This is a genomic window from Pseudomonas sp. AC112 (genome assembly GCF_979253545.1).
In genome coordinates this window covers 1-112224 of sequence record NZ_CEEDCM010000001.1, presented here as the reverse complement: position 1 = coordinate 112224, position 112224 = coordinate 1, and the positions used below count along the sequence as shown (strand labels likewise).

The following is a 112224-nucleotide window of genomic DNA, read 5'->3' as shown; positions in this document are numbered from 1 at the left end:
GCTCGTTAAGGCGGTCGGTGATCCACTGGTCGATCTCGGTGGAGTCCCAGCCCACTGCCCGTACTCCGAGGCGCAGGGCCTTCGGGAACTTGCCTTCCTTCATCAGGTTGTAGATGTGGGCGCGTTTGAATCCGGATTTGGCCTCGACTTCATCGAGCCGCAGAATGCGGCGCTCGCCAGGCAACAAGACTGCCGTTTGCGACATGGTGGTCACTCCTTAACGCTCAATGGCGTTTGTTGGTGTGACCTCTATTCAATAGACATGGCGGTCGATGTACATTGCAAATGCAGTTTCCGGGACTGCAGATACAAGCTGGTAATACTCATTCACTTGCGCTACGCAGTCGGCGTCTCGCGCTGGCGAACTTGCCGTGCAAAGTGCGCTCGGTGATGCCCATTGCACCACCATGATTGGCGACCAATGCACTGACAATCGCCTCCTGGGTTCGGAAGCTGGAGTACGGAATACCGGCGGGGGAGTTACCAAGCATGAGCTCCAGCATTCCACCTATGACGTTGAGATAGGTGGCCTCTGCGCGATCGGTAATCGGACATTGACTGCAGGCAGGGATGACGGATGCCTGTTTCAGTAGCCCGTCATTACGTTCGCGGAGATCGTGGAGATCACGGTGGCATTGTTCGAGTTCAGTCTTCAGTGCCTCGCGTTCAATCAACATGGCCTGTCCAGCGGACAAGGTGATGATGGGATGCGCAATTCGTTCGCTTCGACTGAAGAGAAACCCAGGGCGATGCTCTGGGTAGTGCTTGCGCATCCACCGTTTGAGGTCAACGTGACGGATGGTGAGTTCATGAGAGTCGATAAGTGATCTGTCATTAGTCGTGATGCCACTATTGCCATATGAAAGGTCGCCGTTGAGAACCGCGTCGTAGAGACGGTCGTTGTACAGCCTCAGCTCGTCCCAGCGCGGGCAGTCCAGCGTTAAAGGAAGCTCCCGGAGCGACGACATCGCCGACAGGATGGCTTGCTTATGTCTTAGAAGGCCTGCCCAGCGAATGGCGGCTTCGATGGGTCGATAGAAGACCTTCGACCTAGGCGGATCCATATGCATGCATTTGCTCCTTGTGAGAGTGCTACATCACTGACTCCTCTGTTGCCGACTTGGCTGTCGGCCCGTTGATGCGGCCTGTCTCGTATGGCTGCGAGATAGCCACCCTGACCTCTGGTGGAGTAGCTATCGCTGAAGGATTAGTCATGCGATGCTGCGGTGGGAGCTGCGTCGTCATAACGTGCGAAATGCATATCCGTGACGCCTTCGCGTATGTCAGCGTTGTGGCATGTCGCGTTTTCGGCAAGACCCGTTGTGCATCGTGTCATTTGCTTTAGGTCTGGGCTCGTAAAATGGTTGTTGCCGCGACGGGCTTTTGCCGGTATGCCGTAGCCGGTAAGACTCGGGAGGAATGCTGAAAGACGGAAATAGCAATAGCCGAGGTTGCTGAGACCTCGCATTCAAGGAACGTAGATTTTTAGAAGCCGATTGCCGGCAAACAAGGAGGGGGCAATGACAATAATTCAAGAAATCCATGCATGGTCCAAGGGGCTTGCGGCTTGGCAACAAGACGCGATCGCACGGCTCTATGCGAATCGCGCCCTTGAAGCGGCGGACCTGGAAGAGCTTTTTGCCTTGGTGAAGGCCGAGGCCGGCATTCCTGACCCAGAGGAAAGACAGCCGAGATCAATTCAGGATGCTGAAGTTGCGCCGCCTGCCGACCCCGCGAGGCTTGTCCAACTGCTCGGGATCAAAGATCTAGCCAATGTCAACGCTCTGGCCGCTGGAGGACGCCTTCCCATCGCGCAAGATGGGCTAACAGTGATCTATGGTGAAAATGGCGCAGGGAAGTCGGGATACTCAAGGGTATTCAAACATGCGTGCCGGGCGCGAGATCGGCGTGAGATTATTCTTCCTGACGCAAATCTGGACCCGAAAACGGCGGGCAAGGCGCAAGCGGTGTTCGAGGCCTTGGTAGACGGTGTCCAAGGAGATCTTCCCTGGCGATACGGTGACCCGAGTCCCGAGCCGTTGTCCGACATAGCCATCTTCGACACTCATTGCGCGCGTGCCTACATTGATAACCATGGGGACTTTGCCTACGCGCCCTATGGGCTGGATATCTTGGAAGGTCTTGTTGGTGCATGCAATAAGCTGAAAATACGTGCCACACAGGAAAAGGCGGCTCATGCGCCTAGCGATGCCGCCTATGTGGCGCTGACGAAAGAGAAAACGACGGTTGCAGCGGCACTTCTCGGAATCCCGGTCAAGACTAAGCCGGAGCACGTCGAGGCTCTGGCCAATCTATCTGAGGCAGAACAGTCCCGATTAGTTTTGCTGACCAAAACCTTGGCCGAGGCAGATCCAAAGCAGAAGGCCCAAGCATTACGCCAGAAGGCTACTCGTTTTACTGGCCTCAAGGATCGGATCAATGCCGCGGTCGCTGTTGTCAGCGAAGACAAAGTGAATCTGCTTCAGGCGTTGATCCAGAAGTCAAAGGATGCCAAGACAGCTGCGGATTTGGCCGCCACGGAGTTCCGTCAGACTCCCGGGCAGCTTGCTGGAACAGGAGGAGAGGAGTGGAAGCTGCTTTTTGAGGCGGCACGCTCCTTCGCGAAGATTTCGCACGCTGAGCATGAATTCCCTGGACTCCCTGAGGGTGAAGCTTGTCCGCTTTGTCAGAACGTGCTTGGCGTAGAGGGGGTTCAGCGTCTTACGCGTTTCGATGTATTCATTAAGCAAGCTGCGGAAAAGGCAGCCAAGGAGGCGCGAGAAGCCGCTGCAACGGCATACAGAGCTTTACAGCAAACGGGCGTCGATTTGATGTTCCGGGACGCTCTGGTTGAAGAGCTGACCGAGGTCGATCCGGCCCTGGCCGCTAATTGCACAGCTATGCAGGAGAGTCTCACAGCTCGGCAGACGTCTGCCCTGAAAGCCGCGGCGGCGGAGCTTCGTTGGGAGGACGTGCACCAACTTGCAGGCGACCCGCAGCAGCGGCTTGTAGACGTCGTCACGGGTTTGCTGGAGCAAGCGAAGGCACTTGACGCCACCGCTGACGAAAACGTCCGCGCTGGAATGGTGGTCGAGAAGCTCGAACTCGATGCCCGCGTGCGCTTGGGAGAGGTGAAAGAAGCGGTTCTGGAGGCAATGGCTAAGCACGATCTATGCGGGAAGCTGCAGGCATGCATAGATGGATTGGATGCGCGGGGCATTTCTAGAAAGTCGACAGAGCTGTCCAGAACGACTGCAAGCCAGGATCTTGCGGATGCACTCAATGAAGAGTTAAAGCGCCTCAAAGTCCATCATCTTCAGGTGGTGATGAAGCCTGAATCTCCGGGAGGAAAAACCCAGTTCAAACTGGTTCTGCAGTTGCCTGGTGGGGGCACGCCAGCTGCGATCCTGAGCGAAGGCGAACAACGTGCGATCGCTTTGGCGTCGTTCTTGGCTGAGGTGAAACTCGGCAAAGGTCGTGGAGGGATCGTGTTTGATGATCCCGTATCGTCTTTGGATCACCGTCGTCGTTGGGAGGTGGCAGAGCGATTGGCTGTCGAATCCCTCCAGCGCCAGGTGATTGTCTTCACTCACGACATCTACTTCCTGTGCATCCTGGAGCAGAAGGCCGAAGAGCTCGGTGCTGTGCTGACTAAGAACTACATCCGAAGGACGGCACAAGGCTTTGGCGTTCACTCTCAGGATCTTCCCTTCGATGTACTAGGGACGAAGGACCGTTTGGGCAGGCTCAGGCAAATGGCGGTGGAAGTGCGCAGAGCCCAAAAGGAAGGAAACGACGACGAACACCGGCGTTTGACTGCTGCGTGCTATGGGCGGTTGAGGCTGGCTTGGGAGCGTTGTATTGAGGAGGTCCTGTTCAATGGCGCCGTGCAGCGTTTCGGTGAGGGGGTCTCCACTCAGAAGCTGAAGTCTGTGGTGGTCACGGACGATGACTATCGGGAAGTGGACGCAGGCATGAGCAAGAGCTCCAAGTTCGAGCATGATGCTGCAATGGCTGTTGGGCGGTTACCCGTGCCGGATCCTGATGAACTGGAACAAGACATAGCTGCGCTCTCGACCTGGAGGGATACCGTGAACAAGCGCTTGGGTGAAACGGCCAAGGCGAGAGCGTGATCGAGGGCGTTGGATGATCGACCGCGCTCTGGCTACTGCGTTGGAGCGCGCATCCTGCACCTCACAGATGGTGGAGCAGCAGCGGTCCATGGACGTTTGTAGAAGTATTTGGACTAACTTCGTTGACGGGGTACAAAAACAAGGCTAGAATTGCGGCTTCACTGATTCATGCAGTGGAAAGAAAGCGTTGGATATCAAAGACTTAGCGCTCTAATGCTAGTCTCGTTTCCCGCTCCAAATTTAAGCAGTATTGCCTTCGGGCGGTACTGAGTGAAACCAGGGCATAATCTTCGGATTTAATCTCTGGACACTGAAATACACACCATGTGTTTCAGTTGTGTGTCCCCTTCGTCTAGTGGCCTAGGACACCGCCCTTTCACGGCGGTAACAGGGGTTCGAGTCCCCTAGGGGACGCCATTTGCGGGAATAGCTCAGTTGGTAGAGCACGACCTTGCCAAGGTCGGGGTCGCGAGTTCGAGTCTCGTTTCCCGCTCCATATTCAATGAAAACGCCGATCAGCGATGATCGGCGTTTTTGTGTGTGCGTGATTTGTGCGCAAACGCCGCAGGCCTGCTGCGGCGCCGTTTAATCTGCCGTGAGGGCTTCCTGCCCGGGCATGAAAAAACGTGCAAACAGCTCGGATTGAGACTTGATGTTCAGTTTGTTGTAAAGGTTGCGACGGTGGACTTTGATGGTCTCTGTCGACAGGTTCAGCTTGCCGGCGATTTCTTTGTTGGAAAAACCGCTCAACAGCAGCCTGAGCACCTCTTTTTCCCGCGCAGTGATTTGTGCGCCCAATTGCACGATGGCCTCTGACCAGGGCGGCGGCTCGGCCTGGCTTTTTTCTGCATCGCTCTCAAAGCACATGCGTTGATGCATCAATGCCATCACCCAGGGCTTGATGATGTCCAGCGTGGTGATCTGCTGCGGGCTGTATCGCACGTTGCTGCCCAATGAAATGCACAACGTTCTGTCGGCATCGAGTTGGACGTTGTATTGCACCTCATCCACGCTGACGTACTGGGCGAAATATTGGTGGTAGTACTCGGTGGTAAGGAAGTGCTCCGGCGCAATGTCGGACAGGTGAAAAAAGCCACTCTGCGGCTGCTCTCGGTTGGCGATGTAAAACGGGTCCAGCAGGTACAGCCCCTTTACATAGCGCTCGGTCAGCGCGTCCACTTCATCCGCATCGGCAACTTCGGTCATGCTGATGACCCGCACCTGCTGGTCGCTGAAGATCAGCACCACCCAGTTGTCGATCTGCACGTATTCCTTTAACACGCGAACCAGCGAGCTCCAGAAGGCCGGGCGGTTGAGCTGCATGATCAGCGTCCCGGCCGATCGATGCCAGGCCAGGTTGTGAAGGTCGAGCGACATTTACTACCCCTTTAGGGTTAGTGATGCGTTGAACGGGGCTAAGTACTTATAGGTATTTACTAATCGGACCTGCCGAGTATATTCACCCCCCAATGGATGAAGGCCATGATGGCCTGTCGTTTTTGACAAGGATAGCTATATGAGTCAACCCCATTTGCGCGGCATTTTTATGTCTGTGTTGGTCTGCCTATGTGTCAGTGCGCCGGTTTCGGCGGCCGAATCACGGGTCAACCTGTACAACTGGTTCGGGCTGATCGCGCCGGAAACGCCGAAGGAATTCGAGCAGAAAACCGGTACCCGGATGCACCTGGATGCCTTCGACAGCGCCGAGATCATGCAGAGCAAGGTCATGGCCGGACGCACCGGGTATGACGTCGTCGTCGCCACCTCGAATGTCTTGCCCAGCCTGATCCAGGCCGGCGTGCTTGCACCGTTGGACCGCTCCCAACTGAGTAATTTCTCGCACATCGATCCAGCGATGCTGGCGCTGCTTGAAGCCAATGACCCCGGTAACCGCTACGCCGTGCCTTACTTGTGGGGCACCACGGGCATTGGTTATGACGTGGACAAGGTCAAGGCTGCCCTGGGCGACGATGCCCCGGTGGACAGCTGGGACCTGATCTTCAAGGAAGAGAACATCAGCAAGCTCAAGTCGTGTGGCGTGGCGATGCTCGACTCCCCGAGTGAAATCATTTCGATCGCCTTGCATTACCTCGGGCTGCCGAGCAACAGCCAGAACCCTGAGGACTACCAGAAAGCCCAGGCGTTGTTGCTGAAGATCCGCCCTTACGTGCTTTATTTCGATTCATCCAGAACGGATGCTGACTTTGCCGACGGCAATATTTGTGTGGTGGTGGGCTGGGCGAGCGGGGCGCTGACGGCACAGGCCATCAATGAAAAAAACAAAACCGGCCGCAAGATCGCCTACAGCCTGCCGCGTGAAGGTGGGCTGGTGTGGTCGGAAAACTTCGTGCTGCTCAAGGATGCGCCCCATGCCCGGCAAGGCCTGGCGTTTATCAACTACATGCTGGACCCGCACGTCATAGCCAAGAGCTCCAACCACACGCTCTACCCCAACGCCAACAAGGATGCCACCGAGTTGGTGGAGCAGAAGTTGCGCGACAACCCCTGGATCTATCCGTCCAAAGAGACCATTGCCACCTTGGTTCCCCTTGAGCCGCTGCCCTTGAAGTTGGAGCGGATCCGCACGCGTGTGTGGACCAAGGTGAAGAGTGGGACGTGATCGAGTGAGTGAATAGGCATGTCCGGCGGTTGGCTATGCAGCTGTCGCAGACGTTCCAGTCAAGGAGATCAATCATGGGCCAAGGCTATTATCAGCGTGACGTGAAGTCGAACGATGACAGTGCGTACAAGGAAATCGAAGAACAGATCGGCCACTGTACGCCCGAACAAGCCTGGGCCATGTATTACGTCTCGACGGGCATGGTGCGTGAGTACATCACGCGGGCGGTGATGGAGCATATTGGCCGGGGCAACCGGGCGTTGCTGCTGGAATTCCCGGAGCTTGCCCGGGCCGAAGAGAAATCCCGCTTCCTGCTGCCGCTTTGACCGAATGCCGATCAGTGATGATCGGCATTTTTTTACGCGTGTGCATGCGCGTTCGCCGCGTTGGCCAGGCGCAATGTAGCCTCGCGGATCTCGTCCTGGTTGAGTGAGGCGAAGCCCAGGCGCAGCGCATTTTCTGGCTGGTCCAGCGGCGAAAATTGCCGGCCACTGCGCACGACCAGCCCATGGACCACGGCGGTTGCCACCATCTGGTCGACGTTTATCTGATCGTCGAACCGCACCCACAGCGCCAGCCCGCCTTCGGGCTCCCGCACGCTGATCCGCTCCCCAAACGCCGCCTGCAGGCATGTCTGCAAGGTTTCGCGGCGTGCACGGTATTCCTTCGATACCCGGCGCAGGTGCTTCTTGAGTTCGCCGTTGTTGATCAGGTCCGCGAGCATCTTCTGCGCCACTGCATCGGCGTCCCCCAGCATCAATGCAGCGCTGCTGTGCAGGGCTTCAACCACAGGCACAGGGGCGACCACATAACTGCAGCGAAACGTTGAGCCGAGCGCCTTGGATAACGACCCGACATAGATCACATGGCGTTGCGAGCGGTCGCTGGCCAAGGGCAGGTAGGGCCGCCCGTTAAAGTGATATTCGTGGTCGTAGTCTTCTTCGATGATGCAGAAGTCGTGCTGCGCCGCCAATGCCAGCAGCTGTTGCCGCCGTGCTGCGTGCAGGCTTACGGTGGTAGGGAATTGGTGATGCGGCGTGAGATAGATCATCCGCACGTTATGCTCGCGACACAGCCGGTCGATCTGGTCCGTGCGACAGCCTTCGTCGTCCACGTCCACCGTGACCAGTTGCGCGCCCAGCTTGCGAAAAATCTCCCATGCCGGCGGGTAGCTCAGGCGCTCCACCAGCACCACATCGCCCGGCTTGAGCAGCAGGCTGGCGGTCAGGTACAGCGACATCTGGGTACCTTGGGTCAGGCAGATATTCTCGGCGCTGACCGTCAGCCCACGGTTGTTGCGCAGCATCTCGGCCAGGGCGCAGCGCAGCTCATAGCCGGTGCCTTCACTGCCGTAGCGCACGGTGTTGGAGGCAAAGCTGTTGCGCAGGGCATTGCGGTAATAGCGATGCAGGACGGCTTGGGGCAGCAAGCGGTGGTCGCTGGTGCCGTTATCGAAAAACAGCGCCCCCTGCCGATGCTGCAGGGCCGTCACCTGGGCGTTCTGGGTGAAATACGGGGCGTTCGCCTGCGCCAGGATGGGCGGTGCGAAGGACTGCTGCGCGCGACTCGGCAAGGGCTTGGGCGTCAACTGCGCATTGACGAAGGTCCCGCGTCGCGGCTCGCTGACCAGCCAGCCTTTGGTCAGGGCTTCTTCGTAGGCCAGGATCACGGTCTTGCGGTTGACGTCGAGCAGCTGCGCCATTTCCCGCGTGCCGGGCAGCAAGGTGCCGGGCGGCAAACGGCCTTCCACGATTGCGGTCACCAGGCCTTCGGCAATCTTGCGGTAGGACGCCTGGCTGCCACTGTCGTCCAGCTTGAGCAGCGGGCGCCATTTTCGCATCTGGACCATCTGAAGTATCCAAAACTGGAGGTTTTAATGGGCCTAGTCTAGCGCAACAATCAAGCCTCACTCACCCCGAGGTTGTTATGAATACACGTCATGTCATCGAACTGTCCCCCTCGGGGAAAACCTTTGAGGCCGGTGACGAGCTGTTGCTCGATGCGATGCTCGCCAATGGCCTATCCGTGCCGTTTTCCTGCCGGCGCGGTGCCTGTGGATCGTGCAAGGTGGTGGTCGCAGAAGGGGAGTACCGGGCCAAGCCGCTGGCGCCAGGCGCCCCCGCGCCGTGCTATCCGTTGGCGGCGAATGAAATGCTGTTGTGCCAGAGCCATGCCTGCGGCGACATGCGCCTGGAAATCCCCGGCTGGTCGCTGGACACGCCAGCGCTGATGGTCGAGGCGCAGGTCGTGAGCAAGCGCGCGCTGGCCCCCGACATTGTTGAGCTGGTGGTGATGCCGGATAGGCCATTGGCGGTGCGGGCGGGCCAGTACCTCAAGTTCCGCCTGGTTGACGGTGACTCACGGTGTTTCTCGGTCGCCAACCTGCCAACCGAAGACGATGGGCGCCTGGTCTTCCAGATTCGCCGGGTCAGCGGCGGGCTGTTTTCCGAGGCCATCCTGGACGACCTGGAGGCCGGCGATCTGGTGCAACTGGAAGGGCCGTTTGGTGCCTGCACCTGGCAGGACACGGACGACAGCCCTGTCGTCCTGTTCGCCACCGGCACCGGTTATGCGGGCATCAAGCCGATACTGATGACTGCATTGGCACGCAACATCGAGGTCACGCTGTACTGGGGCGGGGCGCAACCGACGGACTTTTATGACCGTGCCTTCCTGGCTGATGCGAGCGCCGAGCATCCGGGTTTTTGCTGGCATCCGGTGCTGGCGTCGCAGGGCAGGGTGCAGGAGGTTGCGTTGAGTCACGGGCATGCCTGGGAGAACGCCCAGGTGTACGCGTGTGGTAACGGCGCAATGATCCGCCAGGCCCGTGAGCAGTGCCTCGACGCAGGTTTGCCGGCTCACCGGTTTGTCGCCGAGGCCTTTGTGCCGAGTGGGCGCTCCGGCGCGCAAACGCCGTCACCCGCGTTCGACCCGATCTGGGAGAAAGTCGGCCCGCGCTACTCGTTTGACGGCATGCTGGCGGCCCGTGACCAATCCATCCGCGCCCTGGCGGCGATCGCCAGTCGCCTGAAGGTTGGCATGACCACCGGCGAAGCCCTCGACATGGCCGCCGAACAACTGCAGGCCATGGGCGCGTCCCATACGTGGCACCCGACCTATATCCGCTTTGGCGACGACACGGTCCGCCCACCCCGCGAAGGCATTGACCGCCAGCGCAAGTTACGCGCCACCGATATCGCCGTGGTTGACCTAGGCCCGGTGTGGGACGGCTATGAAGGCGACTACGGCGATACTTTTGTGTTCGGTGAATCGCCGCTGCACCTAGCGTGCAGGACCGCACTGCACGAAGTGTTCGACGAGACTCGCGAAGCCTGGTTGCGCGGCCTCACCGGTCGCGAACTGTATGACTTTGCCGAACAGAGCGCGGTGTCAAAAGGCTGGAGGCTGGCGCGTAATCTCGCAGGCCATCGCCTCGCGGATTTCCCCCACGCGTTGTTCGAGAACAAGGAGCTGGCTGATCTGGAGATCCCGCCGAGCGAAATGGCCTGGGTGCTGGAAATCCAGCTGTGCCATCCCACGGAACCGGTCGGTGGTTTTTTCGAGGATATGTTGATGTTGCAAGCCTGAAGAGCCCGCCATTGCGGCGGGCTCCTTTGCGTCAGCGCTTGGGGGTCAGAGCTTCGGCAACTGGCCGATACGGCCCATCATCTCGGTGACGATCTGCAGGTCCAGCAGGAACTGGTCGACGGTCTTGAACTCGTTGTCGGTGTGCCCGGTGTACTTCACTTCCGGACGCGCCAGGCCAAATTGCACGCCGTTGGGCAGTTCATGCACGGAGGTCGCGCCGGCCGACGTGCCGAACTTGTGTTCCATGCCCAGGTTTTCGGTGGACACTGCGAGCAGGGCCTTGACCCATTCGCCTTCAGGGTTACGGTACATCGGCTCCGCGACCGAGTAAGTGAAGTCCACCTTGACCTTGGATTGCTTGTCCCAGGCGCCCAGTTTGTCGGCAATCTCGGCCTTGAGTTTCTCCGGCGACTTGCCCTTTGGCACCCGCAGGTTCACCGCGAGCTTGAAGGCTTTGTCATCCAGGCCGACAAAGGTCAGCGAAGTGGTCAGCGGCCCCATGAACTCATCCGAGAAGCCCACACCCAACTTGCCGCCCAGGTAATCCAGGCCCCAGTTATCGGACGCATAACGCGCGGCGTCAGTGATGTGGTTGTGCTTGAGGGCGATTTTGCCGTCGACGCTGTGGATCAGCTCCAGCATGCGCGCGACCGGGTTGACCCCAGACTCCGGCTCGGACGAGTGAGCGGACACGCCGGTGACCGTCAGCTTGACGTTTTTGCCGTCGACCTTGGCGGCCACTTCAAAATCGCCCCCGTTGCGCTTGGCGTATTCAGTGCCGGCTTTTTGCAGGCTGGCGGCCAATTCGGCTGGCTTGTCGGTGACAAACGTCGCCACCGACGCCGACGGAATCTGGTTGGTGGCCATGCCGCCGGTCATCGAGATGATTTCCGCGCCTTTGCCTTCACCCTTGCGACGCGGGAACGTCGCCATCACCGTGCCGTAGCCTTTTTCGGCAATCACCACCGGGTAGCCACCGTCCAGTGCCAGGTTGTATTGCGGTGTCGGATTCTTTTCGAAGTAGTAGGGGATCGCGTCGCCGGACGTTTCTTCGGTGGTGTCCACCAGCAACTTGAAGTTGCGCGCCAGCGGCAGCTTCTCTTCCTTGATCACTTTCATGGCGTACATGGCCACCACGATACCGTTCTTGTCATCCTCGGTGCCACGGCCATACATGCGGTCGCCGATCAGCGTGACCTTGAACGGGTCGAGCTTGGTGCCGTCTTTCAGCACCCAATTCTCCGGCGTTACCGGCACCACATCGGCATGGGCGTGGATGCCGACGACTTCATCGCCGCTGCCTTCCAGGGAAATTTCGTACACGCGGTTATCAATGTTGCGAAAGTTCAGGTTAAAGGCCTTGGCCAGGTCCTGGATCTTGCCGGCGATCTTGATGAATTCCGGGTTCTTGTACTGCGGCACACCGTCGACGTTAAAGGTCGGGATTTCCACCAGCTCGCGCAGGGTTTCGGTGGCGGCCTTGCCGTATTTCACACGGGTGTAGAGGCCGAGCAGGCGATTGATTTCGTTCTGCTGGTCGGCGCTCAGGGGTTTGTTGTCGAGGAAGGCATTGATCGCCGGGCCCACGTCGCTGGTTTTGCCCAAGTCGCCCTTGGCCAATGTGCCGAGGAAACCGCGAAAATCGGTGACGGACGTTTCGTTGAAATGCTTGAGAATCGCCGTGCTCTGGTCGGGGGTGATGTTGGCGAAGGCGGGGCTGCTGATGGCCGACAGGCTCGCCGCGAACAGGGTGGCAGCAGCCAGTTGCTTGAGTGGAAAGTGCATGGAAAGACGCATTCCTTTGCAGGTAGTGAGTAGGACGTTTCTGATCGAACTGTCAGAAACATTTCCACACACTACCACTACTCAGGTGCCTCTGGTCAATGCTGGCCAGGGTGGGGCTCGGGGTACTCCTCGGTCACGTTCAAGGCTCTAGCGTAGGGTCCGTCCCACAATTGCTCATGCAATTCCCCTACACGCTTGGCCATCGCTTCGCTGTGCATCACCACTTCCAGGTCGCGCGAATTATCCAGGTACCCACCCAGCCAATTGCAAGCCGGCTCCTGCAGGGCTTGTGGTGATTACAGCGGCGCGGTTTCGTTGAGGCTGTAGCGCACGGACAGCGCACCCTTTTTTTCGGAAAGGGCCAGGATGGTCACCTGGCCCAGTTCACCCAAGGTTTGCACGTGGGTACCGCCGCAGGCATACGCGGGCAATTCGCCAAAGCCAACTTCGCGGGTGCCGTCTTCCAGGTTCATATGGCGCGGGTAGTCTGCCGCGATCCATTGGTCAACCCGTTGCTGGATCGTCTCGGCTTCCATGACTTGCGCGGTTTCGCCACGGATGAAGGTGATCTTGCCTTCACCCGGCCAGTGATGGGCCTTGATCGGCATCCACCCCAGGGTCTCGCCCACGTTGCCGATCAAGTGCCCCGCGGAATGCAGCCGAGTGTGCAGCGCACGACGCTGTTCATCCACCCGCGCAGTGATCGGGCCAGGTGCCAGCGGGCGGTCGACGTAGTGCACCACGCGATCGCCTTCCTGGGTCACGCGCAGCACGCTGCTCTCACCGAGCCAACCGGTATCGAAGGGTTGCCCACCGCCCTGTGGGTGAAAAATCGTCGATTGCAGGATCACCGCAAACTGGTCTTCATGGGGTGTACAACTCAGCACCTCAAGCTCGGCAGTCAGGTGGTCGTGAGTGAAAAACAGGCGTTCGGTCATGATCTACATCCGCATCAGGGTTCTGCCGGCAGTATAAATAGTGCGTAGATGGGTGATAATCCGCTCAGTTATCAATGGACCTGTGCACCATGAGCATCAATCTACCGTTGCCACTGCTGGGCGAAATGGCGATTTTTGTCAAAGTAGTGGAAACCGGCAGCTTCTCCGAAGCCGCCCGGCAAATGGGCGCCTCGCCTTCATCGGTGAGCCGCAGCATCTCGCGCCTGGAGAAGGCCCTGGCCACACGGTTGCTGCAACGCACCACACGCAAGTTGCGCCTGAGCGAGGGTGGGGAAGAGGTGTTCAAGCGGTGCCAGGAGATGGTCAGCGCGGCGCGTTCGGTGATGGAGATCAGCGGCCAGTTCACCCATGAAGCCGAAGGGCTGGTGCGGGTCAGCGTACCCAAGGCAGTGGGGCGCTTTGTGGTGCACCCGCATATGCCGGAGTTCCTGCGGCGTTACCCCAAGGTGGATGTGCAACTGATCCTTGAGGACCGGCCGGTGGACATGATTGATGACAACGTCGACCTCAGCATCCGCATCACCGACAGCCCGCCACCGGGATTGGTCGGCCGGCAGTTGCTGCCGATCGAGCATCTGTTGTGCGCGACCCCGCAGTACCTTTCCGAGCATGGAGCACCGGGCCACCCCCAGGACTTGCTGGCACACAGTTGCATCTACCTGGGAGAGACGCCGGGGGATTCACGCTGGAAGTTTCGCCAGGCCGGCAAGGCGGTGACGGTCGCAGTGCGCGGGCGTTACGCGGCGAACCACACAGGTGTGCGGCTGGATGCGGTGTTGCAACATGTGGGCATTGGCAGCTTGCCGTACTTTACGGCGCGGCATGCATTGGAGGAGGGGCGGTTGGTGCAGGTGTTGCCAGGGTGGGACTTTATTGCGTCGTACCATGGCGAGGCATGGTTGCTGCATTCGCCTACGCGGTATCTGCCACCGAAGTTACGGGTGTTTATCGATTATCTGGTGGCGTGCATGGCCAAGGAGCCGACATTGCGCAAACGGTAGGAATGCGGTCGGAACTGTAGGAGCCGGCTTGCCGGCGATTGGCCCTTGAACCCAGTGCAGGACTCAAGGCCGCCATCGCCGGCAAGCCGGCTCCTACGAGGGAGTCAGTGCTTGCTCTGGTCGTCCGGCATGGCCAGCAGCTGCTTTTCCTGGTTCCAGTCGAACGGTTCGTCGTTCTGTTCGGCTTCAAAGCGACGTTCTTCCAGGGCCTGGTACAGGTCCAGTTCTTCATCGGGCATGAAGTGCAGGCAGTCACCGCCAAAGAACCACAGCAGGTCACGCGGGACCAGGTGGGCAATTTGCGGGTAGCGCAGGATGACCTGGCTCATCAGGTCCTGGCCCAGGTACTGGCTTTCGATCGGGTCGATCGGCAGCAGGGCGCGCAATTCGTCGAAACGCTCCAGGAACAATGTGTGGCTTTCCTCGGGCACCTGTTCGGCTTCGCCGACGGCAACCAGGATGCTGCGCAAGTGGTCGAGCAAGACGAGATGATCGGCAACGACGTTGGACACGAGATAAGTCCTCTAAAGCAAAAACGGGCGCGAGAGTATATAGCTCTCGCGCCCGTATTTATATGACCGCTCGACTCAGCGGACCTTGCCCTCAGCCTGGGTCAGGTCTTCCTTGCTGAAATCATCCACGTCGATCACCTTGCGCCGCGCTGCTTCAGCGTCACGCAGGGTTTGCGCTTCGGCGGGTTGCAGCACGCCGGCGTGCAGCGCCGCATCGATGGCGTGTTCCCCGGCAGTCGGCTTGACCTGGCCACTTTTGAGCGCGGTGTGCAGTTTCTTCTGCAGCGGATGGCTGGCGCCGAGCAGGTCGTAGGCATGTTGCAGGGCGCCCACCGGGTCCTCCGCCGATTGTGGGCGGTAGCAGCCGGCCAGCAACTCTTCCAGGGTCGGATCGCCTTTGGCACGGCCGATCACCGCGGCCACTTCGGCATCCAGTGCATCGGACGGCCCGGTATGGCGACGCCCGAACGGGAACACGATGACCCGCAGCAGGCAACCCAGCACCTTGTTCGGGAAGTTGCTCAGCAGTTCATCCAGCGCACGCTCGGATTCACCAAGGCTTTCTTCCATCGCCCAGGCGAACAGCGGTTCCAGGTGGTCCGGCGAATCCAGGTCGTGGTACCGCTTGAGTGCAGCCGACGCCAGGTACATATGGCTCAGCACATCACCCAAGCGTGCCGACAGGCGTTCGCGCCGCTTCAGCTCGCCACCCAGCAGCATCATGCTCAGGTCGGCCAGCAGCGCGAAGGCGGCAGCCTGACGGTTGAGTGCGCGGAAGTAACCCTGGCTCAAACGATTGCCCGGGGCCTTCTCGAAATGGCCCACGCCGAGGTTCAGCACCAGGGTGCTGGCGGCGTTGCTCACGGCGAAGCCGATGTGTTGCATCAGCAGGCCGTCGAACTCCTTCAGCGCCTGGTCGTGGTCTTCGCGACCGGCCAAAGCCATTTCCTTGAGCACGAATGGATGGCAACGGATCGCGCCCTGGCCAAAGATCATCAGGTTGCGCGAGAGGATATTCGCGCCCTCCACGGTGATGAAGATCGGCGCGCCTTGCCAACTGCGACCCAGGTAGTTGTTCGGGCCCATGATGATGCCCTTGCCGCCGTGCACGTCCATGGCGTGGCTGATGCACTCGCGACCGCGCTCGGTCAGGTGGTACTTGAGGATCGCCGAGAGGACCGACGGTTTTTCCCCCAGGTCCACGGCATTGGCCGTGAGCATGCGCGCGCTGTCCATCAGCCAGGCGTTGCCGCCAATGCGCGCCAGGGCTTCCTGGATACCTTCAAAGGCGGAAAGCGGCACGTTGAATTGCTCGCGCACCTGGGCGTATTGGCCGGTCACCAGGCTGGTGAACTTGGCCGCGCCGGTACCCACCGCAGGCAGGGAGATCGAACGGCCCACGGACAGGCAGTTCATCAGCATCATCCAGCCCTTGCCGAGCATTTCCTGGCCGCCGATCAGGAACTCCAGGGGGATGAACACATCCTTGCCGGAGTTGGGACCGTTCATGAACGCGGCGCCCAAGGGCAGGTGACGACGGCCAATTTCCACGCCGGGCGTGTCGGTCGGGATCAGCGCCAGGCTGATGCCCAGGTCTTCCTCTTCGCCCAGCAGGTGGTCCGGGTCATGGGCCTTGAAGGCCAGGCCCAGCAGGGTCGCGACCGGGCCGAGGGTGATGTAGCGTTTTTCCCAGTTAAGGCGCAGGCCCAGGGTTTCCTTGCCTTCCCATTCACCTTTGCAGATCACGCCGGTGTCGGGCATGGCGCCGGCATCGGAGCCGGCCAGCGGGCCGGTCAGGGCAAAGCAGGGGATGTCATCGCCACGGGCCAGGCGGGGCAGGTAGTGGTTGCGTTGTTCGTCGGTGCCGTAGTGCAGCAACAGCTCGGCCGGGCCGAGCGAGTTGGGCACCATCACGGTCGAGGCCAGGTCGCCGCTGCGGGTGGCGAGTTTCATCGCGACCTGGGAGTGGGCATAGGCAGAGAAGCCCTTGCCACCATATTCCTTGGGAATGATCAGGGCGAAGAAGCCATGGGTCTTGATGTGTTCCCAGGCCGCCGGTGGCAGGTCCATGGCCTGGCCGATTTCCCAGTCGCTGACCATGGCGCAGAGTTCTTCGGTAGGGCCGTCGATGAAGGCTTGTTCTTCTTCGGTTAGTTGGACCTTGGGGTAGGCCAGCAATTTGTCCCAATCGGGGCGACCGCTGAACAGCTCGCCGTCCCACCACACGGTGCCGGCGTCGATGGCGTCGCGCTCGGTCTCGGACATCGGCGGGAGGACTTTCTGGAACCAGCTGAACAGCGGTTTGGTGAAGTATTGGCGGCGCAGGTCGGGCAGCAGCAGGGGAGCGGCCACGACGGCGATCAACACCCAGAAGATCAGCAGCAGCCAACCCGGCGCGTGGCTCCAGGCACCCATCGCCAGCAGGTAGACGGCGACCACACCCAGTGCGGGCAGCGGGGCGACGCGGCGGTGTGCGAGGTAGGCAATGCCGATTACCAGCACCAGTATCCACAACAACAGCATATTCAATCCTCCGTGAAACCAGGGGCGAAACCACCAGGGAGCTTAGTCGGCATCCGAGCAAGCGGGGTGATCAGGGTGTTACAAGTTGTACTGGGAGCACCTGGCAACAGGCGCCGACATTTGGCCGATTCGTCGTTATCGCCGTGGCAGACCTGTCGTTAAACTCCAGGCTTACCCCGGAGATGACGCTCATGGATATGTACCTGAGTCCCAGCCGCTTCATCGATAGTGACCACCCTGCGGTGGTGGAGTTCGCCGAAAAACATCGCGGAACCCGCGCGGCTTCTAGTGACCAGGCAGTCAGCCTTTACTACGCCGTGCGTGAGGCGATTCGCTACAACCCCTACACCTTCAGCCGTGACCCAGGCACCTTGAACGCCAGCTTCGCCCTGGCCAGCGGCGAAAGCTATTGCGTGCCCAAGGCCACCTTGCTGGCGGCCTGCGCCCGCCACTGCGGCATCCCGGCGCGCATCGGCCTGGCGGACGTGCGCAATCACTTGTCGACGCCGCGCCTGCTCGCCTTGCTCAAGAGTGATGTGTTCGCCATGCACGGTTATACCGAGCTTTACCTGCAGGGTCGCTGGGTCAAGGCCACACCCGCGTTCAACCAGCAACTGTGCGATGTGTTCGACGTTCCGCCGCTGGACTTCGACGGCGTCAACGACAGTGTCTTCCACGCGTTCAACCGCCAGGGCCAGCGTTCGATGGAATACGTGGTCGACCACGGGCAATTTCCTGACGTGCCCGAGGCGTTTTTCTTCGCGCATATTCAGCAGTGTTACCCCCACCTGTTCAGCGAGGACATGCCGACCTTGCTGGGCGATATGCAGAGCGATTTAAGCCGCGCGTGAACCGGCGTATGCTGCTGCCTTCATCAAGCCATGTTCATCAACAATAAGGCGCGGTCATGCTGAAAATCTGGGGTCGTAAAAATTCATCAAACGTCAGGAAGGCACTGTGGTGCGCCGAAGAACTCGGCCTGGACTATGAAGCAATTGATGCGGGCGGGGCTTTTGGTGTGGTCGACACGCCGCAATATCGGGCATTGAACCCCAACGGCCGGGTGCCGATGATCGAAGACGGCGATTTTGTGCTATGGGAGTCCAATACCATCGTGCGCTACCTCTGCGCCAAGCAGGCCTCCAACTGGTACCCGAGTGACCTGAAGGCCCGCGCCAACGCCGAAAAATGGATGGACTGGACCACCTCCACCTTTGCCGAACCGTTCAAGATCGTGTTCTGGGGCGTATTGCGCACCCCGGCGGAAAAACAGAACTGGGACACCATCCACGCCGGGCGCCAGGCCTGCATCGATGTGCTCAAAACCGTTGATGAAGCGCTGGCTACACAGCCGTATCTGTCGGGCAACGAGATCGCCATGGGCGATATTCCCCTGGGCAGCTTTATCTACGCCTGGTTTGAAATGCCCATCGAACGGCCTGCGATGCCCAATCTAGAGGCCTGGTATGCGCGCCTGCAACAGCGCCCGGCCTACCGCAAGGCGGTCATGACTGCGTTGACTTAATACCCACTATTAATACGGGTGACTGTACTTGTGCGGCGCGGGCAAGCACCATGCTTGTCATGCGCCGCCGTTGAACTACCTGGGCTGCGCCCTCATCTACTCTTTCTATTCCCTTCTTTGGTGCGTATTCCGATATGAGTTCCGCTCTGTCCATCCGGCAGCTAACCAAAACCTACGGCAACGGTTTCCAGGCCCTGAGTGGTATCGATCTGGACGTCGCCGAAGGTGACTTCTTCGCCTTGCTCGGCCCTAACGGCGCCGGTAAATCCACCACCATCGGTATCCTCTCCACCCTGGTCAACAAGACCAGCGGCTCGGTGAATATCTTCGGCCACGACCTGGACAAATCCCCGGCGGCGCTCAAGCGCTCCATCGGCGTGGTGCCCCAGGAATTCAACTTCAACCAGTTTGAAAAGACTTTCGACATCGTCGTGACCCAGGCCGGCTACTACGGGATTCCGGCGAAAGTCGCCAAGGAACGCGCCGAGCAGTACCTGACCCAACTGGGCCTGTGGGACAAGCGCGATGTGCCTTCGCGTTCGTTGTCCGGCGGCATGAAGCGCCGCCTGATGATCGCCCGCGCACTGGTGCACGAACCGCGCCTGCTGATCCTCGATGAACCCACCGCTGGCGTGGATATCGAGCTGCGTCGTTCGATGTGGACCTTCCTCACCGAGCTGAACGAGAAGGGCATCACCATCATCCTCACCACCCATTACCTGGAGGAGGCTGAACAGCTGTGCCGCAACATCGGCATCATCGACCACGGCACCATCGTCGAGAACACCAGCATGCGTCACCTGCTGGGCCAGTTGCATGTGGAAACCTTTTTGCTCGACCTGAAAAACAACCTGTCGGCACCGCCGCAATTGCTGGGCTACCCGAGCCGGCTTGTCGACAGCCACACCCTGGAAGTGCAGGTGGACAAGGCCATGGGCATCACCGCGCTGTTCACCCAGTTGGCGGCCCAGAACATCGAAGTGCTGAGTTTACGTAACAAAACCAATCGCCTTGAGGAGTTGTTCGTGTCCCTGGTGGAGAAAAATCTGGCGAAGGTGGCGGTATGAGTTCCGAACTGCAACCCAACCTCGTCGCGCTGCAAACCATCGTCTATCGCGAAGTGAAGCGTTTTACCCGGATCTGGCCGCAGACCCTGCTGCCGCCGGCGATCACCATGGTCTTGTACTTTGTGATCTTCGGTAACCTGATTGGCCGGCAGATCGGCGACATGGGTGGCTTCACCTATATGGAGTACATCGTGCCGGGCTTGATCATGATGTCGGTGATCACCAACTCCTACGGCAACGTGGTCTCCAGTTTCTTCGGCAGCAAATTCCAGCGCTCCATCGAAGAATTGATGGTGTCGCCGGTGTCGCCGCACACCATCCTGATTGGCTACACCCTGGGCGGTGTGCTGCGCGGTCTGATGGTGGGCGTGATCGTGACGCTGCTGTCGTTGTTCTTCACCCACCTGCAGGTGCATCACCTCGGGGTCACCATTCTGGTGGTGGTGCTGACGGCTACGATTTTCTCGCTGCTGGGGTTCATCAACGCGGTGTTTGCGCGCAACTTCGATGATATTTCGATTATCCCGACCTTTGTGCTGACGCCGCTAACCTACCTGGGCGGGGTGTTCTACTCCATCACGCTGCTGCCGCCGTTCTGGCAGACTGTGTCGCTGGCCAACCCGGTGCTGCACATGGTCAACGCCTTTCGCTACGGCATCCTGGGGGTGTCGGATATCAAGATCAGCGTGGCGATCACCTTTATGATCGTCGCCACGGTGGTGTTGTATATCGGCTGTGCGCGGTTGCTGGTGAGCGGGCGTGGGATGCGTACCTGAGCAGCGATCCGCAATAGAAAAACGGCCTCGGATGAGGCCGTTTTTTTTTGCGTCCCTGTGGGAGCTGGGTTGCCTGCGAAGGCGGCCTGACAGACGACTTGGATGTTGGATCTGAGCGGGTACATATCCGTTACTTGGGTAACGGCTGCTATGGGTTCCGCCCTTACGGCGGGTCACTTTGGAAAAGAGCCCCAAAGTAACCAAAGGGCTCTTGCCCCAACACTCGGCACCTCGCCTAGGCTCGGTGTGCCCGTAATCCGACAGGTATTTGGGGGGCCGCCGCCACGCGCCCTCCATGGCGCGGGGCGGCTAAACCGGCATCCCTGCCGGTTTACCCCCCAAATCCCTGTCGAATTCCGGCCAGCGTGTTTGACGGGGCGCCTAGGATCAAGATCAAAAGCAAGAGCACGGCGGCCTGATAGCCGGCCTGAGTGGTTGGATCAAAGGCAGGTGGGTGTAGGAGCTGGCTTGCCGGCGATGCAGGCGGCTCGGTACAGCAGGTACACCCAGGTGATGCCATCGCCGGCAAGCCGGCTCCTACAGGGGAGGTTCAGGCGTTGAGTGCCAGTTCGATCAGGGCGTGCAGTTCTTGCGCTGTCAGCGGGGCGTTCGAGAATAGAATGCGAAACACCGTTGGCGCTGCGATCAGGTTGATCAGGTGGTCCACGCTCGGCGGCGTGCTGTGCGGGTAGCGATCGACAATCGCCTGCAACTGCCCACTCAGGATGCTCACGCAGTATCCCGGCGTGATGGTGCACTGCAGGTCGCGCATCATGTTGCGGCCCGGCTCCGAACTCATTTCATCCAGGTATTGCTCGGCCCAGGCCTGTAGGTCGCCGCGCAGGCTGCCGGTGTTGGCCGGTTCGCTGTCGGGGCGCATGCGCGCCAGGGCCACGTCCGCGAGCAGTACGGAGAGGTCGCCCCAGCGCCGGTAGATCGTCGAGGGTGTGACGCCTGCGCGTGCGGCAATCATCGGCACGGTGACGCTGGAGCGCTCGTGGGCTTCCAGCAGTTCACGCACCGCCGAATGGACGGATTCTTGTACCCGGGCACTGCGGCCCCCCGGGCGAAGGCCTTCTTTTATCGCCATGTTTGTGACCTTAACACAAAGAATTTGCTTTAAGCGCTGGCGGGTAGCACACTCTGCAAAAGCAAAATATTAGCTTTAGCGGAGCGTGTGCATGTCCAGTCCTGTTTCCCCTCGTTCCAGCCTGGTGTTCCTCGCGATCACCTTGCTGACCTTCCTGGCCGCTTCGAGTGCGCCGACGCCGTTGTACCACCTGTATCAGGAAGGCCTGCATTTTTCGGCAGGCATGCTGACGCTGATCTTCGGTGTCTACGCCCTCAGCCTGCTGGCGGCGCTGTTGACCGTCGGCTCATTGTCGGACCACCTGGGGCGCAAGCCGGTGATTTTTGCTGCGCTGCTCCTGGATATGCTGGCGATGCTGCTGTTTATCAATGAGGGCAGCGTGGCCTGGCTGATTGCCGCCCGCACGCTGCAAGGGTTTGCCACTGGCATGGCCACCGCTGTATTGGGCGCGGCATTGCTCGATACCGACCGCCAACAGGGCCCGCTGGTCAACAGCGTGGCGCCGCTCTTGGGCATGGCGTGCGGGGCGATGGGCAGCAGTCTGCTGGTGGAATTCGCGCCCCTGCCGACTCAGTTGATCTACTGGACGTTGCTGGCCTTGATGCTGTTGCAGGCCCTCTACGTATGGCGCCTGCCGGAAACGGTGAGCCGCATCCCCGGCGCACTGTCGTCGCTGCGCCCAACATTGCATGTACCGCCCCAGGCGCGCCGGGCGTTGTGGCTGTCATTGCCGGTAGATGTGGCGGTGTGGGCGATGGGTGGCTTCTACTTGTCACTGGCCCCGTCGCTGGTGCGGGCCGCCACCGGGTCTACCTCCAACCTGATCGGTGGCGGCCTGGTGGCCGTGCTGACCCTGAGCGGCGCGTTGATGATCTTTACCTTGCGTAATCGTCCGGCCGACAAGGTGCTGCGTCTCGGCGCCGGCTTGCTGGCCATCGGTGTGACGCTGATCCTCACGGCGGTGCACAGCGCCAGCCTGCCCCTGTTCTTCATTGCCACGCTGATCGCCGGCAGTGGCTTTGGCGCGGGCTTTCTTGGCGCCTTGCGCAGTGTGGTGCCGTTGGCCTTGCCCCATGAGCGCGCGGGGCTGATGTCGGCGTTCTATGTGCTGAGCTACCTGGCGTTCTGCTTGCCTTCGTTGCTGGCGGGCAACCTGATTCGCAGCTTTGGCCTGATCGCTACCACCGACGGTTACGGCGCGGTCCTCATCCTGCTGGCCGTCGGTGCGCTCATTGCGTTGCTGTTGCAGGATTCGGCGCGCGTGCGGGCGACGACAGGCGGCTGATGGGTAATAATCAGTGCCCCGTATTCGCCTGATCGAGATTCGCGCATGAAGATCATCCGCAGCAAGGACTTCACCGGCAGCCGTGCCTGGGAGGCGCTGGATATCGCCAACATGAACGGCATCACCACGCGCCTGCACTGGACCGACCAGCCGTATCGCTGGCATATCAATGACGGTGAAGAAGTGTTCGTGGTGCTCGATGGCCGGGTGCAGATGCACTACCGCGACAATGGTTTCGAACAGATGGCGGAGCTGGGCGTCGGGGACATTTTTTATGCAAGCGTCGGCACCGAGCACGTGGCGCACCCGCAAGGGCCGGCGCGGATTCTGGTGATCGAGTGCGAAGGCAGCGTCTAACGCTTTATAGGTAAAGTAGATAACAGATAGAGATATTACCCGTTATATAGATATTCGATTCGGTTCTACCATGGTCTCACCCTCATGCGAGGAAGAGGATTGCCATCATGACCTGCTCGAATAGCATCAGCTACAAACCCTTCAGTCACCTGACCCGTCCACGGGAAGTGATCCGCCAGTTCACGCCGAACTGGTTTGCCGCCACCATGGGCACTGGTGTGCTGGCGCTGGCCCTGGCGCAGTTGCCAGTCAACCTGCCTGGCCTGCACGCCATCGCCGAGGCGTTGTGGGTGTTCACCCTCGGACTGTTTGTGTTGTTCAGCGTGTTGTACGCGGCCCGCTGGGTGATGTTTTTCCACGAGGCGCGACGCATTTTTGGTCACTCCACCGTCTCGATGTTCTTCGGCACCATTCCCATGGGGCTCGCGACGATTCTCAACGGCTTGCTGTTATTTGGCCTGCCGCGCTGGGGCGCCGGTGTGATACCGCTGGCTGAAGCCCTGTGGTGGCTGGACGTGGCCATGGCCCTGGCCTGCGGCGTGCTGATCCCCTTCATGATGTTCACCCGCCAGGAACACAGCATCGACCAGATGACCGCCGTCTGGCTGCTGCCTGTGGTTGCCGCTGAAGTCGCCGCGGCCAGTGGTGGGCTGCTTGCTCCGCACCTGGCAGACGCGCATTCGCAACTGGTGATGCTGGTGACCAGCTACGTGCTGTGGGCGTTTTCGTTGCCGGTGGCGTTCAGCATCCTGACCATCCTGATGCTGCGCATGGCCCTGCACAAACTGCCCCACGCCAACATGGCCGCGTCGAGCTGGCTGGCCCTGGGGCCCATCGGCACCGGCGCGCTGGGCATGTTGCTGCTGGGGGGCGATGCGCCGGCGATCTTTACGGCCAGTGGCTTGCCGGGTGTCGGTGAGATGGCCAACGGCCTCGGCCTGGTAGCGGGCATTACTTTGTGGGGCTTCGGCCTGTGGTGGATGCTGATTGCGGTGCTGATCACCCTGCGTTACCTGCGCGCCGGTATCCCGTTCAACCTCGGTTGGTGGGGCTTCACCTTTCCGCTGGGCGTGTATGCCCTGGCGACGCTGAAGCTGGCGAGCCTGCTGCACCTGGGGTTCTTCAGCGTTTTTGGCAGCGTGCTGGTGGTGGCATTGGCGCTGATGTGGCTGATCGTCGCCAAGCGCACCGTGCAGGGCGCCTATAAAGGAGAGCTTTTTGTTTCGCCGTGCATTGCAGGACTAGCGAATAAGTAAGCAGGATTAGGTAAAGTCGTGGCCTGAACGCTTTTACAAAAAACAGGCCACGCAGGAACACGGACGATGAGCCACCCCTCGCAATTCACCTTGCTGCGCACACGGCGTTTCCTGCCGTTTTTCATCACCCAGTTGCTGGGCGCTTTCAACGACAACATCTTCAAGCAATCGCTGATCCTGGCCATTCTCTACAAACTCACTATCGACGGTGACCGCTCTATCTGGGTCAACCTCTGCGCATTGCTGTTTATCCTGCCGTTCTTCCTGTTCTCGGCCCTGGCCGGGCAGTTTGGCGAGAAATTCAACAAGGACGCGTTGATCCGCGCGATCAAGATCGGTGAGATCGTGATCATGGCCGTGGGCGCGACGGGCTTCCTCACCAACCACCTGGAGTTGATGCTGCTGGCGCTGTTTGCCATGGGCACTCACTCGGCGCTGTTCGGCCCGGTGAAGTACTCGATCATGCCTCAGGCGTTGCATGACGATGAGCTGGTCGGCGGCAACGGCCTGGTGGAAATGGGCACGTTCCTGGCGATCCTGGCCGGCACCATCGGCGCCGGGATCATGATGTCGTCCACCCATTACGCCCCCGTGGTGTCCGTGGCGATCGTCGGCGTAGCGGTGCTGGGTTACCTGGCCAGCCGCAGCATTCCGCGCGCGGCCGCGTCGACCCCGGAACTGCGCTTGAACTGGAATATCTTCAGCGAATCCTGGGCCACCCTGCGCTTGGGCCTGGGGCAGACGCCGGCCGTTTCGCGCTCCATCGTCGGCAACTCGTGGTTCTGGTTTGTCGGTGCGATCTACCTGACGCAGATCCCGGCCTACGCCAAGGAGTGGTTGTACGGCGACGAGACCGTGGTGACGCTGATCCTCACGGTGTTCTCGGTGGGTATCGCACTGGGTTCGATGCTCTGCGAAAAGCTCTCCGGGCGTAAGGTCGAAATCGGCCTGGTGCCGTTCGGTTCATTCGGCCTGACGGTGTTCGGCCTGCTGCTGTGGTGGCACTCCGGCGGCTTCCCGCAGAACGTCCAGGCCAACGATTGGCTTGCCGTGCTCAGCTACGGCCAGGCGTGGTGGGTGCTGTTCGATATCCTCGGCCTGGGTGTGTTCGGCGGCTTCTACATCGTGCCGCTGTACGCATTGATCCAGTCGCGTACCGCCGAGAACGAACGCGCGCGCGTGATCGCCGCGAACAACATCCTCAACGCGCTGTTCATGGTGGTCTCGGCCATCGTGTCGATCCTGTTGCTGAGCGTGGCCAAGCTGTCGATCCCGGAACTGTTCCTGGTGGTGTCGCTGCTCAACATCGCGGTCAACACCTACATCTTCAAGATCGTCCCCGAGTTCACCATGCGTTTCATGATCTGGCTGCTCAGCCATTCCATGTACCGCGTGGAGCATCGCAACCTGCAGGCGATCCCGGATGAAGGCGCGGCGTTGTTGGTGTGCAACCATGTGTCGTTTGTGGATGCACTGTTGATTGGCGGCGCAGTGCGTCGGCCGATTCGCTTTGTCATGTACTACAAGATCTACCGCTTGCCGGTGCTCAACTTCATCTTCCGCACCGCCGGGGCGATTCCGATTGCGGGGCGCAACGAAGATATCCAGATCTACGAAAAGGCCTTCACGCGCATTGCGCAGTATTTGAAGGAAGGGGAGTTGGTGTGCATCTTCCCGGAGGGCAAGCTGACTGCCGATGGCGAGATGAATGAGTTTCGCGGGGGCGTGACGCGCATCCTGGAAGAAACGGCGGTGCCGGTGATTCCGATGGCGTTGCAGGGGTTGTGGGGGAGTTTCTTCAGCCGCGATCCGAACAAGGGCTTCTTTCATCGCATCTGGTCGCGGGTGGTGTTGGTGGCGGGTGAGCCGGTGGCGGTCGAGTCGGCGACCCCGGCGCAGTTGCAGGACAAGGTCACTCAGCTGCGCGGCACGGTCTTGTAGGAGCCCGGCTTGCCGGCGATGGCGCCCGGTTCAGACGCTATCGCCCGCAAGCGGGCTCCTACAGGTCGATGGCGTCCGTTTGAACGCCATCGACCGCACGGTTCAGGTGCTGATTTTCAGGCCAATAAGCCCACAAATGATCAACGCCACGCTAGCCAACCGGAACAATGCCATGGATTCCCCAAACAGGATGATCCCGGCAATCACGGTGCCCACGGCGCCCACGCCGGTCCAGATGGCATAGGCGGTGCCCAGCGGCAGTTCCTTCATGGCCAGCCCTAGCAGGCCGAGGCTGACGGCCATGGCGGCAATCGTCAGGGCGGTGGGAAGTGGCTTGCTGAAACCGTCGGTGTACTTCAGGCCGACGGCCCAGCCGACTTCAAACAGACCTGCGAAAAACAGAATGATCCAGGACATGATGACCTCCTAACACTAGGTGGGGTCGTCCCCGGATTAGTCGCTTGAGCGCGTCGCGGGGTCGTCCCCGCGAAGCGCATTAGAGTGCCGAAAAGTACTCGGCTGATCAAGTTTGCGGGGTGTTCTCCAGCTCGCGACGGTCTTCCTTTTCGCTCATGCGGCGGAAGTAAGTCGACAGCAACGCACCGGAGATATTGTGCCAGACACTGAATAAGGCACTCGGCACCGCCGCCAGCGGCGAAAAGTGCGCACTGGCCAGCGCGGCGCCCAGCCCGGAGTTCTGCATGCCCACTTCCAGCGCCAGCGACTTGCGCTGCGCCAACGGCAACTTGAACACGCGGCCGGTGAAGTAACCCAGCAGGTAGCCAAAGCTGTTGTGCAGCATCACCACGGCCATGATCAACAGGCCCGACTCGGCGATCTTCGCCTGGCTGGCGGCAACCACCGCCGCGACGATGATCACGATGCTCACCACCGACACCAGTGGCAGCACATCGACCGCATGCCGAACCCGATCGCCGAGCACGCGTTGCGCCAACACGCCGAGCACGATCGGCAGCAGCACCACTTGCAGGATCGACCAGAACAGCTCCATGAACGACACCGGCAGCCAGGCCGAGGCCAGCAGCCAGATCAATGCCGGCGTGAGCAGCGGGGCGAGGAGGGTGGTGACGGCGGCGATGGCCACCGACAACGCCAGGTCGCCACGGGCCAGCCAGGTCATTACGTTGGACGAGGTGCCGCTTGGGCAGCAACCGACCAGGATCACGCCGACGGCGATTTCCGGGGGGAGATGGAAGGCCTGGCACAGCAACCACGCCACGCCCGGCATGATCACGAAATGCGCAACCACGCCCAATGCCACACGCCAGGGGTGGCGGGCGACCTCGGCGAAGTCATCGAGTTTGAGGGTCAGCCCCATGCCGAACATCACCAGGCCCAGCAGCGGGACAATGGCGCTTTTAAGGCCAATGAACCAGCCGGGTTCGAGGAAGGCAACGACGGCGAAAATCAACACCCAGTAGGCGAAGGTATTGCCGACGAAGCGGCTCAAGGCGGCGAGTGCGCGCATGGGGATGGCCCTAGTTGTTAGATTTTGAAGTGTAAACGCGGTCAAATGTAGGAGCGGGCTTGCTCGCGAATGCGGTCTGCCAGTCACTGAGTTTGTTGACTGATCCACCGCATTCGCGAGCAAGCCCGCTCCCACATTTTTTGATCTTCACACGGTTTAGATACCCTGCGGAGTCTCTTCACCGCCCAATGCTTCAACCAGCGCCGGCAAGAAGTCGCCGAACGTCAGCATCATCAGGGTAAAGCTCGCATCCAGTTGGCCCAGGGCTTCTTCTCCGCCGTCCTGTTCCGCCTGGTCTTGCAGCAGGTCTTCGAACTTCAGGCGCTTGACGGTCATTTTGTCGTCGAGCATGAAGGACAGCTTGTCCTGCCAGGCCAGGGCCAGTTGGGTCACGACTTTGCCGGTGGTCAGGTGCAGTTGGATCTCTTCGCCGGTCAGGTCCTGGCGCTTGCAGCGCACGATGCCGCCGTCTTCGTGGGTGTCGCGCAGTTCGCACTCGTCGAGGACGAAGAAGTCATCGGCCGGCTTCTGGGTGGTGACCCAGTCGGTCATGATTGCGGTTGGCGCGGTTTTCACCGTGAGCGGGCGAACCGGCAGGGTGCCGATCACTTCACGCAGGGTCGACAGCAAGTCTTCGGCGCGTTTCGGGCTGGCGGAGTTGACCAGGATCAGGCCTTGTTTCGGCGCGATGGCCGCGAAGGTCGACGAGCGACGGATAAAGGCGCGGGGCAGGAAAGCCTGGATGATTTCATCCTTGATCTGGTCGCGTTCCTTTTTATAGACCTTGCGCATTTGCTCGGCCTCGATCTCTTCGACTTTCTCTTTCAGTGCGTCACGCACCACGCTGCCCGGCAGGATACGTTCTTCCTTGCGCGCGGCGATCAGCAGGAAGTCACCGCTGACGTGAACCAGGGGAGCGTCTTCACCTTTACCAAAAGGCGCGACGAAACCGTAAGTGGTCAACTCCTGGCTTGCACAAGGGCGCGCCAGTTTGGTGGCCATGGCCGCTTCCAACGCCTCGGCATCAACAGGCAGATCTTGGGTCAGGCGATAGATAAGCAGGTTCTTGAACCACATGGGGTGAGTCTCTCCTTTATACAAAGGGGGGCATTATTGTCTTGATAACGCCCCAGGCCAACCCTGCCTAAGCCATTGGAAGCTATCAAAAAAAAGATTTCAGAAAGTGCTTGCCAGACTTAAGGTCGCTCCGTAGAATGCGCGCCACACCGAAACGAAGGGTGATTAGCTCAGCTGGGAGAGCGTCTGCCTTACAAGCAGAATGTCGGCGGTTCGATCCCGTCATCACCCACCATTCGTTTCATGTGTTACGCGCAGCGGTAGTTCAGTCGGTTAGAATACCGGCCTGTCACGCCGGGGGTCGCGGGTTCGAGTCCCGTCCGCTGCGCCATATTCGGTTACCTGGAACGCTGAACGCCAGGTCACCACAGGAAGCCCGCTCATTGAGCGGGCTTTTTGCTGTCTGAGCTTTGCAAAAGCCGATAAAAACGCCGCCGATCATCGAAAATGATCGGCGGCGTTTTTTATTGGGGGTCTAGAAATCCCAGCGGGTGGTCACCATGAAGTTGCGCGGCTCGCCGTAAGCGGCGGAGTTGTAGAAGCCGATGTTGGTGTAGTAGTGCTTGTCGAACAGGTTGTTGACGTTCAGCGTGGCCGACAGGTTTTTGCTGACCTGATACTTGGTCATCAGGTCCACCAGCCAATAGGCGTCCTGGGAGAACTCTTCGTATTGGCCGTGCGGGTTGTTGTAGATGTCCTGCCAGCCCACGCTTTGCCAGCGCACGCCACCGCCGACGGTCAGCTTGTCCAGGTTGCCCTTGAGCTTGTAGGTGGTGAACAGCTTGACCTGATCTTCAGGTTCGAAGGTGGAGATCTTCTCGTCCTTGTCGTCGCGCACCACCTTGTGGGTGTAGCCGGCCTGGAGTTGCCAGCCAGGTGCAATCTCGCCGGACATCTCCAGCTCATAACCTTTGGTGACGGCCTTGCTGCTCTTGTAGGCGTAGTTGTTCGGGATGGGCGTCTGGTTGTTGTACTCGTCATCCGACAGTGCGCGGTTGGATTCGTGGATTTCAAAGTAAGCCGCGCTGGCGTTCAAGCGACCGTCGAAGAAGTCGGCTTTCATGCCCAGTTCCCAGTTCTGGCCTTCGTCCGGCTCAAGCAGCTTGTTGTCTCGATCGCGGTTGTAATTCTCCTGCGGCATGAAGATATCGGTGTAGCTGGCGTATACCGAATAGGTGTCGTTGAGGTCGTACACCGCACCGATGTAAGGGACGAAACGCCCGGACTCACGGTAGTTGGGGTTATAGCCCGTGACCTGATAGTTGACCACGCGTCCGCCCAGCAGCAGCTTGAGGTCGTCGGCGAGGTTCAGGCGCGTGGTCACATAAGCGCCCGTCTGGCGCACGGTGTCGTCGGTCAGTGATTGCGCGCGGCCCCAGTCCGGTATCGTGGCGTGGCCGTGCCAGTTGTTGAAGTCGACAATATTGGGGGAGAGGTTCCAGTAGCCTTTGCCTTTCCATTCCGAGGCGCTGATAGAACCGCCCAGCACCAGTTCATGTTCGCGACCGCCCAGGCTGAAGGGGCCGCTCACGTACAGGTCGGCGGAATCGCTGACGGTTTCCCCGGTGTACTTGCCCGAGGTGAGTTGTGCGGTGCCGTCGGGCTGCGGCTGGTCACCCTGGATCGAGCCCATCAGGGCGTGATAACCGTTGATCTTGTGATCCAGTTGCAGCTTGGTCACCCAGCCATTGCCCAGGTCGTGTTCGAGCATTGCAAATACGGTGCGGGTGTATTGCTCCCAACTGCTCCAGTCGGCAGCGTTGTTGAACGAGCGCTTGACGCTATTGCTGTCGCCTTTGGAGTTGATCAGCGGGAAACTGCCCGACCACGAAGAGCCCTTTGGCAGCGTGTCTTGATAGTCACCGCCTACCGTCAGCAGGGTATCGGGTGACAGGTCGAACTCCATGATGCCGTAGTACGTCGGGCTCTGGCGCGAGTAGTGATCCATGAACGAATGCTTGTCCTGGTAGGCCGCTACGGCCCTGCCACGCACGTTGCCACTTTCGGTCATGGGGCCGCTCACATCCAGCTCGCTGCGGTAGTTGTCCCAGGAACCGGCACCGAGGGTCGCATGCCCCTTGAAGTCGGCGGTGGGTTTCTTGCGCACCAGGTTGATCGTCGCGCCCAGCGAGCCCGCGCCAGTGAGCAGGCCGGTGGCGCCCTTGAGCACTTCGACACGGTCATAGATCGCCATGTCGCTCAGGGTGTTGCCCGCCGAGTAAGCGACGTTGCGCGCCGTGGACGGAATGCCGTCGTACTGGAAGTTATTGATGGAAAAGCCCCGGGCGTAGTAGTTGGTACGCTCGGTGTCGAAGGCTGAAACGGTGATGCCGGGTGTGTGGCGCATCACGTCATCGACGTTGTTCAGGCCGAAATCATCCATGTGCTGGCGGGTGACCACCGACACCGACTGTGGGGTTTCCTTGGGCGTCAGCACCATCCGTGTGGCGGTGGCGATCGTGCCGGGCGTGTAGGAACCGGTGTCTTCGGTGACGTTGCCGAGTTGGTTGCCGCTGACCTGGGTCGGGCTCAGCTCCAGGCTGCCGTCGCCGGCGGTGGGGGCGGGTTGCAGTGCATAGACCTGATCACCTTTTACCGCGCGGTAGCCGCTGCCTTGCAACAACCTGTCGAAACCGTCCTGGATCGCGTAATTGCCTTTCAGGCCTGGGCCATTGAGGCCTTCCAGTTCGTGGGACTGGAACACGATCGCCACACCGGCCTGCTGGGCGAAGCGGTTGAGCGAACTGCCCAGCGGCCCGGCGGGGATGTCATAGGTCTGGGCTGCAACGCTGACGGCATCGGCTTGGGCCATGCTGATGTTCAGCGTTGTGACGGTGAGCATGGCCAGGGACAGCGGCGCGCTTTTCAGTAGCCGAAAGCGTCCGCGCGGGTAGGAAGGGGTGTGCATGGTGAAGGCAGTCCTTTATGTGTCGAATTACCTTCCTTGACGGGCAGCCTCGAAAAAACCGGAAGCAAATGCGAATAATTATTTATTGGGCGGTGTCTCGGGGCTTACCACGATCAACCAAGGGGTGAAGGCCCGCACCTGGATCGGCAACGTTTGCGCGAGTAATTGCAGGGCATGGTCACTGTTATCCAGAGGGATCACGGCAGACACTCGCAGGCCTTGCAGCGCACGGCGATCAAATTGCACGCGGCCGGCGCGATGCCGGGCGATTTCGTCCAGGACCTCGGGCAACGGCTTGTTCTCCACGACCAGTTGATGGCGACGCCAGGCTTCGTTGATGCTGGTCGGGTCGACAGTGCCGGCCAGGCGAACCTCGCTGGAACGCATCAAGGCTTGTGAGCCTGCGTCGACTTCCAGCGTCTGCTCGCCGTTGGCACTGTGTGCGGCCACGCGGGATTCGAGCATGCTCAGCACGGTGACATCACCGTCCCGCTTGACCACAAACCGTGTGCCCAGCGCACGCAGGGTGCCTTGAGGCGTCTGCACGACAAACGGCCGCGTGGTGTCGTGGGCCACCTGCACCAGGATTTCGCCTTGCAGCAATTCGATGCGGCGTTGTTTGCTGTCGAAATGCAGGTTTGCCGCGCTGATACCGTTGAGGGTCAGCATTGAGCCATCCGCCAGTTGCAGGGTTTGCCATTGGCTTGGCCCGTTGCGCACATCGGCCATCCATTGCTGCGGATAAGGGCTGACCAGCAACGCCGCTGCCGGAATCGCCAGGCTGCAGGCCACTACCAGCGCGCGCACGGCGTTCTTGCGTCGACGGTTTTTGGGCTGGTCAAAGGCGGCGTTCAGCGCCGCCCGTGCCGGGGCTTTTTTGCCTCGCAGGGCCTGCATGCGGGCGATAACGGCTTCCATGCGGGCGGCCGCTGCGGCGTGTTGCGGGCTTTGCTGTTTCCAGCACTCGAACGCCAGTCGCTGGGCCTCGTTCAGTTCGCCGTCGTGCAGGCGCAGCAGCCATTCGGCCGCTTGTTGTTCGATCTGTGGGTGGGCGTCCGGCATGCTCAATCAAGTGTCCATACTGTGGCCGCAATGCATGAGCGCCTGGATCAGGTATTTGCGCACGGTGCGTTCCGACAACTTGAGCTGTCGGGCGATTTGCTGTTGGGTCATTTCTTCGAGGTAGTACAGCACGAATGCCTGGCGCGAGTATTCGTGCATGCCTTCCAGGATAAACGCGATCTGTTCGAGGGCTTCGAGAGTGGTGTGGATCTGCTCCGGGGATTGAAACCCTTCCAGCGCGTCCACGGTGAGGGCCAGTTCCTGCAGATAGGCCTGTTCAATCTGCCTGCGCCGCGCCTGGTCGATGAGCAGTCGCCTGGCGGTGGTGCTCAAATACGCCCGGGGCTCGCGAATGCCAGCAACCGATTCGCGCGCGTTCAGAATGCGTGCAAAGGTATCCTGCGCCAGGTCGGCTGCGTTGTGCCGGCAGCCCAGCTTGCGGCGCAGCCAGGTGAGCAGCCAGCCATGATGCTCGCTGTAGAGCTGGGTAATTTCCCGTTGGAATGGCGGTTCACCCACAGACATAGGCGTGGCTCAGGCGTTATTGAGAATGGTTTTTAATTGTGCGGCCAAGCCACGGGTAAACGCAATAGACTCGCGTTTGAGGGCGCAGAAGCCCGTTTTTGCTGGGGTTTGCCCTGGACGAGAAAATATTTCAAATAAAGTGCATTTAAATCAAGACATTGCGGATTTTTGGTGTATGATGCCGCCCACACCGAAACGAAGGGTGATTAGCTCAGCTGGGAGAGCGTCTGCCTTACAAGCAGAATGTCGGCGGTTCGATCCCGTCATCACCCACCATTCGTTTCATGTGTTACGCGCAGCGGTAGTTCAGTCGGTTAGAATACCGGCCTGTCACGCCGGGGGTCGCGGGTTCGAGTCCCGTCCGCTGCGCCATATTCGGTTACCTGGAACGCTGAACGCCAGGTCACCACAAGAAGCCCGCTCATTGAGCGGGCTTTTTTTCGTCCGCGATTTATCCTCCCGGCGCCTTGCCGTTGTGCACTGCCTAGTTGCCCTGAACTGTGCTGGTGCGCCATGACGTGAGGGAATACCCCCATGCACATTGGTTGATTGCGCCCTCGGCCGCTTAAACGTTTATTAATAGCCACGCGAAGACTTCCAGGCGAGTGACTGGCAGCAGGATGCTGCCGTACCCGCTCATTCACATAAAAATAGTCTGCAAGGGGAATGGCTCTACATGAAATATCCACTGCGTCCGTTGGTGTTCTGGCCAACTTTCCTGATCCTGCTGGCGGCGGTGATCGCCAGCTACGTCGACCTGAATGCCTTCCTGGCGGTCAGCAAACAGCTCAACAACCTGATCCTGAAAAACTTCTCTTGGCTGTTCAGCGCCGGCTCGTTTGCGATGGTCGTGCTGACCGCCATCGTCTACTTCTCCGCGCTGGGCAAGGTGCGCATCGGCGGTGAAGACGCCCAGCCCCTGCTGAGCAAATGGCGTTGGTTCATGGTGGCGCTGTGCACCACGCTGGCAGTGGGCGTGCTGTTCTGGACCACCGCCGAACCGCTCTATCACCTGTACGGCCCACCCACCAGCCAGCCAATCGAAGCGGGCAGCTCGGCGGCCAAGAGCTTTGCCATGTCGACGATGTTCCTGCATTGGACCATCACGCCCTACGCCATCTACCTGGTGCCCTCGCTGGTGTTTGCGCTGGTGTTCTATAACCGTCGCAGCAACTTCTCCATCGGCGCCATGCTTGAGCCGCTGCTGGGGGCGGCGCGGGTCAAGCGTTACGCCGGGCTGATCGACACCCTGGCGATGTTCGCCCTGGTGGCCGGCATGGCCTCGTCCCTGGGCACGGGTGCGTTGACCCTGGCCGGTGGCCTGGCCCAGTACATCGGCGGTGAAACCACGCCGTTTCGCCTGGCTATCATCATTGCGATCATCGTCATCACCTTTGTCGCCTCGGCCGCCAGCGGCCTGCAAAAAGGCATTGTGATGCTGTCCTCGTTCAACACCTGGATCATGCTGGCCCTGGGGCTGTTCGTGCTGCTGTGCGGGCCGACCTTGTACATGTTCAGCCTCGGCGTCGAGTCCCTTGGCGTTTACCTCGACACCTTCTTCAGCCGCAGCCTGTTCACCGGCGCCGCCAGTGGCGATACCTGGCCGTACAGTTGGACGGTGTTCTACTGGTCGGTGTGGTTTGCCTGGGCGCCGGTGAGTGCGCTGTTCCTCGGCAAGATCGGCCGTGGCTATACCGTGCGTGAGTTCATCCACATCAATATGCTCTACCCGGCGTTGTTCACGGCGGTGTGGATCTGCATCTTCTCCGGCACCAGCCTGTACTTCGATGCGCTGGGCGACGGCAGCCTCAACCGGGTGTTGAACGAGCAGGGCGTGGAGCACGTGCTGTACCAGATGTTCCAGCAATTGCCGGCCAGTGGCCTGATGATCGCGTTCCTGCTGTTTGTCGCGTTCATCTCTTTCGTCACCGCGGCCGACTCCAGCACCGACGTGATCGCCAACCTGTGCAGCAAAGGCGTGACCGCCGATTCCGACCTGGACGGCAACCCGCTGCTGAAGATTGTCTGGGGCCTGATCATCGGCTCGGTCTCGTGGGTGATGGTCGCGTTCGTCGGCATCGACGGGGTGAAGATGCTCTCCAACCTCGGCGGCTTGCCGGGCATGATCCTGGTGTTGCTGGCCAGCACCTCGTTGATCTTCTGGCTGAAGAACCCGGCGCTGCTCGATGTGAAAAACGTCCGGCCGGCCACCGAGCCCGAGCTGCGCGGCGCCAGCCCCGTGGCGGAATTTGCCCGCTAGACCCAACCACCTGTGTGCCTCCCCACGCGCTTCCCTGCGGGCGTGGGGGAGCCGTTTGTTCGCAATAAACGCGTTTGGAGTTACCGATGGAAATCGTTACCGAGTTTGCCTACAAGGTCGGTGAAATCGAGCACTGCCTGATCCCCATGAAGGACGGCACCCAACTGGCTGCCCGTATCTGGCTGCCCGAAGTCGCCGGCTCGCAGACCTTCCCGGCGATCCTGGAATACCTGCCGTACCGCAAGCGCGATGGCACCGCCGTGCGTGATGCGCTGACCCACCCGTGGATGGCGGGGCAGGGCTATGTGTGTGTGCGTGTGGATATGCGTGGCAATGGCGAATCCCAGGGGTTGATGGCCGATGAATACCTGCTGCAGGAACAGGAAGACGCCCTCGAAGTGATCGACTGGCTGTGCCAGCAACCCTGGTGCGATGGCAATGTCGGCATGATGGGCATCTCCTGGGGCGGCTTCAACGGCCTGCAAGTCGCGGCACGCCAGCCCGAGGCGCTGAAGGCGATCATCACCCTGTGCTCCACCGATGACCGCTTTGCCGACGACATCCATTACAAGGGCGGCAACCTGCTGATGGAGAACTTCGGCTGGGCCGCCACCATGCTCAACTTCAGCGCTGCCGTGCCCGATCCTGTGCTGGTCGGCGACGGCTGGAAAGATCTCTGGCACCAACGCCTGGACGCCATGCCGTTGCTCGCCGAGACCTGGCTGCAGCACCAGACCCGTGATGACTATTGGCGCCATGGCTCGGTGTGCGAGGACTATTCGAAGATCAAGGCAGCGGTCTATGCCGTGGGCGGGTGGGGCGATGCCTACCGCAATACCGTCTCGCGCCTGATGGAAAACCTGCCAGGGCCGAAGAAGGCCATGATCGGTCCGTGGATTCACAAATACCCGCATTTCGCCGTGCCCAATCCTGCCATCGGCTTTCTGCAAGAAGCCAAACGCTGGTGGGATCACTGGCTCAAGGGCGTCGATAACGGGGTGATGGATGACGCAGCCTGCACTTTTTACCTACAGGATGTTCTGCCGCCGAAGGGCAGTTACGCCGAACGGCCGGGTATCTGGGTGCAGACTGCGGGCTGGCCGGATCCGCAGGTGCAATGGCGCGATTTCAGCCTCGGCGAACACGGCTTGATTGCTGGCGTACAACCTTTGGCCGCACCGCGCAGCATTTGCTCGCCGCTGACCACCGGCCTGCACCAGGGTGAGTACTGCGCGATCTGGTTTGGCCCTGATGGCCCGACGGACCAGCGCCGGGATGATGCCCACTCGCTGTGCTTTGACTCCCAACCCTTGACCGAACCTTTGGCGCTGCTGGGCGATGCGCGCCTCAAGCTGCGCGTGGCCAGTGATACATCCTGTGGTCAATTGGTCGCCCGGTTGAACGCAGTATCCCCGGAGGGCCACGTCACGCAGATCAGCTACGGCGTGCTCAATCTCACGCTGCGCGAGGACCTTTCCCACGTAACACCTGTAGTCCCGAATGAACCGATGGACGTGCAGTTAAACCTCGACCACATCGGCATGCGCCTGCCCGCCGGCTACCGTTTACGCCTGGCGTTGAGCACCGCGAGTTTTCCGCTGCTGTGGCCGAGTCGCGAGCTGACCACCCTGACTTTGCTGCCGACACTGCAAAGCCTGCAACTGCCGGTATTCAACGGCGAGGCGGTGGACTGCCCGTTCGAAGCGCCACAGTCGGCGACCCCGGTCGCCATGGAAGTCCTGCGCGCCGCCGCGCCGAAACGCACGTTGATCGAAGATATCGGCAGTGGTGAAGTCTGCGTCAAAATCGAGGATGACCTGGGCGCGGTGCGTTTTATCGACCACGGCCTGTCGGTGGACCAGCGTTGCACCGAGCAATACCGCACCTTGCCCTGGGACCCGCTGTCGACGCGTGCCGATATTCAGTGGCACTACCGCGTGGGCCGTGACCAGTGGGCCGTGGAAGTGGAAAGCCTGCTGAGCGTGCACGCCGATGCCGAGTGGTTCTACATCGAAGCGGAGCAGACCGCCTGGGAAAACGGCCAGTTGGAACACCGTCGGCAATGGAGTAAACGCGTGGCCAGGGTCGCGCTGTGAGCGGGCAACTGGCAGGATGCCTGCCAACGTGATCTCTGCGGGCCTGGGCAAACCTAGGCCCGTGACTGCCAATGGACCTGCTCATGTCGCGCCGAAACGTCGATCTTCCGCCCCTCAACTGCCTGCAGACCTTCGAGGCGGCTGCCCGCCATTTGAGCTTTACCCAGGCGGCCCATGAGCTGAACCTGACCCAGAGTGCGGTCAGCCGCCAGGTCAAGCGCCTCGAAGAAGACCTGGCCCGCCCGCTGTTTTACCGGCTGGCCCAGGGCCTGAGCCTGACACCCGCCGGGGTCCGATATTTCCGCACTATCCAGCGCCTGTTGCGTGAGCTCGACCGTGAGTCTGCCGAGTTGCGCCGGCGTGGCGCCGACCGCCAGCTGACCCTGGCCAGCACACCTACCATCAGTTCGGTCTGGCTCGCCGGCCTGTTGCCGCAGTTCCAGCGCGAGCACCCGGACCTGGACATCCGCATCCTGTGCAGCGAAAGCCCCAGCCACCTGGACGTCAGCGAGTATGACCTGGGCCTGTTCTATCACCTGGATGAACTGGCCGCGCCCCTTGGCCTGGAGTTGTCGCCGGTGTTCGACAGCGAGCAGGTCATCACCGTGTGCAGCCCCGGCTACATTGAACGCCACGGCCCGATTCGCGATCTGCACCACTTGTTGCACGCTCACACCTTGTTGATCGTCGAGGACCACTACCACGACTGGCTGACCTGGACCGACTGGTTCGCCGATGCCGGCGCCGACTACTACACCCCGCGCCATGCATTGCGTACCAACAGCTATCAACTGTTGATGCAATCGGCGGTGATGGGGCACGGCGTTGCCCTGGGCTGGAAGCGTTTGCTGGAGGCCGACCTTGACGCCGGGCGCCTGCAAATGGCCTTGCCCCATACCATGCACAGCCGTGGCCGCCTGCATTTGATGCAACCTCACCATCGCAACCCGCCCTTGGCGGTGCGCAGTTTCCGCCAGTGGTTGCTCGCCCATGCCAGTCTCACCAACCGCCATGAGCCGGACGCTACACGCCCACCAGCCGGTAACCCACCTGCAACTCGGTGATGAAATGCTGTGGCTGGGCAGGGTCGGCCTCAAGTTTTTGCCGTAGATGCGCCATGTGTACGCGCAGGTAGTGCGCGCGGTCGACGTAATCCAGGCCCCAGACTTCCAGGAGTAACTGCCGGTGTGTCAGCACCCGGCTCTGGCCGCGAATCATGGCGCAGAGCAAGCGGTATTCGATGGGCGTCAAGTGCACCGAATGGCCTTGGCGCGCCACTTCATGGGTCGCCAGGTCGACTTCAATGTCGCCGAACGCGACCTTGCTGGTGGCCGCCACGGTGCCGGTCTGCCCATGCCGGCGCAGCTGGGCACGGATGCGCGCGAGCAACTCGGGCACGCCGAAGGGTTTGGTCAGGTAGTCATCGGCACCGGCATCCAGGGCGGCGACTTTCTCCTCTTCGCGATCACGCGCCGACAGCACCAGAATCGGCACCGACAGCCAGCCGCGCAGTTCGCTGATCAATTGCTTGCCGTCGCCATCCGGCAGGCCGAGGTCGACGATCACCACGTCAGGCTGGCGACTGGCGGCATGAATCAAGGCGCGTTTGACGCTGTCGGCCTCGAACACCTGAAAGCCTTCATCCTGCAGGGCGATACCGACAAAGCGGCGGATATTGGCCTCATCCTCGACAATCAAAATACGTGCTGTGCTCATAGGGGTTCCAGGGAGGGCGGGATGCCCGCCGGTAGCGTGATGATGAAATGCATGCCGCTTTGGCGACCGGGGCGGGCTTCGATCTGGCCGCCGTGTGCCTCGACGATGCGTTTGGCGAGTGCCAGGCCCAGGCCGATGCCCGCGATGGACGACTCCTGCTGGCCGCGCGCGAAGGGTTCGAACAGATTGCTCGGCGCGCGGCCAGGGCCGGTATCGCTGACTTCCAGCACGATGCTGTCCCTCGTCTTGCTGGCGCTGACGGTAATGGCAGTACCGGGCGGGGTGTACTTGGCGGCGTTATCCAGCAGGTTGACCAGCACCCGTTCGATCATCAGCGCGTCCACCTCCACCAGGGGCAATTGCGCGGTCAGCGTGGTGCGCACGACGTGTCGCGCCAGTGGCTCACGCAACTGGCGCAGCGCACTGCCAACGATCTCTTCCAGGGAGTGCCATTGCCGGTTCAAGCGCACACCGCGCTCTTGCATGCGCGCCATGTCCAGCAGGTTTTCGATCAGGCGCTGCATCGAGGTGGCTTGTTCGTGGATGCCCTGCAGCAGCTCGGCCAGTGGACCGGGCGGCGCGTGGGGCAGGGCGGTGTCGGCGGCGCCGATCAGGGTGGTCAACGGGGTGCGCAGGTCGTGGGAAATGGCGGCGAGCAGGGTGTTGCGCATTTTTTCACCCTCCATCTGCACCAGGGTGCTCTGGGCCACTTCGACAAAGTGCACACGCTCCAGAGCGATCGCCAATTGGCTCATGCAAGCCTCCAGCAGGCGGCGCTCCTGCGGGTCATTAAGGCGCTCGCTCTGGGCAAGTTCCAGCACCAGCACGCCGCGCACACGCATCGGCGCCTTGAGCGGCAAGTAGCAACCCTGGGCTGCCGACAGCGTGTCGGTTCCCTGGCCGGCGGCCTGCCCATGGTCGTAGGCCCATTGGGCGATGCTGTCGTCTATCGGCAGGCCGCCCGCGCCTGCACTGTGCACGCCGTCGGCGGCGTCCGGCAGGGCCAGGCCGACCCGTGCTTCGAACACGCCACTGAAGGTCCGCAGGGCCACTTCGCTGATTTGCTCCACGGTCAGCGCGGCAGACAAGTCGCGGGCGAGTCGCGCCAACGAGGTCGCGCGTCGTTCTCGCGCCGCGGCCGTGCGGGCTTCGTGGCGCAGGCGGGCGGTGAGTTGCCCGGTGATCAGGGCGATGCCGAGCATCAGCGCAAAGGTGAAGAAATACTGGGTGTCGTTGACGGTGAACGAGTAACGCGGCTGCACGAAAAAGAAGTCGAAACACAGCACCGCGAGCATCGCCGCCCACACACCCGGGCCGCGCCCATAACGCAGGGCCACCAGCACGACGGTCAGCAGGAACAGCATGACCACGTTGGCCAGGTCGAACACCTGAAGCAGCAATGCGGCGATGGCGCTGGCCGCGAAACAGGCCAGGCTGGCCCAGAGGTAGGCCAGCCGTGTGCCGGGTTGCGCGGTGGTTTTTTCGGTGGCGGGTGGCTGGCTGGGCAACAGCCCATGGGCAATCACGATCTGGTCGATATGCGGGTGATGGCGGCTGATCCGATCACTGACCGATTGATGCCACAACCGCCACGCCTGGCGTGGGTGATGGCCCAGCACCAAGCGGTTGGCATTGTGTTCACGGGCACAGGCGGCCAGGGCTTCGGCCACGTCCATGCCCGGCAATGTTGCGGTATCGGCACCGAACTCACTGGCCAGGGCCAGGGTTTTCATGGCGGTCAGGTAACGCTTGGCACCGCGCCCATGCTCGGTGGCCACGTGCACCACGATCCAGTCGGCTTCAAGTTTTTGTGCCAGGCGCGCAGCCTCGCGCACCAGTCGCTCATCACCGCTATCGCCGGCTACGCCCACCAGCAAGCGCTCACGGGCCGGCCATAGCGTGTTGATCGAGCGTTCGCGGCGGTAAGTGCGCATCTGCCTGTCGACCCGGTCGGCCGTGCGCCGCAAGGCCAGTTCGCGCAAGGCCAGCAGGTTGCCTTTGCGAAAGAAATGCCGCGACGCGCGCGCCGCCGCCGGGCCCAGGTACACCTTGCCCTCCTTGAGGCGCTGCAGCAGATCATCGGGCGGCAGGTCGATCACCACCACTTCGTGGGCGTTGTCGAACACATGGTCCGGCACGGTTTCGCGTACGCGAATACCGATGATTCCACTGACCAGGTCGTTCAGGCTTTCCAGGTGCTGAACGTTGAGCGTGGTCCACACGTCGATGCCGGCGCTGAGCAATTCTTCGACGTCTTGCCAGCGTTTGGGGTGGCGTGAGCCAGGGGCGTTGCTGTGGGCCAGTTCGTCCACCAGCACCACGCCAGGGCGTTTGTTCAGGGCGGCGTCGAGGTCGAATTCCTCGAGTGCGAACTCGCGGTGCAAGAGGGCGGCGCGGGGGAGTTGCTCCAGGCCGTGGAGCAGGTCGGCGGTCTCCGTGCGGCCGTGGGTTTCTATCACGCCCGCGAGTACGTCGCGGCCTTGGGCGACTTCCCGGTGGGCCGCCGTGAGCATGGCGCAGGTCTTGCCCACGCCGGCGTTGGAGCCAAAGTAGATACGCAGTTTGCCGCGCAAGGCGGCCTGTTCTTCCTGCTGGACCCAGGCGAGCAAGGCGTCGGGGTCGGGGCGTTCATCGGGTGGGGCGTTGAGTCGTTTGATAGTTGCCATTAGCCAACCTGTATGTTTGAAATCACAAGATCCCTTGTAGGCGCCGGCAAGCCGGCGCCTACAAGGGATGTGTTACACCAGGCCCAATCCCGTCAGCAGCATGTCGATCAGCTTGATCCCGGCAAACGGCACCAGCACGCCACCCACGCCGTAGACCAGCAAGTTGCGGTTGAGCAACGCCGCCGCGCCAATCGCCCGGTAGGTCACGCCGCGCAAGGCCAGCGGGATCAGGGCGATGATGATCAGCGCGTTGAAAATCACCGCACTGAGAATCGCCGAGTTGGGGCTGGTCAGGTGCATCACATTCAAGGCGCCCAGCTGCGGATAGGTCGCGACAAAGGCCGCCGGGATGATCGCAAAGTACTTCGCCACGTCATTGGCCACGCTGAAGGTGGTGAGGGCGCCACGGGTCATCAGCATCTGCTTGCCCACCTCGACCACTTCGATCAGCTTGGTCGGGTTGCTGTCGAGGTCGACCATGTTCCCGGCCTCTTTCGCCGCCTGGGTGCCGCTGTTCATCGCCACCGCCACGTCAGCCTGGGCCAGCGCCGGCGCATCGTTAGTGCCGTCGCCGGTCATGGCCACGAGCTTGCCCTGAGCCTGGTAGTCGCGGATCAATTGCAGCTTGTCTTCTGGACGAGCCTCGGCGAGGAAGTCATCCACACCGGCCTCCACGGCGATGGCGGCGGCGGTCAGGCGGTTGTCGCCGGTGATCATCACGGTCTTGATGCCCATGCGGCGCAGTTCGGCGAAGCGCTCCTTGATGCCGCCCTTGACCACGTCCTTGAGCTCAACCACACCCAGCGCCTTGGCGCCGTCCGAGACCACCAGCGGGGTGCTGCCGCGCCGTGAGACTTCATCAACTTTCGCCTGCAGCGCTGCCGGAAAACTCCCGCCCAAGGCTTCGACATGGCTGCGAATCGCATCCGCCGCGCCCTTGCGAATCGCCCGGCCCTGGGGCAGGTCGACGCCGCTCATGCGGGTTTGCGCGGTGAAGTGCACAAAGCTGGCGCCGAGGGCGTTGATGTCCCGCGCGCGTATGTCGAACTTCTGTTTGGCCAGCACCACGATGCTGCGGCCTTCCGGAGTTTCGTCGGCCAGGGAGGCCAGTTGCGCCGCGTTGGCCAGGTCGGCTTCCTTCACCCCGGGTGCCGGCAAAAAGTGGCTGGCCTGGCGGTTGCCCAAGGTGATGGTGCCGGTCTTGTCCAGCAACAGCACGTCCACATCGCCGGCCGCCTCGACCGCGCGGCCTGAGGTGGCGATCACGTTCGCCGACATCATCCGGCTCATGCCCGCCACGCCGATGGCCGAGAGCAGGCCGCCGATGGTGGTGGGGATCAGGCACACCAGCAATGCCACCAACACCGTGGCGCTGATCACGCTGCCGGTGCCGCTCATGGCCACGGCGAAGATCGAGTAGGGGCTCAGGGTGGCGATCACCAGCAGGAACAGCAGGGTCAGGCCCACCAGCAGAATCGTCAGCGCGACTTCGTTGGGGGTCTTCTGCCGCTTGGCTGATTCCACCATCGAGATCATGCGGTCGAGGAAGGACTCGCCGGGGTTGACGCTGATCCGCACCACCAGCCAGTCCGACAGCACGCGGGTGCCACCGGTGACCGAGGAAAAGTCGCCACCGGCTTCGCGGATGACTGGGGCCGATTCGCCGGTGATCGCGCTTTCATCCACCGACGCGACCCCCTCAATCACCACGCCATCCAGCGGCACCAGGTCGCCGGCCTCGATCAACACCACGTTGTCCTTGCGCAGTTGGCTGGCTTCCAACGGCAGCCATGCACTGCCGTGACGGGGTTGCTGCAGCAGTTTGGCCAGGGTCTGGCGTTTCATGCCCCGCAGGCTGGCCGCCTGGGCACGGCTGCGGCCTTCGGCCAGGGCCTCGGCGAAGTTGGCGAACACCACCGTGAACCACAGCCACAAGGTGATACTAAGGATAAAGCCGCTGGGCGCTTCGCCCTGGCCGCCCAGGGACTGCAGCCACAGCAGCGTGGTGAGGATGCTGCCCAGGTACACCACGAACATCACCGGGTTTTTCCATTGGGCCTGGGGCAGCAGCTTCTTCAGTGCATCGACGCTGGCAGTGAGCAGGATGCGTCGGTCAAACAGGGGCAAACGGGCATTCTTCATCATGTCTTACTCACTGACCGCGATGGCGGGCTGACGAGCATCCAGCGCCAGGTTGAGTTGCAGCACGTTGACCCGCGGCTCGCCGAGCAGCCCCAGGGTGCGGGCGCTGGTGTGCGCGCTGAGCAGTTGCAGCAGTTCGGGCTCCGGGATGTGCCGCAGGCGGGCGACCCGTGCCAGTTGCAGGCGCGCGTTGGCCACCGAGATATGCGGGTCGAGGCCCGAGGCGGAAGCGGTCACCGCATCCACGGGCACCGGGGCGTCGGCGGCGAGGGCGTTGTCCTGGCGATAGGCCTGGACCCGCGCGGCCACCTGGTCCACCAGTTTCTGGCTGGTCGGGCCGAGGTTACTGGCGCCGCTGGAACCTGCGTTGTACGGCTGCGCGATGCTTTTGCCCGGGTCTTGCGGGTCGGCCCCCAGGGTCATGCTCGGGCGGCCGTGGAAGTACTGGGGCTGGGTGAAGTGCTGGCCGATCAGGGTTGAGCCGATCACCAACCCATCGCGCTCGATCAGCGAGCCGCGAGCCTGGAACGGGAACATCAGTTGTGCGGCCACGGTGGTGAACGCCGGGTACGCCAGCCCCGTCAGCAGCATGAAAAACACGGCCGACACCAGCACTGGGCGCAGGAGGCCTTTGAATAGCGGTTGAGTGGTCATCCTCATGTCCTCAGTTGTACGTCTGGCCGGAGAGCAATTGCAGTTGCTCCACCAGCGGGCCGAGCGCGAGCGCCGGCAGGAAGGTCAGGCCACCGACCACCAACACCACAAACACCACCAGCAGCATGAACAGCGGGGTCGCGGTCGGGATGGTGCCGGCACCGGCAGGCACGGTCTTTTTCATTGCCAGGGAACCGGCCACGGCCAGCATCGGCAGCATCGTGAAGAAGCGCCCGACCAGCATCGCCAGGCCAATGGTGGTGTTGAAAAACGGCGTGTTGGCATTGAGCCCGGCAAACGCCGAACCGTTGTTGGCGGTGCCGGAGGTGTAGGCGTACAGCACTTCGCTGAAACCGTGGGGGCCGAGGTTGTTGAGGCTGGCCATCGTGTCCGGCCACAGGGCGGCGAGGGCAGTGAAACCGAGAATGCTGATGGGGTGCGCGAGTACCGAGAGCATCACCAGTTTCATCTCCCGCGCCTCGATTTTCTTGCCGAGGAATTCCGGGCTGCGGCCGATCATCATGCCGACCAGGAACACCGTCAGCAGGGCGTACTGGATCAGGTTGATAAAGCCCACGCCGTCACCGCCGAACACGCAGTTGAGCATCATCTGCGCCAGGGGCACGAAGCCGCCCATGGGGGTGAGCGAGTCGTGCATGGCGTTGACCGAACCGGTCGTTGCCGCTGTGGTAGTCGCGATAAACAGGCTGCTGTCGGCGATACCAAAGCGCAACTCCTTGCCCTCCATGTTGCCGCCGCTTTGTTCCAGCGTCAGGGCCTGGTTGGCACCGGCCTGGGTCAGCAGCGGGTTGCCGCTTTGCTCGGCGCCATAAACCAGGGCGAGGAAGCCGATGAACATCACCAGGAAGGTGCCGAAAAACACCCAGCCCTGACGACGTTGCACCAGCATGCTGCCGAAGGTGTAGGTCAGCGCAGAGGGAATCAACAGCATGCTGAGGATGTGCAGGATGTTGGTCAGTGGCGTCGGGTTTTCGAACGGGTGCGCGGCATTCATGCTGAAGAAACCGCCGCCGTTGGTGCCGATATGCTTGATCGATTCAAAGCTGGCGACTGCGCCGACGATCATCTGTTGCTGCGCGCCCTCCAGCGTGGTGGCCAGGGCTTGGGACGCAAAGGTCTGCGGCATGCCCTGCCACACGTAGACCAGCGCCATGCCTACGCACAGCGGTAGCATTACCCGGTAGAGCGTGCGCGTGAAGTCGACCCAGAAGTTGCCGATATCGGCCGAGCTTGAGCGGCTTAAGCCGCGAATGAAACCTGCGGCAGCGACGACACCGGAGGTGGCGCCGACAAACATCAGGAACGTGATGACCGCCATCTGGCTGAAGTTCGACAGGCTGGTTTCACCCGAGTACGCCTGCCAGTTGGTGTTGGTGATAAAAGACGCGGCGGTGTTGAACGCCAGGTCCGGGGTTTGGGCGGCCAGCCCCAATGGGTTGATCGGCATCACCGCCTGCAGGCGCAGGACCAGATAACCGAGCAGCATCATCGCTGCGTTTGCCAGCAACAACGCCGAGCCGTAGCGAGCCCAGCCCATGGTTTCGCGTGGGTCAATGCCCAGCAGGCGATAGGTAAAACGTTCCGGCAAGGCATGGCGGGTGCCGGTGAACACCCGGGCCAGCCACTTGCCCATCAGCACGGCGAGCCCGGTCATCAACCCCAGGACCAACGCAAATTCCAGCACAGTGCTTAACATGTCGTGGCTCCGTTCAAATCTTGCCCATGGCGACAATGGCCATGGCAGTCGCTGTAAAAAACACCAGGCAGAGGCCGATAAACATCAGGTCGTACATGGCCCGCTCCCTAGAATTTTTCAGCACGGATGAGGGCGTAGCCCAAGTAGACGAACAGCCCCACGGCGCACAAGCCGCTGGCGATATAGATGAAGGTCAGTGTGAACACGGTGGAACTCCCCTTGTTGAATAAGCCGGGGAGGTTAGGCGCTTGGGTATCAAGCTCGGGCACTGATTACGGGGGGCGGTATTAAGACGGTATATAGATGAGGTTTCGGCTGGCGAACGAAAAAAAGGGATATTCCGCTGCGCGGGTATCCCTTGGAAAACTGGGGTTCTGCAGATGGTTAAAGCGCCGCTTATTTGGCTTTCTTTTTCTTCTCGCTACGGGTGGCGAGGTGTTCGAAGCAGAATGCAGCCGTGCCGAAGAGTGCAATCATTGACAGGACGACCATGCCTAAAGTTGAACTTTCCACGATGACTTCCTACGGGTGTTGGGGGTAGGAAGTGACGGTAGAGTGTGGCGGGTTAGTTGCTCAAGAGTGACGACGTAAACGTTATGGGGACGGCGGGATTTATACGGGTTCTTTACGCGGTTGAGGGGATATCCGGTATTTGGGTGATGGATTAAAAGCAGATACGTGTAGGAGCTGGCTTGCCGGCGATGCAGACACCTCGGTGAATCAGGAACACCCAAGTGATGCCATCGCAGGCAAGCCAGCTCCCACATTTGAACGGAGAACGGCGTGCAATATCGGCCGGTTCTAAGGCCGGCGTGCTGTTGATCTTGGGATATGCCTCCCAAAAAACCTACAAGTTCCGACTATGCCGATAGTCGCTGACCGCCTCATACACCGCCTTGCGCAACCGGTTAATCCCCCCGATCGGCCGATGCGCCCCCACCCCAAACCAAGGATTGAACGACTGGTTATCACACGCCAGATTCTGCTCAGGCGTATCAAAATCCTGCGCCGGGACCTGCACCCTGGCCACCGTCTCATACGGCGCATCACTCTCCTTCCATTCAATGCTGGTGTCTTCAATCGGCATGAACTTCTGCGGATTCTGCCGCTGCACCTGCAACACAAAACACGCCGGCACACGGTCGGTAGACAGCTGCTGGTTCAACGCACTGCGCAGAAAGTTCGGCAGGTCCTGATTCTGCTTGGGCAACACATACTCCGGGCAGCTTTGCGGATCAGGCGCGACACGGAACTTGGCGTTGGCCGCGCCAAACTTGTAGGGCGAGACCGAAAAGTACGTGGTCTGCGTCGGGCTGGCCGGTGCCGGCGCCAAGGTGGCCAGTGCGATGAACAAGTGGCGCACTTGCCAACTGCGCGGGTCGACCTTGGGGAAGAACGCCAGCACTTTCTTGCCATCCGCCTGGGCGCCGATGTTCTGCGCGTATTCCGCCACATCACTGACAAAGAAGTTCGGGTGGCTGAACATCACGAAGTCCTGTTCCGTGCGTGTCTGCTGGTCGGCCAGCAGTTGCTTGCCCGGCACGTCCAGCAGCTTGAGGGCCATGCCCCGTGCGTCACGAATGCTGTCGAACTGCGGATAGGCATTGCCGTTGGACAGCCGTATCAGCGCCTGCCAGGTCTTGCCCGGCTCGGCGAACACACCTTGTCGCAATGCCGGGTCGAGATCGGCCAGCACGCTGACTTCGGCCTTCACGCAGCCATGGGCCTTGGCGTGGGCATCGCGCAAGTAGCGTGTGCCTTCGCGGTGTTGGTCAACGATGCGCACCGCCGTCTGGATAATGCCCTGGGTCATGGCGGCCTCGCCGGGCGGAATCTGCTCGTTCGGCGACACCGGGCCGCTGTGTTGCCAGGCGTACCAGGCGGTAGCGGCTAGCCAGCCAAGCAGGCCGAGGCCCACCAGCCACAGCAAGGTCTTGCCCAGGAACGCGCCGATGCGCAGCCAGAGGCGGGCGAGCAGGGAGGGTTGGTCGTATCGGGATCGAATCATCATGGCAGTTGTTGCTCCAGCGGGCCGCCCAGCACTTTGAGGTATTCCAGTAGCGCCCAGCGCTCCTGCGGCAGCAGGCCACGGCCGATGACGCCGTTGCCACGAGCGCCAGCACGGAATTCGTGGCCGCTGTTGTGGTTGCCGGTGATCCGGGTGTCGAACAGGAAGGCATTCTTGAACGCCTCGGTCTCGAAGCCGAGATGACGCGGGTCGTAGTTGAAGGTGCCTTTATAGAAGGTGGCGCTGCGCTCGTCCTGGGGCGAGAGCAACTGGTAGATCGTCGGCACCGAGCCGTTATGCAGGAACGGCGGGGTGGCCCACACGCCAGCCAGCGGCCGTGCCTTGTAGGCGCGCAACTCGCGCACGCCGATGGGCAGGCCGTAACCGTCCAGGCGCGGGCGCTCGGCCGGGGTCACGCCGGCGGCGCGGTAAGCGTGCTCTTCGACGAAGGCTGTGACGTAGGCGAGGCCCTTGGCCACGGACATTTTTTTCAGGTCCAGCGGCTCGGTCGGCGTGGGGTGCAGCTCGACGTTGAGCCTGGCCAGTTCCGCCGGGTCCCATTGCAGGGCGCTGAGGTCGTAGCGTTGGTCGGCAATGTTGCTGGCGGTGCCGGGGTCGGTGCCGATGTAGTCCACGGGCAGCATTTTGAGGGCCTGCACCGGGCGGCCATTTTCCTGGGTGACGTTGGGCACGTGGCAGCCGGCGCAGTTTTCGGCAAACAGTGCGCGGCCTTGGGCGGCGAGGGGCTTGTCGATGGCGCCGAACAGGTCCTCGGGCCAGGTCGGTGGCTTGAGGCGTTGCAGGGTTTCTTCGATCAGGTTGAGGTCGCGCACCCGAACACTGGACGGGTAACGCGCATCGCCCTGGAGCGGCTGGCCGGCGGCGTCGAAAAAGGTCAGCGTCGCGCCCACACCCAAGGCTTCACCAATGTTGCGTGCCATGGGCTGCTGGGCCGAGCCGTTCCATTGCACCCAGTCGAAGGTCCAGATGTCCCACAAGTGCGGGTAGTCCACGGGGGCATTGGCGACGCGATAATTGTCCGGGGAAATGGCATCGCCAAAACTGGCATTGGCGATACGGCCAAAGGCGTCGGTGCGGCCGGGGCCTTCTTCGGTGGGGTAGAGGCCACGGTGGGTATCGTTCCAGGCCACCTTGAGAAACTGGTTCAGCGACTGCTTGAAGTCCTGGCGCAGTTGCGTGTGCTCGGCGTCATAGCGATCCCCCAGCACGTGGCGGGCGAAGCGCTCGAACTTCCACGGGTTGTAATAGGTGGCGGCAAGGCTGGCGACCAGGGCCTGGCCAAAACTGCCGCCGCGCAGGGTCGGGACGCTGGAGGGCAGCACGTGCTGGGCCGAGCCGCCGTCGATGCGCAGGGCCTGGCCTTTGAAACGTAGTTCGCCGGTATGGCAGGCGGCGCAGGTGATGTCCAGGTAGTCGACATTACTGCCGGGGTTTTTATGCCGGGCGAAACCCACGGGCAGGTTGCCAGGGTTTTGCGTGGTGGGCACTTGTTTGGGGTCGACCAGGAAACCGAAGCGCGCCAGGTACTCCGGCGCGGCGAAGCGTCGCTCGGAAAACGGCAGTTCCAGGGCGGTGAACCAGTCGTAGTGCAGGCCTTTCACTTGGGTGCCCTGGGGCGTGAAGTAATAGGTCTGGCGGTCGGCGGCACTCCATTGGTCCTGGTAGTGGACCTGCTCCACGGGCGCGTAGTCCGGCAGCTTGGGGTTGGCGGTGTAGTAGAGCACCACGGCCATGACGATGCCCAGCAGAGTAAGTATCAGGAGTAAAACACGGGAAAAAATGCGCAAGATGGCTATCCTTGTCTCGGCCTTGTCGAGGTGTAGCGCTGTTATGCCACCACGCCACAGGTGCGGCAAGTGGCCATGAGCCTGGGAACAGGCGGTCCGCGATCCGTCGCGGGCCTACATCATGAATGAAAATGCTTTTAAACACGTGAACTTATCAGAAGTTTCCTGCTCACATGCCGGTAGCCATTGGTCGTGGCCGCCTGATAAGCTCGCGACTTTATTCGAATGCCCTTTTGGCGCATGAACAAGGAAATAGCATGAAACAGCATCGGTTGGCGGCGGCGGTGGCCCTGGTTAGCCTGGTACTTGCGGGTTGTGATTCGCAGACCAGCGTAGAGCTGAAAACCCCGGCGCAGAAAGCTTCCTACGGCATCGGCCTGAACATGGGCAAGAGCCTTGCTCAAGAAGGCATGGATGACCTGGACTCCAAAGCAGTAGCCCAAGGCATCGAAGATGCTGTCGGCAAGAAAGAGCAGAAGCTCAAAGACGACGAACTGGTTGAAGCGTTCGCCGCACTGCAAAAGCGTGCTGAAGAACGCATGACCAAGATGAGCGAAGAGTCGGCAGCCGCCGGCAAGAAATTCCTCGAAGACAACGCCAAGAAAGACGGCGTCGTCACCACCGCTTCCGGTCTGCAGTACAAGATCACCAAGAAAGCCGACGGCCCCCAGCCTAAGCCGACTGACGTGGTGACTGTGCACTACACCGGCAAACTCACCAACGGCACTACCTTTGACAGCTCCGTGGACCGCGGTAGCCCGATTGACCTGCCGGTCAGCGGCGTGATCCCGGGTTGGGTCGAAGGCCTGCAACTGATGCACGTCGGCGAGAAGGTCGAGCTGTACATTCCTTCCGACCTGGCCTACGGCGCACAAAGCCCAAGCCCAGCGATCCCAGCCAACTCCGTGCTGGTATTCGACTTGGAGCTGCTGGCCATCAAGGACCCAGCCAAGGCTGACGCTCCTGCTGCACCGGCTGCCAAGAAGTAACAGGCGCCTGAACACACAACGCCCCGTCTCGACGGGGCGTTGTTGTTTCTGGGAGGTGCACATTTCTAAATGTGGGAGCTGGCTTGCCTGCGATAGCGGTGGATCAGCCAGCTCCCACATTGAAGCCAGTGCAGATCCAAACGAACGTCTGTGGCAGGCAACAGTCTGATATAAGACTCGAGTACGGGTAGCCGCACATCAATGCCAAGTCAATGAAATCTTGGGTTTTTTTTATGTGCGCAAAAAACGCCCGATCTGACTGCAGGCCTTGTACTACGTGGCTTTCAGGCCAGAAAATAGGCTCTGTTCACAAGGTTATCCACAATTTGTGTGGATAACCTTTTATGTCGCCTGGAACTGGAGTGACCCATGAAACCACCCTTCAATTTCACCCGTTTCCTGCCCATGGCCGCACGCCTCCTGGGCCGCGGGCGCTTGCCGACGCTGTTGTTCGCGGTCGCCGCCAAAGGCTCGAGCCAGGGCAACCGGCTAGGCAAGCTCAAGGACGATCTCAAGTTGCTCCAAGCCCTGTGCCTGGCCTACTGGCGCGGCGAATACCGGGCGATCAGCCCCAAGGCGCTGATCTCTGTGGTGGCGGGGCTGATGTACTTCCTGAGCCCGATCGATGCGATCCCGGACTTTATCCCGATGTTCGGCATGCTCGATGACATCGCCGTACTGGCATGGGTCATGAAGACCCTGGAAGGCGAACTGAGCGCCTTTCGCACCTGGCGTGACGCCCAACGCCCGGAGAAGCTCGCCGTGGTTGAGCGCCTGCCTGCGACGCCAGCGCTGCTGGCCAAGGAAAACCCGCAAAAAAACCCATGACGTGGCTATCCCCCTGCGACCTTTGTGGCTGTTAGGATTACACTCCTAAGGAAAGAGCTTACTAAGTAAGTGCAGTTATCCTACGGGGCAGTCATGGATATTCAGATAATTTCACGCAATGGCGAACCCGAATACGCGGTGTTGCCATGGGACCAGTACCAGGCGTTGCTAAAAGCTGCCGGTCAGCAACAACCAACGCTACCTCCTTCTGCATCGACTGCCCAAGCCGCCCCCGACCAGGACCTGCGCCCGCTCGCAGACCTGCGCGGCTTGCGCGAAGCCAAGGGCCTGGCGATCGAGACGCTGGCGCGTACCGTGGGTATCAGCCCGTCATATCTTGGATTGATTGAAAGTGGTGAACGCCAGCCGGATGCCGCGATCCGCCGCAGCCTGGCCTGGGAATTGGGCGTTGCAGGTTGGAGGGATGAATCTTGAGCCTACGTATCAGCCGTCAACACTGGGATGGGTTACTCAACGAACTGGACCAGGCGCGCCGCCAGCGCCATCTGCTGACTTACCGTGCGCTGCTGGAGCGCCTGCAATTTCCCACACCGGCCATGCAAACCCTGGCCGCCGCCCTGGAGCACCTGGCGGCGCTGGACGCCAAGGCCGAGCAGCCGTTGCGCAGCTCGCTGGTGATCAGCCAGGGTGCCAGTCGCTTGCCGCGTACCGGTTTTTTTGAATGCGTCGAGCGCCTCGGGCGTTTCAACGGGCCGTCGGATGGGGTGGCCGCTGCCTCCTGGCATGCATCGGAAGTGGTGCGGGTGTTCGAATACGAGTACCCGGAATCCGCCGAGGCCTAATGCGGCTGGGCTAGCGCGTCCATGCTGTCGATCACATGGATGCTGTAGCCGGCCATATCCTTTGCATGGTGTTTGGCTTGCGAGGCCAGTTCCGCCAACTGGCTGGCATCGAGTTGTCCACAGGCCTGTGGATACAAATGCACCACGCCGATGGAAAGCGACAGCAGCGCAAACTCCTGGCGCACGCCCTGGCGGTTCAGCGCCACGAAACAGCCAGCATCCAGGTGTTCGGCGCGGTAAAAGCGTCGGCATTGGGTGTGGAAGTCATCCAGCAGTTGGTTGAGGCGCTTGCGCCAATCCTGCGGGCCGAGCACCAGTAAAAAGTCATCGCCACCGATATGCCCGACAAAGTCGCGGCTGGGATCGACGCGGTCGTTCAGGCACTGCGCCAGGCACAACAACACCTCATCCCCACGGCCATAGCCGTAGATGTCATTGAACGGCTTGAAACTGTCGATATCCACGTAGCAGATCACCGACTCCCGCTGCTGTTGAAGCAGGCGAGTAAGGCATTGCTGGATCGGCACATTGCCCGGCAGCAGGGTCAGTGGGTTGGCGTAACGCGCCTGTTGAATCTTCAGTTCAGTGATCAGCTTGAGCACATCGATCACCCGCCCAAGGCCCAAGTAGTCGCCATTGAGGGTGATGATGAAATCTTCTTCGATACGTTGCCGCGCGCGGCTGGTGAGCAGGCGGCTGACCTGCTGCAGGGACTGGCTCAGCTCCACCGCCAGGAAGTCGGTGCTCATCAAGCGGCTGATGGGCTTGCGCGCAAACAGGTCGGTGGCGAATGGCTTGAGCAGCGCGTCCGACAACAAGTGCCGGTGCACGATACCGATCGGGTGCCCACGCCCATCCAGGACCGCCAGGGAGTTTAGGTTGGCCTGGCGCCGGAACGCTTCGAGCACCTGGGCGGTGGCGGTATCCTGGTCCACCGCCGGTTGTTCGCTGAGCAGGGCGCTGAGGTCACTGCCTTCATCATTCAGCGCCACGTTGGCGCTGTCGGGCTTGGGCAACATCAAGCGTGCTTCTTGTGGCGGTTGCTCCTGTGGGCGGCAGAGCAGGTAGCCCTGGACCAGGTCCACGCCCATCTCCGTCAGTACCGCCAATTCCTCGGGCAACTCAATGCCTTCGGCAATAACCTGGGCACGCGAAGCCTTGGCGATTTGCAGGATGGAGCCGACGAACTCGCGCTTGAGCGCGTCCTGATGGATGCCATCGATAAAGTGCCGGTCGATCTTCACGTAATCCGGGCGCAGCTCCGACCACAGCCGCAGGCTGGAATACCCGGCGCCGAGGTCATCGAGAGCGATGGCAAACCCCATATCACGGTAATGATGCAGGGCGGTTTGCAGCAAGTCGAAGTCATCGGTCGGCGTTTGTTCGGTGAGTTCGATCACGACTTGGCTGGGGGGAATGCCGAAGTCGCGCAGCAGTTGCAGTGTGCGTCCCGGTTGGTGCGCGGTTTCCATCAAGGATTCCGGCGAAATGTTCAGGAACAGCTTGCCCGGTAGCTTCTGTTCGCTGAAGCGTCGACAGGCGCTTTCGCGACAGGCCATTTCCAGTTCGCTGAGGCGCCCGGCATGGCCGGCCACCGAGAACAGGGCGACGGGGGAGTGCAGCGGGCTGTTGGAGGGGCCGCGGCTGAGGGCTTCGTAGCCGAGAATGCGCCGTTCAGACAGGCAGATGATCGGTTGGAACAGGCTGTGCAAACTGCCTTGAGCCAGGATTGAGCCCAATGCATTCAGCTGTTCGGTCATGGTCATGGCGATCTCGATCGAAAAAAAAGGACCGCAGGCTTGAAACCTGCGGTCCTTCATTTCACGACAGAATGATGTCTATATGATGACACTCCAAGGAGCGTTCACATTAAATCGCCATCATTTACTGCTTGGCCACCTGCTTGGTGATCTTCAAGTAGTCCAGCAGGATCCGGCCCGTCTCGGCCAGGTAGGCGTCGTCTTCCGGCTTGGTTTTGTCAGCCTCGGCCGGCAGTGCATCTTCGTCTTCTTTCTTCAGTTCCTTGAGTGGATCCTCACCCTTGGCCTTGCGGCGGATGTTTTCCAGTACAAGTTGCTTGTTCTCGATGTCGGAGTGCTGCGCACGGCGGTCCACTTCATTGAGGCTGACGGTTTTTTCTTCCATCAGCTTCTTGGCCAGGGCCAGCTTGTCGCGGATGAACACGAACTCGGCATCCTTGGCGGAGCGGGTGTCGTGGTCAGCCTTCAGTTGCGCCAGGAATGGCTTGAACGGATCCGACGCCGGCTTGATCGCAGGGCGGATGGTATCCCACGGCATGGCTTCCGGCAGGGCGCTTTCGCCGATTTCCTTGGTGTCGATGATCGACGGGAAATCGATGTCCGGCAGTACGCCCTGGTGCTGGGTGCTCTGCCCGGAAACCCGGTAGAACTTGGCCAGCGTCAGTTTCAGCTCGCCATGGTTCAGCGGCTGGATGGTCTGCACGGTGCCTTTGCCGAAGGTCTGGCCGCCGATGATCAGGGCGCGGTGGTAGTCCTGCATGGCGCCGGCGAAGATCTCCGAGGCCGAAGCCGAGAGGCGGTTGACCAGCAATGCCATCGGGCCTTTGTAGAACGCACCCGGGTTCTCGTCTTCGAGCACGTCGACTCGGCCGTCTGCGTTGCGTACCAACACGGTCGGGCCCTTGTCGATGAACAGGCTGGTCAGCTCGGTGGCTTCCTGCAGGGAGCCGCCGCCGTTGTTGCGCAAGTCGATGACCACGCCGTCGACTTTTTCCTTCTGCAGCTCTGTCAGGATTTTCTTCACGTCGCGGGTGGTGGACTTGTAGTCCGGATCGCCAGCACGGAAGGCCTTGAAGTCCAGGTAGAAGGCCGGGATTTCAATCACGCCCAGCTTGTAGTCCTTGCCATCCTGCTTGAGGTTGAGGACTTTCTTCTGCACGGCCTGGTCTTCGAGCTTCACCGCTTCACGGGTGATGGACACGATCTTGCTGGTCTGGTCGTTTGGCGCATTGGTGTGCGGAATCACTTCCAGGCGCACCACGCTGCCTTTCGGCCCGCGGATCAGCTTGACCACTTCGTCCAGGCGCCAGCCGACCACGTCGACCATCTCTTTGTCGCCTTGGGCAACACCGATGATCTTGTCGGCCGGGGCGACCTGCTTGGTCTTGTCCGCCGGACCTGCCGGCACCAGGCGCACGATCTTGACCTGGTCATTGTCGCTTTGCAGGACGGCACCGATGCCTTCCAGCGACAGACTCATGTTGATATCGAAATTTTCCGCGTTATCTGGCGACAGATAATTGGTGTGCGGGTCGTAGGACATCGCGAAGGTGTTGATGTAGGCCTGGAAGATATCTTCGGCACGGGTCTGGTCCAGACGCGCGAGTTGATTCTTGTAGCGCTTGGTCAACAGCTCCTGGATGGCCTTCGGCTCTTTGCCGGCGATCTTCAGGCGCAGCACTTCGTCCTTGACGCGTTTGCGCCACAGGTCATCGAGGGCGGCGGTGCTGGTCAGCCAAGGGGCGTCCTTGCGGTCCACCAGTAGGGTTTCCTTCTGGGTGAAGTCGAGCTTGTCGACGCCTTTGTCCAGCTCACCCAGGGCGAAGTCCAGACGCGCTTTGACGCGGTCCAGGTAACGCTTGTAGATGGTGAAGGCGGGCTGCAGGTCGCCGCTCTTGAGGAAGTCGTCGAACTGCGTCTTCCACTTGTCGAACTCGGCGATATCGCTGGCCAGGAAGTAGCTGCGCGACGGATCCAGCAGCTTGAGGTAGCTGTCATAGATGATCACCGAGCGCGCGTCGTCCAGCGGCGGCTTGCTGTAGTGATGGCGCTTGAGCAACTCGACGACGTTAAGGCTGGCAATCACCTCATCGCGATCCGGCTGAAGGTTGTCCCAGCTGTTGGCTGCGAACGTATTGGTCGACATCGACGCGAAGCCGAGACCAATGAAAAGAGCGAGGGCGGTGCTGGGGAACAAATGCTTCATGCTGATTCGACGCGGGGGCAATTGATAACGCATATTAGGCCGTCTTTGAGGGAGCCGGTTCCATATGGTCCGGTCGCATAATGCAAAAAGCCCGGCGATACAGCTACGGGCTCAGTCCAGACTCACTATGGAGGCACTGTGAAAGCATTGCAAGGCGTTGACGGTCATGTGGAGTGGTTGGAAGAACCCAGTCCTACCTGCGATGTAGGGCAAGTTCGCATTCGCGTGGCGGCAGCGGGCCTCAATCGCGCCGATTTATTACAGCGTGCAGGGCTTTATCCACCACCACCAGGCGCCAGTCACGTACTGGGCCTGGAGTGTTCCGGGGTGATCAGCGAAGTGGGGGCGGGCTCATCCTGGCAAGTCGGCGACCGCGTCTGCGCGCTGCTGGTCGGTGGCGGCATGGCCGAAGAAGTGGTGGTGGACGCGCGTCACGTGCTGCCCGCGCCGGAAGGTTTGTCGCTGATTGAAGCGGCGGCGCTGCCTGAGGTGTACAGCACGGCGTGGCTCAATCTGTTCCAACTGGCGGGCCTCAAGCCGGGTGAGAAAGTGCTGTTGCATGCCGGCGCCAGCGGCGTGGGCTCGGCGGCGATCCAGCTGTGCAAGGCGTTTGGCAGCCCGTGCTGGGTTAGCGTCGGCTCGGCGGAGCGCCTGGCCTACTGCGAGGAGCTCGGCGCCCAGGGCGGCGTGGTGCGTACCGATGGCCTCGAAGGGTTGCGGGATTTCGGGCCGTTTGATGTGATCCTCGACCCGGTCGGTGGCAACTATGCAGCGCTGGACCTCAAGCTGCTGGCCCTGGATGGGCGCTGGGTATTGATCGGCTTGATGGGCGGTCGCGACGCGCAACTGGACCTGGCCCAGGTGCTGGGCAAGCGTATCCAGCTACTCGGCTCGACCTTGCGCAGCCGCAGTGATCAGTTCAAGGCGGACCTGTTCAGCGACTTGAGCCAGCATGTATGGCCGCTGTTTGTCGAAGGGCGGCTGAGCCCGCAGTTGGCCAAGACCTTCCCGATCAAGGATGCCGAGGCGGCGTTTGCTGAGCTGGCGACCAACCAGATTGCCGGGAAGTTGGTGTTGGTGATCGACGAATCTTTGGCCTGAATTGCAATGCGATCAAACCTGTAGGAGCCGGCTTGCCGGCGATTGCGGTGCATCAGATGAAACATTCTTCATTGAGACACCGCTATCGCCGGCAAGCCGGCTCCTACAGTGGGTTGGGTGTTTAATTCAGGAGGGGATGTCAGGTCCAGTGGTGGATCGGCCAGCCAGCCTTTTCGGCGTGCTCGCGCAATACCGGGTCCGGGTTCACCACCTGCGGATGATCCACCTTCAGCAGCAACGGCAAATCATTGCGCGAGTCCGAATAGAAATACGCGCCTTCCAGCGTTTCACCTTCCTGTTCCAACCACGCCAGCAGCCGCGTGATCTTGCCTTCACGGTACGTCAGTACACCCGCGGTACGCCCGCTGTACACGCCATGGCTGACGTCCAGTTCAATCCCCAACACTTCATCAATGCCGATCCGCGCCGCAATCGGTGTGACCAGGTGCGTGCCCGACGCCGAGATCACCAGGATCCGGTCGCCATTGGCGCGATGGCGCGCGATGGTCTTGGTGGCGTCGCTGTAGATCAGAGGCTCGATCACGTCCTCGACCCAGGGCTCCACCAAGTGCTCGATTTCTTCCGGCGTGCGGCCGATCATCGGCTCCAGGCTGAAGTCCATGAAGTCTTCCATGCGTAGCTTGCCCTGGCTGTAGGCGTCCATCAGCTCGTTGTTCTTGCGCATGAACGACTCGGGGTCGACCCAACCCAGGCGGCCCATCTGCTCGCTCCACAGGGTGGCGCAGTCGCCGTGGATGAGGGTGTCGTCCAGATCAAAAATTACCAATGCCATCCGTCATGCTCTCTCAAATGAAACGTTGCATCAGGCTACTTCACACAGGGCACTGGGGTCGATGGAAAGTGCCAGGCGTTGCCCGTCCGGGTGCAGGTCGTCGGCCGAACGGTTGAGCACATCCACCACCAGTTCCACGCCGCGCGCTTCGATGCGGTAGCGGATCACGTTGCCCAACAGGCTATGGCTGCGCACCAGGGCGTCCAGTTCGCCGTCGCGGCTCAGTTCGATGGCCTCCGGGCGAATGGCGATGCGGCTGTTGATCGGGCGTTGCAGCAACTGGGTGGCCTTGTCGGCGTCCAGCAGGTTGTAGTTGCCGATGAAGCCGGCGGCGAACACATCGACAGGCGCGGTATAGAGGGTTTCGGCATCGCCGCTCTGCACGATCTTGCCCTGGTTCATCAGGAAGATCCGGTCGGACATGGTCAGGGCTTCTTCCTGGTCATGGGTCACGAAGATGGTGGTCAGCCCCAGCTCGCGCTGGATCTGGCGGATCTGTTCACGCAGGTGCTTGCGAATCCGCGCATCCAGCGCCGACAGCGGTTCATCCAGCAACAACAGGCGCGGGCGGGTGACCAGCGAGCGGGCAAGCGCCACGCGCTGGCACTGGCCGCCGGACATCTGGTGCGGGTAGCGGCCCGCCAGGTCCTTGAGCTCGACCAATTGCAGCACTTCCTGCACGCGCTTGTGGCTGTCGTCGGCGTTGACCTTTTGCATGCGCAGGCCGAAGGCAACGTTCTGTTCCACGGTCATGTTGGGGAACAGTGCATAGCTCTGGAACACCATGCCGATATGGCGTTTCTGCGGGCTCAGCGGGACGATATCCTGGCCATCAAGGAGGATTTTGCCACTGTCCACCGAGGTCAGCCCGGCGATGCAACGCAACAGCGTGGACTTGCCGCAACCGGACGGGCCGAGCAGGGTGACGAACTCACCCTTGGCGATCTCGCAGTTGATGTCACTGAACACCGGGGTGCCGGCGTAGCCTTTTTGCAGGTGTTGGACGCTGACGAAGCTCATTGGCTTTTGTCCTTGTTCAAGATGTTGGCGGCCCAGGTCAGCACCAGCACAAAGAAGAAATAGGAAATCACGACGGCACTGGTGAAGTGGCCGCTGCTGTTGCGCATGTTGTTCAGGTAGACCTGCAGGGTTTCGTAGCGGGTGCCCACCAGGATGTTGGCGAACACGAACTCGCCGAACAGGAACGAAAACGACAGCAACAGCGCCACCATCAAGCCTTTGCGCAGGTTGGGCAGCACCACCAGGATCGCCGCCTGCCAGGTGCTGGCACCGAGCAGTTGGGAGGCGTCCATCAGGTCGCGCAGGTTGATCGCCTGCAGGTTGTTGGTGATCGCCCGGTACATGAACGGCAGCGCGACGGTGAAGTAGCAGCCGATCAAGATCCACGGCGTGCCCACCATCGCCATCGGCCCGGAGCCATACAGCTGCAGCAAACCCACCGACGACACCACGGGTGGCACCGCGAAAGGCAGCAGGATCAGGATGTTCATCAGCGCATCAAGCTTGGGAAAGTGGTAATGCACCACGAACAGCAGCGGCAAAATCAGCACCACCGACAGCACCAGTGCGCCCACGCACACCAGCAACGATTGCCCGAAGGCCATCAGGAAGCGCGGGTCGCTCCACAGCTGTACGTACCATTTCACCGTGAAACCGGCGGGCAGGATCGTCGCTGACCAACTGCTGGCGATGGAGTAGACGAAGGTGCCGATCAGCGGCAACACCAGGATCGCAAACAACAGGTACACCACCACGCGGTGGTAGAGGGAGGCCGGGCCGGCTTCAACGCGAGACATGGTAGCTCCTCTTGAGCAGCAGTTGATGGACCACGGTGACCACGGTCATCAGCACCACCAGCACCACGGCCAGGGCGCTGGCCAGGTTCGGGTCGAGGGACACATCGCCGGAAACCAGCCCCGCGATGCGAATCGGCAGAACGTTGAAGTTGCCTGTGGTCAGGGCGTAGACCGTGGCATAGGCGCCGAGGGCATTGGCCAGCAGGATCACGAACGTACCGAGCAGGGCCGGGGTGAGCACTGGCAGGCCGATATGCCGCCAGAACTGCCAGCCATTCGCGCCGAGCAGTGCAGCCGACTCACGCCAGTCTTCGCGCAATGCATCGAAGGCCGGGTAAAGCAGCAGCACACCCAATGGAATCTGGAAGTAGGTATAGAGGATGATCAACCCGGTCTTGGAGTACAGGTTGAAGTCCTGAATGATCCCCGCCTGCTTGAGCATAAGGGTGATGCTGCCGTTGAACCCCAGCAGGATGATGAACGCGAAAGCCAGGGGCACACCGGAAAAGTTGCTGGTCATGTTGGCAAAGGCCGTCACGAAGTTGCGCAACGGCGAATCCACCCGGCGCAACGAATAACTGCCCAGCACAGCAATGATGATGCCGAAGATGCTTGAGTAGAAACTGATCTCAAGGCTGAACTGGATTGCTTGCAGGTAGAACTTCGAGCTGAAGATCCGCGTGAAGTTTTCCAGGCCCCAGCCAGCTTCTTCGGTTTGCAGGCTGTTGATCAGTACCCACACCAGCGGGGCGATTTCGAACACGATAAAGAACAGTGTGAAGGGCACCAGGCAGAGCAGCGCCAGCCATTTGCCACGGATCATTTCAACAGCTCCCGGCAGACAGGTTTGTCGTGGGGCACGCCCAGCAGTTCACAGACGGTGCCACACAGCTCGGTCTGTTTCGGCGCGGCGCTGGGGTCCAGGCTGAACGCGTCGCCGAGCACGAATAGCGGCACTTCGCGTTCTTCTGGCAGCAGGCCGTTGTGGGAGCGGTCGTTGTTCATGCCGTGGTCGGCGGTCACCAGCACTTGGTAACCGGCGTCGAGCCAGACTTGCAGGTAGTCGGCCAGGATAATGTCGGCCGAGCGTGCGCTGTTGCGGTATTGCGGGGTGTCGAGGCCGTGCTTGTGGCCGGCGTCGTCGATGTTCATCGGGTGCACCACCAGGAAGTCCGGCGCGTGTCTGAGGCGCAGGCTCTCGGCGTCGGCAAACAGGTGGGAATCCGGGTAATGGTCATTCCAGTAGAAATGCCCGTGCTGGATCGCCAATGACTTGTCGTCGGTATGACGGTCGCGGGCGGCGAGGAAGGGCGTGCGGTTATACAACTCGCTGACCCAGTGATAGGCCGCCGCTGCCGTGGTAAGGCCGGCGTCGGTGGCGTAATGGAAAATGCTGCGCTGGTGGGACAGGCGCGAGACGTTGTTGTGCACGATGCCGCTCTGGATTGGAGGCACGCCGGTGAGGATGCATTCATACAGCGGGCGGGACAGGGCGGGCAGTTCACATTCCAGTTTGTAGAGAGCTGCGCGTCCTGCGCCGACGTAGGCCTGCAAGTGCCCCATGGCGTGTCGGGCAACCTCGAAGTTCAGGCCGTCGAGCACGACAAGGATGACAGTGTGCTTCATGGGGGCTGGCGCTCCGCAACAGATGGGCTTGGATCAGGGGGCATCAGATCGGTAGGAGCCGGCAAGCCGGCTCCTACAGAGGTTTGCTTCGATTACTTCATTTCTACGATGACCTGCTCATTCCACAGCTGTGGCAGCTTTTTGGAAGTGGCTTCCCAGGCATCGGCATCCTTGATCGGCTGTGGGTTGGCCTTGGTGTACTGCTCGCCGGGGATCAGGTTCTTGGCGATTTCAGCCGGCAGTTTCAGATCGGTTTCGGCACGGATCGGACGTGCGTTGCCTTTCGCCAGGTTCAGTTGGCCTGCGTCGCTGAAGATGTATTCGCGCGTCAACTTGGCGGCGTTCGGGTGCTTGGCGTATTTGTTGATGATGGTGGTGTAGCCGGATTTCACCGAGCCGTCCGACGGGATCAGCACCACGTAGTCATCCGGGTTGGCCATCTTGGCCTTGTAGCTCAGGCCGTTGAAGTCCCAGACCACGCCCACTTCGACTTCGCCTTTTTCCATGGTGGCGATGGTCGGGTTGGACAGCGAGAGACGGCCTTGCTGGGCGATCTTGGTGAAGAATTGCAGGCCGGGGGCGATGTTCTTTTCGTCGCCTTTATTGGCGATGGCGGCTGCCAGTACACCGTTGGCCGCTTGTGCCGCGGTGCTTACGTCACCAATCGAGACCTTGTACTTGCCATTCTGCAGGTCAGCCCAGCTGGTGGGCACTTCAGAACCGTGCAGCAGCTTCTTGTTGACGATAAACGCGATGGTGCCGGTGTAGGCCAATGCCCAGTGACCGTCCTTGTCTTTAGCCCAATCCGGGACCTGGGCCCAGGTGGACGGTTTGTACGGCTGGGTGACTTCCTGCTTCACCGCAATCGGACCGAACGCTGCGCCTACGTCGCCGATGTCGGCGCTGGCGTTGTCTTTCTCGGCCTTGAACTTGGCGATTTCCTGGGCCGAGCTCATGTCGGTGTCGATGTGCTTGAGGCCGTAGGTCTTGGCCAGGTCTTCCCAAGTGCCTTTCCAGTTGGCCCAGTCATCGGGCATGCCGACGCTGTTGACGGCGCCTTCCGCTTTCGCGGCGGCTTCAAGAGTTTTTAGATCGGTATCAGCGGCCATGGCGGCGGTGCACATGGCAATGGTCGAGCCTAACAGTGATGCCAGGAAAAGCTGTTTCATCCGAAGCTCCTTTGGGCGTTTTCAACGCTGCGTTTTTATCGACGTTTGCGGTGGTGTTGGTCTAGGTCAGCAATACCTGAGCCAATCTAGGCTCGATGGATGACAGTTTCATGTCGATGTCGTTTTTAAATCGCTGATGTCGCTCGTCGCAGAGTTAGCGTAGACCATGCTCAAGTGCCCGCAGGGCTGGGACTTGGCCGATGTATTGCAGGGTGTGCTACGGGGGATGCACACGGACTGTCATCTGTCGGTCATCTGTAATGCCTAGGCTGGCAGGCAACCGTGCAAGCCCATTTACGAGGCGGTTTGTGCACCTTGTCGGTGCTGGTCTAGTCCAGATAGGTAACGTTGATGCGTGATGAGGCAATCAAGGCGGTGACATCCATCGGCCTGGCGCTGCAAGAGCAGATCGACCATGGCCTGCTGCCGCCTGCCAGCAAACTGCCCGCCGAACGCAAGCTCAGCGAGTTGTTTGGTACCACTCGGATTACGGTACGGGAAGCCTTGTTACAACTGGAGGCCCAGGGCCAGATCTATCGCGAGGAGCGGCGCGGCTGGTTTGTCTCGCCACCACGGCTGGCCTACAACCTGATGCAGCGCAGCCACTTTCACGCCATGGTCAGCGACCAGGGGCGCGTGCCTTCTACCGAGGTTATTTCCGCGCGGCTGCAACCGGCGTCGGCAGCGGTGTGTGCGTGGCTGCAGTTGCCGGCATTGTCCAGCGTGATCCAAGTGTGCCGGGGCCGGCGTATAGATGGGCGTTTGGTGTTGTATGTGGAGCACTACCTGAACCCGCAGTATTTTCCGGGGATCTTGGAGTGCGACTTGAACCAGTCGATGACCGAACTCTATGCCCGCCAATACGACTTGCATTACGGGCGGGTGCGCTTCGAAATTGTGCCGACTTCATTGCCCGTGGAAGCCGCCGCCGCGTTGCGTGTGTCGGTAGGCAGCCCGGGCTTGCGCATCGCCCGGGTCAATTACGATCAGCATCAGCGCTTGATCGACTGCGACCTGGAGTTCTGGCGGCACGACGCCATCCACGTTGGCGTGGATGTGGCCTGACGCCCCAAAACACCACCTGTAGGAGCCGGCTTGCCGGCGATGGCGTCCATATTGTCACCACAAGGCTTGAGGGCCTAATCGCCGGCAAGCCGGCTCCTACAAGGTTAGGGTGTCAGGGCTTTGATCAGTGAGTCGGTGTTGGTGGTGAGTTCTGCCACCGGGTCAGCGCCATCCACGTCCAATACCAACAGGTGCGATCCGCCTGCCGCGATGGCCGCCTTAACCGCCTCACTCGGTTGGCGATGGTGCAGCACCACGGCCACGTCATTGTCCTTTAGCTCGGCGCTGAGCTTTTGCAGGGCCTCGGGCGTCCAATCGGCGTCCGGCCGTGCATCCGTGCTGACCACTTCCACGTTCAGGCTGTTGACCAGGTAGGCGAAGTGATCGCTCAAACTGACCACCGTGAGGTTATCCGCCTTGGCCAGTCGTGCTTCGCTGTCGGCGGTGAGTTTGAGCAGGCGCTGTTTGAGGGCGGCGAGGTTGGCATCGATCTTCGGCTTGGCAGTGGGGGCCAGGCGGCTCAGGTCGGCGGCGAGCACGTCGGCCATGCGCCCCATATTGTTGCTCGACTGCCAGGGCTGGCTGTTCAGGCCATCGGTGACACCCGGCTGCACCGCGATGCCGGGCAAGCCGCCGTCCACCGGGCGTGCGGCGTCGACTTCGACGATGCGGATATTGCTGCGCCGCGCCACCGGGTACAGCGGGTCATCGGCCCACAGCGAACGCAGGCCGATGGCGGCGTCAGCGTCCAGCGCCAGCTTGTTCAGGGCCGGCGCGCCACGGCCGGTGAAGTAGGACACCTGGCGCGAACCCGGCAAGTTGGCCGGCGCGGCGCGTTCAAGCTGCACGTCGGTGCCTTTGAGCAGCACCTCGGCCAGGCCATAGGTGATCGGCAACGAGGCCAGCACTTTGACCGGCTTGGCGGCATGGGCAGCCGGTTTGGCCGCTTCAGCCGCCATCAACGGCGTGGTGAATAAACAGGCGATGGCCAGGGCCAGAGGATGAAGAACGGAACGCATTATCCAAGATTCCCTTTGAGGCTGGGCACGGTGCCGCGCGCGATGGCGGCCAGGGCGAAGGCGATACCGGCGACCAGGATGATGGCGGCACCGGACGGCACGGGCAGGTCGAAGATGATCGGCAGCAGGATCCCGCACAGGGTGCTGACGGTGGCAATCGCGACCGAGACCCAGAAGAAACCCTTGAGCGACTGGCTCAACAGGCGCGCCGCAGCGGCGGGAATCACCAGCAGCGCACCCACCAGGATCGCGCCGATGACCTTGACCGCCGCGACGGTGATCAACGTCACCAGGATCACGAACAGGTAGTCCAGGGTCTTCACGGCGACGCCGCGCACCGCTGCCAGTTGCGGGTTGAAGCTGGCCAGCATGATGCGGTTGTACAGCGGTAGCGCCAGCGCCATCACCAGCGAACCGACCACTGCCAGCACCAGCAGATCGTTGCCGTTGACCGTCAACACTGAGCCAAACAGCACATTCTCGAGGATGTGCACGTTGATCTTGCCCGCCAGGATCAGCAGCAGACTTGCGCCCAGCGCCAGGGACACCGACAGGAACACACCGATCAAGGTGTCCGGCGCCAGGCCGGTGCGGTTGCGCAGGTAGTTGAGCAGGATGCCGAACAGCAGGCAGTAGCCGAACAGGGCGCCGTATGGACCGGTGTAGGGTTCGCCCAGCAGAATGCCCACGGCCACGCCCGTCAGCGCGGCGTGGCCGACCGCTTCGGAGAAAAACGCGAAGCGCTTGACCACCACCAGCGTTCCCAGGCCGCCCAGCACCGGGCCGATCAGCAAACCGGCGAGCAGGGCATTGACCACAAAACCGTAGGCCAGCGCCTCCGGCAGATAGCCGGAAGAGGCCCAGCCCTGGACCATCAAGCGAAAGGTTTCATAACTCATTGCGCCGGGCTCCGAGGGTGAGTGGAGAACAGGGTGAGCAGGCGGTCCGGGGTCAGTGCCTCTTTGGGCGTGGCATCGAACAGCACGCGGCGGTTGAGGCCGGTCACACGGTCGGCCAGGCGGCCCACAGCTTCCAGGTCATGTTCGATCCATAGCACGGTGATTCCCGCCAGGCGCCAGTCATTCAGCAGGCGTTCAAACACCTGGATACCGGCTTCATCAAGCGCCGACATCGGTTCATCCAGTACCAGCAGCTGCGGCACCGGGATCAGCCCCTGGGCCAGCAACACGCGCTGGCGCTCACCGCCGGACAGCGCACCCATGCGCCGCTTGCGTTTGTCCTGCATGCCAACACGCTCCAGCGCATCTCCAATCGCGCCGGCGTAATGCTTGGACAGGCCAAGGAATGCAGGGCGCCGCTGACACATGGCCGCCATGAAGTCATCCACGGTCATTGGCAAACCACGGTCGAACTCCAGCGCCTGGGGCACATAGCCGATGGTGCCGGGCGCGGCCGGCCAGTGCAGGCTCAAGCGCCCCTGGTGAGGTGTTTGCCCGAGCAGGGTCTTGATCAGCGAGCTTTTGCCGCCGCCGTTGGGGCCGACCAGTGCGTGAATGCTGCCTGGCTGTACTTGGAAACTTACGTTATCGAGGATCACGGTGCGACCCAGGGTCAGCGATACCGTGTCGAACTCAAGGGTCGGGCCGACGCTGACCGCCTTCAGTTGCTCTGCTGCTGTCATGCCCCCGACTCCTGGATGGCCCGAACCACAGTGTTGAGGTTGCCGGTCATTTCCACTTCGTACTTCTCGGCGCTGTATTCGCCGTAGGAAATGTGCGACAGCGGGTACAGCTTGACCCCGGATTCACGCTGGATGGTGTCGACGTAGGTGGACGGGAAGTCCATTTCCGAGAAGATCACCTTCACGTCCAGGGCCCGCAGTTCATCGATGGTTTTCTTCAACTGGCTCGGGCTTGGCTCGATCCCGTGGGCCGGCTCGACCACGGCAGTGACTTCCAGGCCGAATTCGCGCAGCAGGTAGTCATAAGCCGCGTGCACGGTAGCCACGCGCAGGTCCGGGTTGGGGGCACTGGTCAGCTTGGCCAGGGCATCGGCGCGCATCTGGCGCAGGCGCTTGCCGTAGGCGCGGGCGTTTTGCGTGTATGTCTTGGCGTTGTCCGGGTCGAGCTTGCCCAATTCGCGGGCGATGTTGTTGACCTGGGCAATCGACGCACTGATCGACAGGAAGGTATGCGGGTTGACCACCTTGCCCGCGCCGCGCGCGGCGTTACCGGTGGCCGCCAGCAGCGGCACGTTGGCGTTGGCCTCGATCACCGGGATGTCCGGGCGTTCGCTGGTGGCGATCATGCGGTCGGCAAAATCATCATGGCCGACGCCGTTGAGGACGATCACGTCCAGGGTGCCGATGCGCTTGATGTCTTCGGCGCGTGGCTCGTAGGCATGCGGGTTGAAGCCGGCTGGAATCAGCGGCACCACTTCGGCCTTGTCGCCGACGATATTCGCCACATAGCTGTAATAAGGGTGCAGGGTGATACCGATACGCAGGCGTTTGGCAGCCTCGGCGTTAGCCAATGGAGCGAGCATCAGGCTGAACAGGCCAACCAGCAACAGGCGCAACAGGGGAGATGAAATGGACATGGGCAATCGGTCTTCTCGTTCAGTGACGGTGCTGGCGGGTGACGCCGGCATCGAATTGCGCGACCACTTGCTGCCAGCCGGCTGCGATCAGCGCCTGGTCAGTGAGGTCGGAGGGAGCGGCGAGGTTGGCTTGGCGATTGAGCCAGATATCCGGCTCGGCCCCGTGCACGCGCATCAACAGTGAGCCGCTGGTGGCGGGCGCCTGGCTCAAGCCCAGGTAGGCCGCAGGTTCCAGCAACTGCCAACGATGATTACCCCGGCTGACCGAGCTGGCGTCCTGGGCAAACGGCGCGAAACCTTCTTCGGCCAGTTGCGCCGGGCTCGGCAGGGCGCTTTGTTCCTGCTGCAACAGCTGGATTTCATCCAGGGTCACCCGCAGGTCAGCGTAAATGCCTTGCTCGGCGGCGCTCAGGTCGCGACGGGCATCCAATTGGTGGTTGGGTATTGCCGCCACCTCCTGGGATTCACCGTGCAGCGCGATCACCGAACCCGCCACTGCCAGGATGATCAGGCACAACAACAGTACATAGAGGGTTTCGTGGCCGGCACCGGCGGGGCGTACAACCTGTGTGGTACTCATTGCGGCTGGATATCCGCTTGGTCGATTTCCACCACGTGGCCTGGGCCCGCATCAAACAGTACATAGAACTCGGCGGACGGCTTCTTGAAGGTCAGGGTCGAGTCCTCGCCAAGCTTGCCGGGCATCAGGATGGTTTCGTCGTAGCCGATCACGTCCAGGGTCACGCCGGGCGCGCCGCTGCCGTCGGAGAAGCCGCCTTTGCACTGGATCTGCTCGCCGGGGATTTCCTTGCACTCGCACATCGGGTTGTGGGCCAGGGCAACCGTACTGAAGCCGGCGCTCAGCAACAGAACGCCGCAGGCGCGGGTCAGGCGCATCAAAGTCATGGTTTAACTCCTTGCTTGTTCAGCCAGGCAATAGTGGCAGGCGAGGCCTGGCTCAACGGGATGGAACCCTGGTGCATGCTGCCGTCCCAGCCTTCCATGGTGACCCACAGTTCGGCATCGGCTGGCGTGCGTTCCGGGATCGGCAGGCCGGCGCCCATGCGGTATGGGGTGCCGAAGAAGATCACCCCGGCGGCGCGCAGGCTGCGAGGCTTGCCGATACGCAGGTAGGTGGCCTTGACCTGATTGGCGCAGGTGTCGCACAGGGCGGCATTGAAAAACTTCATCGGGCCGGCCGGGTCGGGGCGCGGGCCTTCATTGCGAAACTCGGCGAGGGTCAGGCTCCAGGGGCCTACCTGCACGTCACCGGCCACGCGCTCGCCGATGCCGGTGTCACCGCGAAACAACGCTGCGTCGGCGAAGTACTTGGGCATGAAGCCCAGGGGGATCAGCAACAGCAGCACATTGATGTGGAAGCGCCATTTCAGCCAGAAGGCCCGCAGCGCCGAAGGTTTAGCAGCAGCGACCTTGCTCATGGGGTGACCTCCGAGGTTTCAGCCTGCCTGGCGGGGGCGGCCGCCGGCTTGTGTTGGGTCTTGGCTTCACGCTTGAGGGCATTGAGGGTCGCCAGGGCGGTGCGCTTGGTCCAGATCAGCAGGCCGCTCAATACCATCATGCTCATGATCAGGCCGAAGAATGCCCAGATCAGCTTGATCCATATCCCGCCAAAGTCGCCGGTGTGCAGGGGGCGCATGGACTCGGTGACGAACTCCAGCTTCGAGCGGTCGGACAGCAAGTGCGCCGCAGCGACTTCACCGTCATAGGGGTTGATCTGCGCGGTCTGGAACATCAGCGGGTACCAGCCCCGGCCGCCAATCTGCAGGTGGCTGTAGGCGTTGAGCGGCAGGCTGACGAAACTCGCCTCCAGGCCAGGGATGCGCTGGGTGGCGATCTTGATTGCCTCGTCTACCGGAATCATCGGGGCCGGCACACCGGGCGCCGACATCGGCACCTTCTCACGCGCAATCACCGGGATGACCGGCTCGGTGGAAATCGAAATCTGGTTGTCGCCCAGGATCGCCCGGATCAGGAACCAGATGCCGGTGACCGAGATCACCGCGATGAACCAGATCGACCAGATCCCGCTCAAGCGGTGGAAGTCGCCCCAGAAAATCCGCGCGCCGTGGCGGATACGCAGGGTCGGGCGCAGGAAGCCCTTCCAGAAACGCTTGTACACCACCAGCCCGGTGACCAGCGACGCCAGCAGCGGGATGCCGAGTGCCGACACCAGGTACCAGCCCCAGCTGTAGCCATTGGTGAATGGCACCAGCCACCAGCCGTGCAGGGCGCGGGTGAATTGCTGGAAGTTGAAGGACGGGCTGATGCCCTGGATCGTACCGGTATAGGGATTGACGTAGACCTCTACCGAGCGCCCATCGGGGTAGCTGAGGTCGACGCTGAGGGCGAAATGGGATTCGTCGGGGCGGCTGATCGACTGGACGAACACCTGCGGTTCATCGCGCTTGATCGCGGCGATCACCTGGTCATAGCTCAGCGGTTCAGCATCATCCGTCGGCTTGCTCGCGCGGATATCCGGGTTGGCCAGCCAGACGATCTCCTGGCTGACCACCGCCAGGGTGCCGGTGACGCAGACGATCAGTACAAAGAACCAGATGGGCAAGGCCAACCAGCTATGCACGAGAAACCAGAGTTTGGAGCGTGACTTCTTCGACATGTGAATGAGGGTCTTGATCGGAGGGGGGCAGTGAAGGCCCGGAAAAGGCCAGTCGTAGCTTTTGCTGACGCGACAGGCTGTATCTAAGTTAAGACGGATGAGAATGAGAAATCCCTAACCCGGATATGAAAGAAAATGTTTCAGGTTCACATTCAGGGCGTTTTAACGCTTTGATCGAACACGAAACATGTTCCCAGTCATCACCCTGGCGCCATTGATGGGGCGGGGTGGCTGCGTAGGATGGGCATATGCCGTTGAGTGAGCCCCATCCAAAGCGAGCCCTAAGAAAAATGACTGCCAGAACCCTCTACGACAAACACATCGACTCCCACACGGTGTGCCCCCTGGATGACCAGGGCCATGTCCTGCTTTATATAGACCGCCAGGTGATCAACGAATACACCAGCCCCCAGGCCTTCAGCGGCCTGCGCGAAGCTGGGCGCAATGTATGGCGCCCCGGCACGGCATTGGCCGTGGTCGACCATGTGAACCCCACCACGCCCAAGCGCATCGCGGCGATGCCGGATGCAGGCGGGGCGCGGCAGGTGTCCTACCTGGCCGAGAACTGCCGGGACTTCGGCATCGAACTGCTGGACATCCTCGACAAACGCCAGGGCATCGAGCACGTAATCGCTCCGGAACAGGGGTTTATCCTACCCGGCATGGTGATTGCCGCCGGAGACAGCCACACCACCACCTACGGCGCCCTCGGGGCCTTTGGTTTTGGCATCGGCACCTCGGAAATCGAACACCTGCTGGCTTCCCAGACGCTGGTCTACAAACGCCTGAAAACTATGCGGGTGACAGTAGACGGTGACCTGGCGCCGGGTTTGACCTCAAAAGACGTGATCATGGCGCTGATCGGCAAGATCGGCGCCTCGGGTGCCATCGGCTACGCCATCGAATTTCGCGGCTCCACCATCGACGCCCTGAGCGTTGAGGCGCGCATGACCATCTGCAACATGGCGGTGGAAGCCGGTGCGCGCGGGGCGTTCATGGCGCCGGACGAAAAAGTCTTCGACTACCTCAAGGGCAAACCACGGGCGCCTCACGGCGAGCTGTGGGAAAAAGCACTGTTGGAGTGGCGAAAACTCCACACCGATGCCGACGCGGTATTCGACCAGGAGGTGCAACTCGACGCCACCACCCTGGAGCCCATGGTCACCTGGGGTACCAGCCCCGACCAGGCCGCGCCCATCGGCGCCCGCGTGCCCGACCCGCAGGACGTCAGTGACCTGATCCTGCGCCAGGACATGCGCCGCGCCCTCAACTACATGGGCCTGGAAGCCGGCATGCCGCTGAGCGATATCGTCATCAGCCATGCATTCATCGGCTCCTGCACCAATGCCCGCATCGAAGACCTGCGCGACGCCGCCAGTGTAGTGCGCGGCAAGCATGTGGCCGAGCACGTACGGGCGATGATCGTACCGGGCTCCACCGAAGTGCGTGACCAGGCCGAGGCCGAAGGGTTGGCCGCGATTTTTATCAACGCCGGCTTCGAATGGCGCCAGTCCGGCTGCTCGATGTGCCTGGCCATGAACGACGACGTGCTGGCCCCCGGCGACCGCTGCGCCTCCAGCACCAACCGCAACTTCGAAGGCCGCCAGGGCGCGGGCGCACGCACCCATTTGATGAGCCCGGCGATGGTCGCCGCCGCCGCCATTACTGGCCGCCTCACTGATATCCGCCACTTTGGAGCGCGCCCATGAGCCTGCAACCGTTCACCCTGGTCACCGGCAAGGCCGCGCCGATGCTGGCGGCCAATATCGACACCGACGTCATCATGCCCAAGCAGTTCCTCAAGGGCATCGACCGTAGCGGCCTGGACCGCGGGCTGTTCTTCGACCTGCGCTTCTTGCCCTCCGGCGAGCCCAACCTTGAGTTTGTGTTGAACCAGCCGGCCTGGCAGGGCGCAAGTTTCATGGTGGTAGGGCCGAACTTCGGCTGCGGCTCCAGCCGTGAACACGCGGTGTGGGGGCTGAAACAGATGGGCATCCGCGCCTTGATCGGCAGCAGCTTTGCCGGGATTTTCTATGACAACTGCCAGCGTAACGGGGTGTTGTTGATTACCCTGGACGAGGCGGTGTTGCAGCGGTTGGGCCAGACGGTCAGCCAGGCGGATCAGGCGCAGATCAGCGTGGACCTTGAAGCCCAGGCGATTCGCTTGGCGGACGGCGAGGTGATCCCGTTCCAGATTGATACGTTGCGCAAGACGGCGCTGCTGCTTGGCCTGGACGCCATCGGCAGTACCTTGCAGCGCAGTGACGAGATCAAGGCCTTCGAACGCCGTCACTTGCAAGCGAACCCCTGGCTCAACTGACGGCATGCCCTGTAGGAGCCGGCTTGCCGGCGATAGCGGTGTACCAGTGAAGGGTGAGCAAGCTGACCCAACGCTATCGCCGGCAAGCCGGCTCCTACAGTGGATTCGGTTCCAAGTCTCGGGCGAGGCTTAAATCGAGAGGCCTTTGAAATGCTCCTGCAAGAACTCCACGCAGGCGCGTAGCTTCCCGGAATACGCCAACCGTGTCGGGTACACCGCCCACACGTTGGCGCTCTGGGTATACCCGTGCAGTACCTGCACCAGCTTGCCTTGTTCCAGCAGCGGCTTCACATCCCACATCGAGCGCAGCAATACCCCGCGCCCATCCAACGCCCACTGCAGCACAATCTCGCCATTGTTCGACGACAGCGGCCCACGCACGCGCACGCTTTCCTGGGCGCCGTTGCGTTCCAGGTTCCAGATGCCAAACGCGTTATCGCGCTCCTTGAGCACCAGGCAGTCGTGCTGTTCCAGGTCGCTCAACTGTTGCGGTGTGCCACGGCGTTGCAGATAGGCCGGGGCGGCGCACAGTACGCGGCGGTTGCTCACCAGCCGGCGGCCAATGTGTTGGCCGGGAATGTCGTCGCCCACGCGGATCTCCAGGTCGAAGCCTTCGCTGACGATGTCCACCACGCGGTCGAACAGATCCAGGCGGATTTCCAGGTCCGGGTATTGTTCTGCCAGCAGCGACAGGGCCGGGGCCACATGGTTGCGGCCGAAGCCGAAGCTGCTGCACAAATGCAAGCGCCCACGGGGGCTGTCGTGGGCGTCGGAGAGTTCATCGGAGAGTTGCTGGAAGTCTTCCAGGATGCGCACGGCCCAGCGCTGCACCCGCTCGCCGTCTTCAGTCAGGGCGATGCGCCGGCTGGTGCGGTGCAGCAGGCGGGTGGCCAGGGTAGTCTCGAGGATCTGGATGCGCTTGCTGACATACGCGGGCGACAGCCCGAGCTCATCGGCTGCCGCTGCGAAGCCGGCCTTGCGGATCACGGTCAGGAACACCCGCAGGTCTTCGGGTAGGGGCACGGTATCTTTCTTATTTGTCATCAGAAACAGGGCTGGCGGCATGAGCCGCCAGAATAGCACCGGATCGGTGTGCCTTCCGGCACACCCGGCCTTCTTCGGTTACTCGGCAGCGATCTTCGCTTGAGCGGCTGCCCGCGCATGTCGGCCGCGCTTGAGCGCGATAGGCGCCATTTTTTCGCGGTCCAGCTCACCTTCCCAGGCGGCCACTACCAGGGCAGCCACGGCATTGCCGATGATATTGGTCAACGAGCGGCATTCAGCCATGAAGCGATCGACGCCGAGGATCAACACCATCGCTGCCACTGGCACGGTCGGCACCACCGCCAGGCTGGCAGCCAGCGCCACGAAGCCCGCGCCGACCACCGCCCCGGCGCCCTTGGACGTCAGCATGGCCACCGCCAGCAGGGTCAACTGCTGTTCCAGCGGCAAGTGGATATTGGTGGCCTGGGCCAGGAACAACACCGCCAGGGTCATATAGATGTTGGTGCCGTCGAGGTTGAAGGTGTAGCCGGTCGGCACCACGATGCCCACCACGCCCTTGGAGGCGCCCAGGCTTTCGAGTTTCTGGATCAGTTGCGGCAATGCCGACTCCGACGAGCTGGTACCCAGCACGATCAATAGCTCCGACTTGATGTAGCCCATCAACTTGAAAATGCTGAACCCGGCGTAGCGGGCGATGCTGCCCAGCACCACGGCAATAAAGAAAAACGCCGTGACATAGAAGGTGCCTACCAGTTTCAGCAGGGGCAGCAACGAACCGACACCGTATTTACCGATGGTGAACGCGATCGCACCAAAGGCACCGATCGGTGCGACCCGGCTGATGATGCCGACGATGCGGAAGAACACTTCGCTGGCCTGATTGATCACGCCCACCAGTGGCCGGCCCTTTTCACCGACCATCACCAGGCCCACGCCAAACAGCACGGAGACGAACAGCACCGGCAGGATTTCACCCTTGGAAAACGCATCGAAGAACGTTGCGGGGATCACGTGCAACAGGAACCCGACGATGCCTTCTCCATGTTCGGCCTGGCCGACAAAACCGGCGATGGCCGAACTGTCGAGGGTCTTTACATCGATATTGAAGCCCACGCCCGGATGCAGCAGGTGCGCGGCGAGAATGCCGATCAACAGGGCAATGGTCGAGACGACTTCAAAGTACAGCAGCGCCTTGCCGCCGACCCGGCCCACCTGTTTCACGTCGTGCATGCTGGTGATGCCGGAGACCACCGTGCAGAAGATGATCGGGCCGATGATCATCTTGATCAGCTTGATAAAGCCATCACCGAGGGGCTTGAGGTCGATGCCGATCTGCGGCCATTGATGGCCGATCAACACGCCCAGCGCGATCGCGATGAGCACCTGGATATACAGGGTTCCCAGCAGTTTTCTGATTGTCATTGTTATTATCTCGGTACGTTTCTTGGGGCACAGCGAACCCGTCGCAGGCCATTGGCAGCCTGCGAGGCGGGTGGGTCAGGTCACGGGGTTACTGAGTGGTTCAGCGAAGGAAGGTCAGGACTTCGCCCAGCAGCAACTCGGGGGCTTCTTCGGCAATGTAATGGCCGGCCGGCAGGGCCTTGCCGCGCACGTCGGTGGCGACTTTCTGCCATTCCTTGAGCGGCTCGAAACAGCGGCCGACCGTGCCTTCGGCACCCCACATCACCAGCAACGGCAGGTTCAGGTGTTTGCCGGCGTCGATATCCGCCTGGTCGTGCTCAAGGTCGATACCGGCGGCAGCCCGATAGTCTTCGCAGATGCCGGTGGCGGCGCCCGGCAGTTTCAGGCAGCGCAGGTATTCAGCAAAGGCCTCGTCGGTGAATGGCTTGAGCCCGGCACTGCGACTGCCCATCACGCTGCGCAGGTACAGCTCCGGGTTGCCCTCGATCAAGGCTTCCGGCAACGGTGCCGGGCGGATCAGGAAGAACCAGTGCCAGTAAGCGCGGGCGAAGGCTTCGTCGGTCTGTGCATACATCGACAGGGTAGGGGCGATGTCCAGCAGCACCATGCGCTGCACGGCGGCGGGATGGTCCAGGGCCAGGCGATGGGCAACGCGAGCGCCACGGTCGTGGGCCAGCACCGAGAACTGCTCAAAGCCCAGGGCTTTCATGAGTTCAACGCCGTCCCGGGCCATTTCGCGTTTTGAGTAGTTGGTGTGGTGGTCATTGGCCGGCGGCTTGCTGCTGTCGCCATAACCGCGCAAGTCGGCCGCGACCACGGTGAAGTGCTCGGCCAGTTGCTCGGCGATTTTGTGCCAGATGACGTGGGTTTGCGGGTGCCCGTGCAGCAGGAGCAGACCGGGACCTGTACCGCCTTTGCGGTAGCTGATGTCCACGCCGTTGACGTGGCACTGGTCTTTTTGGAATCCGGCGAACATGGAATGACTCCTCTTTGTAATTGCTTGCATCCTGGAATCACGCGGCGTTCGGGGCAAGGGCAAAAACGTGGAGGGGTTGTTCATGAAGTGTGTAGGAGCGTGGATCTCCTGATTATCGAAAATCCAGTGTGGGAGCGGGCTTGCTCGCGAATGCGGTGTACCCGTTCTGGATGCACTGGCTGATCCACCGCATTCGCCAGCAAGCCCGCTCCCACATTTGATGTGTATGGCTCTGTAGATTCAGGCTTGCTTGAACATCTCCATCGCACGCTCCCGGATCTGCGCTTCAGTCAGGTCTTCCTTGTGGGTGGCCAGGAACCACACATGGCCGAATGGATCCTTCAGCGTGCCGGAGCGATCGCCGTAGAACTGGTCCTTGGGTTCGGAGATCGGTGTGCCACCGGCTGCGATGGCTTGTTTGTATTGCGCGTCGACGTCGTTGACATACACATGTAAACCGACGCTGGTGTGGCCATCACGCGGGCTGCCAAACGCACTTTCATCGCAGGGTGAACCCAGCATGATTGGCGAGTCACCGATGCGCAGCTCGGCGTGGCCAACTCTACCGTCGGGCATGTCCAGGCGCATGGCTTCGATGGCGCCAAAGGCTTTCTTGTAGAACTCGATGGCTTCGGCAGCTTTTTCGACGCCCAGGTAGGGCGTGACGCTGTGGAAACCCTCGGGAATGGGTTTAACGCTCATTTCGTTCTCCTTGGGTTGTTGTGGTTGCGCAGGCACGGCCTTTTCACTATAGGCCACGTATGGCGTGGCCTGCAGGCAGCCGACGAGGTGTTTGCCAGGCAACAGCGAACAGGCAGTTTGCTGCGCCATAAGCGGACCTGGGCGAGTTTTTACGGCCAAAACAGCGGTTTTGGACCCGGCATAGAAGCTGCAACACCTCTGGCAAACCATTCGCCCGAGAGCGTTGTATGTCTGTACTGCCTGTGTCTGCCGATTACCCGATCCACACGCCCCATGCCGCATTGATCCGCGATGCAGCCGAGGCGATTGCCGTCGCCCACCGCGTCGCCGCCGTCCTCCTGGAACAGGACGCCGAGCGCGACCGCGCTCGCCAGGTGCCCGCCGAGGTGGTGGACCTGTATTCCAACAGTGGCCTGTGGGGCATCAGTGTGCCGCGCGAGTTTGGCGGCGCGCAGGTGTCCTACGCGGTGCTGGCCCAGGTGATCGCGATTATTTCGGCCGCCGACCCGTCCCTGGGGCAGATCCCGCAGAACCACTACTGTTTGCTGGAGGACATCCGCCTGCAGGGCACGCACGAGCAGCAGGCGCATTTCTTCGGCCTGGCGCTGCAAGGTCATCGGTTTGCCAATGCACTGTCGGAAACCGGCGGCAAGAACGTGCAGGACATCCAGGCCACTATTCGCCGCGAAGGCGACGGCTATGTGATCAACGGGCGCAAGGGCTACTGCACCGGATCGTTGTACGCCCATTGGCTGGCAGTGTTGGCGCTGGATGAACAGCAGAACGCGCAGTTGGCCTTCGTTCCGCGCGGCACTGCCGGGCTGGTGGTGGTCGACGATTGGGACAGCATGGGCCAGCGCACCACTTCCAGCGGGACGGTGCTGGCACAGGATCTACGGGTGCCGGCGTTCAATCTGTTTCCCACACATAAATCCTACGATTCGCCGACGCTTGCCGGCCCTTTCGCACAGCTGACCACCGCCGCCATCGACGCCGGCATCGCCCGTGCCGCTTTGCGCGACACGGTGGCGTTCGTGCAGCAATTCGCCCGCCCATGGATTGATGCCGGCGTGGAGAAAGCCACTGAGGATCCGCTGACCATCATCCAGGTGGGCGCCCTGGACATTCGCCTGGAAGCCGCCGAAGCGTTGCTGGACCGCGCCGGCCTGGCCCTCGACGCCGCTCGCCCGGCGCCGAATGAAGAGAATGTCGCCCATGCCTCCCTGGCCGTCGCCCGCGCCAAAGTGCTCACCACCGAAATCGCCATCGAAGCCAGCAACAAGCTGTTCGAACTGGGCGGTACCCGCTCGACCTTGAAAAAGCACAACTTCGACCGTCACTGGCGTAACGCACGGGTGCACACCCTGCACGACCCGGTGCGCTGGAAATACCACGTGGTGGGCAACTGGTTGCTCAATGGCACCAAACCACCGCGCCACGATTGGTCGTGATGCATGGCCGAACTGTTCAAGAACATCTACTGGGCCGACATCGGCCAAGCCTGCCTGGAAACCCTGAGCATGCTCGTGGCTGCACTGGGCTTCACCGTGCTGCTGGGGCTGCCGCTGGGCGTGCTGTTGTTTCTCACCGGCAAGCGCCAGTTGCATGAGGCGCTGGTGGTGTATCGGTTGCTGTCAGTGGTGGTCAACGTGCTGCGTTCGCTGCCGTTCATCATCCTGCTGATTGTGTTGATCCCGCTGACGACCTTGCTGGTGGGCACGTCCCTCGGCGTGCCGGGCACCATTCCGCCGCTGGTGGTGGGCTGTACGCCGTTCTTTGCGCGGCTGGTGGAAACCGCGCTGCGTGAAGTGGATCGCGGTGTCGTCGAGGCCACCCAATCCATGGGCGCCAGTACCTGGCAGGTGATCCGCCACACGCTGCTGCCGGAGGCTCGCGGTGGGCTGTTGGCGGCGGTGACCGTGACCGCGATTGTGCTGGTGGATTACACCGCCATGGCCGGCGTGATCGGTGGCGGCGGCCTGGGTGACTTGGCAATTCGCTACGGCTACCAGCGGTTCCAGACCGATGTGATGGTGGTCACCGTGGTGCTGCTGTTGGTGCTGGTGCAGGCCCTGCAAATGACCGGTGACCGTTTGGTGGCGCGTTACAGCCGCCGTTGATTCCTATAACAACTGCCTTCGGAGCATGTATGAAAAAGTCCCTGGCCATTTTGGCTGCTGTCCTGTCGTTGAATGCCTTTGCCAATGAAAAGCTGGTGGTGGGCGCTACGCCTGTGCCCCACGCGGAAATCCTCGAGTTCGTCAAACCGGTGCTGGCCAAGGAGGGCGTAGACCTGCAGATCAATGTCTTCACCGACTTTATCCAGCCCAACCAGCAATTGGCGCTGAAGAATATCGACGCCAACTACTACCAGTACCGCCCATTCCTCGATGACTACAACAAGACCCGTCACACCGACCTGGTGCCGGTGGTGGGCGTGCATATCGAGCCGTTTGGTGCGTATTCGACGCGGATCAAGAACATCTCGGAGCTAAAGGATGGCGCCACCGTGTCGATCCCCAATGACCCGGTCAACACCGGCCGTGCCTTGGTGCTGCTGGATGAAGCCGGCCTGATCAAGCTCAAGGACCCGAGCAACACCCTGAGCACCCCACGCGATATCGTGGAAAACCCCAAGCACCTGAAAATCCGTGAGCTGGAAGGCGCCTTGCTGGCCCGCTCGGTGAGCCAGGTGGACCTGGCGTTTGTGTTTGCCAACTACGCGCTGGAGGCGGGGATCGATACCAACAGTGCGTTGATTGTGGAGAAGGGTAAATCCTTGTACGTCGAGTATTTGGTGGCGCGGCCGGACAACATCAACGACCCGCGTATCCAGAAGCTGGCGAAGGCGTTGAATTCCGATGAGGTGCGCCAGTTCATCCTGACCCGTTACAAAGGCCAGATCGCCCCGGGTTTCTAAGAATTAAACACACATCCCTGTAGGAGCCCGGCTTGCCGGCGATAGCGTCCTCATGACCGCCATCGCCGGCAAGCCGGGCTCCTACAATGATTGGGTTTGCAGGTCATGCGGTGGGGGTGGGTTCCAGCAATTGAGCCCCCGGCCCACGCTCACCCAACTGATCATCCTGATTACGCAACGGACACGCCTCCAGCGACAGACACCCGCAGCCAATACAGCCACTGAGCTTGTCGCGCAGCAGCATCAGCTTGTTGATGCGTTCATCCAGGTCCTCCCGCCACAGCGCCGACAAACGTTCCCAATCCTGGGCGTTGGGCGTGCGCCCCTCCGGCAACGTCTGCAACGTCTCGCCAATCGTCGCCAGCGGAATGCCCAAACGCTGGGCGATCTTGATCACCACCACACGCCGCAGCACATCCCGTGGATAGCGGCGCTGGTTGCCGGCATTGCGGTTGCTCTTGATCAGCCCCTTGGCTTCATAGAAATGCAGGGCCGTGACCGCGACGCCACTGCGGGCGGCGAGTTGGCCGACGGTGAGTTCCTTGTTGAGCATAAAAAAACTCCCAAACAGCGCTTGACCTTGACTTAACTAGAGGTTTTACCCTGCGTGGCATCGAATCGCAAGATTCTGCCTACAGAGAAAGGGGAGTGTTCATGCAGGTATCAGAGAAAAGTCGCAGCTTCACTCAATTGATCGAGTTTCAGATCGAGCCCCGGCAGCAACGCGCCCTGGTGGCGGCGTTGACCACTCAAAGCGAACGCCTGGCCCAAGGCCATGGCGGCTTTATCAATGCGAGTGTGCAAGTCAGCGATGACGGCCGGCGGGTGCTCAATTACCTGCAATGGCGTTCGCGCGAGGATGGCGAGGCGGCCTTCAAATGCTTCGAGCACGGTGAGGAGGATTTCTGGACGCTGATTCGCGCCCACCAGGCCACGGCCGTGACCTTCGGCTCATTCCAGGTGCTGCGCAGTTTCGAGCGCAGCCATGACAACGCGTTGCACTGCCGACTAAATGGATAGGTGCAACATGCGCTCGCCCTGCACGTTTTCGCCTGGACGGCGCTTGTTCACCGCCAGCTCGCCGATCTTGATCAGGCGTGTGCGCGTGACGTTGCGGCTCAAGCCCAGCAGATTGGCGGTGTGCACTTGGTTGTAGTGGCTGAACCGGTAGGCGGCGCGGAGCAGGGCGTCCTCGACCTTTTCATGCAGGGCCCCGGCCTGTTCCTCGAACAGCTTTTGGAAGGCCCGCGCCAGCAACGCTTCGGCACTGTTGTCAGCGCCGTGCTGGCTGTCGTCCTGACGTTCGATGCGCATGTTCGACAGGCGCAAATCGTCGCGTTCGATCACGCCGTCGCGGCAGATCAACAGGGTGTGGTGAATCACGTTTTCCAGCTCACGGATGTTGCCCGGCCAACTGTAGCTCTTGAGTTTTTGCTCGGCCTCGCGGCTGATGGTGATTGGCCCGTAACCCAGGCGCTGGCTGTAGGCTTCGATGAAATGCCGGGTCAGCGGCAGAATATCGCCTGGCCGGTCACGCAAGGGGCTGAGCTCCAGGCTGACCACGTCGAGACGGTAGTAGAGGTCCTCGCGGAAATGCCCGGCGTTGATGGCTTTTTCCAGTTGCACGTTGGTGGCGGCAAGCACCCGCACGTCAATCGGAATGCTCTTGCGCGACCCCAGGCGTACAACTTCGCGTTCCTGTAGGACGCGCAGCAGCTTGACCTGGATCGCCATCGGCAAATCGCCGATCTCGTCCAGGAACAACGTGCCGCCGTCGGCCTCTTCGAACCAGCCGGCCTTGGCACTGAGGGCGCCGGTGAAGGCGCCTTTTTCGTGGCCGAACAGCTCGGCTTCCACCAGCGATTCGGAGAACGCCCCGCAGTTCACCGCCACGAATGGGCGGTTGCGCCGCGCGCTGAGGTTGTGGATATGCCGTGCCACCAGCTCTTTACCGGTCCCGGTCTCGCCGATGATCAGCACGCTGGCTTCGCTGGGCGCCACTTGCTGGATGTGGTCGAGCAGCGCCTGGGATTTGGGGTCTTCGAAGACCTGGGCCGTGGCGCGGATCGACGTCGCGAGGGCGGGCGAGGGCGGTAGGGTCAAAAGCTGCATGGGCACCTCTCTTAGGAATAGAACGTTGGAATCGGCAGGGATTGGTTCAACGCCCAATCCCCGAGTTCGTGGAGCTTGTAGTCCACCGGGTCGTGCAGGGTTTGCGTGCGCAGGTTGCGCCAGTGACGGTCCAGGCGCAGCGATGCGTGGGTCGAACGCGCGCCGGTGACTTCGAACAAGCGGCTGCACAGGTCGAGGCCTTGACGGGTGGCGGCGACCTTGGCGGTGGCGATGGCGATAGCGAGTTGGCCGCGCTCGTTTTCGCTGAGGTTCGGGCCCTTTGCCCAGGCTTGGTCGAGCAACTCCGCGGCGCGTTCCACGAGCAGGCGCACACCCTCAAGGGCGACCCAGAATTCGCCGTAGTGATGCAACACGTAAGGGTCCTGGCGCACATCTTCGGCGCTGGATTTATGCCACGAACGGGTTTCGGTGAGCGTGTAGTTGCGCGCTTCATCGAAGGCGCCTTCAGCGATACCGAGGAACACATGCGTGAAGGTCAACTGGGCGATCAACGGGCGCAGGCAGGCAAAGGGCGTGCTCAGCGGGCCAGGGTCGAGCAGCAGTTCGGATTCTTCGACGCGCACCCGTTCGAAGCTCGCGCTGCCGCTGTCGGTCTGGCGCTGGCCGATGTTGTTCCAATCGTTGTGCAACGTGATGCCGCTGCGGCCGCTGGGGATGGCGGCGATCAGCAGCTTGCCGCCGGCGGTTTCATCCACCGCCGAGGCGATCAGCATTTCCGAGTCGCTGGCGCCGGAACAGAAGCTCTTTTTGCCGGAAAACTCGCGCCAGCCACCGAAATCCTTGACCACCGTGCGCGTGTCCAGCGGGTTGAGGGCGTTGCCCCAGAACCAGTTCTTGCGCGCGGTCTGTTCGAACCAGGGCTGCCATTGGTCCGGGCGTGAAAACAGGCGCACGGTGGCGAGCATCAAGTGGTGAAAACCGAAGACATGGGCGATCGAACTGTCGACCTTGGCGAATTCGCGCACGATGCCAAGGGTGTCACTCCAGCGTGCGCCGAGGCCGCCGTATTGGGTGGGAATGCTCAGGGCCAGCAGGCCGCTCTGGCGCAAGGCGTCGCGTTCGGCTTTGGGTGTGCCACCGCGCTCGTCACGCTCGACGGCGGTGAGGGCGAATTCGGCGGCCAGCAGTTTGGCGGTCTGCAAGGGGGAGGGCAGGACGCTGTGGGGTTTGGCTGTCACGGGGTTTCCTCTATTTGCCTGGTAGGCGCTGGCTTGCTGTGATGAGCAGGCTTGCTGAAGTGAGCTGGCTTGCTGTGATGAGCAGGCTTGCCCTGCGCTGGGCTGCGAAGCAGCCCCCTTGCATCGGCGGCGAACCCGTCGGGGGACAAGCCCCACTCACCACAACAAGCCGGCTCCTACAGAAGAGCAGCGGTTCAGGCCTTTGTCGTCGGCAATACATCGTTGGCAATCATTTCGCCGAACGGGCCAGTGAGGTTGGTGACGCCGCGCCCGGCAAGGCTGGCGTAGGGTTCCGGCAGCAACGGGAACACCAGTTCGGCGAAGCGATAGGCTTCTTCCAGGTGCGGGTAGCCGGAGAAGATGAAGCTCTCGATCCCCAGGTCGGCGTACTCCTTGATGCGCTCGGCGACTTGCTGCGGGTTGCCGACCAACGCGGTGCCGGCACCGCCACGTACCAGGCCGACGCCGGCCCACAGGTTGGGGGCGATTTCCAGGTTGTCGCGGCGCCCATCATGCAGGGCGGCCATGCGGCGCTGGCCTTCGGAATCGAAGCGCGAGAAGGATTTTTGCGCGGCGGCGATGGTTTCGTCGCTGATGTGCTCGATCAACTTGTCGGCGGCTTTCCAGGCGTCCTCTTCGGTCTCGCGCACGATCACATGCAGGCGGATGCCGAATTTTACGGTGCGCCCGTGGCGTGCGGCGCGCTCACGCACATCCGCGAGTTTTTCCGCGACGGCGGCCGGCGGTTCGCCCCAGGTCAGGTACACATCGACCTGTTCGGCGGCGAGGTCGTGGGCGGCATCGGAAGAACCGCCGAAATACAGCGGCGGATAAGGCTTCTGTACCGGCGGATAAAGCGCCTTGGCGTTCTGTACGCGCAGGTGTTTGCCTTCAAAATCCACTGATTCGCCCTGCAATACGCGGCGCCAGATCTGTAGGAATTCGTCGGAGACTTCGTAGCGTTCGCTGTGATCAAGGAAACTGCCGTCGCCGCGGTTTTCGTCGGGGTCGCCGCCGGTCACCACATTGATCAGCAGGCGGCCGTTGGACAGGCGGTCCAGGGTCGCCGCCATGCGCGCCGAGACGGTGGGCGAGATGATGCCCGGACGAATGGCCACCAAGTAGCGCAGGCGTTCGGTCAACGGCACCAGCGCCGAGGCGATGACCCAGGAGTCTTCGCACGAGCGCCCGGTAGGAATCAGCACGCCGTGGTAACCCAGGCTGTCAGCCGCCTGTGCGACTTGCTTCAGGTAATTGAGAGTGACCGGCCTTGCACCTTGTGTGGTGCCCAGGTAATGACCGTCGCCGTGAGTGGGCAAAAACCAGAAAACATCCATGACAAATCCTTACGCGATTTTCAGCAGAGAGGGGGAGTGCGCAGTGAACAACGGTGCTGCACGTTCTGCCGCCAGTTGAATACGGGCTTTTAATAGTTCGCTGGTTATTTGGTAGTCGGTGAAGTCCGCCTCGGTGGCGTACACGCCGATGGGCAGGGTCAGCGCCTGGAAGAAGCTGAACAGCGGACGCAGCTGATGATCGAGGACCAGCGCGTGACGTTCACTGCCGCCGGTTGCAGCCAGGAGCACCGGTGTGTTGATCAACGCGTTGAGGCCGATCAGGTCGAACAGATGCTTGAGCAAACCAGGGTAGGAGCCGCGATAGACCGGCGCCGCGACGATCAGCAGGTCGGCCCGTTCGATGGCCAACAGTTGCGCCTCGACGTCGGCGGGCAGTTCATCGCGCGACAACGCGCCGCCGAGAGGCCGAGCGATGTCGCCCAGTTCGATCAGGGTGGTCTCGATCGGCAGCAACGCAGCGAGTTCAGCCAATACAGCCTGGGTCAGTACGAGGGTGCGGGACGGACGCCAGGTTCCGCCAGAGAGGGCAACGACATTCAGGGGACGGGTCATGAACAGTTCCTTTTTCAACAGTGGTTCATAGCAGGTGGGTGCAACCTGTTGAGCAAGAGCTGTACCAACGAGTGCAGGCCTTGAACGGCGTGGGTTGCAGGCTCACTGCTGAAAAGTGCGGGTGTTGGCTGCCTGGTGATTTGTTGAATGACTGTTGCTAGCGCAACAGTTGCGTGGGCAACAGTGCTGTCGCGGTGCAGCATCATTTATAGAGGGTTACTTTTATTCCGTAAATGAACGTATTTCCATATTTATAGATCATAAGGAAATATAAAGGTGTCGCTATCGAAGCTGCTCAAGCGGTTGATAGCAACTATCACGGCAGGTGATTTTTCCCTGCACGAGGGCGGGAGTAGCCTGTGTTCATTGACTCGAAACCTCCTTTTGCAGGGCCACCGCCATGAACCGATTCCTCGCTGTTTCCTTATTGATTGTCAGTGCTGTCCTTGCCGGATGTGCGACCCATCCATCGCCAGAAATGCGCCCTTACACTGCCGAAGAAACCAAACAGTTGGCCCTGGAAGCGTTGAGTCGTCGTGGTTTGTCCTTTGATGAATATCAACACCAGCGCGCTGCACTGACCGGCCAGCCACAGAAACCCTTTGGCTTTGATCGCCAGGGTGAAATGAATGCCGAACGCAGCGTGACCCTGCATGGTCGTCCCAGTTGAGCCGCGTCCAGCGACAAAAAGCCCGAGGTTTCCCTTTAGGAACCTCGGGCTTTTTGTTTTCCATGGGGCGACTTCAGCCTGTTAAGCTGAATTTCAGGAGCGTTCCTACGCACATTTACATAAAGTGGTCCTTCTTTAATGGCATTCGATCGGTTAAACCTGACGACCTCTGTCCCGGTCCGTGCCCCTGAGACGCTGCTCTCGGGAACCTGCTCTGCGAGTTTTTAACGTCATGAATAAACGTCCGTTGTATTTCGACTACGCCGCCACCACCCCGGTGGACGAGCGGGTCATCCAGGTGATGGTCGAGTGTCTGGGCTTCAATGCCAATTTCGGTAACCCTGCGTCCAGTTCCCATGCGTTCGGCCAAGCGGCTCGGCAAACGGTTGAACAGGCGCGTCGTCAGGTGGCCGAGTTGGTCGGTGCCAACCCGGAACAAATCGTCTGGACGTCCGGCGCCACGGAATCCAACAACCTTGCGATCAAGGGCGTGGCCCAGGCGCGGGGCGTGGCAGGTGGGCATATCATCACCAGCCAGATCGAACACAAGGCCACCCTGGATACCGCGCGACAACTACAGGAGGCCGGCGTGGCCGTGACCTACCTGGTGCCGGATGCCGAAGGCTTGATCAGCGCCGATGCTGTCAGTGAAGCCTTGCGCGAGGACACTTTCCTGGTGTCGCTGATGCTGGTGAATAACGAATTGGGCACCCTCAACGACATCCCTGCCATCGGCGCTCGCGTCCGTGAGCACGGTGCGTTGCTGCATGTGGATGCGGCGCAGGGGGCGGGCAAGGTGGCGATCGACCTGGCGCAGTGGCCGGTGGACTTGATGTCGTTTTCGGCCCACAAGCTGTATGGCCCCAAAGGTATTGGCGCTTTGTATGTCGGCCCGCGCGCGCAACAGAAAGTGTTGGCGCAGATTCACGGCGGCGGCCACGAAGGCGGCCTGCGTTCCGGCACCTTGGCGACGCATCAGATTGCCGGCATGGGCACCGCGTTTGCTCTAGCGGCGGCGTCTTTTGCCGAAGAAAAGGCGGTGATCGTGGCTCTGCGCCAGCGCCTGTTGGACCAGTTGGCGTCGGTGGCCGGCGTGCGCCTCAATGGCAGCGCCACGCAACGTATTCCACACACCCTGAGCCTCACGTTCAGTGAAGGCGAATTCAATGCCGCTGGGCTGAGCGCGGGGATCGCGTTCTCTGCGACGTCCGCCTGCAATTCGGCGAGCAACGCGCCGTCCCATGTGCTGCTTGCCCTGGGCCATGATGCACGCAGCGCCGGCCGTACGATTCGCCTGAGCCTGGGCCGGTTTACCACCGAACAGGATATCGACCAGGCGGTGCAGTTGATCAAGGCATCCCTGGCCAGTGCACCGGCCTTCTGGGCGGTCTGATTCATTTATCGCAACACATAATAATTATTCGTGGTTAGCAGGAGACACAATGAGTACGCAGCCCTTGACCCATGGAACGGTTCCCCAGCGCCTGGCGCATACCCGTGAACTGATGAGCCGCGAGGGCATTCACGCCCTGCTGGTGCCGTCGGCCGACCCGCACCTGTCCGAATACCTGCCGGGTTACTGGCAGGGGCGGCAATGGTTGTCGGGGTTTCATGGTTCGGTGGGGACGCTGATTGTCACTGCAGACTTCGCCGGTGTGTGGGCCGACAGCCGCTACTGGGAACAGGCGACCAAGGAACTCAAGGGCAGCGGCATCGAATTGGTCAAGCTGCAGCCGGGCCAACCCGGTCCGCTGGAGTGGCTGGCCGAGCAGACGCCGGAAGGGGGCGTAGTCGCCGTGGACGGTGCGGTGATGGCCGTGGCCTCGGCGCGCACCCTGGGCGCCAAGCTGGCAGAGCGCGGCGCACAACTGCGTACGGATATCGACCTGTTGGATGAAGTCTGGCAAGACCGCCCGGCGTTGCCGAACCAGCCGATCTATCAACATTTGCCACCGCAGGCCACTGTCAGCCGTGGTGAAAAACTCGCCGCGCTGCGCGCCGCCTTGAAAGAGAAGGGCGCCGATTGGCATTTCATTGCAACCCTGGATGACATCGCCTGGCTGTTCAACTTGCGCGGTGGTGATGTTTCCTTCAACCCGGTGTTTGTGTCCTTTGCGTTGATCAATCAGCAACAGGCCACGTTGTTCGTGGCACTGAGCAAAGTCGATGCTGAGCTGCGGGCGGTGCTGGAGCAGGATGGCGTGACGCTGCGCGACTACAGGGAAGTGGCTGGCGCGTTGCGCGCGGTGCCTACGGGCGCCAGCTTGCAGGTCGACCCTGCTCGTGTCACCGCTGGCCTGCTGGAAAACCTGGATGCCGGTGTCAAGCTGGTCGAAGGGCTTAACCCGACCACATTGGCCAAGTCCCGCAAGAGCCTGGCCGACGCGGAACATATCCGCCAAGCCATGGAGCAGGATGGCGCGGCGCTGTGCGAATTTTTCGCCTGGCTGGACAGCGCACTGGGCCGTGAGCGCATCACCGAACTGACTATCGACGAGCACCTGACCGCCGCGCGCACCCGGCGCCCCGGTTATGTATCGCTGAGTTTCAACACCATCGCGGCCTACAACGCCAATGGGGCGATGCCGCATTACCATGCCACTGAAGAAGAGCATGCGCTGATCGAAGGTGATGGCTTGTTGCTGATTGACTCGGGTGGCCAGTACCTGGGCGGCACCACGGATATCACGCGGATGGTGCCTATCGGCACGCCGAGTGACGAGCAGAAGCGTGACTGCACCCGCGTACTCAAGGGCGTGATCGCCTTGTCCCGTGCACACTTCCCGAAAGGGATCCTGTCGCCCCTGTTGGACGCCATTGCCCGTGCGCCGATCTGGGCGGAAGGCGTGGACTACGGCCACGGCACCGGGCACGGCGTGGGTTATTTCCTCAATGTGCATGAAGGTCCGCAAGTGATTGCCTATCAAGCTGTCACGGCGCCGCAAACGGCGATGCAGCCGGGGATGATCACCTCCATTGAGCCGGGTACTTACCGTCCGGGTCGTTGGGGCGTGCGCATCGAGAACCTGGTGCTCAACCGCGAAGCAGGCAAGACCGAGTTCGGCGAGTTCCTCAAGTTTGAAACCCTGACCTTGTGCCCGATCGATACGCGCTGCCTGGAGCCCGCGCTGCTGACGGCGGACGAGCGCGAGTGGTTCAACGCTTACCACGCTGAAGTGCGTGCGCGGTTGAGCCCGTTGCTCAGTGGTGCCGCGCTTGAGTGGCTGCAGGTACGCACCGCGGCTATTTGATCGGCTGCAGTTCAGGGGCTTGGGCCAGGGCGTCGGCCATGTAGTCGACGAACGCCTTGACCCGGGCTGACTGGCGACGGTTGGGCGCCGACACTGCATGGATCGGCAGCGACTGCGCGGTGTAATCCTGCAACAGCGCGACCACACGGCCGGCCTTCAAATCGTCGTAGAACAACCATAGGGGCGACAGCGCAATGCCGAGCCCCGTCAACACCATTTCCCGCACCGCTTCGGAGTTGTTGCTCTGGGCGTTGCCGGTGATGCGCACGCTGTGCCGTGTGCCCTCCTTTTCGTACACCCACTGGTTCTGGCTGCTGAGCAGGTTAAAGAGCAGGCAGTTGTGCTGGCTGAGCGCCTGCGGGGTTTGCGGTGCGGGATGGCGGGCCAGGTAGTCCGGGCTGGCCAGGGTGACGCGGTGGGTGGTACCGATCTGTCGTGCAATCAAGCCACTGTCGCGCAATTCGCCAATTCGCAGAGTCACGTCCAGGCCTTCGCTGACCATGTCCTGCAGGTGATCGTTGAGTTGCAGGTCCACCTGCACGTCAGGGTATTGCTGCAGGAAATCGCTGAGGCGTGCAGCAATATGCAAGCGCCCGAAACTCACCGACGAACCGATACGCAAGGGACCGGCGATCGCCTCTTTGCCGGTCTGGAAGCTGTGTTCGGCCGCGTCTACTGCAGCGAGGATTTCGCGGCAATGGCTGTAGTACCGCTGACCTTCGTCGGTCAGGGACAGTTGGCGCGTACTGCGGGCAATCAACTTGCCGCCCAGTTCGGTTTCCAAGGCTCGCAGTATTTTGCTGATGGTGGGTTGGGTGGTCTGCATTTCTCGGGCGACTGCGGAAAAACTGCCGCGTTCGATCACCCGAACGAAAATCGCCATTGCGTTGAGTTTGTCCATGAGCTGTCCGATTCATGCCGAAAGGGCATGGGTACTATAGCTTTTCAGCGTCTTATCGGCATGAGTGGGCAGGCGGATCATGGGCTTCATCCTCCTATGACGCGAGATCGCCAACATGACTGATATGCACGCCCTGATTGTGGACACCGTGGATGCGCCGCTTCGGCTGACGACAATGCCCAAACCCGTGGCCGGCACTGGCCAAGTGCTGGTCCGGATTCGCGCCAGTGGCCTTAACCCATTGGACGGCAAAATTCGTGCAGGCCAGGCTGCCCATGCCCGCCAACCTTTGCCGGCGGTACTCGGGGTGGACTTGGCGGGCTCCGTAGAAGCCGTCGGCCCGGGCGCCGGTGAGTGGCAGGTAGGCGATGATGTGTATGCGTTGGCAACCGGGATTGGCGGTGCACAGGGCTCGCTGGCGGAATATGCGGCAGTTGATGCTCGTTTGCTGGCGAAGAAACCCAGGACCTTGAGCATGCGTGAAGCGGCGGTGTTGCCGCTGGTGTTGATTACGGCATGGGAGGGGTTGGTGGACCGGGCCCAGGTAGGTTCTGGACACAAAGTGTTGATCCAGGGTGGTGCCGGTGGTGTAGGGCATGTAGCGGTGCAATTGGCGCTTGCTTATGGCGCTCAGGTGTATGCCACTGGCTCTGCCAGGCATCGCTCGGTTATCGAGGAGCTGGGCGCAACGTTCATTGACTATCAGCAGCAGACGGTTGAAGCCTATGTCGCGCAGTACACCGCGGGCGAAGGTTTCGACATTGTGTATGACACCGTCGGCGGGGAGACGCTGGATGCATCCTTCCGAGCGGCCAGGACCTATCACGGTCATGTAGTGAGTTGCCTGGGATGGGGGCAGCACAGCCTGGCGCCATTGTCGTTTCGTGGGGCGAGCTACTCTGGCGTGTTTACCTTGTTACCGTTGTTGACCGCAAAAGGGTGTGAGCATCACGGGCAGATCCTTTCCGAGGCAGCGCGGTTGATCGATGCCGGCAAGCTCAAGCCGATCATGGATGGGCGTCACTTCGATTTGCACAGCGCAAACGCCGCTTACGATCTGCTCGCAAGCGGCGCGCAAGGGCGCTTGGCGATCGAGATCTAACTCAAGGCTTCGCGCACGAAATCCAGACGGTCCTGACCAAAGAACAACTGTTTGCCTACAAACATGCTGGGTGCACCGAACACGCCGCGTTGAACGGCCTGTTCGGTGTTGTCTTTGAGGGCAGCCTTTACACGTTCGTCATTAGCCAGTGCCAGCAGCTCATCCGGGTCAAATCCGTGCTCGGTGAGCACGGCAGCTACCACGGTGGGGTCTCCCAAGTGACGGCCATCGACCCAAAGGGCGCGGAACAGGCAATCGACAACGTCCAGGAAACGTTCAGGGTGGTGCAATTGGACGCCGGTGATCGCGCGCATCAATACCAGGGTGTTGATGGGAAAATGCGGGTTGAACTGGAGCGGCACGTTGTAGCGACGGGCATAACGCGCCAAGTCATCAAACATGTAGCGGCCCTTGGCAGGAACGGTGATTGGAGAGGCATTGCCGGTGGCCTTGAACACGCCGCCCAAGAGCATGGGTTTGTACACCAACTGCGTACCGGTTGCCGCGCACAACGCCGGCAATTGGGTGTAGGCCAGGTAAGTGGCCGGGCTGCCGAGGTCAAAGAAGAATTCCAGGGTTTTACTCATGGTTGATGCTCGCTGCTTATTGTTATGGGGGCGTGCTTACCAAGTTTCATTCCAGGGGCGCAGGTCCAGTTCGAAGGTCCAGGCGTCGCGTGGCTGGCTATGCAGGTACCAATAGTTATCGGCGATGTGCTCGGGGTTGAGGATGCCGTCCTGGTCCTTGAGCGCGTATTTCTGCGGGAAATTGTCGCGAATGAAGTCGGTGTCGATGGCGCCGTCGACCACGATATGGGCGACGTGGATGTTCCTGGGCCCCAATTCCCGCGCCATGCTCTGCGCGAGCGCCCGAATTCCGTGCTTGGCCCCGGCGAATGCGGCAAAACCTGCACTGCCGCGCAAACCAGCGGTGGCGCCCGTGAACAGAATGGTGCCGCGATTGCGAGTGACCATGCGCTTGGCCACTTCGCGTGCATTCAGGAAACCCGAAAAACAGGCCATCTCCCAGATCTTGAAATACTTGCGCGCGGTTTCTTCGAGGATGCTGCACGGTACGTTGGCGCCGATGTTGAACACGAAGGCCTCGATGGGGCCCAGGTCTGTTTCGATGTGTTCGATCAGTGCGATGACGTCGTCTTCCTTGCGCGCATCGCAGGCAAACCCATGGGCCTCGCCGCCTGCAGCTTGAATACTGTCTACCAGCGGCTGCAATTTTTCGGCACTGCGGCGTGTCACGCAGGCCACATAGCCTTCGCGGGCAAAGCGTTTGGCAATGGCGCCGCCGGTTGCATCACCGGCGCCCACTACCAATACGATTTTCTTGTTGTGCGTCATGGGAACTCCGTTGGCTCGATAGTCGAGCAGGAGTTTAGACGCAGCGCCGCGAAGGGCTGGATTTGTATCTGGAATTTAATAGGAGCAGTCGGGGGGTGACTGCTCGAGCAACTATTTACAGATGACGATCATGCTGCGGCTGGTGTAGCCGGCGGGGTTGAGGCCGAAGGGGTAGTCCCCGGGTTCCTCGGAATTGTCACCGGACTTTGCGATTACCCGGTAGCCCTTGGCGCCGCACGAGTTGGTTGCACTGGTGTAGCACTGGTCCCAGGAAGAAGACAGGCCGGAACAGTTGATATGCAGCCCTTTTTTGCCTCGTTTTACTTCTGTCTTGGTGGTCGCGGCACAGCCAGCAATGGCCATGACCATTAACAGTATCAAAATTCGCTTCATTCCTATCCTTAATAGCCGCCTCGCAATGCTATGGGCCGGCTCTACTCGCTCTCGGGTGTAGCGTTCGCGCTGTCCTTGTCGAAATTCTCCATGAATGACATTCGTTTACGGCTTAAACATGGCCTAAATGCGCGTTAAATACCAGAGCTACATTCAAACAGACTTCAATCAGCGGGCACCAACGGCTTTGACTCGCTGCGCATCGTCACGGTGGCCCCTACGGAGGCCAGAATGATGCAAGTGATTGCCAGCCATTGTGCGAGTGAGAGGTGCTCGTGCAGGAAGAACAGACCGGAAAGGGCACCGAAAGCGGGTTCGATGCTCATGAGCGTGCCGAACGTACGGGCGGGCAGGCGTGTGAGCGCGACCATTTCCAGGGTGTAGGGGAGGGCGGTGGACAGGATGGCGACACCGATGGCGACCGGGATCAGTGCGGGCGTCAGCAATGCACTGCCTGCGTGGACGATGCCGATAGGTGCGACAAATAACGCCGCGATCATCACGCCGAGAGCCGCTGTTTGCACGCCGTTGTCATTACCCGCTTTCTGGCCGTAGAGAATGTAGAGCGCCCAGCAGGCACCTGCCCCCAACGCGTAGCTTGCACCCAATAGATCGATGCCGCTGCTGGTTTCTCCCATGGGGATGAGCAAGAGCAGGCCGACGATTGCCAGGGCGATCCACAGGAAGTCGACGGCACGCCGAGAGGCGTAGATGGCGACGGCGAGCGGCCCTGTGAATTCTAGGGCGACCGCGATTCCAAGAGGCACGCTGCGCAGGGACATATAGAAGAGGAAGTTCATGCCACCGAGCGCCATCCCGTAGACGATGACGGTACGAAGGGATTTGGCCGTCAGCTTTGCGCGCCACGGGCGTAATAGAAGCAACATGATTACGCTGGCGAAAATCAAGCGTAGGGCGGTGGTGCCTTGTGCACCGACGACAGGGAACATGCTTTTGGCCAGCGAGGCGCCGGATTGAATGGACGCCATGGCGATCAACAGCAGGCCGACAGGGAATAACGTCGAGGCCAGGCTGCGGGAGGAGGTGGTCATTGGGGATGTTCGTCCAAAGTCATATTAAGAGAAGCGTGGGCGCTATGATGCTTAACTGTTCGGCGTTGAGCAATATATTGCTCAATTATCCTTTTCGGTGCCTTATAAAGGGGGTTCCTGAAGGTTTTCTGGTTCTTTGATAGAAAATCCAAATTAAGGGTTGACGGCAGATTCTGGAAGTCTATAATTCGCCCCACTTCCGGCGCAGTCGAAACGGAAAACTCCTTGGTAAACAAAGAGTTACGCAGAATTCGACAGCGACTTGCTTCAGTTCATCGAAGCCCAGAAGGAGTTGGTAGGGCAGTGTTGTTTGGCTCTATTAACGTTTCGATCTTCTCGGTCGAAAGCGGAGAAAAAGAGGTGTTGACAGCAGCGTGTAACGCTGTAGAATTCGCCTCCCGCTAACGAGAGATCGGAAGCGCAAGTGGTTGAAGTTGTTGAAGAAATCTTCGAAAACTTCTGGAAATAATCACTTGACAGCAAATGAGGCTGCTGTAGAATGCGCGCCTCGGTTGAGACGAAAGATCTTAACCAACCGCTCTTTAACAACTGAATCAAGCAATTCGTGTGGGTGCTTGTGGAGTCAGACTGATAGTCAACAAGATTATCAGCATCACAAGTTACTCCGCGAGAAATCAAAGATGTAACCAACGATTGCTGAGCCAAGTTTAGGGTTTCTTAAAAACCCAAAGATGTTTGAACTGAAGAGTTTGATCATGGCTCAGATTGAACGCTGGCGGCAGGCCTAACACATGCAAGTCGAGCGGTAGAGAGAAGCTTGCTTCTCTTGAGAGCGGCGGACGGGTGAGTAATGCCTAGGAATCTGCCTGGTAGTGGGGGATAACGTTCGGAAACGGACGCTAATACCGCATACGTCCTACGGGAGAAAGCAGGGGACCTTCGGGCCTTGCGCTATCAGATGAGCCTAGGTCGGATTAGCTAGTTGGTGGGGTAATGGCTCACCAAGGCGACGATCCGTAACTGGTCTGAGAGGATGATCAGTCACACTGGAACTGAGACACGGTCCAGACTCCTACGGGAGGCAGCAGTGGGGAATATTGGACAATGGGCGAAAGCCTGATCCAGCCATGCCGCGTGTGTGAAGAAGGTCTTCGGATTGTAAAGCACTTTAAGTTGGGAGGAAGGGTTGTAGATTAATACTCTGCAATTTTGACGTTACCGACAGAATAAGCACCGGCTAACTCTGTGCCAGCAGCCGCGGTAATACAGAGGGTGCAAGCGTTAATCGGAATTACTGGGCGTAAAGCGCGCGTAGGTGGTTTGTTAAGTTGGATGTGAAATCCCCGGGCTCAACCTGGGAACTGCATTCAAAACTGACTGACTAGAGTATGGTAGAGGGTGGTGGAATTTCCTGTGTAGCGGTGAAATGCGTAGATATAGGAAGGAACACCAGTGGCGAAGGCGACCACCTGGACTAATACTGACACTGAGGTGCGAAAGCGTGGGGAGCAAACAGGATTAGATACCCTGGTAGTCCACGCCGTAAACGATGTCAACTAGCCGTTGGAAGCCTTGAGCTTTTAGTGGCGCAGCTAACGCATTAAGTTGACCGCCTGGGGAGTACGGCCGCAAGGTTAAAACTCAAATGAATTGACGGGGGCCCGCACAAGCGGTGGAGCATGTGGTTTAATTCGAAGCAACGCGAAGAACCTTACCAGGCCTTGACATCCAATGAACTTTCTAGAGATAGATTGGTGCCTTCGGGAACATTGAGACAGGTGCTGCATGGCTGTCGTCAGCTCGTGTCGTGAGATGTTGGGTTAAGTCCCGTAACGAGCGCAACCCTTGTCCTTAGTTACCAGCACGTAATGGTGGGCACTCTAAGGAGACTGCCGGTGACAAACCGGAGGAAGGTGGGGATGACGTCAAGTCATCATGGCCCTTACGGCCTGGGCTACACACGTGCTACAATGGTCGGTACAGAGGGTTGCCAAGCCGCGAGGTGGAGCTAATCCCATAAAACCGATCGTAGTCCGGATCGCAGTCTGCAACTCGACTGCGTGAAGTCGGAATCGCTAGTAATCGCGAATCAGAATGTCGCGGTGAATACGTTCCCGGGCCTTGTACACACCGCCCGTCACACCATGGGAGTGGGTTGCACCAGAAGTAGCTAGTCTAACCTTCGGGAGGACGGTTACCACGGTGTGATTCATGACTGGGGTGAAGTCGTAACAAGGTAGCCGTAGGGGAACCTGCGGCTGGATCACCTCCTTAATCGACGACATCAGCTGCTCCATAAGTTCCCACACGAATTGCTTGATTCATTGAAGAAGACGATAAGAAGCAGCCCGAAATTGGGTCTGTAGCTCAGTTGGTTAGAGCGCACCCCTGATAAGGGTGAGGTCGGCAGTTCGAATCTGCCCAGACCCACCAATTTTGTGTGGGAAACGCCTGTAGAAATACGGGGCCATAGCTCAGCTGGGAGAGCGCCTGCCTTGCACGCAGGAGGTCAACGGTTCGATCCCGTTTGGCTCCACCACTACTGCTTCTGAAAGTTATGAAAGCTTAGAAATGAGCATTCCATCAGGTTGATGGTGAATGTTGATTTCTAGTCTTTGATTAGATCGTTCTTTAAAAATTTGGGTATGTGATAGAAAGATAGACTGAACGTTACTTTCACTGGTAACGGATCAGGCTAAGGTAAAATTTGTGAGTTCTCTTAGTTGAGAAATTCGAATTTTCGGCGAATGTCGTCTTCACAGTATAACCAGATTGCTTGGGGTTATATGGTCAAGTGAAGAAGCGCATACGGTGGATGCCTTGGCAGTCAGAGGCGATGAAAGACGTGGTAGCCTGCGAAAAGCTTCGGGGAGTCGGCAAACAGACTTTGATCCGGAGATGTCTGAATGGGGGAACCCAGCCATCATAAGATGGTTATCTTGTACTGAATACATAGGTGCAAGAGGCGAACCAGGGGAACTGAAACATCTAAGTACCCTGAGGAAAAGAAATCAACCGAGATTCCCTTAGTAGTGGCGAGCGAACGGGGACTAGCCCTTAAGTGGCTTTGAGATTAGCGGAACGCTCTGGAAAGTGCGGCCATAGTGGGTGATAGCCCTGTACGCGAAAATCTCTTAGTCATGAAATCGAGTAGGACGGAGCACGAGAAACTTTGTCTGAATATGGGGGGACCATCCTCCAAGGCTAAATACTACTGACTGACCGATAGTGAACTAGTACCGTGAGGGAAAGGCGAAAAGAACCCCGGAGAGGGGAGTGAAATAGATCCTGAAACCGTATGCGTACAAGCAGTGGGAGCAGACTTTGTTCTGTGACTGCGTACCTTTTGTATAATGGGTCAGCGACTTATTTTCAGTGGCGAGCTTAACCGAATAGGGGAGGCGTAGCGAAAGCGAGTCTTAATAGGGCGTCTAGTCGCTGGGAATAGACCCGAAACCGGGCGATCTATCCATGGGCAGGTTGAAGGTTGGGTAACACTAACTGGAGGACCGAACCGACTACCGTTGAAAAGTTAGCGGATGACCTGTGGATCGGAGTGAAAGGCTAATCAAGCTCGGAGATAGCTGGTTCTCCTCGAAAGCTATTTAGGTAGCGCCTCATGTATCACTGTAGGGGGTAGAGCACTGTTTCGGCTAGGGGGTCATCCCGACTTACCAAACCGATGCAAACTCCGAATACCTACAAGTGCCGAGCATGGGAGACACACGGCGGGTGCTAACGTCCGTCGTGAAAAGGGAAACAACCCAGACCGTCAGCTAAGGTCCCAAAGTTATGGTTAAGTGGGAAACGATGTGGGAAGGCTTAGACAGCTAGGAGGTTGGCTTAGAAGCAGCCACCCTTTAAAGAAAGCGTAATAGCTCACTAGTCGAGTCGGCCTGCGCGGAAGATGTAACGGGGCTCAAACCATACACCGAAGCTACGGGTATCACGTAAGTGATGCGGTAGAGGAGCGTTCTGTAAGCCTGTGAAGGTGAGTTGAGAAGCTTGCTGGAGGTATCAGAAGTGCGAATGCTGACATGAGTAACGACAATGGGTGTGAAAAACACCCACGCCGAAAGACCAAGGTTTCCTGCGCAACGTTAATCGACGCAGGGTTAGTCGGTCCCTAAGGCGAGGCTGAAAAGCGTAGTCGATGGAAAACAGGTTAATATTCCTGTACTTCTGGTTATTGCGATGGAGGGACGGAGAAGGCTAGGCCAGCTTGGCGTTGGTTGTCCAAGTTTAAGGTGGTAGGCTGAGATCTTAGGTAAATCCGGGATCTTAAGGCCGAGAGCTGATGACGAGCTAACTTTTAGTTAGCGAAGTGGTTGATGCCATGCTTCCAAGAAAAGCTTCTAAGCTTCAGGTAACCAGGAACCGTACCCCAAACCGACACAGGTGGTTGGGTAGAGAATACCAAGGCGCTTGAGAGAACTCGGGTGAAGGAACTAGGCAAAATGGCACCGTAACTTCGGGAGAAGGTGCGCCGGTGAGGGTGAAGGACTTGCTCCGTAAGCTCATGCCGGTCGAAGATACCAGGCCGCTGCGACTGTTTATTAAAAACACAGCACTCTGCAAACACGAAAGTGGACGTATAGGGTGTGACGCCTGCCCGGTGCCGGAAGGTTAATTGATGGGGTTAGCTAACGCGAAGCTCTTGATCGAAGCCCCGGTAAACGGCGGCCGTAACTATAACGGTCCTAAGGTAGCGAAATTCCTTGTCGGGTAAGTTCCGACCTGCACGAATGGCGTAACGATGGCGGCGCTGTCTCCACCCGAGACTCAGTGAAATTGAAATCGCTGTGAAGATGCAGTGTATCCGCGGCTAGACGGAAAGACCCCGTGAACCTTTACTATAGCTTTGCACTGGACTTTGAATTTGCTTGTGTAGGATAGGTGGGAGGCTTTGAAGCGTGGACGCCAGTTCGCGTGGAGCCATCCTTGAAATACCACCCTGGCAACTTTGAGGTTCTAACTCAGGTCCGTTATCCGGATCGAGGACAGTGTATGGTGGGTAGTTTGACTGGGGCGGTCTCCTCCTAAAGAGTAACGGAGGAGTACGAAGGTGCGCTCAGACCGGTCGGAAATCGGTCGTAGAGTATAAAGGCAAAAGCGCGCTTGACTGCGAGACAGACACGTCGAGCAGGTACGAAAGTAGGTCTTAGTGATCCGGTGGTTCTGTATGGAAGGGCCATCGCTCAACGGATAAAAGGTACTCCGGGGATAACAGGCTGATACCGCCCAAGAGTTCATATCGACGGCGGTGTTTGGCACCTCGATGTCGGCTCATCACATCCTGGGGCTGAAGCCGGTCCCAAGGGTATGGCTGTTCGCCATTTAAAGTGGTACGCGAGCTGGGTTTAGAACGTCGTGAGACAGTTCGGTCCCTATCTGCCGTGGACGTTTGAGATTTGAGAGGGGCTGCTCCTAGTACGAGAGGACCGGAGTGGACGAACCTCTGGTGTTCCGGTTGTCACGCCAGTGGCATTGCCGGGTAGCTATGTTCGGAATAGATAACCGCTGAAAGCATCTAAGCGGGAAACTAGCCTCAAGATGAGATCTCACTGGAACCTTGAGTTCCCTGAAGGGCCGTCGAAGACTACGACGTTGATAGGTTGGGTGTGTAAGCGCTGTGAGGCGTTGAGCTAACCAATACTAATTGCCCGTGAGGCTTGACCATATAACACCCAAGCAATTTGACTACTCTAACGAGCATCAGATTGCGGTGTGTGAAGACGAAATGAACCGAAAGTTCGACGCTCACAAAACACCGAAAGATATCACATACCCAATTTTCTGAAGCGAGGCCATCTGGTCACGACTCAGTACCCGAATTTCTTGACGACCATAGAGCATTGGAACCACCTGATCCCATCCCGAACTCAGCAGTGAAACGATGCATCGCCGATGGTAGTGTGGGGTTTCCCCATGTGAGAGTAGGTCATCGTCAAGATTAAATTCCAGAACCCCTGTTTGCTAACGCAAACAGGGGTTTTGTTTTGGGCGGTCGAAAAGTACGTAGAGATTCATTGCCGTGCACTGCTGGTCAACATCGTCACCCATAACAGACCACTGAAGCGCCACCGAGCTCTTCCTCTACAATTTTCCTCATGAAAGCGATTCATGAACCTGCCGTTGGGCAAATGGATACAAAGTATTTCCGCATTTTTGGTATGGTGCAGCACATTTTCATAGGGACTGATCTTTCATCCGCAGGATGCGGCGTCGACCTTCTTCAACGAGATGCTGTAGAAATGCCTGAACCTATACCGATCAAGGATCACGAAAAAGAAAACCGCCTGGTCAACAAGCGCCTGCTTGCCTGCGCGCTGTTGGTTATTGGCATCACTTGCGCCCTGGTAGGGCGCATGTACTTCCTGCAGGTCGTGCAGTTCGACTACCACTCCACAATTTCCGAGAACAACCGCGTCCATGTACTGCCTATTACGCCGACGCGTGGGTTGATCTATGACCGCAACGGCGTCGTACTGGCTGACAACCGCCCCAGCTACAACCTGACCATCACCCGTGAACGCACCACCGACCTCAAGGGCGAGTTGGACGCCATCGTCAGTTTGTTGCACTTGCCTGCCGAAGACCGTGCTGTATTCGACAAGGCGCTGAAGCAAGCGCGGCACCCCTTCGTTCCTGTGACATTGTTTTACGAGCTGACCGAAGAGCAGATCGCGCTGCTGGCCGTGAATGAGTTTCGCCTACCGGGTGTGGACGTAGAACCGCAATTCGTTCGCCACTACCCCCTGGGCGCTCACTTTGCCCATTCCATCGGTTACGTAGGGCGGATCAACGAGAAAGAATCCAAAGCCCTCGACTCGGTGGAGTACCGCGGTACCCAGTCCATCGGCAAGACCGGGATCGAGCGCTTCTACGAGTCCGAATTGCACGGCCACGTAGGCTATGAAGAGGTCGAGACCAATGCCCAGGGCCGCGTACTGCGTGTGCTCAAGCACACCGATCCGATTCCGGGAAAGAACATTGTCCTGAGCCTCGACGTTCACCTCCAGGAAGCTGCAGAGGAGGCCTTGGGTGATCGACGCGGTTCGGTGGTTGCCCTCGACCCGCAGACCGGTGAAGTGCTGGCCATGGTCAGCAAGCCAAGCTTCGATCCGAACCTGTTCGTCACCGGTATCAGCTTCAAGGAATACGCCGCTCTGCATGACTCCATCGACCGGCCGTTGTTCAACCGTGTCCTCCGGGGCCTCTACGCGCCAGGCTCGACCATCAAGCCAGAAGTCGCCATCGCGGGCCTGGACAGTGGCGTCGTCACCGCCCAGACCCGCGTGTTCGACCCGGGTTACTACCAACTGCCGGACTTCGATCACAAATACCGCAACTGGAACCACAGCGGCGACGGCTGGGTAGACATGGACGCCGCCATCATGCGTTCCAACGACACCTACTTTTACGACCTGGCCCACAAGCTCGGCATTGATCGCCTGCACGACTACCTGGCTGAGTTCGGCCTGGGTCAGAAAGTGTCGCTGGATATGTTCGAAGAGTCAGCCGGCCTGATGCCCTCCCAGGCCTGGAAGCGCGCTACTCGCCGACAACCCTGGTTCCCGGGTGAAACCGTGATCCTCGGCATTGGCCAGGGCTATATGCAGGTCACACCGCTGCAATTGGCCCAAGCCACAGCGCTGATCGCCAACAAGGGCGTGTGGAACCGACCTCACTTGGCCAAGACCATCAATGGCGTGCCCCCCGTGGATGAAAACCCGATGCCCAACGTAGTCCTCAAGGACCCGCGTGATTGGGAGCAGGTCAACCACGGCATGCAGCTGGTAATGCACGACCCACGCGGCATTGCCCGCGCTGCCGCACAAGGCGCGCAATACCGCATCGCTGGCAAGAGTGGTACGGCACAAGTGGTCGCGATCAAGCAGGGCGAGCGTTACAACCGTGAAAAGACCCTGGAACGCCACCGCGACAACGCCTTGTTCGTCGGTTTCGCTCCGGCCGAACATCCGAAAATCGTGATTTCGGTGATGATCGAAAACGGCGAGGCCGGCGGTCGTGTTGCAGGACCGGTAGTGCGCCAGATCATGGACGCCTGGTTGCTCGACCAAGAAGGCCACCTGAAGCCGCAATACGCGACGCCGGCTAAACCACCCGGAGACCCGAAGGTCTAATCAGTTTTTCCACTCGTCCCACTGCTCTACCCCTTCATAGGCAAGCCAGGGCACCGCATGGGATGTCCAGATATGTGCGGTGGGCCTGATGCCTGGATCATCATCCAGCGTCGCCACCCGCACAATGACGTGAGGTTGGTGCCCACGCTCCGCCATCAGGTGCGAGCCGCAGCGCGAACAAAAATGCCTGAGCTTGCCTGGCGACGATTCGAATGACGCCAGCAGCGCTTCGCCCTGGGTCCAGCGAAAGTGCTCACGCATTACGCCCGCCGTCGCCACAAATGCTGCCGCATGTACTTTGCGACAGCTGTCGCAGTGGCAGTGGCTGATGGGCATGTCGAGGCAGTCCACTTGGTAGCGCACGCCTTTACAGAAGCAACTTCCATTCAACGGGTCAGTCATAACGTATAGCCGGTTCAAGGATGGGGTCATCATGATTGCTTACAACCCAAGGTTGCGCATTGTTTGATGTCGCCTACTGTCAATGGAGGAGGTGACTTATGCACGTATTAGATCGCATCGAACGAAAAGTCCTGCTCAACGCTTCACGTAAACAGGTGTGGGAAGCGCTCACCGATGCCGAGCAATTCGGCAGTTGGTTTGGTATCGCCCTCAGCGGCAAAACCTTTGTTGCCGGGGAAACCATCGAGGCGCCGATTACTTATCCCGGTTACGAGCATGTGATCTGGAAGGCCAGAATCGAACGCATCCTGCCGCAAACACTGTTCTCGTTCTGGTGGCACCCCTTCGCGGTGGAGGAGGGCGTCGACTACGAACAGGAAACCCCGACACTGGTGGAATTCACCATCGAGGACCGGGCACCGGGCATTCTGCTGCGGGTGGTCGAGTCAGGGTTTGACGCAGTGCCTGAAGCGCGGCGGCAGAAAGCCTTCAAGATGAATTCCCGTGGCTGGGACGAGCAGATGGGCAACATCGAAACTTACCTGAGCCAAGCCCGTCAAGCTTGACCGCAACGGGCATCAAACCTGATGCCCGCCTCGTTCTGCGAACTCAGCCTTCGTGAGCGGTGGTGATTTCCAGGGTGTCGGTGAACGTCACCAGCACACTTTGCCCGACCTTCAGGTCTTTGAGGCCGGCGCGAATCTCCGGTTTCTCCACATTCAGCACTTTCGTCGCACCGGCCGGATTCTCCAGGGTGACCTGGTTTTTCTTCAGGTCGATATGGGTGATCTTCAATTGCACCTGCACCTGGCGGAAGGCTGCACCGCCCGGGTTAGGGTTGTCGGCGGTGGCGCGGATTACACCGGTTTTTTCGCTGGCGTCCGGTGCGCTCTTGTCGACGTCGGTGTCCAGCACGGCAGCAACCGAGTGGGTGGTCAGCACCTTGACCTGGTCGCCGACCTTGAGGTTGCCCAAGTCCTTGGCGGCGTCGGTGAGTTGCACGTGCACCTCACGGCCCTCGGCACCTGCCAGCACTACCTGATGCTTGGTCGCATCCACCGCCAATACCTTTGTGGTGACTTCATCGGCTTCAAGGGATTTGGACAGGGGTATATCGGCGGCGTGGGCGACGAGGTTGCCAGCGGACAGAAGGACGGCCAGGGCAACCGCCTGGCGCAGGGAACGGGATGGCTTCATAGACAGGACTTCCTTGTGAGATGAGCCCTGAGTCTAGTGGAGGGTGTCAGATCCACAACCGGTGTTTTAGCGATTGCAATGTGCCAGGGTCTACACAGGTCATGAGATGAATTATCATTAGCGGCTGGCAGTTCGCGTGTCCACACCCATTGATCCCAAGGCTCTGCTGGCGACCCTCTATGACGACAACCATCGCTGGTTGCGTGCGTGGTTGTATCGCCAGTTGAAGTGCCCCCAGGATGCCGCCGACCTGACCCAGGACACATTCATCCGTGTGCTCGATGCGCGCCAACTCACTCAGCTTGAAAAGGCCCGTGCATTTCTCAGTACGGTTGCGCGCCGGCTGCTGTTCAGTTTCAGGCGGCGCAAGCGTCTGGAGCAAAGTTACCTCGATAGCCTGGCGTTGCTGCCGCAGTGCTACACACCTTCGGAAGGAGACCTGGCCTTGGTGCGTGAGGCCCTGGAGAGCATCGACCGTCTGCAGCTCGCGGAATGTGGCGGCCTGGCAACGGGTGGGCAGCCTGTTGCAACAACCGATTGCTGACCTGCAGCGGATCGAGGCGCACAGCCCTGGCCAACTGTGATCAATATGTGCTGGGCTATGACTTCTCCCACGCCTTCAACGACAACCTGGAGTTCCGCCAGACCGCCCGTTACACCGACGTCAACGACCGGTACAAAGGCTTTTACCTGAACCGCTTTGTCACCCTCCCGGACGGCAGCGTCGATGACACGCGCGCCACCCGCACCAAGCTTGACTGGCGCCAGCACAACTCGGCATACACCCTCGATAACAACCTGCAGTTCAAGTTCGCCACCGGGACTTTGGAACACACGTTGCTCACCGGTATCGACCACCGCCAGTTCACCCGCAAGTACCAGGGCTACAACCTCTACAACGCGGAAATCATCGAGCTGTACAACCCCAGCAACTACCACACCTTGGGGCAGCCCACCCTCACCACCAAGTGGGACAACACCATCAAGCAGACCGGCCTGTACGCCCAGGACCAGATCAAGCTGGACCGATTTATCCTCACCGTCGGCCTGCGTGAAGACTGGGCCGAAGTGGAGAACCGCGACCTGTTGGCCAATAGCACCCTCAGCCAGAAAGACAAGAAGCTCACGCGTCGTATCGGCCTGACCTACCTCACCGACTACGGCCTGGCGCCCTACGTCAGCTACGCCGAGTCGTTCTTCCCCAGCATCGGCAGCCAGGCGCCACAGCGCGGCGCGTCGGCGTTCAAACCGGTGGAGGGCGAGCAATACGAAGCGGGGGTGAAGTACCAGCCGAACGACAGTTCGTTGCTGACCCTGTCGGTGTACCAGATCAAGCAAAAGAACGTGCTGACCGGCGATATCGAGTACCCGGAATATCAGCTGCAGGAAGGCGAGGTGCGCTCACGCGGCGTCGAGTTTGAAGGCAAGACGCGGATCGGCCAGTTCGAAGTGATCGGTGCGGTGGCCTACATGGACTCGTTCTACACCAAGAGCAACGACGGGGATAAGGGCAACCGCAACGAATCCCAGGCTCCCTGGACAGCCAGTGGCTGGGTCGATTACCACTTTGCCGGCAATGCCCTGGCAGGCCTGACCCTTGGCGGCGGCGCCCGTTACACCGGCAAGAAGTACGGCGACTCGGGCAACACCTTCAAGACCCCATCGTTCGTGGTGTACGACACCACCCTCAGTTTCGACCTGGGCCGCGTCAGCCCCACCCTCAAAGGCGCGGAAGCGAGCCTGAACGTGCAGAACCTGTTTGATCGCGAGTACGTGTCGTCCTGCAACTGTGCCTTTGGTTGCTACTACGGGCAGGAGCGTACGGCGTCGCTGCAAGTGTCCTACGACTGGTGACGCCAAGTGGGTGGCGGCGAAGGCGGCCACCCGCGGGTGATCAGAAGTCCACAGTCGCCGACAGCTTGGCGACACGTGGATCGCCCTGGCTGAGGAAACCGCCCTGGGCCGATTCCCAGTACTTTTCGTTGGCGACGTTTTCCACGGTGGCACCGAGGGTGACATCACGCTGAGCCACCTTGAAGTTGTAGCGTGCGCCCACGTCGAACCGGTTCCACGCGGGCAGGCTCAGGTTGTTGGCGGCGTCGGCGTACTGGCCACCGGTGCGCAGCATGCGACCGTTGAGCGTCACGCCCTGCAGGCCGGGCACATCCCAATCCACGCCGGCATTGAGCTGGAACGAAGGCACACCGATCGCGCGGTTGCCGTCGTTGGCACCGTTTTGCGTGTCCTTGAGTTCAGTCTTCATGACGGTCACACCGCCCAGCAAGCGCAGGCCGCTGACCGGTTCGCCGAAGACATTCAGTTCCACGCCTTTATTGATCTGCAGGCCCTCCCGCACGTAGCGCGCTGTCGTAGCATCAATGACCTGAACGTAACCGGCTCCAGGCTGTTCGATGCGGTACACACCCAACGTCGCCCCATAGGTGCCCATGTCGACTTTTACGCCGGCTTCGATCTGCTTGGAGCGCGCAGGTGCAAACGCCTGGCCGCCACCGATGATCGTGCGGTTTCCCGAATTGACGGGAGACGTCGGGCCTTGCGCGAGGCCTTCGATGCGGTTGGCGTAGAAGGACACATGTTCCCACGGCTTGAACACCAGGCCGTAGACCGGTGTGGTGATCGACTCGTCATAGTTGGAGGTACGGGTGCCACTCATGTAGTTGTACCCCTGCACCACCATCTGCTGGCGGCGCGCGCCGAGCGTTATCAGCAGGCGGTCATCGAAGACGCCGAGGGTGTCGGACACCGCCGCGCTGCGCACAAAAGTCTTGGCGGTAATCGTGGGGTCGTTGAAGTCAGTGCCCGGTGTATTGCGTGGGTTGTTCAAGGTGGGTGGCGCACCGGTCACCGGGTCGTAGATATTGGTTGGGGTCGCTGTCGACGAGGCGTTGAACACATAAGCGTTGCGTGCCTGGGTCCAGATACCGGCCAGGCCGAAATTGAGTCGGTGGCTGACAGCGCCAGTCTGGAACTTGCCGTTCAGCCCCCCCATCAAGCTGCGGTTGTCTTCTTCGTGGGCAATGGTCGAGCGGCTCGCCAGGGCATTGCCAAGATTATCGGTCAGCGTCACCGACGAGTACTGCCCCATTTCACGTGTGTGCTTGGCCCCGCCTGCCGCGTAAACCGTCCAGTTGTCGTTCAAGTCGTACTCGGCGCGCAGCATGCCCAGGGTGTCTTCAAGGTTGGTGCTGCTCCAGCTCGGCGCGTAGTTGGTGTCGGCTGAAGGTGCATCCGGGACATGGGTGGCCGTGCCCAGGAACACCGAGTTGCGTCCGCCGTTGATGCGTTGCTTCTGATACACAAAGTCACTCGACAGACGCAACGCATCGCCGCGGTAGTCCAGGCCGACCGCAAACAGTTTAGAGCGCTGGTTTTCATCATCGATGCCGGTATCGCCTTCGCGCTGGGACAGGTTCACCCGTGCGCCAAAACGGTTGTCTTCACCGAAGCGCTGGCCAATGTCCAAGTGCTCGCCGACTCGGCCATCGCTGCTGATATCGGTGCTGAAGCGACGCAGCGGGACATCGTCGGCGCGCTTGGGTTGCAGGTTCACACCACCGCCGATCCCCGAACCGCCGGGCGTTACGCCATTGATAAAGGCATTGGGCCCCTTGAACACTTCTACGCGCTCCAGGGCGTCAGTGGAGATGATCTGGCGTGGCAGGATGCCGTACAGGCCGTTGAAGGAAATGTCGTCACCATTGAGCGGCAGGCCACGGATCATGAAGGTCTGCGCCTGGTTGGCAAACCCTGACGCCTGGCGCACGGACGAATCATTGAGCAGCACATCACCGACAGTCTCGGCCTGCTGGTCGCGAATCAACTTCTCGGTGTAGGAGGCCATACTGAACGGCACATCCATGATGTCCTGGTTACCCAGCACACCCAGCTGACCGCCGCGTGCCACTTGGCCACCGGCGTATACCGGGGGCAGGGCGCTTGGCGCGGGTGCGTCGGCGCTGATGTTGGTCGCGCCCAGTTCCAGTGTGTTGCCATCCTGACCGCTGTTCGCATCCTGCGGGGTGGCTGGGGTTGCAGCGTGAGCCGTGAGGCTCAGGGAGCAGCAAAGGGCGAGCAGGGTGGGGCGAAATGGCACAGCGAAGGGGGCACGGATGGGCATGGTCGATCCTGACGGTGAACCGTCATGTGAGGAAAAGGGCAACAGCGTTGCGCGTCCTCACTGCGCGGATACGACTCCGGCGCGAATGATAGTAATTATTATTAACGTCTTGCAACAAATTTATGAGATTCAGGTCTGCGCGCGCGGATGCCGAGTAGAATCACGCCCTGAAAGCGATTCCTGAGGTGCGGTACGGTGGATTTACAGCAGGGTTTTGTCCTGACCCGGCATTGGCGAGATACCCCGGCGGGCACGGAGGTCAGCTTCTGGCTGGCCACCGACCAGGGCCCGAGGTTTATCCGCCTACCCGTGCAGACTTCGGTGATGTTCATCCCCGAGGCCCATCGCAAGCCGCTGGATTGGCTGCTCAAGGGCGAGCGCGACATCGAATTGCGCCCGTTGCAGCTGTGCGATTTCCATCACCGTCCCGTGTTGGGCCTGTACACGCGCCAGCACCGCCAGGCGATGGACGTGGAGAAACGCTTGCGCGCTGCCGGGGTTGATGTCTACGAAGGCGACGTGCGCCCACCCGAGCGCTACATGATGGAGCGCTTTATCACCGCACCCGTGTGGTTTGGCGGCACGCCCGACGCCAGCGGCGTGCTCTGCGACGCGCAGATGAAGCCCGCGCCAGACTACCGCCCGCCGCTGAAACTGGTGTCCCTCGACATCGAGACCACCGCCCAGGGCGACCTCTATTCCATCGCCCTGGAAGGCTGCGGCGAGCGCCAGGTGTACATGCTCGGCCCGCCGAACAAAACCGACGCCGTCGACTTCAAGCTCGACTACTGCGACACCCGCGCCCAACTGCTCGAGCGCCTCAACGCGTGGCTCGCCCGGCATGACCCCGACGCGATCATCGGCTGGAACGTGGTGCAATTCGACCTGCGCGTCCTCCACGAACATGCCCAGCGCCTCAACGTGCCGCTCATGCTCGGCCGGGGCGAAGAACCCATGGCCTGGCGCGAACACGGCAGCCGCAACCATTACTTCGCCGCTGCGGCGGGGCGGCTGATCATCGACGGTATCGAAGCCCTGCGCTCGGCCACCTGGAGCTTCGAATCCTTCAGCCTGGAAAACGTCGCACAGACCTTGTTGGGCGAGGGCAAGGACATTTCCACGCCGTACCAGCGCATGGACGAAATCAACCGCATGTTCGCCGAGGACAAGCCCGCGCTGGCGCGCTACAACCTCAAGGACTGCGAGCTGGTCACGCGGATTTTCGAGAAGACCGAACTGCTCAAATTCCTGCTGGAGCGCGCCAGCGTCACCGGGCTGCCGGCCGATCGCAACGGTGGCTCCGTCGCCGCGTTTACCCATTTGTACATGCCGCTGATGCACCGCCAGGGCTTCGTTGCGCCGAACCTGGGTGACAAACCGCCCCAGGCCAGCCCCGGTGGCTTTGTCATGGACTCACGCCCCGGCCTCTACGAATCCGTGCTGGTGCTCGATTACAAAAGCCTTTACCCGTCGATCATCCGCAGCTTCTTGATCGACCCGGTGGGCCTGATCGAAGGCCTCAAGTACCCCGACGACAGCGAGTCGGTGGAAGGCTTTCGCGGCGCACGGTTTTCCCGTACCCGGCATTGTTTGCCATCCATCGTCGCGCGGGTTTCCGAAGGACGCGAAGTGGCCAAGCGTGAACATAACGCACCGCTTTCCCAGGCCCTGAAAATCATTATGAACGCCTTCTACGGCGTGCTCGGTTCGAGCGGCTGCCGCTTCTTCGATACGCGGTTGGCCTCGTCGATTACGATGCGCGGGCACCAGATCATGCGCCAGACCCGCGAACTGGTCGAAGCCCAAGGCTATGAGGTGATCTACGGTGACACCGACTCCACCTTCGTCTGGCTTGGCAGCGCACATGCCCAGGAGGACGCCAGCCGCATCGGCCGAGGGTTGGTGCAGCACGTCAATGACTGGTGGCGCGAGCATCTGCACACCGCGTTCGGGCTGCAAAGCGCCCTGGAATTGCAGTACGAAACCCACTTCACCCGTTTCCTCATGCCGACCATCCGTGGTGCGGAAGAGGGCAGCAAGAAGCGCTACGCCGGCCTGGTGGTGCGCAGCGATGGCAGCGAGGAAATGGTCTACAAAGGCCTGGAAACCGTGCGAAGCGACTGGTCGCCCCTGGCTCGCCGGTTCCAGCAGGAACTCTACCAGCGCATCTTCCATCGCCAGCCCCACCAGGACTACATCCGCGACTACGTGCGCCGTACCCTCAGCGGCGAGTTCGATGAGTTGCTGGTCTACCGCAAACGCCTGCGCCGCCGACTGGACGACTACGAACGCAACGTGCCGCCCCATGTGCGCGCCGCGCGCCTGGCCGATGAGTACAATGATCGCCTGAACCGCCCGCGCCAATACCAGTGCGGCGGCTGGATCAGCTACGTGATCAGCGTCAACGGCCCGGAACCCTTGGAAGTGCGGCAGGCGCCCATCGACTACGACCACTACGTCACCCGGCAATTGCAGCCGGTGGCCGATGCGATCCTGCCGTTCGTGAATGACGATTTCAGCACCCTGGTCGGTGGGCAAATGGGCCTGTTTTAAAACACTTGATTCGTGCGCGTAAGAGCCTGCACTCTCTGCCTCTGATGACCACCCAGACGGCGCAGCCCCCATGACCCAACTTACCCTGACCGGCACCACGGTCGAACTCCTGCCCCTGCAAAGGGAACACAAGGCCGCCTTGCTCGAGGCCGCGGCCGATGGCGAACTGTGGAACCTCAAGGTCACCAACGTACCGGGCCCGGACACCGTCGATAAATACATCGACACCGCCCTGGCGGGGCGCGATGCCGGCAGCGTGATCCCCTTCACCCTGGTGCGCCGCTATACCGGCCAAGTGGTCGGCAGCACGCGGTTCTGGAAGGTCGACCGGGTCAATCGCAAGCTGGAGATCGGCCATACCTGGCTGGCGCTGTCCACGCAGAAAAGCGGCATCAATACCGAGGCCAAGCTACTGTTGCTGACCTACGCTTTCGAAGTGCTCGACTGCGTGCGCGTGCAATTCACCACCGATGAACTCAACGAAAAGTCCCGCGCTGCGATCCTGCGCCTGGGGGCCGTGCAAGAAGGCATCGTGCGCCACGAACGCATCATGCCCGACGGCCGCAAGCGCAACTCGGTGCGCTTCAGCATCATCGATTCGGAATGGCCGCAAGTGAAGGCCACCTTGCAGGCCAAACTGCAACGCTAGGAGGAAAAGCCCATGTACACGCTCTATGGCATCGACGAATCCGGCTCCTGCATGATCGAAATTGCCCTGCAGCGCTGTGGGGTGCCGTGGCGGCGGGTAGACGCAGCCTCCTGGGCGGAGGGCGAGGGCAGTGACGAATTGGCCCGCATCAACCCGCTCAAACAGGTGCCCACCCTGGTGACCCCGGACGGCCAGGTGCTGACGGAAAGCGCTGCGATCCTGATCCACCTGGGCCTGGAATTTCCCGCCTCCCAGCTCTTGGGCGGCAACCGCGCGCAGATCATCCGCGGGCTGGTGTACATCGCCGCCAATTGCTACTCGGCCATCGGCATTATCGATTACCCGCAACGCTGGCTCGGTAACGTCAACGAAACCATGCAGGCGCAGCTTGTCACCGGCACCCGCCGCTACCTGCACCAGGCCTGGGTGGTGTTTGCCGATCAGTTTGCCGACCAGTTGTTTGCCGCCAACAACACGCCTAACGCGCTGGGCTTGATGGCGGCTGCAGTGTCGCGCTGGGACGAGGCACGGGAGGCGTTGAACGGCCTGGCGCCGGGCTTTGCCCAGGCACTGGCGCACGTGGATGCCGACCCCCTCGTGGCGCCCGTATTTGCTCGGCATTGGCCGGAGTGGAAGGTCTCATGATGTTTCCGCAATCAGTGGAAACAATGACACTCGCAGCCACCAAACCCTTGCGTAGCGGGCGTCCTGACCTACGCTTTCTTAAAGTGATGTAGGAATCATCCTTGAATTTGACTGTCGCAGACATGAAACTCAAGAACCCTGCATGGAATTCAAAGGAGGTGCGCATGCTCATCCGGTCGCTGACCCTGGCTACCTTGATGGCTTTTACGGGGCCGCTGTTGGCTGCTGATGATATCAACCCGCTCAAGCAGGACTTGGGCAAGGCCCGGCCGCTGGTGGTGGTGGAGCTTGATTCCGGCAACGACACCTTGGCGACCCTCAAG

At 60.6% G+C, this 112224-nt stretch carries 93 protein-coding genes, 8 tRNA genes, 3 rRNA genes and 4 pseudogenes (1 of these 108 only partly in view); 51 read left to right on the top strand and 57 right to left on the bottom strand.

Annotation, left to right across the window (positions count from 1 at the left end):
* Positions 1–205, bottom strand: partial view of an AlpA family transcriptional regulator gene (locus tag AC0IYN_RS00540; protein WP_471840148.1) — the 5' portion only. 8 nt of this gene lie to the left of the window's left edge; the window shows 205 of its 213 coding nt (coding positions 1–205); it begins with the start codon at positions 203–205; the stop codon falls past the left edge of the window.
* 118 nt (positions 206–323) lie between these two features.
* A complete protein-coding gene (locus AC0IYN_RS00535) occupies positions 324–1070 on the bottom strand; it encodes a hypothetical protein (protein WP_471840146.1) in 747 nt (248 codons plus the stop codon).
* A 450-nt stretch (positions 1071–1520) separates the two neighbouring features.
* On the opposite strand from AC0IYN_RS00535, the gene AC0IYN_RS00530 reads away from it, so the two are divergent.
* The 3 genes from AC0IYN_RS00530 (at position 1521) to AC0IYN_RS00520 (ending at position 4629) form a co-directional block, all read left to right on the top strand.
* The gene (locus tag AC0IYN_RS00530) at positions 1521–4133 is read left to right on the top strand and encodes an AAA family ATPase (RefSeq protein WP_471840144.1); all 2613 of its coding nucleotides are present in this window, start codon (positions 1521–1523) and stop codon (positions 4131–4133) included.
* Between the two features lie 341 nt (positions 4134–4474).
* Positions 4475–4550, top strand: a tRNA-Glu gene (locus AC0IYN_RS00525).
* A gap of 3 nt (positions 4551–4553) precedes the next feature.
* Positions 4554–4629 (top strand) — tRNA-Gly (locus AC0IYN_RS00520).
* A gap of 89 nt (positions 4630–4718) precedes the next feature.
* Here AC0IYN_RS00520 and AC0IYN_RS00515 read toward each other — a convergent pair.
* On the bottom strand, positions 4719–5510 hold the full coding sequence (locus AC0IYN_RS00515) for a response regulator transcription factor (RefSeq protein WP_406599662.1): 792 nt from the start codon (positions 5508–5510) through the stop codon (positions 4719–4721).
* Positions 5511–5649: 139 nt separating this feature from the next.
* On the opposite strand from AC0IYN_RS00515, the gene AC0IYN_RS00510 reads away from it, so the two are divergent.
* Positions 5650–6753, top strand: a complete 1104-nt coding sequence (locus tag AC0IYN_RS00510; protein ID WP_078047661.1) for a polyamine ABC transporter substrate-binding protein — start codon at positions 5650–5652, stop codon at positions 6751–6753.
* A 74-nt stretch (positions 6754–6827) separates the two neighbouring features.
* Entirely contained in the window at positions 6828–7079 is a 252-nt protein-coding gene (locus AC0IYN_RS00505) for a hypothetical protein (protein ID WP_078047662.1), read from the top strand.
* Between the two features lie 32 nt (positions 7080–7111).
* Here the strand turns inward: AC0IYN_RS00505 and pdxR are convergent, their stop codons facing one another.
* The gene (gene pdxR, locus AC0IYN_RS00500) at positions 7112–8602 is read right to left on the bottom strand and encodes a MocR-like pyridoxine biosynthesis transcription factor PdxR (RefSeq protein WP_457248915.1); all 1491 of its coding nucleotides are present in this window, start codon (positions 8600–8602) and stop codon (positions 7112–7114) included.
* 77 nt (positions 8603–8679) lie between these two features.
* On the opposite strand from pdxR, the gene AC0IYN_RS00495 reads away from it, so the two are divergent.
* Positions 8680–10341 (top strand): M24 family metallopeptidase, encoded by a 1662-nt coding sequence (locus tag AC0IYN_RS00495; RefSeq protein ID WP_471840140.1) that lies wholly within the window; start codon positions 8680–8682, stop codon positions 10339–10341.
* 45 nt (positions 10342–10386) lie between these two features.
* On the opposite strand, the gene AC0IYN_RS00490 is transcribed toward AC0IYN_RS00495, so the two are convergent.
* From AC0IYN_RS00490 to AC0IYN_RS00480, 3 genes and pseudogenes are all read right to left on the bottom strand, one after another.
* Positions 10387–12126, bottom strand: coding sequence for a dipeptidase (locus tag AC0IYN_RS00490; RefSeq protein WP_471840138.1), 1740 nt, complete (start codon positions 12124–12126; stop codon positions 10387–10389).
* 95 nt (positions 12127–12221) lie between these two features.
* Positions 12222–12392 (bottom strand): annotated as a pseudogene (locus tag AC0IYN_RS00485) (phospholipase D-like domain-containing protein); the annotation flags it as partial.
* A gap of 30 nt (positions 12393–12422) precedes the next feature.
* Positions 12423–13064 (bottom strand): alanyl-tRNA editing protein, encoded by a 642-nt coding sequence (locus AC0IYN_RS00480; protein ID WP_406599653.1) that lies wholly within the window; start codon positions 13062–13064, stop codon positions 12423–12425.
* An 89-nt stretch (positions 13065–13153) separates the two neighbouring features.
* On the opposite strand from AC0IYN_RS00480, the gene AC0IYN_RS00475 reads away from it, so the two are divergent.
* On the top strand, positions 13154–14086 hold the full coding sequence (locus AC0IYN_RS00475; protein WP_471840136.1) for a LysR family transcriptional regulator: 933 nt from the start codon (positions 13154–13156) through the stop codon (positions 14084–14086).
* 104 nt (positions 14087–14190) lie between these two features.
* Here AC0IYN_RS00475 and AC0IYN_RS00470 read toward each other — a convergent pair whose 3' ends face one another.
* Complete coding sequence (locus AC0IYN_RS00470) at positions 14191–14598, bottom strand: PA2817 family protein (protein ID WP_025858812.1); 408 nt, start codon at positions 14596–14598, stop codon at positions 14191–14193.
* Between the two features lie 75 nt (positions 14599–14673).
* Positions 14674–17121 carry an acyl-CoA dehydrogenase gene (locus tag AC0IYN_RS00465; RefSeq protein ID WP_214498170.1) on the bottom strand — a complete coding sequence of 816 codons (2448 nt, stop codon included), beginning with the start codon at positions 17119–17121 and terminating at the stop codon, positions 14674–14676.
* 191 nt (positions 17122–17312) lie between these two features.
* Between AC0IYN_RS00465 and AC0IYN_RS00460 the strand changes: the two genes are divergently transcribed.
* The 4 genes from AC0IYN_RS00460 (at position 17313) to AC0IYN_RS00445 (ending at position 20489) form a co-directional block, all read left to right on the top strand.
* On the top strand, positions 17313–17972 hold the full coding sequence (locus AC0IYN_RS00460; RefSeq protein ID WP_099490961.1) for a transglutaminase-like domain-containing protein: 660 nt from the start codon (positions 17313–17315) through the stop codon (positions 17970–17972).
* Positions 17973–18028: 56 nt separating this feature from the next.
* Positions 18029–18646 carry a glutathione S-transferase family protein gene (locus AC0IYN_RS00455; protein ID WP_457248919.1) on the top strand — a complete coding sequence of 206 codons (618 nt, stop codon included), beginning with the start codon at positions 18029–18031 and terminating at the stop codon, positions 18644–18646.
* 134 nt (positions 18647–18780) lie between these two features.
* Positions 18781–19713 carry an ABC transporter ATP-binding protein gene (locus AC0IYN_RS00450; RefSeq protein ID WP_457240107.1) on the top strand — a complete coding sequence of 311 codons (933 nt, stop codon included), beginning with the start codon at positions 18781–18783 and terminating at the stop codon, positions 19711–19713.
* Positions 19710–20489: an ABC transporter permease gene (locus AC0IYN_RS00445; RefSeq protein ID WP_005786689.1), complete on the top strand. Its 780-nt coding sequence runs from the start codon at positions 19710–19712 to the stop codon at positions 20487–20489. The genes AC0IYN_RS00450 and AC0IYN_RS00445 overlap by 4 nt, the downstream gene beginning before the upstream one ends.
* Before the next feature lie 550 nt (positions 20490–21039).
* Here the strand turns inward: AC0IYN_RS00445 and AC0IYN_RS00440 are convergent.
* A complete protein-coding gene (locus AC0IYN_RS00440; protein WP_457240106.1) occupies positions 21040–21579 on the bottom strand; it encodes a TetR/AcrR family transcriptional regulator in 540 nt (179 codons plus the stop codon).
* A 91-nt stretch (positions 21580–21670) separates the two neighbouring features.
* Between AC0IYN_RS00440 and AC0IYN_RS00435 the strand changes: the two genes are divergently transcribed.
* From AC0IYN_RS00435 to AC0IYN_RS00420, 4 genes are all read left to right on the top strand, one after another.
* Entirely contained in the window at positions 21671–22864 is a 1194-nt protein-coding gene (locus tag AC0IYN_RS00435; RefSeq protein ID WP_471840131.1) for an MFS transporter, read from the top strand.
* Positions 22865–22909: 45 nt separating this feature from the next.
* A complete protein-coding gene (locus AC0IYN_RS00430) occupies positions 22910–23221 on the top strand; it encodes a cupin domain-containing protein (protein WP_457240105.1) in 312 nt (103 codons plus the stop codon).
* Positions 23222–23328: 107 nt separating this feature from the next.
* Complete coding sequence (locus tag AC0IYN_RS00425; protein WP_457249208.1) at positions 23329–24477, top strand: TDT family transporter; 1149 nt, start codon at positions 23329–23331, stop codon at positions 24475–24477.
* A gap of 66 nt (positions 24478–24543) precedes the next feature.
* Positions 24544–26418, top strand: a complete 1875-nt coding sequence (locus AC0IYN_RS00420) for an MFS transporter (RefSeq protein WP_471840128.1) — start codon at positions 24544–24546, stop codon at positions 26416–26418.
* A gap of 102 nt (positions 26419–26520) precedes the next feature.
* Here AC0IYN_RS00420 and sugE read toward each other — a convergent pair whose 3' ends face one another.
* The 3 genes from sugE to rdgC all read right to left on the bottom strand — a co-directional run bounded on the left by sugE (position 26521) and on the right by rdgC (position 28984).
* Complete coding sequence (sugE, locus tag AC0IYN_RS00415; protein WP_010211634.1) at positions 26521–26835, bottom strand: quaternary ammonium compound efflux SMR transporter SugE; 315 nt, start codon at positions 26833–26835, stop codon at positions 26521–26523.
* 106 nt (positions 26836–26941) lie between these two features.
* Positions 26942–27907, bottom strand: coding sequence for a bile acid:sodium symporter family protein (locus AC0IYN_RS00410; RefSeq protein WP_406598886.1), 966 nt, complete (start codon positions 27905–27907; stop codon positions 26942–26944).
* 156 nt (positions 27908–28063) lie between these two features.
* Positions 28064–28984, bottom strand: a complete 921-nt coding sequence (rdgC, locus tag AC0IYN_RS00405; protein WP_406598885.1) for a recombination-associated protein RdgC — start codon at positions 28982–28984, stop codon at positions 28064–28066.
* Positions 28985–29143: 159 nt separating this feature from the next.
* On the opposite strand from rdgC, the gene AC0IYN_RS00400 reads away from it, so the two are divergent.
* Positions 29144–29219: transfer RNA gene (locus tag AC0IYN_RS00400), tRNA-Val, on the top strand.
* A gap of 19 nt (positions 29220–29238) precedes the next feature.
* Positions 29239–29315 (top strand) — tRNA-Asp (locus tag AC0IYN_RS00395).
* Positions 29316–29459: 144 nt separating this feature from the next.
* Here the strand turns inward: AC0IYN_RS00395 and AC0IYN_RS00390 are convergent.
* The 3 genes from AC0IYN_RS00390 to AC0IYN_RS00380 all read right to left on the bottom strand — a co-directional run bounded on the left by AC0IYN_RS00390 (position 29460) and on the right by AC0IYN_RS00380 (position 33479).
* Entirely contained in the window at positions 29460–31892 is a 2433-nt protein-coding gene (locus tag AC0IYN_RS00390; protein WP_457239941.1) for a TonB-dependent siderophore receptor, read from the bottom strand.
* Positions 31893–31970: 78 nt separating this feature from the next.
* The gene (locus AC0IYN_RS00385) at positions 31971–32954 is read right to left on the bottom strand and encodes a FecR family protein (RefSeq protein WP_471844719.1); all 984 of its coding nucleotides are present in this window, start codon (positions 32952–32954) and stop codon (positions 31971–31973) included.
* Between the two features lie 6 nt (positions 32955–32960).
* The gene (locus tag AC0IYN_RS00380; RefSeq protein WP_406598883.1) at positions 32961–33479 is read right to left on the bottom strand and encodes a sigma-70 family RNA polymerase sigma factor; all 519 of its coding nucleotides are present in this window, start codon (positions 33477–33479) and stop codon (positions 32961–32963) included.
* 200 nt (positions 33480–33679) lie between these two features.
* On the opposite strand from AC0IYN_RS00380, the gene AC0IYN_RS00375 reads away from it, so the two are divergent.
* The 5 genes from AC0IYN_RS00375 (at position 33680) to AC0IYN_RS00355 (ending at position 38899) form a co-directional block, all read left to right on the top strand.
* A tRNA-Val gene (locus AC0IYN_RS00375) sits at positions 33680–33755 on the top strand.
* 19 nt (positions 33756–33774) lie between these two features.
* Positions 33775–33851: transfer RNA gene (locus tag AC0IYN_RS00370), tRNA-Asp, on the top strand.
* A 304-nt stretch (positions 33852–34155) separates the two neighbouring features.
* On the top strand, positions 34156–35739 hold the full coding sequence (locus AC0IYN_RS00365) for a BCCT family transporter (RefSeq protein ID WP_406598882.1): 1584 nt from the start codon (positions 34156–34158) through the stop codon (positions 35737–35739).
* An 86-nt stretch (positions 35740–35825) separates the two neighbouring features.
* Complete coding sequence (locus AC0IYN_RS00360; RefSeq protein WP_471840124.1) at positions 35826–37835, top strand: CocE/NonD family hydrolase; 2010 nt, start codon at positions 35826–35828, stop codon at positions 37833–37835.
* 83 nt (positions 37836–37918) lie between these two features.
* Positions 37919–38899, top strand: a complete 981-nt coding sequence (locus AC0IYN_RS00355) for a LysR substrate-binding domain-containing protein (RefSeq protein ID WP_406598880.1) — start codon at positions 37919–37921, stop codon at positions 38897–38899.
* Here the strand turns inward: AC0IYN_RS00355 and AC0IYN_RS00350 are convergent.
* From AC0IYN_RS00350 to AC0IYN_RS00315, 8 genes are all read right to left on the bottom strand, one after another.
* A complete protein-coding gene (locus AC0IYN_RS00350; protein WP_406598879.1) occupies positions 38859–39551 on the bottom strand; it encodes a response regulator in 693 nt (230 codons plus the stop codon). The two genes, AC0IYN_RS00355 and AC0IYN_RS00350, sit on opposite strands and share 41 nt — an antisense overlap.
* Complete coding sequence (locus tag AC0IYN_RS00345) at positions 39548–42217, bottom strand: DUF4118 domain-containing protein (RefSeq protein ID WP_406598878.1); 2670 nt, start codon at positions 42215–42217, stop codon at positions 39548–39550. The genes AC0IYN_RS00350 and AC0IYN_RS00345 overlap by 4 nt, the downstream gene beginning before the upstream one ends.
* A 72-nt stretch (positions 42218–42289) precedes the next feature.
* The gene (gene kdpB, locus AC0IYN_RS00340) at positions 42290–44362 is read right to left on the bottom strand and encodes a potassium-transporting ATPase subunit KdpB (RefSeq protein ID WP_471840121.1); all 2073 of its coding nucleotides are present in this window, start codon (positions 44360–44362) and stop codon (positions 42290–42292) included.
* 3 nt (positions 44363–44365) lie between these two features.
* Positions 44366–45013 (bottom strand): K(+)-transporting ATPase subunit C, encoded by a 648-nt coding sequence (kdpC, locus tag AC0IYN_RS00335; RefSeq protein WP_406598876.1) that lies wholly within the window; start codon positions 45011–45013, stop codon positions 44366–44368.
* 10 nt (positions 45014–45023) lie between these two features.
* Positions 45024–46730 (bottom strand): potassium-transporting ATPase subunit KdpA, encoded by a 1707-nt coding sequence (gene kdpA / locus AC0IYN_RS00330; RefSeq protein ID WP_406598875.1) that lies wholly within the window; start codon positions 46728–46730, stop codon positions 45024–45026.
* 107 nt (positions 46731–46837) lie between these two features.
* Entirely contained in the window at positions 46838–46936 is a 99-nt protein-coding gene (gene kdpF / locus AC0IYN_RS00325) for a K(+)-transporting ATPase subunit F (protein WP_406598874.1), read from the bottom strand.
* Between the two features lie 641 nt (positions 46937–47577).
* Complete coding sequence (locus tag AC0IYN_RS00320; RefSeq protein ID WP_457248810.1) at positions 47578–48741, bottom strand: catalase family protein; 1164 nt, start codon at positions 48739–48741, stop codon at positions 47578–47580.
* Positions 48738–50546, bottom strand: coding sequence for a di-heme-cytochrome C peroxidase (locus AC0IYN_RS00315; protein ID WP_471840120.1), 1809 nt, complete (start codon positions 50544–50546; stop codon positions 48738–48740). The genes AC0IYN_RS00320 and AC0IYN_RS00315 overlap by 4 nt, the downstream gene beginning before the upstream one ends.
* 257 nt (positions 50547–50803) lie before the next feature.
* Between AC0IYN_RS00315 and AC0IYN_RS00310 the strand changes: the two genes are divergently transcribed.
* The 4 genes from AC0IYN_RS00310 to AC0IYN_RS00295 all read left to right on the top strand — a co-directional run bounded on the left by AC0IYN_RS00310 (position 50804) and on the right by AC0IYN_RS00295 (position 53166).
* Positions 50804–51535, top strand: a complete 732-nt coding sequence (locus tag AC0IYN_RS00310) for an FKBP-type peptidyl-prolyl cis-trans isomerase (protein ID WP_146478036.1) — start codon at positions 50804–50806, stop codon at positions 51533–51535.
* Between the two features lie 369 nt (positions 51536–51904).
* Positions 51905–52363, top strand: coding sequence for a YkvA family protein (locus AC0IYN_RS00305; RefSeq protein ID WP_406598871.1), 459 nt, complete (start codon positions 51905–51907; stop codon positions 52361–52363).
* A 93-nt stretch (positions 52364–52456) separates the two neighbouring features.
* Positions 52457–52798 (top strand): helix-turn-helix domain-containing protein, encoded by a 342-nt coding sequence (locus tag AC0IYN_RS00300; protein WP_406598870.1) that lies wholly within the window; start codon positions 52457–52459, stop codon positions 52796–52798.
* Complete coding sequence (locus tag AC0IYN_RS00295; protein ID WP_471840117.1) at positions 52795–53166, top strand: hypothetical protein; 372 nt, start codon at positions 52795–52797, stop codon at positions 53164–53166. The genes AC0IYN_RS00300 and AC0IYN_RS00295 overlap by 4 nt, the downstream gene beginning before the upstream one ends.
* Here the strand turns inward: AC0IYN_RS00295 and AC0IYN_RS00290 are convergent.
* Positions 53163–54932: a bifunctional diguanylate cyclase/phosphodiesterase gene (locus AC0IYN_RS00290; RefSeq protein ID WP_471840116.1), complete on the bottom strand. Its 1770-nt coding sequence runs from the start codon at positions 54930–54932 to the stop codon at positions 53163–53165. The genes AC0IYN_RS00295 and AC0IYN_RS00290 overlap by 4 nt on opposite strands.
* A 118-nt stretch (positions 54933–55050) precedes the next feature.
* Positions 55051–57132, bottom strand: coding sequence for a carboxy terminal-processing peptidase (locus AC0IYN_RS00285; RefSeq protein ID WP_177075644.1), 2082 nt, complete (start codon positions 57130–57132; stop codon positions 55051–55053).
* A 138-nt stretch (positions 57133–57270) separates the two neighbouring features.
* Between AC0IYN_RS00285 and AC0IYN_RS00280 the strand changes: the two genes are divergently transcribed.
* The gene (locus AC0IYN_RS00280; protein ID WP_471840114.1) at positions 57271–58233 is read left to right on the top strand and encodes a zinc-binding dehydrogenase; all 963 of its coding nucleotides are present in this window, start codon (positions 57271–57273) and stop codon (positions 58231–58233) included.
* A 139-nt stretch (positions 58234–58372) separates the two neighbouring features.
* Here the strand turns inward: AC0IYN_RS00280 and AC0IYN_RS00275 are convergent, their stop codons facing one another.
* The 6 genes from AC0IYN_RS00275 to AC0IYN_RS00250 form a co-directional block, all read right to left on the bottom strand.
* Positions 58373–59026 carry an HAD family hydrolase gene (locus AC0IYN_RS00275; protein WP_100491156.1) on the bottom strand — a complete coding sequence of 218 codons (654 nt, stop codon included), beginning with the start codon at positions 59024–59026 and terminating at the stop codon, positions 58373–58375.
* Between the two features lie 30 nt (positions 59027–59056).
* Positions 59057–60046, bottom strand: coding sequence for an ABC transporter ATP-binding protein (locus tag AC0IYN_RS00270; RefSeq protein WP_016980251.1), 990 nt, complete (start codon positions 60044–60046; stop codon positions 59057–59059).
* The gene (locus AC0IYN_RS00265; protein ID WP_406598866.1) at positions 60043–60843 is read right to left on the bottom strand and encodes an ABC transporter permease; all 801 of its coding nucleotides are present in this window, start codon (positions 60841–60843) and stop codon (positions 60043–60045) included. Before AC0IYN_RS00265 ends, AC0IYN_RS00270 begins: the two co-directional genes overlap by 4 nt.
* Positions 60830–61666, bottom strand: a complete 837-nt coding sequence (locus AC0IYN_RS00260; protein ID WP_406598865.1) for an ABC transporter permease — start codon at positions 61664–61666, stop codon at positions 60830–60832. The genes AC0IYN_RS00265 and AC0IYN_RS00260 overlap by 14 nt, the downstream gene beginning before the upstream one ends.
* The gene (locus AC0IYN_RS00255; protein ID WP_406598864.1) at positions 61663–62469 is read right to left on the bottom strand and encodes an alkaline phosphatase family protein; all 807 of its coding nucleotides are present in this window, start codon (positions 62467–62469) and stop codon (positions 61663–61665) included. Before AC0IYN_RS00255 ends, AC0IYN_RS00260 begins: the two co-directional genes overlap by 4 nt.
* Before the next feature lie 92 nt (positions 62470–62561).
* On the bottom strand, positions 62562–63638 hold the full coding sequence (locus AC0IYN_RS00250) for an ABC transporter substrate-binding protein (protein WP_025859115.1): 1077 nt from the start codon (positions 63636–63638) through the stop codon (positions 62562–62564).
* 351 nt (positions 63639–63989) lie between these two features.
* Here AC0IYN_RS00250 and AC0IYN_RS00245 point away from each other — a divergent pair, with 351 nt between their 5' ends.
* Positions 63990–64703, top strand: a complete 714-nt coding sequence (locus AC0IYN_RS00245) for a UTRA domain-containing protein (RefSeq protein ID WP_176996418.1) — start codon at positions 63990–63992, stop codon at positions 64701–64703.
* A 104-nt stretch (positions 64704–64807) separates the two neighbouring features.
* On the opposite strand, the gene AC0IYN_RS00240 is transcribed toward AC0IYN_RS00245, so the two are convergent.
* Genes AC0IYN_RS00240 through AC0IYN_RS00205 form a run of 8 tightly spaced genes read right to left on the bottom strand, consistent with a single transcriptional unit; the run spans position 64808 to position 70919 of the window.
* Positions 64808–65722, bottom strand: a complete 915-nt coding sequence (locus tag AC0IYN_RS00240) for a metal ABC transporter substrate-binding protein (RefSeq protein ID WP_457239711.1) — start codon at positions 65720–65722, stop codon at positions 64808–64810.
* Positions 65722–66621, bottom strand: a complete 900-nt coding sequence (locus AC0IYN_RS00235) for a metal ABC transporter permease (protein ID WP_406598862.1) — start codon at positions 66619–66621, stop codon at positions 65722–65724. Before AC0IYN_RS00235 ends, AC0IYN_RS00240 begins: the two co-directional genes overlap by 1 nt.
* Complete coding sequence (locus AC0IYN_RS00230) at positions 66618–67364, bottom strand: metal ABC transporter ATP-binding protein (protein ID WP_406598861.1); 747 nt, start codon at positions 67362–67364, stop codon at positions 66618–66620. Before AC0IYN_RS00230 ends, AC0IYN_RS00235 begins: the two co-directional genes overlap by 4 nt.
* Positions 67361–68281, bottom strand: a complete 921-nt coding sequence (locus AC0IYN_RS00225) for a metal ABC transporter substrate-binding protein (RefSeq protein WP_058426941.1) — start codon at positions 68279–68281, stop codon at positions 67361–67363. Before AC0IYN_RS00225 ends, AC0IYN_RS00230 begins: the two co-directional genes overlap by 4 nt.
* 19 nt (positions 68282–68300) lie before the next feature.
* On the bottom strand, positions 68301–68861 hold the full coding sequence (locus AC0IYN_RS00220; RefSeq protein WP_471840110.1) for a DUF6162 family protein: 561 nt from the start codon (positions 68859–68861) through the stop codon (positions 68301–68303).
* Positions 68858–69187, bottom strand: coding sequence for a hypothetical protein (locus tag AC0IYN_RS00215; protein WP_406598859.1), 330 nt, complete (start codon positions 69185–69187; stop codon positions 68858–68860). Before AC0IYN_RS00215 ends, AC0IYN_RS00220 begins: the two co-directional genes overlap by 4 nt.
* Entirely contained in the window at positions 69184–69720 is a 537-nt protein-coding gene (locus AC0IYN_RS00210) for a thiamine pyrophosphate-binding protein (protein ID WP_471840108.1), read from the bottom strand. Before AC0IYN_RS00210 ends, AC0IYN_RS00215 begins: the two co-directional genes overlap by 4 nt.
* Complete coding sequence (locus AC0IYN_RS00205; protein WP_406598857.1) at positions 69717–70919, bottom strand: PepSY-associated TM helix domain-containing protein; 1203 nt, start codon at positions 70917–70919, stop codon at positions 69717–69719. Before AC0IYN_RS00205 ends, AC0IYN_RS00210 begins: the two co-directional genes overlap by 4 nt.
* A 290-nt stretch (positions 70920–71209) precedes the next feature.
* Here AC0IYN_RS00205 and leuC point away from each other — a divergent pair, with 290 nt between their 5' ends.
* Together leuC and leuD are read left to right on the top strand one after the other, a co-directional pair.
* Entirely contained in the window at positions 71210–72628 is a 1419-nt protein-coding gene (leuC, locus tag AC0IYN_RS00200; RefSeq protein ID WP_471840107.1) for a 3-isopropylmalate dehydratase large subunit, read from the top strand.
* Entirely contained in the window at positions 72625–73239 is a 615-nt protein-coding gene (gene leuD / locus AC0IYN_RS00195) for a 3-isopropylmalate dehydratase small subunit (RefSeq protein WP_471840106.1), read from the top strand. The genes leuC and leuD overlap by 4 nt, the downstream gene beginning before the upstream one ends.
* A gap of 129 nt (positions 73240–73368) precedes the next feature.
* On the opposite strand, the gene AC0IYN_RS00190 is transcribed toward leuD, so the two are convergent.
* The 4 genes from AC0IYN_RS00190 to AC0IYN_RS00175 all read right to left on the bottom strand — a co-directional run bounded on the left by AC0IYN_RS00190 (position 73369) and on the right by AC0IYN_RS00175 (position 77344).
* Positions 73369–74283, bottom strand: coding sequence for a LysR substrate-binding domain-containing protein (locus tag AC0IYN_RS00190; RefSeq protein WP_457239717.1), 915 nt, complete (start codon positions 74281–74283; stop codon positions 73369–73371).
* 78 nt (positions 74284–74361) lie between these two features.
* Positions 74362–75666: a dicarboxylate/amino acid:cation symporter gene (locus tag AC0IYN_RS00185; RefSeq protein WP_406598854.1), complete on the bottom strand. Its 1305-nt coding sequence runs from the start codon at positions 75664–75666 to the stop codon at positions 74362–74364.
* Positions 75667–75766: 100 nt separating this feature from the next.
* Positions 75767–76642 carry an alpha/beta fold hydrolase gene (locus AC0IYN_RS00180; RefSeq protein WP_471840105.1) on the bottom strand — a complete coding sequence of 292 codons (876 nt, stop codon included), beginning with the start codon at positions 76640–76642 and terminating at the stop codon, positions 75767–75769.
* 240 nt (positions 76643–76882) lie between these two features.
* A complete protein-coding gene (locus tag AC0IYN_RS00175; protein ID WP_025859100.1) occupies positions 76883–77344 on the bottom strand; it encodes a VOC family protein in 462 nt (153 codons plus the stop codon).
* 227 nt (positions 77345–77571) lie between these two features.
* Between AC0IYN_RS00175 and AC0IYN_RS00170 the strand changes: the two genes are divergently transcribed.
* The 3 genes from AC0IYN_RS00170 to AC0IYN_RS00160 are packed head-to-tail and all read left to right on the top strand — an operon-like array spanning position 77572 to position 80264.
* Positions 77572–78795 (top strand): SfnB family sulfur acquisition oxidoreductase, encoded by a 1224-nt coding sequence (locus AC0IYN_RS00170; protein ID WP_406598852.1) that lies wholly within the window; start codon positions 77572–77574, stop codon positions 78793–78795.
* 3 nt (positions 78796–78798) lie between these two features.
* Positions 78799–79464, top strand: a complete 666-nt coding sequence (locus tag AC0IYN_RS00165; protein WP_099493837.1) for a methionine ABC transporter permease — start codon at positions 78799–78801, stop codon at positions 79462–79464.
* Between the two features lie 29 nt (positions 79465–79493).
* Positions 79494–80264: a MetQ/NlpA family ABC transporter substrate-binding protein gene (locus tag AC0IYN_RS00160; RefSeq protein ID WP_471840104.1), complete on the top strand. Its 771-nt coding sequence runs from the start codon at positions 79494–79496 to the stop codon at positions 80262–80264.
* Positions 80265–80367: 103 nt separating this feature from the next.
* On the opposite strand, the gene soxR is transcribed toward AC0IYN_RS00160, so the two are convergent.
* Positions 80368–80817 (bottom strand): redox-sensitive transcriptional activator SoxR, encoded by a 450-nt coding sequence (gene soxR / locus AC0IYN_RS00155; protein WP_406599915.1) that lies wholly within the window; start codon positions 80815–80817, stop codon positions 80368–80370.
* Positions 80818–80918: 101 nt separating this feature from the next.
* Here soxR and AC0IYN_RS00150 point away from each other — a divergent pair, with 101 nt between their 5' ends.
* Entirely contained in the window at positions 80919–81284 is a 366-nt protein-coding gene (locus AC0IYN_RS00150; protein WP_078047716.1) for an antibiotic biosynthesis monooxygenase, read from the top strand.
* Here AC0IYN_RS00150 and AC0IYN_RS00145 read toward each other — a convergent pair.
* The 4 genes from AC0IYN_RS00145 to msuE all read right to left on the bottom strand — a co-directional run bounded on the left by AC0IYN_RS00145 (position 81273) and on the right by msuE (position 85485).
* Positions 81273–82376: a sigma-54 interaction domain-containing protein gene (locus AC0IYN_RS00145; RefSeq protein ID WP_457239720.1), complete on the bottom strand. Its 1104-nt coding sequence runs from the start codon at positions 82374–82376 to the stop codon at positions 81273–81275. The genes AC0IYN_RS00150 and AC0IYN_RS00145 overlap by 12 nt on opposite strands.
* Before the next feature lie 11 nt (positions 82377–82387).
* Positions 82388–83575 carry an acyl-CoA dehydrogenase family protein gene (locus AC0IYN_RS00140; protein ID WP_457239721.1) on the bottom strand — a complete coding sequence of 396 codons (1188 nt, stop codon included), beginning with the start codon at positions 83573–83575 and terminating at the stop codon, positions 82388–82390.
* Between the two features lie 194 nt (positions 83576–83769).
* On the bottom strand, positions 83770–84912 hold the full coding sequence (gene ssuD, locus AC0IYN_RS00135) for an FMNH2-dependent alkanesulfonate monooxygenase (RefSeq protein WP_010211585.1): 1143 nt from the start codon (positions 84910–84912) through the stop codon (positions 83770–83772).
* A 9-nt stretch (positions 84913–84921) separates the two neighbouring features.
* Positions 84922–85485, bottom strand: coding sequence for an FMN reductase (msuE, locus tag AC0IYN_RS00130; RefSeq protein ID WP_406599911.1), 564 nt, complete (start codon positions 85483–85485; stop codon positions 84922–84924).
* A 400-nt stretch (positions 85486–85885) separates the two neighbouring features.
* Here msuE and AC0IYN_RS00125 point away from each other — a divergent pair, with 400 nt between their 5' ends.
* The 3 genes from AC0IYN_RS00125 (at position 85886) to AC0IYN_RS00115 (ending at position 89406) form a co-directional block, all read left to right on the top strand.
* Positions 85886–86155: a hypothetical protein gene (locus tag AC0IYN_RS00125; protein WP_406599910.1), complete on the top strand. Its 270-nt coding sequence runs from the start codon at positions 85886–85888 to the stop codon at positions 86153–86155.
* A 232-nt stretch (positions 86156–86387) separates the two neighbouring features.
* Positions 86388–87548, top strand: coding sequence for a cysteine desulfurase family protein (locus tag AC0IYN_RS00120; protein WP_471840101.1), 1161 nt, complete (start codon positions 86388–86390; stop codon positions 87546–87548).
* A 49-nt stretch (positions 87549–87597) separates the two neighbouring features.
* Positions 87598–89406 carry an aminopeptidase P family protein gene (locus AC0IYN_RS00115; protein ID WP_471840100.1) on the top strand — a complete coding sequence of 603 codons (1809 nt, stop codon included), beginning with the start codon at positions 87598–87600 and terminating at the stop codon, positions 89404–89406.
* On the opposite strand, the gene AC0IYN_RS00110 is transcribed toward AC0IYN_RS00115, so the two are convergent.
* Positions 89399–90307: a LysR family transcriptional regulator gene (locus AC0IYN_RS00110; protein ID WP_406599907.1), complete on the bottom strand. Its 909-nt coding sequence runs from the start codon at positions 90305–90307 to the stop codon at positions 89399–89401. The genes AC0IYN_RS00115 and AC0IYN_RS00110 overlap by 8 nt on opposite strands.
* Positions 90308–90422: 115 nt before the next feature.
* Here AC0IYN_RS00110 and AC0IYN_RS00105 point away from each other — a divergent pair, with 115 nt between their 5' ends.
* Positions 90423–91409, top strand: coding sequence for a zinc-dependent alcohol dehydrogenase family protein (locus AC0IYN_RS00105; protein ID WP_457239725.1), 987 nt, complete (start codon positions 90423–90425; stop codon positions 91407–91409).
* Here the strand turns inward: AC0IYN_RS00105 and AC0IYN_RS00100 are convergent.
* From AC0IYN_RS00100 to rhtA, 4 genes are all read right to left on the bottom strand, one after another.
* Positions 91406–91996 (bottom strand): 2-hydroxychromene-2-carboxylate isomerase, encoded by a 591-nt coding sequence (locus AC0IYN_RS00100; RefSeq protein WP_406599905.1) that lies wholly within the window; start codon positions 91994–91996, stop codon positions 91406–91408. The two genes, AC0IYN_RS00105 and AC0IYN_RS00100, sit on opposite strands and share 4 nt — an antisense overlap.
* Before the next feature lie 36 nt (positions 91997–92032).
* Positions 92033–92764 carry an SDR family oxidoreductase gene (locus AC0IYN_RS00095; RefSeq protein ID WP_406599904.1) on the bottom strand — a complete coding sequence of 244 codons (732 nt, stop codon included), beginning with the start codon at positions 92762–92764 and terminating at the stop codon, positions 92033–92035.
* 111 nt (positions 92765–92875) lie between these two features.
* Positions 92876–93157 (bottom strand): hypothetical protein, encoded by a 282-nt coding sequence (locus tag AC0IYN_RS00090; RefSeq protein WP_016980214.1) that lies wholly within the window; start codon positions 93155–93157, stop codon positions 92876–92878.
* 164 nt (positions 93158–93321) lie between these two features.
* Positions 93322–94209 (bottom strand): threonine/homoserine exporter RhtA, encoded by an 888-nt coding sequence (gene rhtA / locus AC0IYN_RS00085; protein ID WP_471840098.1) that lies wholly within the window; start codon positions 94207–94209, stop codon positions 93322–93324.
* Positions 94210–94907: 698 nt separating this feature from the next.
* On the opposite strand from rhtA, the gene AC0IYN_RS00080 reads away from it, so the two are divergent.
* The 6 genes from AC0IYN_RS00080 (at position 94908) to mrdA (ending at position 102317) form a co-directional block, all read left to right on the top strand.
* Positions 94908–96444 (top strand): 16S ribosomal RNA (locus tag AC0IYN_RS00080).
* A gap of 82 nt (positions 96445–96526) precedes the next feature.
* Positions 96527–96603 (top strand) — tRNA-Ile (locus AC0IYN_RS00075).
* A gap of 30 nt (positions 96604–96633) precedes the next feature.
* A tRNA-Ala gene (locus tag AC0IYN_RS00070) sits at positions 96634–96709 on the top strand.
* A 249-nt stretch (positions 96710–96958) separates the two neighbouring features.
* A 23S ribosomal RNA gene (locus AC0IYN_RS00065) occupies positions 96959–99850 on the top strand.
* Positions 99851–100007: 157 nt separating this feature from the next.
* Positions 100008–100123: ribosomal RNA gene (rrf, locus tag AC0IYN_RS00060) — 5S ribosomal RNA — on the top strand.
* Together the 16S, 23S and 5S rRNA genes with 2 tRNA genes alongside form the textbook arrangement of a ribosomal RNA operon.
* Before the next feature lie 301 nt (positions 100124–100424).
* Positions 100425–102317, top strand: a complete 1893-nt coding sequence (gene mrdA / locus AC0IYN_RS00055; protein WP_471840097.1) for a penicillin-binding protein 2 — start codon at positions 100425–100427, stop codon at positions 102315–102317.
* Here the strand turns inward: mrdA and AC0IYN_RS00050 are convergent, their stop codons facing one another.
* Positions 102318–102719: a GFA family protein gene (locus AC0IYN_RS00050; RefSeq protein ID WP_406597939.1), complete on the bottom strand. Its 402-nt coding sequence runs from the start codon at positions 102717–102719 to the stop codon at positions 102318–102320.
* A 98-nt stretch (positions 102720–102817) separates the two neighbouring features.
* Between AC0IYN_RS00050 and AC0IYN_RS00045 the strand changes: the two genes are divergently transcribed.
* The gene (locus AC0IYN_RS00045) at positions 102818–103285 is read left to right on the top strand and encodes an SRPBCC family protein (protein WP_406597938.1); all 468 of its coding nucleotides are present in this window, start codon (positions 102818–102820) and stop codon (positions 103283–103285) included.
* A 43-nt stretch (positions 103286–103328) separates the two neighbouring features.
* Here the strand turns inward: AC0IYN_RS00045 and AC0IYN_RS00040 are convergent, their stop codons facing one another.
* Complete coding sequence (locus tag AC0IYN_RS00040) at positions 103329–103916, bottom strand: hypothetical protein (RefSeq protein ID WP_457267368.1); 588 nt, start codon at positions 103914–103916, stop codon at positions 103329–103331.
* 148 nt (positions 103917–104064) lie between these two features.
* On the opposite strand from AC0IYN_RS00040, the pseudogene AC0IYN_RS00035 reads away from it, so the two are divergent.
* Positions 104065–104397: pseudogene (locus AC0IYN_RS00035) on the top strand (sigma factor); the annotation flags it as partial.
* A gap of 101 nt (positions 104398–104498) precedes the next feature.
* Positions 104499–105770, top strand: a pseudogene (locus tag AC0IYN_RS00030) (TonB-dependent siderophore receptor); the annotation flags it as partial.
* A 40-nt stretch (positions 105771–105810) separates the two neighbouring features.
* Here the strand turns inward: AC0IYN_RS00030 and AC0IYN_RS00025 are convergent.
* Positions 105811–108054: a TonB-dependent receptor gene (locus AC0IYN_RS00025; RefSeq protein ID WP_406597936.1), complete on the bottom strand. Its 2244-nt coding sequence runs from the start codon at positions 108052–108054 to the stop codon at positions 105811–105813.
* Between the two features lie 195 nt (positions 108055–108249).
* On the opposite strand from AC0IYN_RS00025, the gene AC0IYN_RS00020 reads away from it, so the two are divergent.
* The 4 genes and pseudogenes from AC0IYN_RS00020 to AC0IYN_RS00005 all read left to right on the top strand — a co-directional run.
* A complete protein-coding gene (locus AC0IYN_RS00020; protein ID WP_471840096.1) occupies positions 108250–110607 on the top strand; it encodes a DNA polymerase II in 2358 nt (785 codons plus the stop codon).
* 70 nt (positions 110608–110677) lie between these two features.
* Entirely contained in the window at positions 110678–111256 is a 579-nt protein-coding gene (locus AC0IYN_RS00015) for a GNAT family N-acetyltransferase (protein ID WP_471840094.1), read from the top strand.
* Between the two features lie 12 nt (positions 111257–111268).
* Positions 111269–111901, top strand: coding sequence for a glutathione S-transferase N-terminal domain-containing protein (locus AC0IYN_RS00010; protein ID WP_406597933.1), 633 nt, complete (start codon positions 111269–111271; stop codon positions 111899–111901).
* Between the two features lie 164 nt (positions 111902–112065).
* Positions 112066–112224 (top strand): annotated as a pseudogene (locus tag AC0IYN_RS00005) (DUF4174 domain-containing protein); the annotation flags it as partial.

What these genes read in the sequence shown, in the direction of transcription:
- msuE (WP_406599911.1), bottom strand. Translation starts at nt 85,485, where the DNA reads ATGACCCGTCCCCTGAATGTCGTTGCCCTCTCTGGCGGAACCTGGCGT.
- AC0IYN_RS00425 (WP_457249208.1), top strand. Translation starts at nt 23,329, where the DNA reads ATGACCTGCTCGAATAGCATCAGCTACAAACCCTTCAGTCACCTGACC.
- AC0IYN_RS00305 (WP_406598871.1), top strand. Translation starts at nt 51,905, where the DNA reads ATGAAACCACCCTTCAATTTCACCCGTTTCCTGCCCATGGCCGCACGC.
- AC0IYN_RS00205 (WP_406598857.1), bottom strand. Translation starts at nt 70,919, where the DNA reads ATGTCGAAGAAGTCACGCTCCAAACTCTGGTTTCTCGTGCATAGCTGG.
- AC0IYN_RS00175 (WP_025859100.1), bottom strand. Translation starts at nt 77,344, where the DNA reads ATGAGCGTTAAACCCATTCCCGAGGGTTTCCACAGCGTCACGCCCTAC.
- AC0IYN_RS00460 (WP_099490961.1), top strand. Translation starts at nt 17,313, where the DNA reads ATGGATATGTACCTGAGTCCCAGCCGCTTCATCGATAGTGACCACCCT.
- AC0IYN_RS00105 (WP_457239725.1), top strand. Translation starts at nt 90,423, where the DNA reads ATGACTGATATGCACGCCCTGATTGTGGACACCGTGGATGCGCCGCTT.
- AC0IYN_RS00010 (WP_406597933.1), top strand. Translation starts at nt 111,269, where the DNA reads ATGTACACGCTCTATGGCATCGACGAATCCGGCTCCTGCATGATCGAA.
- AC0IYN_RS00505 (WP_078047662.1), top strand. Translation starts at nt 6,828, where the DNA reads ATGGGCCAAGGCTATTATCAGCGTGACGTGAAGTCGAACGATGACAGT.
- AC0IYN_RS00045 (WP_406597938.1), top strand. Translation starts at nt 102,818, where the DNA reads ATGCACGTATTAGATCGCATCGAACGAAAAGTCCTGCTCAACGCTTCA.
- AC0IYN_RS00090 (WP_016980214.1), bottom strand. Translation starts at nt 93,157, where the DNA reads ATGAAGCGAATTTTGATACTGTTAATGGTCATGGCCATTGCTGGCTGT.
- AC0IYN_RS00040 (WP_457267368.1), bottom strand. Translation starts at nt 103,916, where the DNA reads ATGAAGCCATCCCGTTCCCTGCGCCAGGCGGTTGCCCTGGCCGTCCTT.
- sugE (WP_010211634.1), bottom strand. Translation starts at nt 26,835, where the DNA reads ATGTCCTGGATCATTCTGTTTTTCGCAGGTCTGTTTGAAGTCGGCTGG.
- AC0IYN_RS00025 (WP_406597936.1), bottom strand. Translation starts at nt 108,054, where the DNA reads ATGCCCATCCGTGCCCCCTTCGCTGTGCCATTTCGCCCCACCCTGCTC.
- AC0IYN_RS00360 (WP_471840124.1), top strand. Translation starts at nt 35,826, where the DNA reads ATGGAAATCGTTACCGAGTTTGCCTACAAGGTCGGTGAAATCGAGCAC.
- AC0IYN_RS00515 (WP_406599662.1), bottom strand. Translation starts at nt 5,510, where the DNA reads ATGTCGCTCGACCTTCACAACCTGGCCTGGCATCGATCGGCCGGGACG.
- pdxR (WP_457248915.1), bottom strand. Translation starts at nt 8,602, where the DNA reads ATGGTCCAGATGCGAAAATGGCGCCCGCTGCTCAAGCTGGACGACAGT.
- AC0IYN_RS00290 (WP_471840116.1), bottom strand. Translation starts at nt 54,932, where the DNA reads ATGACCATGACCGAACAGCTGAATGCATTGGGCTCAATCCTGGCTCAA.
- AC0IYN_RS00530 (WP_471840144.1), top strand. Translation starts at nt 1,521, where the DNA reads ATGACAATAATTCAAGAAATCCATGCATGGTCCAAGGGGCTTGCGGCT.
- AC0IYN_RS00445 (WP_005786689.1), top strand. Translation starts at nt 19,710, where the DNA reads ATGAGTTCCGAACTGCAACCCAACCTCGTCGCGCTGCAAACCATCGTC.
- AC0IYN_RS00120 (WP_471840101.1), top strand. Translation starts at nt 86,388, where the DNA reads ATGAATAAACGTCCGTTGTATTTCGACTACGCCGCCACCACCCCGGTG.
- AC0IYN_RS00455 (WP_457248919.1), top strand. Translation starts at nt 18,029, where the DNA reads ATGCTGAAAATCTGGGGTCGTAAAAATTCATCAAACGTCAGGAAGGCA.
- AC0IYN_RS00095 (WP_406599904.1), bottom strand. Translation starts at nt 92,764, where the DNA reads ATGACGCACAACAAGAAAATCGTATTGGTAGTGGGCGCCGGTGATGCA.
- AC0IYN_RS00225 (WP_058426941.1), bottom strand. Translation starts at nt 68,281, where the DNA reads ATGTCCATTTCATCTCCCCTGTTGCGCCTGTTGCTGGTTGGCCTGTTC.
- AC0IYN_RS00270 (WP_016980251.1), bottom strand. Translation starts at nt 60,046, where the DNA reads ATGAGCTTCGTCAGCGTCCAACACCTGCAAAAAGGCTACGCCGGCACC.
- AC0IYN_RS00185 (WP_406598854.1), bottom strand. Translation starts at nt 75,666, where the DNA reads ATGACAATCAGAAAACTGCTGGGAACCCTGTATATCCAGGTGCTCATC.
- AC0IYN_RS00245 (WP_176996418.1), top strand. Translation starts at nt 63,990, where the DNA reads ATGCGTGATGAGGCAATCAAGGCGGTGACATCCATCGGCCTGGCGCTG.
- kdpC (WP_406598876.1), bottom strand. Translation starts at nt 45,013, where the DNA reads ATGACCACTCAACCGCTATTCAAAGGCCTCCTGCGCCCAGTGCTGGTG.
- AC0IYN_RS00165 (WP_099493837.1), top strand. Translation starts at nt 78,799, where the DNA reads ATGGCCGAACTGTTCAAGAACATCTACTGGGCCGACATCGGCCAAGCC.
- kdpA (WP_406598875.1), bottom strand. Translation starts at nt 46,730, where the DNA reads ATGTTAAGCACTGTGCTGGAATTTGCGTTGGTCCTGGGGTTGATGACC.
- AC0IYN_RS00150 (WP_078047716.1), top strand. Translation starts at nt 80,919, where the DNA reads ATGCAGGTATCAGAGAAAAGTCGCAGCTTCACTCAATTGATCGAGTTT.
- AC0IYN_RS00390 (WP_457239941.1), bottom strand. Translation starts at nt 31,892, where the DNA reads ATGCACACCCCTTCCTACCCGCGCGGACGCTTTCGGCTACTGAAAAGC.
- AC0IYN_RS00260 (WP_406598865.1), bottom strand. Translation starts at nt 61,666, where the DNA reads ATGATCCGTGGCAAATGGCTGGCGCTGCTCTGCCTGGTGCCCTTCACA.
- AC0IYN_RS00160 (WP_471840104.1), top strand. Translation starts at nt 79,494, where the DNA reads ATGAAAAAGTCCCTGGCCATTTTGGCTGCTGTCCTGTCGTTGAATGCC.
- AC0IYN_RS00275 (WP_100491156.1), bottom strand. Translation starts at nt 59,026, where the DNA reads ATGGCATTGGTAATTTTTGATCTGGACGACACCCTCATCCACGGCGAC.
- AC0IYN_RS00240 (WP_457239711.1), bottom strand. Translation starts at nt 65,722, where the DNA reads ATGCGTTCCGTTCTTCATCCTCTGGCCCTGGCCATCGCCTGTTTATTC.
- AC0IYN_RS00355 (WP_406598880.1), top strand. Translation starts at nt 37,919, where the DNA reads ATGTCGCGCCGAAACGTCGATCTTCCGCCCCTCAACTGCCTGCAGACC.
- AC0IYN_RS00495 (WP_471840140.1), top strand. Translation starts at nt 8,680, where the DNA reads ATGAATACACGTCATGTCATCGAACTGTCCCCCTCGGGGAAAACCTTT.
- AC0IYN_RS00535 (WP_471840146.1), bottom strand. Translation starts at nt 1,070, where the DNA reads ATGCATATGGATCCGCCTAGGTCGAAGGTCTTCTATCGACCCATCGAA.
- AC0IYN_RS00180 (WP_471840105.1), bottom strand. Translation starts at nt 76,642, where the DNA reads ATGTTCGCCGGATTCCAAAAAGACCAGTGCCACGTCAACGGCGTGGAC.
- soxR (WP_406599915.1), bottom strand. Translation starts at nt 80,817, where the DNA reads ATGCTCAACAAGGAACTCACCGTCGGCCAACTCGCCGCCCGCAGTGGC.
- AC0IYN_RS00255 (WP_406598864.1), bottom strand. Translation starts at nt 62,469, where the DNA reads ATGAAGCACACTGTCATCCTTGTCGTGCTCGACGGCCTGAACTTCGAG.
- AC0IYN_RS00310 (WP_146478036.1), top strand. Translation starts at nt 50,804, where the DNA reads ATGAAACAGCATCGGTTGGCGGCGGCGGTGGCCCTGGTTAGCCTGGTA.
- AC0IYN_RS00345 (WP_406598878.1), bottom strand. Translation starts at nt 42,217, where the DNA reads ATGGCAACTATCAAACGACTCAACGCCCCACCCGATGAACGCCCCGAC.
- AC0IYN_RS00490 (WP_471840138.1), bottom strand. Translation starts at nt 12,126, where the DNA reads ATGCACTTTCCACTCAAGCAACTGGCTGCTGCCACCCTGTTCGCGGCG.
- AC0IYN_RS00235 (WP_406598862.1), bottom strand. Translation starts at nt 66,621, where the DNA reads ATGAGTTATGAAACCTTTCGCTTGATGGTCCAGGGCTGGGCCTCTTCC.
- AC0IYN_RS00170 (WP_406598852.1), top strand. Translation starts at nt 77,572, where the DNA reads ATGTCTGTACTGCCTGTGTCTGCCGATTACCCGATCCACACGCCCCAT.
- AC0IYN_RS00210 (WP_471840108.1), bottom strand. Translation starts at nt 69,720, where the DNA reads ATGAGCAAGGTCGCTGCTGCTAAACCTTCGGCGCTGCGGGCCTTCTGG.
- AC0IYN_RS00125 (WP_406599910.1), top strand. Translation starts at nt 85,886, where the DNA reads ATGAACCGATTCCTCGCTGTTTCCTTATTGATTGTCAGTGCTGTCCTT.
- AC0IYN_RS00465 (WP_214498170.1), bottom strand. Translation starts at nt 17,121, where the DNA reads ATGCTGTTGTTGTGGATACTGGTGCTGGTAATCGGCATTGCCTACCTC.
- AC0IYN_RS00190 (WP_457239717.1), bottom strand. Translation starts at nt 74,283, where the DNA reads ATGACAAATAAGAAAGATACCGTGCCCCTACCCGAAGACCTGCGGGTG.
- AC0IYN_RS00050 (WP_406597939.1), bottom strand. Translation starts at nt 102,719, where the DNA reads ATGACTGACCCGTTGAATGGAAGTTGCTTCTGTAAAGGCGTGCGCTAC.
- AC0IYN_RS00220 (WP_471840110.1), bottom strand. Translation starts at nt 68,861, where the DNA reads ATGAGTACCACACAGGTTGTACGCCCCGCCGGTGCCGGCCACGAAACC.
- AC0IYN_RS00475 (WP_471840136.1), top strand. Translation starts at nt 13,154, where the DNA reads ATGAGCATCAATCTACCGTTGCCACTGCTGGGCGAAATGGCGATTTTT.
- AC0IYN_RS00015 (WP_471840094.1), top strand. Translation starts at nt 110,678, where the DNA reads ATGACCCAACTTACCCTGACCGGCACCACGGTCGAACTCCTGCCCCTG.
- leuD (WP_471840106.1), top strand. Translation starts at nt 72,625, where the DNA reads ATGAGCCTGCAACCGTTCACCCTGGTCACCGGCAAGGCCGCGCCGATG.
- AC0IYN_RS00385 (WP_471844719.1), bottom strand. Translation starts at nt 32,954, where the DNA reads ATGCCGGACGCCCACCCACAGATCGAACAACAAGCGGCCGAATGGCTG.
- AC0IYN_RS00145 (WP_457239720.1), bottom strand. Translation starts at nt 82,376, where the DNA reads ATGCAGCTTTTGACCCTACCGCCCTCGCCCGCCCTCGCGACGTCGATC.
- AC0IYN_RS00480 (WP_406599653.1), bottom strand. Translation starts at nt 13,064, where the DNA reads ATGACCGAACGCCTGTTTTTCACTCACGACCACCTGACTGCCGAGCTT.
- AC0IYN_RS00510 (WP_078047661.1), top strand. Translation starts at nt 5,650, where the DNA reads ATGAGTCAACCCCATTTGCGCGGCATTTTTATGTCTGTGTTGGTCTGC.
- mrdA (WP_471840097.1), top strand. Translation starts at nt 100,425, where the DNA reads ATGCCTGAACCTATACCGATCAAGGATCACGAAAAAGAAAACCGCCTG.
- AC0IYN_RS00300 (WP_406598870.1), top strand. Translation starts at nt 52,457, where the DNA reads ATGGATATTCAGATAATTTCACGCAATGGCGAACCCGAATACGCGGTG.
- AC0IYN_RS00285 (WP_177075644.1), bottom strand. Translation starts at nt 57,132, where the DNA reads ATGAAGCATTTGTTCCCCAGCACCGCCCTCGCTCTTTTCATTGGTCTC.
- AC0IYN_RS00430 (WP_457240105.1), top strand. Translation starts at nt 22,910, where the DNA reads ATGAAGATCATCCGCAGCAAGGACTTCACCGGCAGCCGTGCCTGGGAG.
- AC0IYN_RS00350 (WP_406598879.1), bottom strand. Translation starts at nt 39,551, where the DNA reads ATGAGCACAGCACGTATTTTGATTGTCGAGGATGAGGCCAATATCCGC.
- AC0IYN_RS00410 (WP_406598886.1), bottom strand. Translation starts at nt 27,907, where the DNA reads ATGCGCGCACTCGCCGCCTTGAGCCGCTTCGTCGGCAATACCTTCGCC.
- ssuD (WP_010211585.1), bottom strand. Translation starts at nt 84,912, where the DNA reads ATGGATGTTTTCTGGTTTTTGCCCACTCACGGCGACGGTCATTACCTG.
- kdpB (WP_471840121.1), bottom strand. Translation starts at nt 44,362, where the DNA reads ATGATGAAGAATGCCCGTTTGCCCCTGTTTGACCGACGCATCCTGCTC.
- AC0IYN_RS00365 (WP_406598882.1), top strand. Translation starts at nt 34,156, where the DNA reads ATGAAATATCCACTGCGTCCGTTGGTGTTCTGGCCAACTTTCCTGATC.
- AC0IYN_RS00110 (WP_406599907.1), bottom strand. Translation starts at nt 90,307, where the DNA reads ATGGACAAACTCAACGCAATGGCGATTTTCGTTCGGGTGATCGAACGC.
- AC0IYN_RS00230 (WP_406598861.1), bottom strand. Translation starts at nt 67,364, where the DNA reads ATGACAGCAGCAGAGCAACTGAAGGCGGTCAGCGTCGGCCCGACCCTT.
- AC0IYN_RS00435 (WP_471840131.1), top strand. Translation starts at nt 21,671, where the DNA reads ATGTCCAGTCCTGTTTCCCCTCGTTCCAGCCTGGTGTTCCTCGCGATC.
- AC0IYN_RS00450 (WP_457240107.1), top strand. Translation starts at nt 18,781, where the DNA reads ATGAGTTCCGCTCTGTCCATCCGGCAGCTAACCAAAACCTACGGCAAC.
- leuC (WP_471840107.1), top strand. Translation starts at nt 71,210, where the DNA reads ATGACTGCCAGAACCCTCTACGACAAACACATCGACTCCCACACGGTG.
- rdgC (WP_406598885.1), bottom strand. Translation starts at nt 28,984, where the DNA reads ATGTGGTTCAAGAACCTGCTTATCTATCGCCTGACCCAAGATCTGCCT.
- AC0IYN_RS00250 (WP_025859115.1), bottom strand. Translation starts at nt 63,638, where the DNA reads ATGAAACAGCTTTTCCTGGCATCACTGTTAGGCTCGACCATTGCCATG.
- AC0IYN_RS00100 (WP_406599905.1), bottom strand. Translation starts at nt 91,996, where the DNA reads ATGAGTAAAACCCTGGAATTCTTCTTTGACCTCGGCAGCCCGGCCACT.
- AC0IYN_RS00420 (WP_471840128.1), top strand. Translation starts at nt 24,544, where the DNA reads ATGAGCCACCCCTCGCAATTCACCTTGCTGCGCACACGGCGTTTCCTG.
- AC0IYN_RS00380 (WP_406598883.1), bottom strand. Translation starts at nt 33,479, where the DNA reads ATGTCTGTGGGTGAACCGCCATTCCAACGGGAAATTACCCAGCTCTAC.
- AC0IYN_RS00320 (WP_457248810.1), bottom strand. Translation starts at nt 48,741, where the DNA reads ATGATGATTCGATCCCGATACGACCAACCCTCCCTGCTCGCCCGCCTC.
- AC0IYN_RS00265 (WP_406598866.1), bottom strand. Translation starts at nt 60,843, where the DNA reads ATGTCTCGCGTTGAAGCCGGCCCGGCCTCCCTCTACCACCGCGTGGTG.
- AC0IYN_RS00440 (WP_457240106.1), bottom strand. Translation starts at nt 21,579, where the DNA reads ATGGCGATAAAAGAAGGCCTTCGCCCGGGGGGCCGCAGTGCCCGGGTA.
- AC0IYN_RS00215 (WP_406598859.1), bottom strand. Translation starts at nt 69,187, where the DNA reads ATGACTTTGATGCGCCTGACCCGCGCCTGCGGCGTTCTGTTGCTGAGC.
- rhtA (WP_471840098.1), bottom strand. Translation starts at nt 94,209, where the DNA reads ATGACCACCTCCTCCCGCAGCCTGGCCTCGACGTTATTCCCTGTCGGC.
- AC0IYN_RS00115 (WP_471840100.1), top strand. Translation starts at nt 87,598, where the DNA reads ATGAGTACGCAGCCCTTGACCCATGGAACGGTTCCCCAGCGCCTGGCG.